Source organism: Labrenzia sp. THAF187b (assembly GCF_009363375.1).
Taxonomy (GTDB): Bacteria; Pseudomonadota; Alphaproteobacteria; order Rhizobiales; family Stappiaceae; genus Roseibium; species Roseibium algicola.
Genome location: NZ_CP045344.1, coordinates 1,419,895 through 1,535,237 on the forward strand (window position 1 = coordinate 1,419,895; position 115,343 = coordinate 1,535,237).

102 protein-coding genes and 2 pseudogenes (1 of these 104 running past the window's edge) are annotated in these 115,343 nt (G+C 60.6%); 66 read left to right on the top strand and 38 right to left on the bottom strand.

Annotation, left to right across the window (positions count from 1 at the left end):
• Positions 1-182: 182 nt before the first annotated feature.
• The gene (locus FIV03_RS06560; protein ID WP_152509061.1) at positions 183-722 is read left to right on the top strand and encodes a L,D-transpeptidase family protein; all 540 of its coding nucleotides are present in this window, start codon (positions 183-185) and stop codon (positions 720-722) included.
• Between the two features lie 16 nt (positions 723-738).
• Here the strand turns inward: FIV03_RS06560 and FIV03_RS06565 are convergent, their stop codons facing one another.
• Entirely contained in the window at positions 739-1,224 is a 486-nt protein-coding gene (locus FIV03_RS06565; RefSeq protein ID WP_152509062.1) for a hypothetical protein, read from the bottom strand.
• Between the two features lie 221 nt (positions 1,225-1,445).
• Between FIV03_RS06565 and FIV03_RS06570 the strand changes: the two genes are divergently transcribed.
• The 5 genes from FIV03_RS06570 (at position 1,446) to FIV03_RS06590 (ending at position 8,070) form a co-directional block, all read left to right on the top strand.
• Entirely contained in the window at positions 1,446-2,336 is an 891-nt protein-coding gene (locus tag FIV03_RS06570; protein WP_152511844.1) for a neutral zinc metallopeptidase, read from the top strand.
• A gap of 276 nt (positions 2,337-2,612) precedes the next feature.
• Complete coding sequence (gene dapF / locus FIV03_RS06575) at positions 2,613-3,524, top strand: diaminopimelate epimerase (protein ID WP_152509063.1); 912 nt, start codon at positions 2,613-2,615, stop codon at positions 3,522-3,524.
• Positions 3,521-4,789 carry a tRNA (N(6)-L-threonylcarbamoyladenosine(37)-C(2))-methylthiotransferase MtaB gene (gene mtaB / locus FIV03_RS06580; protein WP_152509064.1) on the top strand — a complete coding sequence of 423 codons (1,269 nt, stop codon included), beginning with the start codon at positions 3,521-3,523 and terminating at the stop codon, positions 4,787-4,789. The genes dapF and mtaB overlap by 4 nt, the downstream gene beginning before the upstream one ends.
• Positions 4,790-5,054: 265 nt before the next feature.
• Positions 5,055-6,515: a signal recognition particle-docking protein FtsY gene (gene ftsY / locus FIV03_RS06585; protein ID WP_152509065.1), complete on the top strand. Its 1,461-nt coding sequence runs from the start codon at positions 5,055-5,057 to the stop codon at positions 6,513-6,515.
• Positions 6,516-6,684: 169 nt separating this feature from the next.
• The gene (locus FIV03_RS06590) at positions 6,685-8,070 is read left to right on the top strand and encodes a mechanosensitive ion channel family protein (protein ID WP_209009880.1); all 1,386 of its coding nucleotides are present in this window, start codon (positions 6,685-6,687) and stop codon (positions 8,068-8,070) included.
• Positions 8,071-8,088: 18 nt separating this feature from the next.
• Here FIV03_RS06590 and FIV03_RS06595 read toward each other — a convergent pair whose 3' ends face one another.
• The 4 genes from FIV03_RS06595 to gloB form a co-directional block, all read right to left on the bottom strand.
• Positions 8,089-8,904 carry a DUF1206 domain-containing protein gene (locus FIV03_RS06595; RefSeq protein ID WP_152509067.1) on the bottom strand — a complete coding sequence of 272 codons (816 nt, stop codon included), beginning with the start codon at positions 8,902-8,904 and terminating at the stop codon, positions 8,089-8,091.
• A 510-nt stretch (positions 8,905-9,414) separates the two neighbouring features.
• A complete protein-coding gene (locus tag FIV03_RS06600; protein ID WP_152509068.1) occupies positions 9,415-9,858 on the bottom strand; it encodes a cupin domain-containing protein in 444 nt (147 codons plus the stop codon).
• Positions 9,859-9,902: 44 nt separating this feature from the next.
• The gene (locus FIV03_RS06605; protein WP_023002583.1) at positions 9,903-10,118 is read right to left on the bottom strand and encodes a hypothetical protein; all 216 of its coding nucleotides are present in this window, start codon (positions 10,116-10,118) and stop codon (positions 9,903-9,905) included.
• 125 nt (positions 10,119-10,243) lie between these two features.
• Complete coding sequence (gloB, locus tag FIV03_RS06610) at positions 10,244-11,026, bottom strand: hydroxyacylglutathione hydrolase (RefSeq protein ID WP_152509069.1); 783 nt, start codon at positions 11,024-11,026, stop codon at positions 10,244-10,246.
• Between the two features lie 138 nt (positions 11,027-11,164).
• On the opposite strand from gloB, the gene FIV03_RS06615 reads away from it, so the two are divergent.
• Positions 11,165-11,944, top strand: coding sequence for a class I SAM-dependent methyltransferase (locus tag FIV03_RS06615; RefSeq protein WP_152509070.1), 780 nt, complete (start codon positions 11,165-11,167; stop codon positions 11,942-11,944).
• A 198-nt stretch (positions 11,945-12,142) separates the two neighbouring features.
• Here the strand turns inward: FIV03_RS06615 and metW are convergent, their stop codons facing one another.
• Positions 12,143-12,775 (bottom strand): methionine biosynthesis protein MetW, encoded by a 633-nt coding sequence (gene metW, locus FIV03_RS06620; protein WP_152509071.1) that lies wholly within the window; start codon positions 12,773-12,775, stop codon positions 12,143-12,145.
• Between the two features lie 4 nt (positions 12,776-12,779).
• A complete protein-coding gene (locus FIV03_RS06625) occupies positions 12,780-13,982 on the bottom strand; it encodes a homoserine O-acetyltransferase (protein ID WP_055660107.1) in 1,203 nt (400 codons plus the stop codon).
• Between the two features lie 217 nt (positions 13,983-14,199).
• Here FIV03_RS06625 and FIV03_RS06630 point away from each other — a divergent pair, with 217 nt between their 5' ends.
• From FIV03_RS06630 to FIV03_RS06640, 3 genes are read left to right on the top strand one after another with little or no spacing between them, the layout of a single operon-like run.
• The gene (locus FIV03_RS06630; protein ID WP_055660523.1) at positions 14,200-15,072 is read left to right on the top strand and encodes a chorismate mutase; all 873 of its coding nucleotides are present in this window, start codon (positions 14,200-14,202) and stop codon (positions 15,070-15,072) included.
• Positions 15,069-16,205: a histidinol-phosphate transaminase gene (gene hisC / locus FIV03_RS06635; protein WP_152509072.1), complete on the top strand. Its 1,137-nt coding sequence runs from the start codon at positions 15,069-15,071 to the stop codon at positions 16,203-16,205. The genes FIV03_RS06630 and hisC overlap by 4 nt, the downstream gene beginning before the upstream one ends.
• Positions 16,206-16,211: 6 nt before the next feature.
• Positions 16,212-17,156, top strand: a complete 945-nt coding sequence (locus FIV03_RS06640; protein ID WP_173013787.1) for a prephenate/arogenate dehydrogenase family protein — start codon at positions 16,212-16,214, stop codon at positions 17,154-17,156.
• A 107-nt stretch (positions 17,157-17,263) separates the two neighbouring features.
• Here FIV03_RS06640 and FIV03_RS06645 read toward each other — a convergent pair whose 3' ends face one another.
• The gene (locus FIV03_RS06645) at positions 17,264-18,124 is read right to left on the bottom strand and encodes a polyprenyl synthetase family protein (protein WP_228872676.1); all 861 of its coding nucleotides are present in this window, start codon (positions 18,122-18,124) and stop codon (positions 17,264-17,266) included.
• 190 nt (positions 18,125-18,314) lie between these two features.
• On the opposite strand from FIV03_RS06645, the gene FIV03_RS06650 reads away from it, so the two are divergent.
• The 4 genes from FIV03_RS06650 to FIV03_RS06665 all read left to right on the top strand — a co-directional run bounded on the left by FIV03_RS06650 (position 18,315) and on the right by FIV03_RS06665 (position 21,243).
• A complete protein-coding gene (locus tag FIV03_RS06650; RefSeq protein WP_152509074.1) occupies positions 18,315-19,529 on the top strand; it encodes a cyclopropane-fatty-acyl-phospholipid synthase family protein in 1,215 nt (404 codons plus the stop codon).
• Positions 19,522-20,265: a monofunctional biosynthetic peptidoglycan transglycosylase gene (gene mtgA / locus FIV03_RS06655; RefSeq protein ID WP_023002593.1), complete on the top strand. Its 744-nt coding sequence runs from the start codon at positions 19,522-19,524 to the stop codon at positions 20,263-20,265. The genes FIV03_RS06650 and mtgA overlap by 8 nt, the downstream gene beginning before the upstream one ends.
• A 181-nt stretch (positions 20,266-20,446) precedes the next feature.
• Complete coding sequence (gene rpmF / locus FIV03_RS06660) at positions 20,447-20,632, top strand: 50S ribosomal protein L32 (protein WP_006936667.1); 186 nt, start codon at positions 20,447-20,449, stop codon at positions 20,630-20,632.
• 188 nt (positions 20,633-20,820) lie between these two features.
• The gene (locus FIV03_RS06665; protein WP_152509075.1) at positions 20,821-21,243 is read left to right on the top strand and encodes a hypothetical protein; all 423 of its coding nucleotides are present in this window, start codon (positions 20,821-20,823) and stop codon (positions 21,241-21,243) included.
• 138 nt (positions 21,244-21,381) lie between these two features.
• Here FIV03_RS06665 and FIV03_RS06670 read toward each other — a convergent pair whose 3' ends face one another.
• Positions 21,382-22,023 carry a septation protein A gene (locus FIV03_RS06670; RefSeq protein ID WP_023002595.1) on the bottom strand — a complete coding sequence of 214 codons (642 nt, stop codon included), beginning with the start codon at positions 22,021-22,023 and terminating at the stop codon, positions 21,382-21,384.
• A gap of 139 nt (positions 22,024-22,162) precedes the next feature.
• Between FIV03_RS06670 and FIV03_RS06675 the strand changes: the two genes are divergently transcribed.
• Positions 22,163-22,906 carry a DUF3299 domain-containing protein gene (locus tag FIV03_RS06675; RefSeq protein WP_173013788.1) on the top strand — a complete coding sequence of 248 codons (744 nt, stop codon included), beginning with the start codon at positions 22,163-22,165 and terminating at the stop codon, positions 22,904-22,906.
• Between the two features lie 47 nt (positions 22,907-22,953).
• Here the strand turns inward: FIV03_RS06675 and phbB are convergent, their stop codons facing one another.
• Together phbB and FIV03_RS06685 are read right to left on the bottom strand one after the other, a co-directional pair.
• Positions 22,954-23,682, bottom strand: coding sequence for an acetoacetyl-CoA reductase (gene phbB, locus FIV03_RS06680; RefSeq protein ID WP_023002597.1), 729 nt, complete (start codon positions 23,680-23,682; stop codon positions 22,954-22,956).
• Positions 23,683-23,802: 120 nt separating this feature from the next.
• Positions 23,803-24,984: an acetyl-CoA C-acetyltransferase gene (locus FIV03_RS06685; RefSeq protein WP_031270058.1), complete on the bottom strand. Its 1,182-nt coding sequence runs from the start codon at positions 24,982-24,984 to the stop codon at positions 23,803-23,805.
• Positions 24,985-25,279: 295 nt separating this feature from the next.
• Here FIV03_RS06685 and phaR point away from each other — a divergent pair, with 295 nt between their 5' ends.
• Both phaR and FIV03_RS06695 read left to right on the top strand, forming a co-directional pair.
• Positions 25,280-25,870 carry a polyhydroxyalkanoate synthesis repressor PhaR gene (gene phaR, locus FIV03_RS06690; protein ID WP_023002599.1) on the top strand — a complete coding sequence of 197 codons (591 nt, stop codon included), beginning with the start codon at positions 25,280-25,282 and terminating at the stop codon, positions 25,868-25,870.
• A 19-nt stretch (positions 25,871-25,889) separates the two neighbouring features.
• Positions 25,890-26,390 (top strand): GNAT family N-acetyltransferase, encoded by a 501-nt coding sequence (locus FIV03_RS06695; RefSeq protein ID WP_152509077.1) that lies wholly within the window; start codon positions 25,890-25,892, stop codon positions 26,388-26,390.
• Positions 26,391-26,580: 190 nt separating this feature from the next.
• On the opposite strand, the gene FIV03_RS06700 is transcribed toward FIV03_RS06695, so the two are convergent.
• Positions 26,581-27,012, bottom strand: coding sequence for a heme-binding protein (locus FIV03_RS06700; protein ID WP_023002601.1), 432 nt, complete (start codon positions 27,010-27,012; stop codon positions 26,581-26,583).
• A gap of 134 nt (positions 27,013-27,146) precedes the next feature.
• Here FIV03_RS06700 and ggt point away from each other — a divergent pair, with 134 nt between their 5' ends.
• Together ggt and FIV03_RS06710 are read left to right on the top strand one after the other, a co-directional pair.
• A complete protein-coding gene (gene ggt, locus FIV03_RS06705; RefSeq protein ID WP_152509078.1) occupies positions 27,147-28,742 on the top strand; it encodes a gamma-glutamyltransferase in 1,596 nt (531 codons plus the stop codon).
• A gap of 107 nt (positions 28,743-28,849) precedes the next feature.
• A complete protein-coding gene (locus FIV03_RS06710) occupies positions 28,850-30,235 on the top strand; it encodes a multicopper oxidase family protein (RefSeq protein WP_152509079.1) in 1,386 nt (461 codons plus the stop codon).
• Between the two features lie 16 nt (positions 30,236-30,251).
• Here the strand turns inward: FIV03_RS06710 and FIV03_RS06715 are convergent, their stop codons facing one another.
• The 8 genes from FIV03_RS06715 to FIV03_RS06750 all read right to left on the bottom strand — a co-directional run bounded on the left by FIV03_RS06715 (position 30,252) and on the right by FIV03_RS06750 (position 35,989).
• Positions 30,252-30,572 (bottom strand): hypothetical protein, encoded by a 321-nt coding sequence (locus FIV03_RS06715; protein WP_139314091.1) that lies wholly within the window; start codon positions 30,570-30,572, stop codon positions 30,252-30,254.
• Between the two features lie 348 nt (positions 30,573-30,920).
• The gene (locus FIV03_RS06720; RefSeq protein ID WP_152509080.1) at positions 30,921-31,193 is read right to left on the bottom strand and encodes a hypothetical protein; all 273 of its coding nucleotides are present in this window, start codon (positions 31,191-31,193) and stop codon (positions 30,921-30,923) included.
• A 325-nt stretch (positions 31,194-31,518) separates the two neighbouring features.
• A complete protein-coding gene (locus tag FIV03_RS06725; protein WP_152509081.1) occupies positions 31,519-32,175 on the bottom strand; it encodes a 3'-5' exonuclease in 657 nt (218 codons plus the stop codon).
• Positions 32,176-32,194: 19 nt separating this feature from the next.
• Positions 32,195-32,722, bottom strand: coding sequence for an MAPEG family protein (locus tag FIV03_RS06730; RefSeq protein ID WP_209009882.1), 528 nt, complete (start codon positions 32,720-32,722; stop codon positions 32,195-32,197).
• A 144-nt stretch (positions 32,723-32,866) separates the two neighbouring features.
• The gene (locus tag FIV03_RS06735; RefSeq protein ID WP_152509082.1) at positions 32,867-34,297 is read right to left on the bottom strand and encodes an alanine/glycine:cation symporter family protein; all 1,431 of its coding nucleotides are present in this window, start codon (positions 34,295-34,297) and stop codon (positions 32,867-32,869) included.
• A 210-nt stretch (positions 34,298-34,507) separates the two neighbouring features.
• A complete protein-coding gene (gene rplT / locus FIV03_RS06740; RefSeq protein WP_023002609.1) occupies positions 34,508-34,867 on the bottom strand; it encodes a 50S ribosomal protein L20 in 360 nt (119 codons plus the stop codon).
• A gap of 26 nt (positions 34,868-34,893) precedes the next feature.
• On the bottom strand, positions 34,894-35,091 hold the full coding sequence (gene rpmI, locus FIV03_RS06745; RefSeq protein WP_023002610.1) for a 50S ribosomal protein L35: 198 nt from the start codon (positions 35,089-35,091) through the stop codon (positions 34,894-34,896).
• A gap of 283 nt (positions 35,092-35,374) precedes the next feature.
• Positions 35,375-35,989 carry an NAD(P)H-dependent oxidoreductase gene (locus FIV03_RS06750; protein ID WP_152509083.1) on the bottom strand — a complete coding sequence of 205 codons (615 nt, stop codon included), beginning with the start codon at positions 35,987-35,989 and terminating at the stop codon, positions 35,375-35,377.
• 98 nt (positions 35,990-36,087) lie between these two features.
• Here FIV03_RS06750 and FIV03_RS06755 point away from each other — a divergent pair, with 98 nt between their 5' ends.
• Positions 36,088-36,993: a LysR family transcriptional regulator gene (locus FIV03_RS06755; protein ID WP_152509084.1), complete on the top strand. Its 906-nt coding sequence runs from the start codon at positions 36,088-36,090 to the stop codon at positions 36,991-36,993.
• A gap of 518 nt (positions 36,994-37,511) precedes the next feature.
• A complete protein-coding gene (locus FIV03_RS06760; RefSeq protein ID WP_023002614.1) occupies positions 37,512-37,904 on the top strand; it encodes a hypothetical protein in 393 nt (130 codons plus the stop codon).
• 70 nt (positions 37,905-37,974) lie between these two features.
• Here FIV03_RS06760 and acuI read toward each other — a convergent pair whose 3' ends face one another.
• The 3 genes from acuI to FIV03_RS06775 are packed head-to-tail and all read right to left on the bottom strand — an operon-like array spanning position 37,975 to position 40,445.
• Entirely contained in the window at positions 37,975-38,967 is a 993-nt protein-coding gene (acuI, locus tag FIV03_RS06765; RefSeq protein WP_152509085.1) for an acryloyl-CoA reductase, read from the bottom strand.
• A 25-nt stretch (positions 38,968-38,992) separates the two neighbouring features.
• Entirely contained in the window at positions 38,993-39,619 is a 627-nt protein-coding gene (locus tag FIV03_RS06770; protein ID WP_023002616.1) for a DUF1326 domain-containing protein, read from the bottom strand.
• A gap of 10 nt (positions 39,620-39,629) precedes the next feature.
• Positions 39,630-40,445 carry a DUF2182 domain-containing protein gene (locus FIV03_RS06775; protein WP_209009883.1) on the bottom strand — a complete coding sequence of 272 codons (816 nt, stop codon included), beginning with the start codon at positions 40,443-40,445 and terminating at the stop codon, positions 39,630-39,632.
• Between the two features lie 149 nt (positions 40,446-40,594).
• Here FIV03_RS06775 and FIV03_RS06780 point away from each other — a divergent pair, with 149 nt between their 5' ends.
• The gene (locus tag FIV03_RS06780) at positions 40,595-41,326 is read left to right on the top strand and encodes an FCD domain-containing protein (protein WP_152509086.1); all 732 of its coding nucleotides are present in this window, start codon (positions 40,595-40,597) and stop codon (positions 41,324-41,326) included.
• Between the two features lie 312 nt (positions 41,327-41,638).
• The gene (locus tag FIV03_RS31515; protein WP_173013789.1) at positions 41,639-41,806 is read left to right on the top strand and encodes a hypothetical protein; all 168 of its coding nucleotides are present in this window, start codon (positions 41,639-41,641) and stop codon (positions 41,804-41,806) included.
• Positions 41,807-41,994: 188 nt separating this feature from the next.
• Here the strand turns inward: FIV03_RS31515 and FIV03_RS06785 are convergent, their stop codons facing one another.
• Complete coding sequence (locus FIV03_RS06785) at positions 41,995-45,477, bottom strand: autotransporter outer membrane beta-barrel domain-containing protein (RefSeq protein ID WP_173013790.1); 3,483 nt, start codon at positions 45,475-45,477, stop codon at positions 41,995-41,997.
• Between the two features lie 247 nt (positions 45,478-45,724).
• Here FIV03_RS06785 and FIV03_RS06790 point away from each other — a divergent pair, with 247 nt between their 5' ends.
• The 4 genes from FIV03_RS06790 (at position 45,725) to FIV03_RS06805 (ending at position 49,427) form a co-directional block, all read left to right on the top strand.
• Positions 45,725-46,849, top strand: coding sequence for a TIGR03032 family protein (locus FIV03_RS06790; protein WP_209009884.1), 1,125 nt, complete (start codon positions 45,725-45,727; stop codon positions 46,847-46,849).
• 323 nt (positions 46,850-47,172) lie between these two features.
• Positions 47,173-48,546, top strand: a complete 1,374-nt coding sequence (locus FIV03_RS06795; protein WP_152505127.1) for an integrase family protein — start codon at positions 47,173-47,175, stop codon at positions 48,544-48,546.
• A 68-nt stretch (positions 48,547-48,614) separates the two neighbouring features.
• Positions 48,615-48,914 carry a DUF1778 domain-containing protein gene (locus FIV03_RS06800; protein WP_152505128.1) on the top strand — a complete coding sequence of 100 codons (300 nt, stop codon included), beginning with the start codon at positions 48,615-48,617 and terminating at the stop codon, positions 48,912-48,914.
• 6 nt (positions 48,915-48,920) lie between these two features.
• Complete coding sequence (locus tag FIV03_RS06805; RefSeq protein WP_152505129.1) at positions 48,921-49,427, top strand: GNAT family N-acetyltransferase; 507 nt, start codon at positions 48,921-48,923, stop codon at positions 49,425-49,427.
• 351 nt (positions 49,428-49,778) lie between these two features.
• On the opposite strand, the gene FIV03_RS06810 is transcribed toward FIV03_RS06805, so the two are convergent.
• The 8 genes from FIV03_RS06810 to FIV03_RS31520 all read right to left on the bottom strand — a co-directional run bounded on the left by FIV03_RS06810 (position 49,779) and on the right by FIV03_RS31520 (position 66,684).
• Positions 49,779-53,075: a DUF499 domain-containing protein gene (locus FIV03_RS06810; RefSeq protein WP_152505130.1), complete on the bottom strand. Its 3,297-nt coding sequence runs from the start codon at positions 53,073-53,075 to the stop codon at positions 49,779-49,781.
• Between the two features lie 13 nt (positions 53,076-53,088).
• Positions 53,089-56,001: a DUF1156 domain-containing protein gene (locus tag FIV03_RS06815; protein WP_152505131.1), complete on the bottom strand. Its 2,913-nt coding sequence runs from the start codon at positions 55,999-56,001 to the stop codon at positions 53,089-53,091.
• On the bottom strand, positions 55,998-57,269 hold the full coding sequence (locus tag FIV03_RS06820; protein ID WP_152505132.1) for a hypothetical protein: 1,272 nt from the start codon (positions 57,267-57,269) through the stop codon (positions 55,998-56,000). Before FIV03_RS06820 ends, FIV03_RS06815 begins: the two co-directional genes overlap by 4 nt.
• A gap of 4 nt (positions 57,270-57,273) precedes the next feature.
• The gene (locus FIV03_RS06825) at positions 57,274-61,506 is read right to left on the bottom strand and encodes an ATP-binding protein (protein WP_152505133.1); all 4,233 of its coding nucleotides are present in this window, start codon (positions 61,504-61,506) and stop codon (positions 57,274-57,276) included.
• Positions 61,503-61,994 carry a hypothetical protein gene (locus FIV03_RS06830; protein WP_152505134.1) on the bottom strand — a complete coding sequence of 164 codons (492 nt, stop codon included), beginning with the start codon at positions 61,992-61,994 and terminating at the stop codon, positions 61,503-61,505. The genes FIV03_RS06825 and FIV03_RS06830 overlap by 4 nt, the downstream gene beginning before the upstream one ends.
• A 9-nt stretch (positions 61,995-62,003) precedes the next feature.
• Complete coding sequence (locus FIV03_RS06835) at positions 62,004-65,507, bottom strand: helicase-related protein (protein ID WP_152505135.1); 3,504 nt, start codon at positions 65,505-65,507, stop codon at positions 62,004-62,006.
• A 25-nt stretch (positions 65,508-65,532) separates the two neighbouring features.
• The gene (locus tag FIV03_RS06840; protein WP_152505136.1) at positions 65,533-66,396 is read right to left on the bottom strand and encodes a WYL domain-containing protein; all 864 of its coding nucleotides are present in this window, start codon (positions 66,394-66,396) and stop codon (positions 65,533-65,535) included.
• 129 nt (positions 66,397-66,525) lie between these two features.
• Entirely contained in the window at positions 66,526-66,684 is a 159-nt protein-coding gene (locus FIV03_RS31520) for a hypothetical protein (RefSeq protein WP_173013791.1), read from the bottom strand.
• Between the two features lie 25 nt (positions 66,685-66,709).
• Here FIV03_RS31520 and FIV03_RS06845 point away from each other — a divergent pair, with 25 nt between their 5' ends.
• The 13 genes from FIV03_RS06845 to FIV03_RS06900 all read left to right on the top strand — a co-directional run bounded on the left by FIV03_RS06845 (position 66,710) and on the right by FIV03_RS06900 (position 89,018).
• Positions 66,710-69,364 (top strand): PD-(D/E)XK nuclease family protein, encoded by a 2,655-nt coding sequence (locus FIV03_RS06845; RefSeq protein ID WP_152505137.1) that lies wholly within the window; start codon positions 66,710-66,712, stop codon positions 69,362-69,364.
• Positions 69,361-72,756, top strand: a complete 3,396-nt coding sequence (locus FIV03_RS06850; RefSeq protein WP_152505138.1) for a UvrD-helicase domain-containing protein — start codon at positions 69,361-69,363, stop codon at positions 72,754-72,756. The genes FIV03_RS06845 and FIV03_RS06850 overlap by 4 nt, the downstream gene beginning before the upstream one ends.
• A 14-nt stretch (positions 72,757-72,770) precedes the next feature.
• The gene (locus FIV03_RS06855; protein WP_152505139.1) at positions 72,771-76,109 is read left to right on the top strand and encodes a DEAD/DEAH box helicase family protein; all 3,339 of its coding nucleotides are present in this window, start codon (positions 72,771-72,773) and stop codon (positions 76,107-76,109) included.
• Between the two features lie 181 nt (positions 76,110-76,290).
• On the top strand, positions 76,291-76,470 hold the full coding sequence (locus FIV03_RS06860) for a hypothetical protein (protein ID WP_152505140.1): 180 nt from the start codon (positions 76,291-76,293) through the stop codon (positions 76,468-76,470).
• Positions 76,467-76,871: a DUF2958 domain-containing protein gene (locus FIV03_RS06865; RefSeq protein WP_152505141.1), complete on the top strand. Its 405-nt coding sequence runs from the start codon at positions 76,467-76,469 to the stop codon at positions 76,869-76,871. The genes FIV03_RS06860 and FIV03_RS06865 overlap by 4 nt, the downstream gene beginning before the upstream one ends.
• A 118-nt stretch (positions 76,872-76,989) precedes the next feature.
• On the top strand, positions 76,990-77,478 hold the full coding sequence (gene radC / locus FIV03_RS06870; protein WP_269585035.1) for a DNA repair protein RadC: 489 nt from the start codon (positions 76,990-76,992) through the stop codon (positions 77,476-77,478).
• A 178-nt stretch (positions 77,479-77,656) separates the two neighbouring features.
• Positions 77,657-79,816, top strand: a complete 2,160-nt coding sequence (locus FIV03_RS06875; protein ID WP_152505142.1) for a ParB/RepB/Spo0J family partition protein — start codon at positions 77,657-77,659, stop codon at positions 79,814-79,816.
• Positions 79,817-80,268: 452 nt separating this feature from the next.
• A complete protein-coding gene (locus FIV03_RS31525; protein WP_173013792.1) occupies positions 80,269-80,433 on the top strand; it encodes a hypothetical protein in 165 nt (54 codons plus the stop codon).
• A gap of 278 nt (positions 80,434-80,711) precedes the next feature.
• On the top strand, positions 80,712-85,052 hold the full coding sequence (locus tag FIV03_RS06880) for a strawberry notch family protein (RefSeq protein WP_152505143.1): 4,341 nt from the start codon (positions 80,712-80,714) through the stop codon (positions 85,050-85,052).
• Positions 85,052-86,086, top strand: coding sequence for a toprim domain-containing protein (locus FIV03_RS06885; RefSeq protein ID WP_152505144.1), 1,035 nt, complete (start codon positions 85,052-85,054; stop codon positions 86,084-86,086). Before FIV03_RS06880 ends, FIV03_RS06885 begins: the two co-directional genes overlap by 1 nt.
• Positions 86,087-86,409: 323 nt before the next feature.
• Entirely contained in the window at positions 86,410-87,345 is a 936-nt protein-coding gene (locus tag FIV03_RS06890) for a DUF2493 domain-containing protein (RefSeq protein ID WP_152505145.1), read from the top strand.
• 158 nt (positions 87,346-87,503) lie between these two features.
• On the top strand, positions 87,504-87,920 hold the full coding sequence (locus tag FIV03_RS06895) for a hypothetical protein (RefSeq protein WP_152505146.1): 417 nt from the start codon (positions 87,504-87,506) through the stop codon (positions 87,918-87,920).
• Positions 87,921-88,616: 696 nt separating this feature from the next.
• Positions 88,617-89,018, top strand: coding sequence for a single-stranded DNA-binding protein (locus FIV03_RS06900; RefSeq protein WP_152505147.1), 402 nt, complete (start codon positions 88,617-88,619; stop codon positions 89,016-89,018).
• Positions 89,019-89,326: 308 nt separating this feature from the next.
• On the opposite strand, the gene FIV03_RS06905 is transcribed toward FIV03_RS06900, so the two are convergent.
• The gene (locus tag FIV03_RS06905; protein WP_152505148.1) at positions 89,327-90,367 is read right to left on the bottom strand and encodes a hypothetical protein; all 1,041 of its coding nucleotides are present in this window, start codon (positions 90,365-90,367) and stop codon (positions 89,327-89,329) included.
• A gap of 109 nt (positions 90,368-90,476) precedes the next feature.
• Here FIV03_RS06905 and FIV03_RS06910 point away from each other — a divergent pair, with 109 nt between their 5' ends.
• Positions 90,477-90,944 (top strand): hypothetical protein, encoded by a 468-nt coding sequence (locus tag FIV03_RS06910; RefSeq protein WP_152505149.1) that lies wholly within the window; start codon positions 90,477-90,479, stop codon positions 90,942-90,944.
• A 141-nt stretch (positions 90,945-91,085) separates the two neighbouring features.
• On the opposite strand, the pseudogene FIV03_RS31820 reads toward FIV03_RS06910, so the two are convergent.
• Both FIV03_RS31820 and FIV03_RS06920 read right to left on the bottom strand, forming a co-directional pair.
• A pseudogene (locus FIV03_RS31820) lies at positions 91,086-91,286 on the bottom strand (helix-turn-helix transcriptional regulator); the annotation flags it as partial.
• Between the two features lie 30 nt (positions 91,287-91,316).
• A complete protein-coding gene (locus tag FIV03_RS06920; RefSeq protein WP_152505150.1) occupies positions 91,317-91,565 on the bottom strand; it encodes a helix-turn-helix transcriptional regulator in 249 nt (82 codons plus the stop codon).
• A 280-nt stretch (positions 91,566-91,845) separates the two neighbouring features.
• Here FIV03_RS06920 and FIV03_RS06925 point away from each other — a divergent pair, with 280 nt between their 5' ends.
• The 25 genes from FIV03_RS06925 (at position 91,846) to FIV03_RS07040 (ending at position 112,858) form a co-directional block, all read left to right on the top strand.
• A complete protein-coding gene (locus FIV03_RS06925; RefSeq protein ID WP_152505151.1) occupies positions 91,846-92,112 on the top strand; it encodes a DUF2285 domain-containing protein in 267 nt (88 codons plus the stop codon).
• Between the two features lie 122 nt (positions 92,113-92,234).
• Positions 92,235-92,462: a DUF6499 domain-containing protein gene (locus FIV03_RS32030; RefSeq protein ID WP_353621135.1), complete on the top strand. Its 228-nt coding sequence runs from the start codon at positions 92,235-92,237 to the stop codon at positions 92,460-92,462.
• Positions 92,463-92,739: 277 nt separating this feature from the next.
• Positions 92,740-93,003, top strand: a complete 264-nt coding sequence (locus FIV03_RS06930; RefSeq protein ID WP_286202270.1) for a DUF2285 domain-containing protein — start codon at positions 92,740-92,742, stop codon at positions 93,001-93,003.
• A gap of 136 nt (positions 93,004-93,139) precedes the next feature.
• Positions 93,140-93,421 carry a helix-turn-helix domain-containing protein gene (locus FIV03_RS06935; RefSeq protein WP_152505153.1) on the top strand — a complete coding sequence of 94 codons (282 nt, stop codon included), beginning with the start codon at positions 93,140-93,142 and terminating at the stop codon, positions 93,419-93,421.
• An 11-nt stretch (positions 93,422-93,432) separates the two neighbouring features.
• A complete protein-coding gene (locus FIV03_RS06940; protein WP_269585037.1) occupies positions 93,433-94,314 on the top strand; it encodes a replication initiator protein A in 882 nt (293 codons plus the stop codon).
• A 211-nt stretch (positions 94,315-94,525) separates the two neighbouring features.
• The gene (parA, locus tag FIV03_RS06945) at positions 94,526-95,179 is read left to right on the top strand and encodes a ParA family partition ATPase (RefSeq protein ID WP_152505155.1); all 654 of its coding nucleotides are present in this window, start codon (positions 94,526-94,528) and stop codon (positions 95,177-95,179) included.
• A complete protein-coding gene (locus FIV03_RS06950) occupies positions 95,176-95,427 on the top strand; it encodes a hypothetical protein (RefSeq protein WP_152505156.1) in 252 nt (83 codons plus the stop codon). Before parA ends, FIV03_RS06950 begins: the two co-directional genes overlap by 4 nt.
• Positions 95,428-95,450: 23 nt before the next feature.
• On the top strand, positions 95,451-95,939 hold the full coding sequence (locus FIV03_RS06955) for a DUF2840 domain-containing protein (protein WP_269586233.1): 489 nt from the start codon (positions 95,451-95,453) through the stop codon (positions 95,937-95,939).
• Complete coding sequence (locus tag FIV03_RS06960) at positions 95,939-96,502, top strand: S26 family signal peptidase (protein ID WP_152505158.1); 564 nt, start codon at positions 95,939-95,941, stop codon at positions 96,500-96,502. Before FIV03_RS06955 ends, FIV03_RS06960 begins: the two co-directional genes overlap by 1 nt.
• Before the next feature lie 10 nt (positions 96,503-96,512).
• Positions 96,513-97,232: a lytic transglycosylase domain-containing protein gene (locus FIV03_RS06965; RefSeq protein WP_152505159.1), complete on the top strand. Its 720-nt coding sequence runs from the start codon at positions 96,513-96,515 to the stop codon at positions 97,230-97,232.
• Between the two features lie 243 nt (positions 97,233-97,475).
• On the top strand, positions 97,476-99,215 hold the full coding sequence (locus FIV03_RS06970) for a VirD2 family relaxase/mobilization nuclease (protein WP_152509088.1): 1,740 nt from the start codon (positions 97,476-97,478) through the stop codon (positions 99,213-99,215).
• A gap of 25 nt (positions 99,216-99,240) precedes the next feature.
• The gene (locus FIV03_RS06975) at positions 99,241-101,226 is read left to right on the top strand and encodes a conjugal transfer protein TraG (RefSeq protein ID WP_152505161.1); all 1,986 of its coding nucleotides are present in this window, start codon (positions 99,241-99,243) and stop codon (positions 101,224-101,226) included.
• 5 nt (positions 101,227-101,231) lie between these two features.
• A complete protein-coding gene (locus FIV03_RS06980; RefSeq protein WP_152505162.1) occupies positions 101,232-101,660 on the top strand; it encodes a CopG family transcriptional regulator in 429 nt (142 codons plus the stop codon).
• Positions 101,661-102,109: 449 nt separating this feature from the next.
• A complete protein-coding gene (locus tag FIV03_RS06985) occupies positions 102,110-102,757 on the top strand; it encodes a VOC family protein (RefSeq protein WP_152505163.1) in 648 nt (215 codons plus the stop codon).
• A 476-nt stretch (positions 102,758-103,233) separates the two neighbouring features.
• Complete coding sequence (gene trbB / locus FIV03_RS06990) at positions 103,234-104,226, top strand: P-type conjugative transfer ATPase TrbB (protein ID WP_152505164.1); 993 nt, start codon at positions 103,234-103,236, stop codon at positions 104,224-104,226.
• The gene (locus FIV03_RS06995; RefSeq protein WP_152505165.1) at positions 104,223-104,555 is read left to right on the top strand and encodes a TrbC/VirB2 family protein; all 333 of its coding nucleotides are present in this window, start codon (positions 104,223-104,225) and stop codon (positions 104,553-104,555) included. Before trbB ends, FIV03_RS06995 begins: the two co-directional genes overlap by 4 nt.
• A complete protein-coding gene (locus FIV03_RS07000; protein WP_152505166.1) occupies positions 104,555-104,836 on the top strand; it encodes a VirB3 family type IV secretion system protein in 282 nt (93 codons plus the stop codon). The genes FIV03_RS06995 and FIV03_RS07000 overlap by 1 nt, the downstream gene beginning before the upstream one ends.
• Positions 104,837-104,851: 15 nt before the next feature.
• The gene (gene trbE / locus FIV03_RS07005) at positions 104,852-107,284 is read left to right on the top strand and encodes a conjugal transfer protein TrbE (protein WP_152505167.1); all 2,433 of its coding nucleotides are present in this window, start codon (positions 104,852-104,854) and stop codon (positions 107,282-107,284) included.
• Entirely contained in the window at positions 107,281-108,036 is a 756-nt protein-coding gene (gene trbJ, locus FIV03_RS07010; RefSeq protein WP_152505168.1) for a P-type conjugative transfer protein TrbJ, read from the top strand. The genes trbE and trbJ overlap by 4 nt, the downstream gene beginning before the upstream one ends.
• Positions 108,037-108,056: 20 nt before the next feature.
• Positions 108,057-108,329, top strand: a complete 273-nt coding sequence (gene trbK-alt, locus FIV03_RS07015) for a putative entry exclusion protein TrbK-alt (protein WP_152505169.1) — start codon at positions 108,057-108,059, stop codon at positions 108,327-108,329.
• Between the two features lie 3 nt (positions 108,330-108,332).
• Positions 108,333-109,697 carry a P-type conjugative transfer protein TrbL gene (gene trbL / locus FIV03_RS07020; protein WP_152505170.1) on the top strand — a complete coding sequence of 455 codons (1,365 nt, stop codon included), beginning with the start codon at positions 108,333-108,335 and terminating at the stop codon, positions 109,695-109,697.
• The gene (gene trbF / locus FIV03_RS07025) at positions 109,694-110,383 is read left to right on the top strand and encodes a conjugal transfer protein TrbF (protein WP_152505171.1); all 690 of its coding nucleotides are present in this window, start codon (positions 109,694-109,696) and stop codon (positions 110,381-110,383) included. The genes trbL and trbF overlap by 4 nt, the downstream gene beginning before the upstream one ends.
• Complete coding sequence (gene trbG, locus FIV03_RS07030) at positions 110,380-111,429, top strand: P-type conjugative transfer protein TrbG (RefSeq protein WP_152505172.1); 1,050 nt, start codon at positions 110,380-110,382, stop codon at positions 111,427-111,429. The genes trbF and trbG overlap by 4 nt, the downstream gene beginning before the upstream one ends.
• Positions 111,426-112,592 carry a TrbI/VirB10 family protein gene (locus FIV03_RS07035; RefSeq protein ID WP_152505173.1) on the top strand — a complete coding sequence of 389 codons (1,167 nt, stop codon included), beginning with the start codon at positions 111,426-111,428 and terminating at the stop codon, positions 112,590-112,592. Before trbG ends, FIV03_RS07035 begins: the two co-directional genes overlap by 4 nt.
• A 2-nt stretch (positions 112,593-112,594) precedes the next feature.
• Positions 112,595-112,858 carry a DUF2274 domain-containing protein gene (locus tag FIV03_RS07040; protein ID WP_152505174.1) on the top strand — a complete coding sequence of 88 codons (264 nt, stop codon included), beginning with the start codon at positions 112,595-112,597 and terminating at the stop codon, positions 112,856-112,858.
• Here the strand turns inward: FIV03_RS07040 and FIV03_RS07045 are convergent.
• The 3 genes and pseudogenes from FIV03_RS07045 to pcaF all read right to left on the bottom strand — a co-directional run.
• The gene (locus FIV03_RS07045; protein WP_286190136.1) at positions 112,809-113,762 is read right to left on the bottom strand and encodes a LysR family transcriptional regulator; all 954 of its coding nucleotides are present in this window, start codon (positions 113,760-113,762) and stop codon (positions 112,809-112,811) included. The genes FIV03_RS07040 and FIV03_RS07045 overlap by 50 nt on opposite strands.
• 104 nt (positions 113,763-113,866) lie before the next feature.
• A pseudogene (locus FIV03_RS31825) lies at positions 113,867-114,271 on the bottom strand (IS3 family transposase); the annotation flags it as partial.
• A gap of 430 nt (positions 114,272-114,701) precedes the next feature.
• Positions 114,702-115,343, bottom strand: the 3' portion of a protein-coding gene (gene pcaF, locus FIV03_RS07050) for a 3-oxoadipyl-CoA thiolase (RefSeq protein ID WP_152505175.1). Its footprint extends 567 nt past the window's final position; 642 of the gene's 1,209 nt are visible here — the last part of the coding sequence; the start codon falls outside the window, past its right edge — the gene reads right to left on this strand; the stop codon is at positions 114,702-114,704.

Consider the following 115,343-nt stretch of genomic DNA (forward strand, 5'->3'; position numbering starts at 1 on the left):
CTCGCCAGAATCCAAAATCTCTTCACGACGACTTGTGCAAAGGACACAAGCGCGTTCCTGCTTCTATGTGCGTGGGAAATTGTTCCCGCACAAGCGGTGTCCCGTCAATTCTTCTTCACGCGGGGTTTAGGGGTGGTTTATCAAGAAGACCGGCGGAGCGGACAGGCGGAACGGACAGGATCATGAAAACCTTGAAAAAATCGGCGGGAATGCTGGAGGTTCGTGCGTCGCCTCTGAACCGGACACGCGGCGTGCTCAGTCTTGGGCGGATCACGGTCCCGTGTGCGCTTGGCCGGTCGGGCATCGTCATGCGCAAGTGCGAAGGCGATGGCGGCACGCCGGTGGGCCGGTTCGAATTGCTGCACGTCTACTATCGCCCGGACCGGGGCTTGCCGCCGGCAACGCTGCTGCCGACCGAGCCGCTGACACCGGCGTCCGGCTGGTGTGACGACCCTGGCCACCGTCTCTACAACAGGCCGGTGCAACTGCCTTTTGCAGCCAGCCACGAGAAGATGTGGCGCGACGACAGGCTCTACGACATCGTCGTCGTGCTGGATTGCAACCTGAACCCGGCCGTGAAGGGACAAGGTAGCGCGATCTTCTTTCACATCGCGCGGCAGGGCTATTCGCCGACGGAAGGCTGCGTTGCCGTTTCGCCGGAACACATGCGCCTGATTCTTCAGAACATCGACCTTGGCGCGGAGATGGTGATCCACGCCTGAGCCGGCCCGAACAGTCTTAAGGATTGGCACTGACCTGTGGCCGGTAGATGATGAAACTGCCACTGACCGTGGTCGAGGTCCTGACACCGGCGTCATCGGTCGTCGTTGCCGTGCGAATTCCGAAACCGTTGCGCTTGACGGTCTGGTCGTCGGTGACGTTGCTTTCCAGAAAGGTTGCCCTGTTGCCGTTGACGCTTTCGAGGATCGCCGTGTGCCGCGGTTCGCCGCGAGACATCGTCTGTTCCTCCCAGTTGCCGTCGGGCTGGGTTACACGAACCGTGACTTCGAAGCGGGTGAACTGGAAGACGTCACCCGGCCGGGCGTCCGACAGGTTGTTGATCACCCGTCCCCAGACATAGGTGGACGCCGGCTTGTTGAAGCCGACGTGCCGGAAAGCGTTGTCGACCAGCGTCCAGCACTGGCCATCGCCTTCCACCCGGCCAAGCCTCTCGGTGGCGAAATTGATCAGGCGTTGCGCCTGTTGAGCGTTTACGTCGGGCATGATCGTTATCCTTCATAACTGCCCCATGGACGCAATTTTAGGTCGGCATGACCGCCAACTCTGTAACCCGCATCACGATTCCGTTGGCAATGAGGGCAACCGAACGCGCCTTGCCGCGTTTTTTGAAAAGTGTCTCACAGGCAGAGACTGCGGCCAACCGCATAGGTTTCCGCGGTCTTGTCTGGTATGACGAAGTTCGGGTTCACGGAGATTACAAGGACATGCGCTGGAAAGGCCGCCGCGGCAGCAGCAACGTTGAAGACAGGCGTTCGATGGGCGGGAGACCACGCATGCGCGTTGGTGGTCGCCGGGTGAGAGGTGGTGGCCTCGGGTTGACGGGCCTCCTGATAATCGTCGGCATTGCCTGGCTGACCGGCATCAACCCGCTGACACTTCTCGGACAGCTGGATGGCGGGGGCGGTTACGATACGCAGTCCTATCAGACGCAGGCCCCTCGCAGTGCGGCCGACCAGGAAACAGCGCAATTTGTCTCCGTCGTTCTGGCCGACACGGAAAACACCTGGAGCCAGATCTTCGAAAACGGTGGTGCGACTTACCCGGAGCCGACGTTGGTGCTGTTTTCAGGGTCGGTGTCATCAGCCTGCGGATACGCCAGTGCGGCCACCGGCCCGTTCTACTGCGGTGCCGACAGCAAGCTTTACATCGACCTGTCCTTCTATCAGGAACTGGCAAACCAGCTGAATGCGCCCGGTGATTTCGCACAGGCCTATGTGCTGGCGCATGAAGTCGGTCACCACATCCAGAACGTGCTTGGCGTGCTGCCGGAATTCCAGAAGGCCCGGCGTACGCTCAGCAAGGCGGAGGGCAACGCCCTGTCCGTACGTGTCGAATTGCAGGCCGATTGTTATGCCGGCATCTGGGCGCATTATGCCGCCCGGCAGAAAGGGTTTGTCGAGGAAGGTGATATCGACGAGGCACTGAACGCGGCCAGCCGGATCGGTGACGATACGTTGCAGCGCCAGGCTCAGGGCTATGTCGTGCCGGAAAGCTTCAACCACGGCACTTCTGCGCAGCGGGCGCGCTGGTTCAAGAAGGGTTTCCAGTCCGGCGACCTCAATGCCTGCGACACGTTCAGCGCGGCGAGCCTGTAGAGGCACCAACACATCGCGTCTTGCCATGGCAGGTCCATGGTATCCAAGCCGCTTGATCGGTTCTTTTCCTTACACTTCCGGCTTTGAAAGCCCACGGCATGGATTGCAGGGGCAAGCCTGCAATGACGACCAAGTGATAACGGGCTGGGGCGTTTACGCATATCTGCGATGACTGCCTGCCCCACTGGTAATTTGCGGTGTTTTCCGCCATATAGGGGCAAATGTCCGCAAGATGGCGGACGCTTTTCCTTGAAGCTTTGAAGAAGTGCGACCGGTATGGCGTCTGAAACCAGACCCTTTTTGAAGATGAACGGCCTTGGCAATGATTTCGTGGTCTGGGATGCGCGTGCAAAACCGCTGCGCCTGACACCGGAAGCCATTGCCGCATTGGGCGACCGCGAGACGGGCATTGGTTTCGACCAGATGATCACCGTTGAACGGTCCTCGCTGGGTGTCGATGCCTTCATGCGCATTCACAACCGCGATGGCAGCGAAGTATCTGCCTGCGGCAACGCCACGCGCTGCATCGGCCGTCTGCTGATGGAAGAAGCCGGCAAGGAGCTTGTTACCATCGAGACCGGCGCCGGGCTGCTGCACGCGTTCGATGCCGACGGCCCGCGCAGCGTGACTGTCGACATGGGTGTGCCGCGGCTTGCCTGGAACGAAATACCGCTCGCGGAAGAGTTTGCCGACACCCGTGCGATCGAACTTCAGATCGGACCTATCGATGATCCGATCCTGCACACACCGGCCGTCGTCAACATGGGCAATCCGCACGCGATCTTCTGGGTCGACGACGTGGAAGCCTATGAGCTTGAGCGGGTCGGTCCCTTGCTGGAACACCATCCGATCTTTCCGGAATACGCCAACATTTCGCTGGCCCATGTGTTTGATACCGACCAGATCCGGGTAAAGGTTTGGGAACGCGGCGTCGGTCTGACGCTGGCCTGTGGGACGGCTGCCTGTGCGGTTGGGGTTGCCGCCGCGCGTGATGGCCGGACCAGCCGCAAGACCACCATCCATCTGCCGGGCGGTCCCATCGGGATCGAATGGCGCGAGAGCGACAACCACGTGCTGATGACCGGTCTGACGGAAGTGGAATTCGAAGGCGAGGTCGATCTCGATACTTTGGCCTGGCGCAAGACCGCCACGGGCGACGCCCCGCTGGCGGCTGGAGCCGCGTCATGAGCATCGATGTCGTGACCTTCGGCTGCCGGCTCAATGCATATGAGTCGGAAGTCATGAAGCGCGAGGCGGAGGCTGCCGGCCTCAAGGACGCCATCCTCATCAACACCTGTGCCGTAACCGGCGAGGCGGTTCGTCAGGCCCGACAGGCCGTGCGCAAGGCCAAGCGCGACAACCCGAACGCCAGGGTAATCGTCACCGGCTGCGCCGCGCAGACGGAAAGCGAGACCTTCTCCTCCATGGAGGAAGTGGATCTGGTGCTCGGCAACTCGGAAAAGCTTGAGCGCAAGTCCTATCAGGACGTTGCCGCCTTCGGCGTTTCCGAAACCGAGAAAGTGCGCGTCAACGACATCATGAGTGTCGAAGAGACCGCAGGCCACCTGATAGACGGACTGACGGGCCGCGCGCGTGCATTCGTGCAGGTTCAGAACGGATGCGATCACCGCTGCACCTTCTGCATCATTCCCTATGGCCGGGGCAATTCCCGCTCCGTTCCGATGGGCGTGGTCATCGACCAGATCAAGCGCCTCGTCGACAACGGCTACAACGAGATCGTGCTGACAGGTGTCGACATCACCTCCTATGGTGCGGATCTTCCGGGAACCCCCAAGCTGGGCACGCTGTCGGCGAAGATCCTGAAGATGGTTCCGGACCTGAAGCGCCTGAGGCTGTCTTCCATCGATTCCATCGAGGCCGATGACGACCTGATGCGGGTGATCGCCGAAGACGAACGGCTGATGCCGCATCTGCATCTTTCGCTTCAGGCGGGTGACGACATGATCCTGAAGCGGATGAAGCGGCGCCACCTGAGGGCCGACACGATCCGCTTCTGCGAAGAGGTTCGCCGCCTGCGGCCGGACATGGTTTTCGGCGCCGACATCATCGCCGGCTTCCCGACGGAAACCGAGGACATGTTCCAGAACTCGCTCCGGATCGTCGACGAATGCGGCCTGACGCATCTGCACGTCTTTCCGTTCTCGCCGCGCAATGGCACGCCGGCAGCGCGCATGCCGCAGCTGCCGCGCAACGTCGTGAAGGAACGCGGCGCGCGCCTCAGGGCCAAGGGCGAGGAAGCCCTGGTCAGGCACCTTCAGGCCGAGGTCGGCAAGACCCGCCCCGTGCTGATCGAGAAGGAAGGCCTTGGCCGGACTGAACAATTCACGCAGGTCGAGCTGGGCAGCGGCAATGCCGGTGAGATTGTCGAAACCAGAATTATCGGACATACCGGCCGCCATCTTCTGGGCGAAGCCCTTTCCAGGGCTGCCTGAGGAAAGGTTCAGGGATCGGGTGGTGACGAGCTGGCCTGTGGTGTGAGTCAGATTGGATTGAAGCCGGGGCGAATTGCAATGTACCCCTCATCCTGAGGAGGCCCAAAGGGCCGTCTCGAAGGATGGGCGGCAATCTCGGCGCAAGTGGCCCATCCTTCGAGACAGCGCTGAGCGCTTCCTCAGGATGAGGTATAGGGTTTGGCTTCGGCGGTGGATGCCGACAGTTTAAGAACGCAGTAGTGGGCAGATTTTTTAAGGCAGGTTCATGAGCGAGAAAAAGCGCGGCTTTCTTGGACGTCTCTTCGGCGGCAAAAGCAAACCGGAAGACGAGGCTGTTCCGGCCGCCGAAGATGCGGCACAGAAAGCAACATCCGCAGAACCGCAGGAAGACGACCCGGCACTCGACGTCGAGATGGACGTTCGGCCTGTCGCGGCGCTGAACGAGCCGTTCCAGCCGATCGCAATGGATGTCAGCCCTGGTATCGTTCCGGAACTTTCGCCAATGAAGCCGGTGGTGGAGCCGGAAGACATTCTGCCAACCGATACGGGACCCGACGTCGAGCCCGAGCAGGCAGAAACACCGGAACCTGAAGCGCCCCGGCCGGAAGAGCCCGAAAGCCAAGAACCTGCAACACCAGAACCTGCAACACAGGTGCCAGAAACACAGGCCCCAGAACCGCAGGCGCCAGAAATACATACGCCTGAAACGGCAAGCGCACCGGAACCGGTTGTCGAGCCGGCCCCCGCAGAAGCGCCTGTTGCTGCGCCAGTGCCCGCCGCACCGGTGGAACCTGTTGCCGAAGAACCGAAACTGTCCTGGTTCCAGCGATTGAAGAACGGCCTGTCCCGGTCTTCCGCATCGCTCACCGAAGGCATCAGCTCGATCTTCACCAAGCGCAAGCTGGACGCCTCCATGCTGGAGGAGCTGGAAGATATCCTGATCCAGGCAGACCTTGGTGTCGACACGGCGATGGCGATTACCGACCGTCTGTCCGACGGACGCTACAACAAGGAAATTTCGCCGGAGGAAGTCCGGGCGATCCTGTCCGAAGAGGTTGAGAAGGTGCTGGTTCCCGTCGCCAAGCCGCTTGATCTCGATACCGGCAAGAAGCCGCATGTGGTGCTGATGGTCGGGGTCAACGGTACGGGCAAGACCACCACCATCGGCAAGCTGTCACAGAAGCTGCGTTCGGAAGGCAAGACCGTCATGCTGGCGGCCGGCGATACCTTCCGTGCGGCTGCGGTGGAACAGCTGAAGATCTGGGGTGAGCGCACCGGGGCTGAAGTGATTGCGCGCGATACTGGCGCGGATGCCGCCGGACTTGCCTATGACGCGATGAAGGAAGCGCAGGCGAAGGGCGTCGATGTGCTTCTGGTCGACACCGCCGGCCGGCTTCAGAACAAGGCCGAGCTGATGGATGAGCTGGAGAAGGTCATCCGCGTGATCAAGAAGCACGACCCGGAAGCTCCGCACACGGTCCTGCTGACGCTCGATGCGACCACAGGCCAGAATGCACTCAACCAGGTCGAGATCTTCGGCAAGGTTGCCGGCGTGACCGGTCTGGTGATGACGAAGCTCGACGGAACCGCCCGGGGCGGGATCCTGGTCGCGATTGCCGCCAAGCACGCATTGCCGGTGCATTTCATTGGTGTTGGGGAAGGTGTGGCCGATCTCGAGCCCTTCTCGGCCAAGGATTTTGCCAGCGCGATTGCAGGCATGGCTTAACGCGGGCGTCCCGCAAGGCGCTGGATCCGTTCGTTCGGGCGTCTTGCGAATTCGCAAAGCAGTGCCGGGGAACCTCACAGCCCGACGTGCGTTTAGTTAGCGTCGAAGTCTGGCGCGCGCGGAAACCCTTCTACTGACGGCAGCCGGGCACAAGCGCGGAAAGGCCGTCATGATTTCCAGATTGTTGCACTCGTTTCTTGTTGCTCTGGTGCTGTTTCTGCCGGGGGCACTGCCTGCATTTTCACAATCGGAAAGCCCTGCCGGAGCAATCACCGCCGTGCCCGGTGCCGGCGACGATCAGGCCATCGAGCAGCGTATCAACGGCATCTATGACCAGCTCGACGGACTTTCCGGAATATCGGTCGTCGTAAGATCGGGTGTGGTCAACCTGACCGGAACCGTGACCGAGGCAAGCCTTGCCACGAAGGCCGAAGAGCTTGCCGGCCGTGTCGACGGCGTCGTCGCGGTCCAGAACAATCTCACCGAGGAAACCGCCCTGGAGGAACGTCTCGTTCCGGTTTACGAGCGCTTGCAGGCGCGCCTGTCCCAAGGGGTGAACTATCTGCCACTTGCCCTGGTTGCCCTGCTCGTCTGGATGCTGGCCAGTGCGGCCGGACTGCTGATCGCGCGGTTTGAATGGCCTTGGAACAGGCTCACGCCCAATGCCTTCATTGCAGATCTTGTCAGGCAGCTGATCAGGATCCTGTTCTTCACGATCGGGATCGTGCTTGCGCTTGATGTGCTGGGCGCCACTGCCGTCATCGGCACCTTGCTTGGAGCAGCCGGCATTGTGGGTCTGGCGGTCGGCTTTGCTGTCCGGGACACGGTCGAAAACTACATTGCCAGTATCATGCTCAGCATCCGGCAGCCGTTCAATCCCAAGGACTTCGTCCGGATTGAAGGCTACGAGGGTTTTGTGATCAGTCTCACGTCGCGTGCAACGATCCTGATGGAAAAGGACGGGAACCATATCCGCATCCCCAACGCCATCGTCTTCAAGAGCACCCTCGTCAACTTTTCCACCAATCCACGGCGCCGCTTCGTCTTCGAATTGGGCGTCGATGCGGAAAGCAACCTCGACAAGGCGCTGGACGTTGGCCTCATGACGCTTCGCCGCCAGGAGTTCATTCTTCAGGATCCCTCCCCCGATGCCTGGATCGAAGCGTTGGGAGATTCCAACGTTGTTCTGAGTTTTGTAGGCTGGATTGACCAGACGCGGACCGATTTCCAGAAGGCCCGGTCCGAGGCGATGCGCCTCGTCAAGCTCGCGCTTGAATCAAACGGCTTCTCCCTGCCGGAGCCCATCTACCGGCTGAGATTCGACGATGCGCCTGTGCTGGAAAACCTGCTGCCGGACAGGGAGGAGGGGGATCGGGACCGCGGGAAGATCGCCCGTAAAGAGGCAGCGTTTCCGCAATCGGCAGAAATGCCGAACGATACGGAAGCCGACCGGGATCTTGAAAAGCAGGTTGAACTGGAACGTAAAGCCGCCCAGTCGGACGACCTTCTCGATGAACATGCGCCGAAGGAATTCGGGGCGAAAGCAGCCAGGTGAGCCTGACAAGACAGGCGCTTAACAAAGCAAATCCTGCGCAGCGCCTCGGGAAAGGCTGACCCTGCGCCATCGGGATTCGACAAAGGAGTAGATGGCAAAAACCATCAGGCCAACCGCCAGCGCGAACAGCATGACCTGCCCATAAGGCAAACCCTGGATGTATTTCAGCGCATCCAGTGTGCTCGGCAGATCGCCGCCGGAGGTTGAGGCGCCCTCGATGCCAAGCCAGATCATTGCCGACAGAAGGGCGAACACGATCCCGCGTGCACCGAGGCCAAGAACCGACACGATGTGAACAACCCGCATCGGGGCTTCATTTTCATCGAAGTGCTTGCTGTATCTGCCTGAGCAGGCCTTCCACCAGTGCGCAACCGCTATTCCCAGAAAGACAAGGGACAAGCCAGCCACGAATAGACGCTGACCAAGAGCTTGGGAGATAGCGTTCATCAGGCCCGGCAGCAGTTTGCCATCATTCGTGCCCGTAATTCCGAGCAGGCCCATGGCGTAGAGTGCGAGCGCGCTATAGGTGGCGGCGCTTGCCAGAAGGGCCAGGCGCACGACGATCCCCTGCAGGTCCCGTCCATGGTTGTCCGCGTCCAGAACGGCCTGAACCAGCCGCCAGACGACAAAACCGAACAGGCCTGTCACCAGGACAGCCACCAGAACAGAGCCGAAGGGTTGGGACAAGAGAGTGACAAGGGCACCTTTCGTGCCCTTGCTGCTGCCTGCGCCGATGGATGCGAGAATGGCAAAGAAGGATATGATGCCATAGACGATGCCGCGCGAAAGATATCCCGCGCGTGCGGCAGCTTGTAACCAGTGCGAGTACTTCATTCCCCTGGTCTTTCCGCCATCCCGGCATTTTCACGATCGGTAAGCGCTGTAAGTCGGCTCCGCCAGAATGTTTGGCGGGCCGACCAGCGGGCGGTGCCAGAGGGCGTGGTCGCTAAACCTGCAATACGTTGAGGGTTACCCCGGCTCAGCCGAGGCCGAGAAACGACAGGATGGCAACAACCACGACGACAAGTCCGACGAGATAGATAATGTTGTGCATGTTCAATTCCTTACCAGAAACGGAAAAGGGCCGGACGCTGGGTGAACGGTAGGGGGCGGCCGTTCGTGGCGGGGGCTTGCGTCCGGCCCAAACTGTTGGAGATCGTCTGCCGGGGGCGCGGCAGAGTTACCGGGGCTAGGTTAGACCAGTCCGATGAAGGACAGGATCGCGCCGACAACGACGACGAGACCGACCAGATAGATGATACCGTTCATGCCTCTCTCCTTTCGTTGGAGAGAGAACTCGTCAAACAGGAAATGGTTCCGAGGAATCGAACAGGGAGCGAAAATTCAGCTTCCCGGTTGCCAGTCTTCCGGTGCCATGACGAAGCCTTCGAACTGAAATCCGGGGGCAACCGTACAGCCGACCAGGGTCCATGCGCCGAGCGAGCGGGCCTGCTGCCAGCCGTCACGGGGAACGATGCCCTGGGGGCGTTCGCCGGCCAGAAGGTCGTTGCCCAGGGTAATCACCTCCCGGGTGGTGCCGTCGGTGCTGATGGAAAGTTCCAGCGGGCTGCCGGCGTACCAGTGCCAGGTCTCGACCGCGTCAACCTTGTGCCAGCGGGAGAGAACGCCTTCGGGAAGCAGGAAATAGATCAGGGTGGATGCAGCCCGGCCACCATCATCGGTGACGCTGTCGCGGAAGGTCTCGGCATAAAAGCCACCTTCCGGGTGCGGTTGCATGTCGAGAAGGTCGACGATCTTTTCGGTGGTCAGGCTGGCAGTAGAAGTCATGAAAAGTCCCGGCTGGATCAACTGGATTTCCGGGACGGGATCGCTCAGGAGGATTTCGACCCGGTGCAGAAAGCCAGATCATCAATGGTTTCGCGCAGGGCCGCAACCACTTCCTCGTAAAGGAGCTGCATGTCCAGCCTGTGTCCGCCGCCCAGATGACCCGGTATCGGTTCGGCCTGGCCGACGATGCGGCTGACCACGTCCCGTGCGCGCTGCTCCGCGGAGCGTGTCAAATGGTCTTCGGAACTCGCAGGTGTCATGGTGTGTGCCCCTTCATGATCACGATAGCGTGCATATGGGGGCAACCAGCCGTTGTTTTAAGCCTTCCGGCCAAGAAAAACCGGAAGGCGGCGCAAGATTTCTGCTGCGGGTCCTATAGGTATGATCAAGCGTTGTCCTTGCGGATGCGGATCTCGGAAAAGACTTCGGCAGCGCTTTTGCCTTCCATGCCGAGAGCAGCGGCGACAGAAGCTTCACCTGCACGCAGGAACGGGTTCGTTGCTTTCTCTTTCGCCATGGTCGTCGGCAATGTCGCGGCGCCTTTCTCGCGCAGCGCGGCAACTTCGTCTGCCCGTGCCTTCAGATCGGTGTTGTCCGGGTCGATGGTCAGGGCGAAGCGCGCGTTGGCCTGCGTGTATTCATGGCCGCAGTAGATGGTGGTGTCATCGGGCAGCTGGCGCATCAGTTTGGCAAGCGACGACCACATCATGTCCCTGTCGCCCTCGAACACACGGCCGCACCCGAGCGAAAACAGAGTGTCGCCGGTGTGGGCCACCTTGATGGAGGCGATGTGCCAGGAGATCTGATCCAGCGTGTGGCCCGGGGTCGAGATTGCCTTGATCTCGTAAGGTCCGCACCGGACGTCGTCGCCGTCTTCCACGGTGCGGTCGAACTCGGCAATCTTCAGGCGCGAACGCTCGGGACCGATGACGGTCGCGCCAGTTTTCCGCTTGAGTGTGCCGAGACCCTGGACATGGTCCCAATGGTGATGGGTGATCAGAATATGCGTCAACGCCCAGCCGGTCTGCTCCAGCGCCTTTTCGTAGGCATCGGCGTCGGGCACGTCGACGGCAATGGTCGTTCCACTGTCAGTGTCGTGAATCAGCACGCCGAAATTGTCGTCGAGACAGGTAAACTGGTGAATTTCGGTGGTGTCGCTCAAGGCCATGAAACGGCTCCCTGCTGAGATCTGTTGGTTGAGATGCAGACTGGCAAAGTCAGGCGCCAAGGGCAAGGCAAGAGATCTTGCGCTCTCCCGCCGTTCCATGTTCAATCGCCGCGACCCTTCTTGACCGAGCAAGGCTGAATGTATCTCGACGTCGTTCATTTGCGCGCTTTTTACGATTTGCCACTCGGCAGGCTGCTTCGCAGCCTGATCGGCGCGCCTATCCGCAAGATGTGGCCGGACCTTACCGGCCAGGCTCTGCTCGGTATCGGTTACGCGGGCCCGTTCATGCGGCCCTACCTCGACACGGTTGACCGGGCGATTGCCGCCATGCCCGCCCCTCAGGGTGCGGTTCACTGGCCGCGCGAGCGGGAAAGCGCCTGTGCGCTGGTGGAAGACCAGGACCTGCCGTTTCCCGATGCCTATTTCGACCGGGTGATGCTGGTACACGCTCTCGACCATTGTTCGGACCCTGCGGCGGTTCTCAGGGAAGCCTGGCGGGTGCTGGTGCCGGGCGGGCGACTGATTGCCGTCGTGCCGAACCGGCGCGGCCTGTGGGCACAGTCGGAACTTTCCCCCTTCGGCTATGGCCGGCCTTATTCGGGCAGTCAGCTCAAGGATCTTCTGAAGAGCTGCCAGTTCAACGTGACCGAGGACAAGGAAGCCCTCTTCATGCCGCCCTCGCGCGCCCGCACCATCCTGCGTGCGGCCCGCACCTGGGAAGGCATCGGCCGCCGCATCTGGCCCGCCTTTGGCGGTGTTCTGATCATGGAAGCGGAAAAGGTCGTGTTCCAGAGCCTGCCCGTCGACGGCAAGAAAAGCCGCTTCCGCGTTCTGCGGCCTGTCTTCATTCCCGAAGGCGTTGCGACAGGACTGAAGCCTGTCAGGTCCGTGCATCGGGCGGAGACGGGCGACTGCTAACAGCCTCTGAGCCGTCATTCCGGACTAGCGCTGCAGAAGGCTGCGCGACGATCCGGAATCCAGCACGCCAGTGTGAGCGCAGCGAACTCGATAGGGTTTTATCGGTGCGCTAATCGCGCGAAATATGTCTGGGTTCCGGATCTGCGTTCGGCTTCGCCTTCCTTGTCCGGAATGACGGCCGAAGGGTATCGAACCAGCTTACCGCTTCAGCAGGAACACGGCCTGTTCGGCAACGATGTTCCACACCCACCAGGGGGCGTTGACCGGGATCTTGTTGCCCCGGCCGCTGAGGGCGATGGCCTTTTCGACATTCGCGTCCAGTTCCCGGCAGAGTTCGACGAAATCCCGCAGGGAACAGAAGTGGATGTTCGGGGTGTCGTACCATTCGTAGGGCAGGTACTTGGTCACCGGCATGCGCCCGCGGAACATGAGCTGGGCCCGGTTGCGCCAGTGGGCGAAGTTCGGGATCGAGATCACGACCTGATTGCCGATGCGCAGGAGCTCGCTGACGACCTTTTTCGGTTCGCGGGTCGCCTGCAGGGTCTGGCTCAGGATGACGACGTCGAAGGCCCCGTCCGGATAGTCGGACAGGTCCTGGTCGGCATCGCCCTGGATCACCGACAGGCCGCGGGCAACGCAGCGGTTGACGCCTTCCTGGGACAGTTCGATGCCGCGTCCGTCCACCTGACGTTCGCGCACCAGAAGGTCGAGCAGCTCACCGTCGGCGGACCCGATGTCGAGCACGCGGGCATTGTGCGGTACCAGCGAGGCGACAACCTTGTGGTCGCCGCGCACGTCTCCGCTCTTGGTCTGTCTTGGAGCCAGGTTCACGGGATCAGGCCTCCTCGCCGGGGGCGGGCAGGCCGCGGGCGTGTGCTGCGCCGGTGACGAAGCCGGAAATCGTCTGGAACATCTCCGGCACGTCCAGCAGGAACGAGTCGTGGCCGCGGTCGCTTTCGATCTCGACAAAGGAGACGTTGGCCGCCGCCGCATTGAGCGCCTTGACCACGCGCCGGCTTTCGGACGTGGGGAACAGCCAGTCGGATGTGAACGACATGACGCAGAAACGCGTTTTCGTTCCCTTGAAGGCGTTCGCCAGAGAGCCGCCGAACTGATGCGCCAGGTCGAAATAGTCCATCGCCCGGGTGACATAGAGATAGGAATTGGCGTCGAACCGGTCGACGAAGGTCATGCCCTGGTGGCGCAGATAGCTCTCGATCTGGAAATCCGCGTCGAAACCAAAGGTGACATTGTCCCGGTCCTGCAGGTTGCGGCCGAATTTCTGGTGCAGGGACTCGTCGGACATGTAGGTGACATGTGCCGCCATGCGGGCAACCGCCAGGCCCTTTGTCGGCCTTTGTCCTTCCTGCAGGTAACTCCCGGCACACCAGTTCGGGTCGGCCATGATTGCCTGCCGGCCGACTTCGTGGAAGGCGATGTTCTGGGACGTGTGCCGCGCTGCCGCGGCAATCGGTACGGCCGAGAACACGCGCTCGGGATAGCTGGCTGCCCACTGCAGCACCTGCATGCCGCCCATGGAGCCGCCGATGACCGCAAACAGCGTGTCGATGCCAAGATGATCGACAAGGCGCGCCTGTGCCCGGACCATGTCGCGAATGGTGATGACAGGCAGTGCAAGGCCGTAGGGCTGCCCTGTCTCCGGGTTGATGGAGGCAGGTCCTGTGGTGCCGAGGCAGCCGCCGAGGACGTTGGAACAGATAACGAAATAATGATTGGTGTCGACCGGCTTGCCGGGGCCGACCATCTGGCTCCACCAGCCGGGCTTGCCCGTCACGGGATTGGTGGAGGCCACATACTGGTCGCCCGTGAGGGCGTGACACACGATGACGGCGTTGGACTTGTCCGCGTTGAGCTCGCCATAGGTTTCATACGCAATCTGCCAGGGGCCAAGCTTTACGCCGGCATCGAGCTCCAGCGGTTCTTCCGCGGGAAAGCGCGCAAGTTTGCTCGAGGGCGAAACCGCTTCGCTTGCCTTCAGATCCTCCGGGGTGGCTGGACGTGATGTGTCTGCGGACATGGCTCTAAAGAATTATCTGTTGTCCCGGGCGGGAATTTTTCAGGCCGGTTGAGCGGGCCACGGTCCGCCACCGGGAAACGGCAGGCACCCGGCAGAACGGCCAGACTGGCGACCTAGCCGTGCCGGAACGCCTGAGTCAATGTTTTCTTTTGCCTTTGGGCAATCACATGCCTATGACTATGCGCCGCTGAACCCAAACGAAGGCCGGAGCCACCTCATGTCTCACTTGCCGGACAGCGGGCTGTCGCTGGACGACCTCAGGACACGGGTCGACGAGATCGATGCACGCATCCACACCGCCCTGATGGAACGCGCCCAGGCCGAAGCCGGTATCCAGGCTGCCGGCCGCGCCGCGGGAGCTGCACCCGCCCTGTTTCAACCCGAACGTGACGCCGACCTGATGCGCCAGATGGTGGAGCGCCACCAGGGCGACCTGCCGCTGGCAACCGTCGAACACATCTGGCGTGATCTCATCTGTGCCTGCACCAGCCTGCAGGCAGACACCGCCGTCCATCTGGACGGCAGCGCCGATCTGATCGAGATGCTCGACCTGGCGCGTTTCTATTTCGGTTTTTCCGTGGAGCTGGTGCCGGGAAGCGATGCGGCCGATGTTGTCGGCGCCGTGACGGCGTCAGCCGGTGACCTGGGCCTTGTGGCGCTTATCGACCGGGCGGAGCTGCCCTGGTGGCGCGGCCTCAGCGAATCCGGCGCACTGGTGCGGGCGCGGCTGCCCTTCGTCATTCTGGACGAGCGTCCCGCCGACCTGCCGGCGCTGGTGCTGGCCAAGGCCGACAGCATGATCGACAACGCCGATATTGCGGTTTATGACGCCCGCTGGTCGGATCTTCTGCCGGGCAACCTGATGGACGAAGGCATTGAAGTGCTCAGTTTCTTCCGGTCCGCCGCCGGTGTCGACGCGCTGCTTGCGATTTCCGGCGAGCTGACGGAAGAGGATGTGCGCGCCGCCTGCCTCGCCGCAGGCGCCGCACCGGAAGTTTTAAGGCGTGTCGGCGGCTATGCCGCGCCGATCGACGGCAATGGCGACCCGGACGACACATTTGCTGCCGAGGACGAGGAGCCTCAGGGATGAACGAGATGACGACAGTGACTGAAGCCGGCAAGGCAACCGCAAACCGTCCGCAGCCGCGGCCGGGCGTTCTGGATATTGCGCCTTATGTTCCCGGCAAGTCCAAGGGCAGCCACGGCAAGACCGTTCACAAGCTTTCGTCCAACGAAACACCGCTCGGCACCAGCGATGCTGCCCGCGCGGCCATTGAAGCCGTGGCGCGGAACCTGGAACTTTATCCGGACGGGTCCTCTGCCGAGCTGCGTGCGGCCATCGGCGAAGTCTACGGACTCAATCCGGACCGCATCATCTGCGGTGCCGGGTCCGACGAGGTTCTCAGCCTGATCGCCTACGGTTATCTTGGCCAGGGCGACGAGGCGATCTATTCCGAACACGGCTTCCTGGTCTACGACATTGCCATCCGCGCCGCCGGGGCAACGCCGGTGATTGCGCCTGAAAAGGACCTGACGACGGATGTCGATGCGATCCTGGCAAGGGTCACCGACAAGACGCGCATGGTCTTCATCGCCAACCCGAACAACCCGACCGGCACCTATCTGCCGTTCGAGGAGGTCAAGCGGCTGCATGAGGGCCTGCCGGCCAACGTCCTGCTGGTTCTGGATGCCGCCTATGCGGAATATGTCCGCCGCAACGACTATGAAAGCGGTCTCGAGCTGGCAGCGACGTCCGACAACGTCATCATGACGCGGACCTTCTCCAAGATTTACGGCCTCGCCAATCTGCGTCTCGGCTGGGGCTTCGGTCCGGCCCAGGTGATCGATGCGCTCAACCGCATCCGGGGTCCGTTCAACGTCAACGGCATGGCGATTGCTGCCGGCATGGCCGCTGTTCGTGACCGCGATTTCGTCACGCGATCGATCGAGCACAATGACACCTGGCTACCCTGGGTGACGGCGGAGCTGGAAAAGCTCGGCCTGAAGGTGACGCCAAGCGTCGGCAACTTCGTGCTGGTTCACTTCCCCGACGAGGACGGCAAGCGCGCGGCGGATGCCGATGCCTATCTGCTGGAGCGCGGCTGTGTGCTGCGCATGGTCGGCAATTACGGGCTGCCGAACTCGATCCGCATGACGATCGGTTCGGAAGACGCCAACCGGGCCATCATTGGCCACCTGAAGGACTTCCTGGAACAGAAATAAGAACACATGACTGTTGCCCCCATTTTCGAGCGCATGGCCCTGATCGGCATCGGCCTGATCGGTTCCTCGCTCGCACAGGTCGCCCGCGAACGCGGCCTGGTCAAGGAAATCGCGATTTCCACCCGCTCTGCGGACACCCTGCAAAGGGCGGAGGAGCTGGGCCTGGGCGACAGTTATGCGCTCGACGCCGCGGTGGCGGTGGAGGGGGCCGACCTGGTGATCCTCTGCGCGCCGGTGGGTGCCAATGAGGCCATTGCCAAGTGGATTGCGCCTGCGCTGAAAAAAGGCGCGATCCTGACCGATGTCGGTTCCACCAAGGGGTCCGTCGTCGATCAGGTCAGCTCGCATGTGCCTGAAGGCGTGCATTTCATTCCGGGTCACCCGATTGCCGGGACCGAACAGTCCGGACCCGATGCCGGGTTCCCGACGCTGTTCGACCAGCGCTGGTGCATCCTGACACCTTCAGAGGACACGGATCCCGAGGCCCTCGAAAAACTCAGTACCTTCTGGCGCGCCTGCGGTTCCGACGTCGACACGATGGATGCCAGACACCACGACCTGGTGCTCGCCATCGTTTCGCATCTGCCGCATCTGATCGCCTACAACATCGTCGGCACCGCGGACGATCTGGAAACGGTCACCAAGTCGGAAGTCATCAAGTATTCGGCGTCCGGTTTCCGCGATTTCACGCGTCTGGCGGCGTCCGATCCGACCATGTGGCGGGACGTCTGCCTGCACAACAAGGACGCGATCCTGGAAATGCTGGCGCGGTTTTCCGAAGATCTTTCGGCCCTTCAGCGGGCAATCCGCTGGGGCGATGGCCAGATGCTGTTCGACCTCTTCACCCGCACCCGGGGCATCCGCCGCTCGATCATCGAGGCCGGACAGGAAACCGACGCCCCCGACTTCGGCCGTCATGCCAAGGACAAGGCCGGCGCACCGGCGGAGTGACCGCTTCCATCAGGAACCGGTCTTGCCCGGGAATTTCCCGGGTGTTGAGCACTCATTGCATTGTAGCCCCTGAGGATCGCTTGACCCTCAAGGGCTTTTTTGTCTCGTCAGTTGGTCCGGTTGACGATGAAACGGGCAAGGGCGCTCAGGATCGCCGCACGGCTGCCGTAGGGCGCGAGAAGCGTTTCGGCTTCCTCCACCAGCCGGCCGAGCTCATTGCGCGTCCTGTCGGTGCCCCAGAGTCCTACAAGTGTCGCCTTGCCGGCCTCCGCGTCCTTGCCGGTGGCCTTGCCCATTGTTTCCGCGCTGGCTTCCACGTCCAGAAGGTCGTCTGCGAGCTGGAAGGCGAGGCCGATCACTTCACCGAAACGGGTCAGCCGGTCGACATCCGCTTCCGCTGCATCCGCCAGAATGGCACCCGCCCGGCAGGCGTAGCGCAGCAGCGCACCGGTCTTCATGGATTGAAGCTGCCGGATCTCCGCTTCGGAGCGCTCGCGGTGTTCGGACTCCAGGTCGAGCATTTGCCCGCCCGCCATGCCGCCGATGCCCGACGCGCGGGCCAGTTCGCGCGATAGCCGCAGGCGCACGGCTGCATCCGCATGCACCGCCTCGCCGGTGATCACGTCAAAGGCGAGTGTCAGCAAGGCATCGCCGGCCAGGATGGCGGTCGCCTCGTCATAGGCCTTGTGCACGGTGGGCTGGCCTCGGCGAAGATCGTCGTCGTCCATGGCTGGCAGGTCGTCATGAACCAGCGAATAACAATGGATCAGTTCCAGCGCGCAGGCAGCCTGCAGAACGCCGTCATCCGCCCGTCCGAACAGATTGGCAGCCTCCATCACCAGAACCGGCCGCAGACGCTTGCCGCCGTTGAGCGCGCCGTGGCGCATGGCGGCGAGCAGCCGTGGGGGGCGCACGGTTTCATCCGGCAACGCCTGGGTGGCCAGAAGCGTTTCCAGCGTGGCCTCCACAAACTTGGCCTGGGATATCAGATGCTGGTTTGGGTCAAGGGTCACGATTGGCTCCGGGACGGATCGGCAACATTTTCAAAGTCCGGGTTTCCCTGAAACCAATTCTCTGTATCGTCAAGGCTCGAATTTCAAAAAAATGCCGGGGCTACCTGCCCGATCTTTTCAAACTGACCCATTTGGAGATTTTTCCATGAAACTGCTGTCGAGCCTTCTTCGATCCTTCATCAAGCGCGGGCGCATGCGTGTGATCGACGTCGCGGGTACCGTGCACGAATTCGGGTCGGGCGAGGACGGTCCGACAGTGACCATCCGGCTGCATGACAAGAAACTCTACCGGTCGCTTTTTCTCAATCCGGAGCTGGCCGCGGGCGAAGCCTATATGGACGGAACCCTGACGATGGAGGAAGGGTCGACCTGCTATGACTTCATGTTCCTGTTTTCCATCAACAGGGCGCCGCTTGGGGCCAATCCCGTGCAAGGCCTGTTGCGGAAGGGCTGGAAGCTCTTGCGGCGGCGCCAGCAGCAGAACAACGTCGAACGGGCAAAGTCGCAGGCGCGGCATCACTATGACCTTTCAACCGACCTCTATCGGCTGTTCATGGATGAGGGCCTCAACTACAGCTGTGCCTATTACACCTCGCCTGACGACACACTGGAACAAGCCCAGGCGGCCAAGCTGGCCCATCTGGTCGCCAAGCTGGATCTGAAGCCAGGGATGGAAGTGCTTGAAATCGGCGGCGGCTGGGGCTCACTCGCCATCCGCATGGCGCAGGCCGGTGCAAAGGTTACCTCGCTCAACGTCTCGCCAGAGCAAGTGAAGATCGCCGAGGAACGCGTGCGCGCTGCGGGTCTTGAGGACCAGGTGACATTCGTTCTGAAGGATTACCGGGAATTCGAAGGGCAATTCGACCGGATCATCTCGGTCGGCATGATGGAACATGTCGGCATCGGTCATCTCGACGAGTATTTCGGCCAGATCCGCAGATGCCTGACCGAAAAAGGCTATGCCGTCGTGCATTCCATCGGTCGCATGACGCCTCCGGGCACCACCGGTCCTTTTATTCGCAAGTATATTTTCCCCGGGGGTTACGTTCCGGCGCTGTCGGAAGTCTTTGCGTCTACCGAACGGCTTGGGTTATGGGTCTGCGATGCGGAAATCCTGCGGCTGCACTACTACTACACCATTCGCGACTGGCGCATTCGCTTTGAAGACAAGAGGGCGATTGCCGCTGATCTTTATGACGAAACTTTCTGCCGTATGTGGGAGTTTTATCTGTGTGCGGTCGAGCTGGGCTTCCTGCACGGATCCAACATGGTCTTCCAGCTCCTCCTGTCGAAGGAGAGGGATGCCGTGCCGATTGTCCGCGACTTCATTGTCGATAACGAACGGGAACTGAATGGTTAGGGTCAAACCTGCAACGGGTGGAAAGTCAGGCTCCGGGGGTGCGCCGGGGCGCCGCCGTGGCATGATCGGCCTTGTCCGCAAGCGCTTGTTGCAGCTGTTGCTGGTCCTTGTCCTGCTTCCGCCTGTTCTTACCGTTATCTATTCCGTCGTGCCGCCCATAAGCACGCTGATGATCGGGCGGTATGTCCAGTTTCTGTGGGTTGACCGGCAGTGGGTGCCGCTTGAGCAGATTTCGCCAAACCTCGTCCGGTCGGTCATTACTTCGGAAGACAGCGGCTTTTGCGAAAACGACGGCGTCGAGTGGGACGCGCTTCAGGATCAGGTCGAAGCACTGAGCGAAGGCGAGAAGCCTCGCGGCGCAAGCACCATCACGATGCAGACCGCCAAGAACCTGTTCCTGTGGGGCGAGCGGTCCTACATCCGCAAGGGGCTGGAACTGCCGCTGGCCCTGATGCTGGATGCGATACTGACCAAGAAGCGGATCCTGGAAATCTACCTCAATATTGCCGAGTGGGGCGAGGGTATCTTCGGTGCCGAAGCGGCCGCGCAGGCCTGGTTCGGCAAGAGCGCCAAGGACCTGACACGGACCGAAGCTGCCAGATTGGCGACAGCCTTGCCAAATCCACGTGGCCGGAACCCCGCCAAACCAGGTTCCGGACACCGGAAACTGGCCGGCACGAACCTGGCCCGTGTGAAGGGCGCGGGGCCGATTTTCGGCTGTGTTCTGGGGAAATAGACGAGGGTGGATAGCGCTTCGCCACCGCCTGTTCTATCCAGACCAAGAATTTTTTCTCTATGGGGTGGCAAAACGTTGGCGTTGCCTGTATAACGCCGCGCATTCCAACACGCTGCGTGACGCCACGCCCCGGGCTAACCCGGTCCGGGCCGCGCGGTTATGGACCACGGAGAAAAACAAAATGGCCGTTCCAAAGAGAAAAACCTCGCGCTCCAAGCGCGGTTTTCGCCGTTCCGCGGACGCCCTCAAGCAGCCGACTTACGTCGAGGACAAGGATTCGGGCGAACTGCGCCGTCCGCATCACGTTGACCTGAAGACCGGCATGTACCGGGGCCGTCAGATCCTTTCCGCAAAAGACGACGCATAACACCCGTATTCTTCGTGAATGCAGGTAGCGTCCGGACCGGATCGCCGCATGGCAAATCAAGATTGAGGCTGGCCTTGTTTCGACGGGCCGGCCTTTTTCTTTTCAGCGCCTTGAATTGGCTATCAAGATCGTGTCAGCTCGCTCCGATTTCCGCCCGCTTCGGGTGTCCTTGAATTCGGGAGCCGTTCATGCGCCTTTTTTCAGCCGTTCCTTTCACGCTTTTCTCGCTGCTGATCTATAACGCCCTTGCTTTCACGGTGGGCGCGGGAGAGCCCGGCTTCTGGGCGCAGCCGATGATCACCATCCAGATGGTTTCCGGCGCAACCTTCGAGCTTCTGACGAGCGATCTGCTCATCACCGTCGGGCTGTTGTTCCTGTTCATCGAAATTCTGAAGGCGACCCGCATCGGCACGACGGCCCTGCTGGACCACATGTTCTCGGTGCTGGTGTTCGTCGCCTACCTGGTGGAGTTCCTGGTGCTGCAGCCCGCGGCGACGTCGCTGTTCTTCATCCTCATGGCGATCTCGCTGATCGACGTGATCGCCGGGTTCTCGATTTCCATCACCGGCGCACGGCGGGACGTTTCCTTCGGCCACGGGGACGTGCACTAAGACTGCTTGCCGGCCGACCGCCGCTATTTCGGACAAGTGTGACGCCGCCGAGTGCAGAACCGGCACGCGGAATTCCTTTGCGTTTTAGCGCTTCGCTGCACTTGTCCTAACTAACGGAGCAGGACAGGACCGAAGGGGTCAGGCGTCCTTGCCGTCTTCGACGATCGCGTGTTTCTGGATCAGCGGCAGCTGGGTCAGGGTGAAGACAAGGGTGATCGGCATGATGCCGAAGACCTTGAAGCTGACCCAGAAATCGGTCGAGAAGCTGCGCCAGACGATCTCGTTGATCGCGGCAAGCACGAAGAAGAAGACGCCCCAGCGGAATGTCAGCTTGCGCCAGCCTTCGTCCGTCAGCCGGAAGGCGCTGTCGAAGACGTAGCCGAGCAGCGCCTTGCCGAACAGCAATCCGCCCAGCAGAACCGTGCCGAACAGGCAGTTGACGATGGTCGGCTTCAGCTTGATGAACAGTTCGTCGTGCAGCCACAGCGTCAGGGCGCCGAAAACCAGAACCACCGCGCCGGACACCAGCGGCATGATCGGCAGGCGCTTCGTCAGCCACAGCGACACGACCAGCGAGATGCTGATGGCCACCATGAAGGCGGCGGTTGCCAGGAAGATAGGCTTGCCGACCTGTTGCAGCACCGGAAAGGCCGCCGCGATCTGTTCGCCGCGGGCATTGAACAGGAAGAACACGCCGAGCGGTCCCAATTCCAGCGCCAGCTTCAGGAGCGGGGAAAGTTCCTTGCGGGTGGGGTCGTTCGGGGCGTGTTCGAATTCCATGTTTTTCCGTTATCCTGTTCAGGAAGTCTGCTTCCGGACATAGGTGATGGAGGGTGCCAGGGTCAAGGACCCCGGTCCGATTCGGAAAATAGAGCCGGAAATTTTCAGGGCCAGTAGAGAGACGCCGGGAAGCGTGAAGATGAAACGTTGGATGTTGTGCCTCGCGGTCACCTTGCTGTTTACGGTCTCTGCCTTGGCGGCGATGCCTGTTCGCTGGGACCAGCTCAAGGATCCTGAGGCTGCGGCCTATGAGGACCCCTTTGCCGCGCTCAGCGGCACAGAGCTGCGGTCGCTGGGTATGGTGCTGCGGCTTCGCCAGCAGTTGGACGAGCTGGCTGCGACGGACGCGGACCGTTCAACGCTGAAACGTCGTCTTCAGCAGGAAGAAGCCCGGCTTGCAGCGGCCGGCGTGCCGACGGACAAATTGCTGTCGCAACGCTTCGAGGTTGCGAAGAAACGGGCTGCTGCGTCGCTTGCCGGCAACAAGGCTCTGGCCGGGAGGGACATCGAGATTACCGGGTATGTGATCCCCGTGCAGGAACCCGGCAGCGATGAGGTAATCGCCGGCTATCTGGTTCCCGAGCAGGGCATGTGCAGCCACATGCCGGCGCCTGACCCCAACCAGATGATCCGTTACCGGCTGTCGACAGGCTGGCGGGCGGAGTATGTCTATGAACCGGTCCGGCTCACCGGGCGCCTGTCCTTGAAAACAACCCGCCAGGAAATCACGCTTCTGGACGGTCAGGTCGACATGATTGCAGCCTTCGAGATGAAAGTCACAGGCGCTCAAAGCCTGGGTGAGGAGACCACCCCGGACCCGATGAGCCGGATCTGGAAATTCTTCAAAGGCCCGGTGCCTGAGAACTCCTGGAAGCACCCATAAAAAAGGCGCCGCAACGGGCGCCTTTTCCTGTGATTGAGCCTTTGGGCTCAGCCGTTGGCGATGTACTGGCCGCCGTTGATGGTCATCACCGCGCCGGTCATGAAGGCGGCGGCGTCGGACGCCAGGTAGACCACCGTCTGGGCGATTTCTTCCGGATGGCCGAGGCGGCCGACCGGGATGCCGGAGATGATCGACTGCAGCACTTTTTCCGGCATGGCGGCAACCATGTCGGTGTTGATGTAACCCGGGCAGACGCAGTTGACGGTGATGCCCTTGAAGGCGTTTTCCTGCGCCAGTGCCTTGGTGAAGCCAATCACGCCGGCCTTGGCCGCGGAATAGTTCGCCTGGCCCATCTGGCCCTTCTGGCCATTGATGGAAGAGATGTTGATGATGCGGCCCGAAGACCGTTCCCGCATGCCGTTGATCACCGGCTTGGTCATGGTGAACATGGAATCGAGGTTCGTCGACAGCACTTCGCGCCACTGTTCGAAGCTCATCTTGTGGAACATGCCGTCGCGGGTGATGCCCGCATTGTTGACCAGCACTTCAACCGGACCCAGTTCGCTTTCCACCTGGGCAATGCCTGCCGCGCAGGCGTCAGGATCGGAAACGTCCCACTTGAAAACGTGGATACCGGTCTCGGCCTTGAAGGCTTCGGCCTTTTCGGTGTTGCCGGCATATGTGGCCGCCACGGTGTAGCCTGCGTCTTTCAGACCTCGCGAAATTGCTTCGCCGATACCGCGCGTACCACCCGTGACCAATGCGACCTTGCTCATTCCCCTTCCTCCTGACTTCCAGTTCCGGGCCCTTTGGGCTCTCTGACATCAATTCAGTCTTGTTTGCTGTTCCCGATCATGGCCGGAGGCCCGGCCATGATCCTTCTTTGCCTTTGCGGCTTAGCGCTCCAGGCACATGGCGACACCCATGCCGCCGCCGATGCACAGTGTTGCAAGGCCTTTCTTGGCGTCGCGGCGGTTCATTTCGTGCAGCAGGGTGGTCAGGATGCGAGCCCCGGACGCACCGATCGGGTGGCCGATGGCAATCGCACCGCCGTTGACGTTGACGATGTCCGGGTTCCAGCCCATGTCCTTGTTGACCGCGCAAGCCTGAGCGGCGAAGGCTTCGTTGGCTTCCACGAGATCGAGGTCGGCAGCGGACCAGCCGGCTTTTTCAAGTGCCTTGCGCGATGCCGGGATCGGGCCGGAGCCCATGATTGCCGGATCGACACCCGCAGTGGCCCAGGAGGCGATGCGGGCGAGCGGCTTCAGGCCGCGCTTTTCGGCTTCGGCGGCGCTCATCACCAGAATGGCGGCTGCACCGTCGTTGATGCCGGAGGCGTTGGCGGCGGTCACGGAACCGTCCTTGGTGAAGGCCGGGCGCAGCTTGGCGACGCTTTCCAGCGTGGCGCCGTGACGGATATATTCGTCATCGGCAACGACGCGCTCTCCCTTGCGTTCCTGCAAGGTTACCGCGGTGATCTCGTCCTTGAACTTGCCGGCCTTCTGGGCAGCTTCCGCCTTGTTCTGGGAAGCAACTGCGAACTCGTCCTGCTGGTCGCGGTTGATCTGCCACTTTTCGGCGACGTTCTCGGCGGTCTGGCCCATGTGGTAGCCGTTGAAGGCATCCCAAAGGCCGTCCTTGATCATGGTGTCGATCATCTTGTAGTCGCCCATCTTGTAGCCGGCGCGCATGTGGGCGCAGTGCGGCGACAGCGACATGTTTTCCTGGCCGCCTGCCATCATGATGGTGGCGTCGCCGGAGATGATCTGCTGCGCTGCAATGGCAACGGTGCGAAGACCGGAACCGCAGACCTGGTTGAGCGTCCAGGCCGTCGCACTATCGGCAATGCCTGCCTTGATGGCAGCCTGACGCGCCGGGTTCTGGCCCTGACCGGCCGTCAGAACCTGACCAAACACGACTTCGTCGATGTCGCCGCCTTCGACGCCGGCCTGTTCCATGGCCGCCTTCATGACAATGGCACCGAGGTCATGCGCCGGGGTGTTGGCAAAGGCGCCATTGAACGACCCCACGGGCGTGCGGGTCGCACTGACAATGACGATATCGGTGAAAGCGCTCATCATACTCTCCAGACTTGAGGCCAATTGACCGTAGTGGACTGGTGCCGCAGGGGCACCTGTCGATGCTTATTATGCATGGACTAGAAACTGCGCTGAGATTTGTGTCAACCGTAACACTCCGTATCGAAGGCCTGTTTTCGCATTTGCGGTATAATCCTTTCGTCAGCGCACATAAAAAGGCTGGCACGATCCGATACGATTGGCTTAGTCTCTTACACGGAGGAGATGACAGGCCTGCGAAAGCCTTGTCGTCAAATGGGAAACTAGCCACAAGGCTGATAGGCGGAATTCACGGATGGCCAAGACCAACGAGCCGACAATCATCAAGAAATACGCCAACCGGCGCCTGTACAATACGGGCACCAGCACCTACGTCACGCTTGAGGACCTGGCGGTGATGGTGAAGGGGGAGGAGGACTTTGTCGTCTATGACGCGAAGTCCGGTGAGGATATTACCCGGTCGGTCCTGACCCAGATTATTTTCGAACAGGAAGGCAAGGGGCAGAATCTTCTGCCGGTCACGTTCCTGCGCCAGTTGATCCGTTTTTACGGCGACAGCATGCAGGGCCTCGTGCCGAGCTTCCTGGAATATTCCATGACCTCGCTCACCAAGGAGCAGGAAAAGCTGCGTTCGCAAATGAGCGAAGCTTTCGGCGCAACGGCGTTCGAGGCCATCGAGGACCAGGTCAAGCGCAACACCGAGATGTTCGAGCGGGCCATGAAGATGTTCATGCCCTTTCCGGCCGCAGGGGGAGATCCGGCTGCGACTGCCAACCCGGCGAGCCAGGCCAAGCCGGCAAAGTCCGGCGGGAACGATCTCGATGACATGAAGCGCCAGCTGGAAGACATGCAGAAAAAGATCAACCAGCTCAGCGAAAAGTCCTGAGGCGTTTACGCGACCTGCAATGAGCCGTGATCTGGACCGCATGAACGTCGCCATCATTGCGCTTGGCGATGATCCCGTGTTGCTGAAAATCCTCGAGACGTGGTTCGTCGAGGAATGGGCCGACTGGTATGGCCCGGGGGAACCCGGCGATGCGCGGGAAGATCTGGAAAGGTGCCTTCTGCCAAATGCTCGCCTGCCGCGCTGTCTGGTCGCGCTGGACCGAGATGGCAGGCCGTTGGGAACGGTCTCCCTGCGCGACACCTCGCCGGGGTCGGACCTTTATCCCGGCGCCTGGCTGACCGCATTGCTTGTCCATCGCGATTTCCGGAAAGCAGGTGTCGGCATCAAGCTGATCGCTGCCGCAGAACGGGAAGCCGCCAGGATCGGATTTCCGGAAATTCTGACCGCAACGGCAACGGCCGGGTCGCTCGTCCTCAGGCGGAATTGGCAGCAGGTCAAAACACTGCAATCGGCTTCGGGGCCGTTGGATATCTATCGCAAGGCCCTGGGGTCGGTCTGAACGGGCGTCAGCCCGGACCGCCGTCAAAATAAAGCCTCATCCCGAAGAGCGAGCTCACTCGAGTCTCGAAGGATGGGCCGCTTGCTCTTGTGTTTGCAGCCCATCCTTCGAGACGTGCCTATCGGCCCTCCTCAGGATGAGGTGAAGGGTAGGTGAGGCTTCTTGAAAGAAGGCAGATCCGGTCCTTCCCTCAGCCGCAGTCGGCAACCAGGCTTGCAGCGGCAATGCCGGCGACTGCGCAGGCTTCGTCGTTGTCGGACGTGTCGCCGGTAATGCCGACAGCGCCAAGGGTTTCGCCTTCGTCGTTCTTCACCAGAACGCCGCCGGGCACCGGTACGATGGCACCGCCGGAAACGCCGTTCAGAGCGTTGACGAAATGCGGACGGGACTCTGCATTGGCGTTCAGCCATCTGGTGCCGGTGCCGACTGCGAGTGCACCGATCGCTTTGCCCGTGGCGATCTGCGGACGCATGATCGAGGATCCGTCCTGCCGCTTGAGCAGGATGGCATGACCACCCGCATCGAGGACAGCAACGGTAAGCGGTTTCAGATTCAGCTCGGCTGCTTTTTCAAAAGCGGCGGAAATGATGGTCTCTGCCGTTGATAATGTCAGTTTGCGCATTTTCCCACTTCTCCTTAAGGTGCTGACCGCGATACCGATTTGCTAACAGAACATGGCATTGGCGAATAGGCGGCATTCCCGAGAAGCTATTGCTGCGATTCGGAAAGAAAGACACTTCGGCCAGGAGGAATTCAGTGAAGCGTGATTTTCAGGCCCCGGGCCGGTCCCCGGTTTTTGCACGCGAAGCAGCGGCTGCGACCTCTCATCCGCTGGCAACGAGCGCGGCTCTGGAAGTGCTTCAGGCAGGTGGTAATGCGGTTGACGCGGCGATCGCGGCAGTTGCCGTTCAATGTGTTGTCGAACCGCATATGACCGGTATCGGCGGCGACTGTTTTGCCATTGTCATGGAGCCGGATGGACGTCTGACGGGTTTCAATGGTTCAGGCGCAGCCCCGCGGGCCGCGACACCGCAAAAGCTTGCAGAGCTCGGCGTCAAGGACATCACCGACACATCGCCGCATGCCGTGACCGTACCCGGTGCCATTCGGGCCTGGGAAACGCTGCTGAAGGCGCATGGCACCAAGAGTTTCAAATCCCTGTTCAAGCGGGCAATTCAATATGCCCGCGACGGATTTCCGGTTGCCCCGCGTGTCGCGCGCGACTGGGCCGGGGATGTCGACAAGCTGCGCGCCGACGAGGTTTCGGCCGCGCGCTACCTGATCAAGGGCGAAGCACCCAAAACCGGCACGGTTCTGAAATATCCGCGTCTGGCAGACACTCTCTCGGCAATTGCCGAGGGCGGGGCGGATGCCTTCTATTCCGGCCCGGTTGCCGACGACATCGTGAGCGCGCTGCAGTCGCGCGGCGGGCTGATGACCCAGGACGATCTGGCCGCTTGCCATACGACAGCGGTTTCACCGGTGTTGAGGGACTACAAGGGCCACACGGTGGCCGAATTGCCGCCAAACGGGCAGGGGATCGTTGCCCTGATCATGCTCGGTATTCTGGAACAATTCGACCTCGAAAGCCTTGATCCGCTCGGTCCGGAACGTTTCCACCTGGAAATGGAAGCCGCGCGTCTGGCCTATGGCGTTCGGGAGCAGTTCATCACCGACCCGGGCTATATGGATGTCTGCCACACACGGTTGATCGGCGCGGATTATATCGACCAGCTTGCCCGGCAGGTGTCGCTGACCAAGCGGATGGACTCGGTTCCGGCAAGTGCGCTGGCTCCGCAGACGGATACGGTCTACCTGACGATTGTCGACAGGGACGGACTTGCGGTTTCCTTCATCAATTCCCTGTTCAGCGGGTTCGGCAGTGGCATTGTCGCTCCGGAAACCGGTGTGCTGCTGCATTGCCGCGGCAGTTCGTTCCGGGCCGAACCGGGACATACCAATTCCATCGACGGCGGCAAGCGGCCGATGCATACGATCATCCCGGCGATGGTGCTGAAAGAAGGCGCGCCATTCCTGTCGTTCGGCGTGATGGGTGGCCACTACCAGGCCTGTGGCCATGCACATGTGCTGACCAACATCATCGACTATGGCATGGATGTTCAGGCCGCCATCGACTTCCCGCGCATGTTCTTCGACATCGCCAGCCACGAACTGCAGGCGGAACGACTGGTGCCACCGTCCACGCTGGACGGCCTTCGCGCGCTGGGCCATTCCGTCGTTCCGGCGTCCGGCCCGATCGGCGGGTCCCAGGCCATCATGATCGACAAGGCCCGGCACTTGCTGACCGCAGGCTCCGATCCGCGCAAGGATGGGCATGCCGGAGGCTACTGATCCGGCTTCGGCAGGCCTCCTGACCGCGTCAATTTGAACCTTGTGATCGCCGCCTCACGGGTGTTTGGTGCGGTTGGACGCGCCGATAATCATATGAGGTTTTCAATATGCCCGGATTTTCGAGGCGGGAGATCCTGCTTGGCGGCGCCGGGGCGCTGACGGCGTTTGCAGCCGGTGGACTTGGTGCCAGGCAGGCACTGGCCGCCGAGCACAGCCTGACCCTTTCAAGGCTCAATCATTCCGTGCTGCCGGAAACGGTCACGGCTGACATGATGAGCTTCAGCCCCAGTGGCCCGCCACCGGTGCTTCGGTTCCGCAAGGGACAGACCACCACGATCGACGTGAAGAACGCGCTTGATGAAGCGTCGGTGGTGCATTGGCACGGGCTCAGGATCGCCAACAACATGGATGGCGTACCCTATCTGACCCAATATCCGATCGAGGCGGGAAACGCGTTCCGCTACGAGTTCACGCCGCCTGACGCCGGCACCTTCTGGTACCACCCGCATTGCAACACGCTGGAACAGATTGCCCGGGGAATGACCGGGGTGATCGTGGTGGAAGATGAGGAAGATGCCGGCTTCGACAGCGACCTGCCACTGAACATTCGTGATTTCCGGCTTGGAGGCGACGGCCAGTTCATTGCCTTCTACAAGCCTCGCAATGCCGCGCGAGGCGGCACTCTCGGAACCGTTTCGACAGTCAACTGGCAACCACAGCCCGTTTATGAACTAGCCGCAGGCTCTCTCGTGCGTCTGCGTCTGGCTGTCACCGATCTCACAAGGGTCGGCAGATATACAGTTTCCGGTGCCGAGGCGCTGGTGATCGCGATCGACAGCAACCCGTTGCCGCAGCCGGTGGCGATGGACGAAATCGTGCTTGCGCCCGGCCAGCGGGCTGATGTTGCCCTGCGTGTTCCGGACAGTGAAGACGAGGTCGCCACGCTTGTTCTGAAAAAGCCGAATGGCGACAAGGTGCTGGCGACGTTCCAGCCCAAGGGCACGACAGCCGGCAGGGACCTGCGCGAACTGAGGCCGCTCAAGCCGAACCCGGTGCCACAGGCAGACCTTGCCAATGCCGAGGTTCTGGATTTCGTGTTCGGCTGGTCTCCGGCCGGGGATGCGCCGCAGGCCAGCATCTGTGGTTCGCTCGGCTATACCTTCTGGTCGATCAACCGGGTGGCCTGGGGCGGGGATGTGCCTGGGCCGTTCGATCCGCTGGCGACCATGCGGCACGGCAAGTCCTACATCCTGCGCTTCCGAAACGAGTCACCAAACGATCATCCGATCCATCTGCACGGCATGTCGTTCCAGTTGCTGCGGTCGAACAAGCGCAAGCTGCCGCCGCTGGTGACGGATACCGCGCTGCTTCTGGAAGAAGAAACCATGGAAGTGGCCCTGGTTGCCGACAATCCGGGCGACTGGGCATTCCATTGCCATGTGATCGAACACCAGAAAACCGGCCTCGCCGGTTTCCTGCGTGTGGAAGCCTGAGCGTTTTTTTGACAGGTCAGGCAGACAGGGAGATCGTGTAGGAGCGTTCGTCGCCGTCTTCGGCGGCGGATGCATATTGCGCGACATGCTGCCGACGCTCCAGCCAGGTCTGCTCGTCAAACGAGTCTCCGGCCAAAAGCTGGGTGGCATATTCGGCATGGGCGCCGTAATAGGCGTCGCGCTGAGAAGCCTGTGCGGCGAGATGCGCAGGGACGGCATCCAGAGCGCCAAACTGACCGTTTGACGTCGAACCGAAGCCGGTTCTTTCAGTCGGCGCGGTTACCGGCTTCTGCCGGATGCGCATGGGATGGATGGCCGATACGGGTCTTACTTGCATTTCAGTCTCCGGGGTGGGCCAGTCCGTGGCCAGTCTTTCGGAGGTCCGGGGAGTCCGGATCTGTTTTTCAATATAGGGTCTCTGACAACAGAAAAATGTGACGCGCGTCACACTTTGACGGGTGAGGGGTTTGCCCGCTGCTGTCTAAGGGTAACGGTTGTCAGCAGAATTTGTTCCCGATGCCGTCATTTGGCGCGGTGCTTCAGCCTCCAGCCTGTGCTGTCCGCCTGATATGCCCCTCCAGGATCCTCACCTGAAACATGCTGGTGCAAACCAAAAAAATACCCGGAGCAATGCCCCGGGTTGAAGGTCTCCAGTGGTACTTCTGGAACTTTGAAACAGGTTGGCCTAGCGCTCGGTCTTGAGCAGTCGGCCGGCAGGGCGCTGGCGTGGCAGGGCAGCAGTTGCCCGATAGGAGTTCACGCCGGTGAGAGGTTCTGTTTGCCTGCGGAACCTTGTCTGGGGCTCTCCATCTCGAGTCGCGATCAGATGGGCGAGGAAAATAGAGTTCGGGCGGTAGCGCGCGCTGAAAGCAATCTGCTCGCGCTCAAGCTCCGGTTCCACGGGAACGGGAAGATGCGTGGCAAAGGTCGCCTGCCGCTCGGATTCCGTCTCTCCCACGGAGGGACGCTTCCGCCTCACATTGGCACGACCTGCAGAAGAAACCGGGTTAACTCGCACGATTTAACGCCTCATTGTTTCAGAATGGCACGCCCAAGGCTGCCTCACCTGAAACGTCGCAATCACCGTGCCACGTTAACCTCTTGTTAACTTTTTGTCCGCAGAAAACCGCCGATCCGCATTAATAATCGTTAATGCAGTGGCGCAAAATCGGACACTTTTCAGTGGGAAGCGGGGATAGCGGTGGTAACCGGAACCGGCCCGTTGCAGGCAGGGGCAAGTCCTGACGGCAAAGGGAATCAGGTTTGGCGTGCGAGTGGAGGACTCAGGCTGAACGGTGTTCCGACAGTTCTGGCAGCCGGACCGCGAGTGGCAGAGCGAAGTCTTCGGCGGTCAGTTTTTCGCTCCTCAGAAGATGCTGCAGGCTCACGGCAACCGACATGGCATCGTCGAGAGCGTCGTGTTGCCGCCCGTCCGGTGTCTTCAGGTCAAAATATTCCGCCAGGCGTCCACTCGTCATTTTGCCCATATCCTCAAAGGGAATGCCCGCATTCAAGATTAGGCCGATGGCGTTGCCGAAGCGGTGGGCGGGGATAGGTGGTGTCAGGCCTTCGATATAGGAACTGATCGCCAGAAGGGTGAGTTCGTCCTTGCCCCAGGACCAGAAATTCGCCCCCTCTGCGAAGGCTGCGAGCCTTTCCAATGCGTCGGCGTGGGCAATGCCTTCGCGGTCGATGTCCGCCTGGGTTATGCCGGTCAGTTCGGTGAAGAAAGGATCTGCCGTCGGGTGCCTACCAAACCTGTCCCTCGGTTTGATCAGGACATTGAAGGTTTTGAGAATGTCAAAACTGCCCCCGAGCGAGAGTTTCACCGCGCCAATCTGGGCGACATTCGGATCCGGATCCAGTGGCCCGCACCATTGCCGGCTCATGGCGCCGGGCGCGGTCAGATATTCGCAGTCGTAAATGATCACGTGATGCATGAAAAAGAGATCCGTCCGATCAAAAGAAGGAAAAAGCGAGGGCGGCCAGAAACAGAAGAACGGTTGAATAGAACGTCAGGGCAAAGCCGAAGGCCCTGGCGGCAGCGCCTTTTTCATAACCGTTCCAGAACAGAGCGCGTCCGCACCAGAACAGCAGAGCAGCAGCAGGCAAAGCGCCAAGATACCCGGCCGGGGCAAGTGCTGCGAATGCGATGTAGGCAAGGGCGGCCAGCGTGGTCTGTTCCAGCGTGTTCTGGAGCACGGCCTGCAACACCTTGGCCTTTTCGGTGCCAGAGGTCAGTCCGCTGCCGTCGATATCCTCCGGTGTGAAAAAGCGATGCCGCGCCAGGAGGCCTATCGACAAAAGCAGCCAGAAAGCGCCGGCCAGCAGACACTGGGCGGCGAGCGTAAGGCGGGCTTGCGGCGAGCCGTCCGGCAGCCAGTCCTGCGGATACTGAACGGCGCCGAAGCCGAGCCCGGTGGCCGCGACGATTACCGCCGCGATCATGCCCTTCATGACACCATGTTGTTTCGCTGTCAGGGGCAACCTGCTGCCTCGGGTTTGCTGACTGAACCGATACTGGAACAGGACCACACCGGGCTTCAAAAGAAAAGTGCTGGCAGGCCCCGGCGCAGGCAGACTGGCGCGACCAGGAGGCCGCGCCAGTGCAAGTGATCGTCTTTGAGCCCGTCAGTCCGGCGCCTTGCCGGTCCAGGCGCTGCGGTCGATGTCGAGATCCGAGAAGTTGTCAGGGTTCAGCACCGGTCGGGCCACACCTTCCCGAAGCTGACTCTTGAAGTCGTCCAGGATCCGCTTGGCTGTCGGGAACAGCATCATCAGAGCCAGTAGGTTGACGACCGCCAGGACGCCCATCAGCGGATCGGAGAAGAAGAACACCGAGGTTGCATTCGGTGCCGTCGCCCCCAGGAACACGACGCCCATCACGGCGACCCTGAGAACGTGCAGGGCCATGGTGCTGGATGTCATCGAACTGAGGGCGTTTTCGCCGAGGTAGTAGTTGTAGATGATGGAGCTGAACGCGAAGAGCAGCACCGCGCCGGTCAGGAAATAGCTCGTCCAGCCACCGAGGTGGGAGGCAAGGGACTGCTGGGTCAGGACCACGCCGTCAACGCCTTCTGCACCCGGCACATAGACATCGCCGAGAAGGATGACCAGCGCCGTACAGGTGCAGATGATCATCGTGTCGATGAAGACCGAGAAGGACTGGGTGATGCCCTGGCTGATCGGGTGGCGGACTTCCGCCGTGGCGGCAACGTTGGGAGCCGAGCCGAGGCCGGCTTCGTTGGAGAACAGCCCGCGGCGCAGGCCTTGCGCAAGGGCTGCGCCCATGCCGCCGCCAACCACCTCTTCCAGCCCGAAGGCGTTGAGAACGATGGTGTAGATGACGCCGGGAACTTCGGTGATGTTGAGAAGGATGATCACGAGCGCCATGCCGATATAGCCGACGGCCATGATCGGCACGATGACGTCCGCTGCCTTGGCAATACGGTGGATGCCGCCAAAGACGATGAGGCCGGTCACCACAGTCAGGCCAATGCCCGTCCACAGCCGGCCGATGCCGAGGCTTTCTTCGGCGGCGCCCGCCACGGTGTTGCCCTGGAAGGCGTTGAAGCCGAAGGCAAACGAGGCCATGAGGCAGAGTGCATAAAGCACTGCAAGCCAGCGGTAATCGGCGCCAAGGCCATGGATGATGGTGCGGGCGGGTCCGCCGCGATACGTGCCGTCACCGGTGGAGCGCTTGTAGAGCTGGGCGAGCGAACACTCGATCAGGCTGGTTGCCATGCCGACAAGGGCAACGGCCCACATCCAGAAGACCGCACCGGGGCCACCGAGCGTGATCGCCACGGCGACGCCGGCGATGTTGCCGCCGCCAACCCGGCCGCCGACAGACAGAAGCAGCGCTTCGCGGGCAGAGATCGCGTTGGGATCACCCGACTGGTTCTTGGAAGACAATACGCGGAACATACGCAGGAAGAAGCGTAGCTGAACGAAACCGGTAACGACCGTGAAGAAGATGCCAATGACGACGAGAAACGGGATGAGTGCCCACCCCCAGGTCAGGTCGCCGATTAGGGCGAAGAACGCCTCGACAAGCTGCATGGATCCAACCCTCCTTGTTTTCCGCAAGGCTGACGAAGGGTCAGCCTCATCGGAACCGGAAGGGTAGGCTTCAATTTCCGGGGTTTGCAATAAAAAAGAGAGTTGCTTGAAAATGCAGCTTTGAATTGCCGAGTTGATAGGCAGCCACCAGGCAACAAAAAACGCGGCTCGAATGAACCGCGTTTTTCAAATCGGATCGGGAAGCCTGCCTTAAGCGGCCAGAGCGCCCTGAGCCTGATCAACCAGGGCCTTGAAGGCATCCGGCTGGTTGATGGCGAGGTCGGACAGAACCTTGCGGTCGACTTCGATGCCGGCCTTGTTCAGACCGTCGATGAAGCGGCCATAGGTCATGCCGTGCTGGCGGGTTGCCGCATTAATGCGCTGGATCCAGAGCGAACGGAAGTTGCGCTTCTTGGCCTTGCGGTCGCGATAAGCGTACTGGCCGGCTTTCTCGACGGCCTGCTTGGCAACGCGGATGGTATTCTTGCGGCGGCCGTAATAGCCTTTTGCTGCCTTGATTACTTTTTTGTGGCGAGCGTGGGCGGTAACGCCCCGTTTGACGCGTGACATTTAGGTGATCTCCTTCGGGGCTGGCTTTATGCGTAGGGCAGGAACTGCTTCACGATCTTTGCATCCTGGTCGCTCAGCGTGGTGGTGCCACGGGCGTTGCGGATGAACTTGTTCGTGCGCTTGATCATGCCATGACGCTTGCCGGCCTGCGCGGTCTTCACCTTGCCGGTCGCGGTCACTTTGAAGCGCTTTTTGGCGCCGGACTTCGTTTTCAGCTTGGGCATTTTGCATCCTTTCCTTGGTGCATCCGTTCAGAACGGATACTCTTTTGTTGGTGCATTCAGAGCCGACACGGCATGCCCTCGGTTGTCGAAAACGGTCTGCGCAAGAACACAGAAAACCAGTCCACGACGAGCCGGACGACTCTGGACCGGGCGCTTATATGGGAGCTTTCCTTGGAATGCAACCGGTTTGCGCGCCTTTTTTGGCGGTTTCGGCCAGATCTGCGGCACGGTCTCCGTGGCAAAAGCAGTCGCCGCGGAGACCGGTGTTCGCCAGCAAGGCCGATCAGGCAGCCAGATCGCATTCCTGCCGGGCGGCCTGAAGGCTGGCAGAGGCCTTTTCAGGATCGGCGACGGTGCCTTGCACGGCAATGAAGCGGATATCCTCAACGCCCAGGAACGACAACAGGAACTTGAGGTAAGGCTGCACGAAGTTGGCCGCGGCAAAGGGCTGGCCGTCAAGATAGCCTTCGGCCCCATAGGCGGAAATCACCACCGCACGCCGGGTTTTTGCAAGTCCCTGAAAGCTGTTGCCGTCAAACGAAAATGTGTGCCCGACACGAACGATCTGGTCGATCCAGGCCTTGAGAGCCGCGGGAACTGCGAAATTGTAGATCGGCGCGGCAATCAACAGGGTGTCGGCTTCCTGAAGTTCGGCGATCAGCTCGTCGGAAAGGGCTGTCGCTTCCTTCAGGTCTGCGGTCATGGAGGCGGGCTCGGTATAGAAACCTTCGATGGTCTTCTGTCCGATGATCGGGATGGAACCATCGGCAACATTTCGCGTGATCACGCGGCAGTCGGGGTGTTTGCGGCGGTAGCTTGCCTCGAAATGATCGGCAATGGCGGTGGAGTGCGAGCCGGTCTGGCGAGAACTGGAATTGATGCGCAGAAGCAGTGTCATGCGGGTATCTCCTGGTTGGACGATGCCCGAAGGTTATTTCTGCGCGAGTGGAGGAAAAATACTGTGGCTCACAGGATATTCGTGCTTATTCTGCATGAATGGATCTGCAAGCCCTCAAGACAATCCTGCTCGTTCGCGACCTTGGCAGCCTGGCAGCTGCCGCGCGCGCGCTGGATCTCGATGCCTCGAATGTGTCCCGGACGGTTTCTTCAATCGAGCGGGAGCTTGGTCAGCGGCTTTTCCAGCGCAGCACGCGCAAGCTGTCGCTGACGGAGGCAGGCGAGGCCTATCTCCAGCGGGTTGCGCCGCTTGTGGAGGAGATCGAGGCGGCGAACGAGGACATTGCCGCCAGAAGCCAGCAGCCAAGGGGAACCTTGCGCATGACGGCGTCGGTTGCCTTCGTGCTGGAAGGAATCGTCCCGCTTCTGCCGGTGTTTCACGACCGGTACCCGGATATCTCGGTCGAGCTTTTTCCCTCCGACAGCAATCTCGACCTTCTGGCCGAAGGACTGGACCTTGCTATCCGCCTGGCTGCGGCGCCGAAAGGCGATCTCATTTCCACAAAGCTGCTGCAAACCCATTACCGGGTGGTGGCCTCGCAGGACTATCTTGAAAGGGAAGGGCATCCGGAAGTGCCGTGTGACCTGACTGCCCGAAAATGCCTGTGTTTTGCATTGCCGGATTTTCGCAATGCCTGGCGCTTCAGGCTTGGGGATGACGCGCCCTTCGATGTGGAAGTTTCCGGCAGAACGACAATTTCAAGTGCGCTTGCGCTACGCGAAGCGGCCAGGCTTGGCCTTGGTCCGGCATTGCTGGCCGACTGGCTGATTGCGAACGACCTGAAGGACGGCAGGCTGGTCGATCTCTTTCCCGACCACACGTGTGCTCCGGCGAACTTCGAAACCGCTGCATGGATACTTTATCCGAGCAGGGCCTATCTGCCACTCAAGGTGCGGGTGATGATCGATTTTCTGAAGACAGAGTTCGGACGTTCCGGGAATTGATTATACATCAGAGGATCTGATTTTTTGAGATAAATTATCCAATTTGACGAAATGAAGAAGGTTTTTTACATCCAGAAATGTTTACGAATTCAAATATTCATGATTTTGATCGTATTTCTGAATTCATAAACTGATTTATGCGATTGAGGTAATTCATATATGGCAATTTCACTAAGAAAAACGCCAAACTCAATCTTTACGTGTTATTTAGTGTGAAACTTTGTCCAATAATACATTTCTTTCTTGAGAATCAGGTCGTGAATATGTTGTTTTAAGGCTACGGAACAATAATTCGGACAACCTTGGATATGAATCCCAACATATGCCACGATCGAAAGATTGTTTTTGTACACAATCCCAAAGTAGCTGGTACGAGCCTGAGAGACTGGCTTGGCTTTGAAGAAGTCTGGAATCACGGATTCCCGACGACAAATACACCTGTAGAATGCTGGAATGACTACAGGGTTATTGTTGCTGTACGAGATCCGATCGACCGGGCCTTGTCCGGATACAGGTTCATGACCCGGGAAAAATATGTCGGAAGCTTCCGCAGCCGGTATCCTGACCTGCCAACCTGGGACCCGCTGACCTTCTTCCGGAAAATGTTCAACGAACAGATCTTCGTGGTGCCGCCGCAGTTCAAGTACACAATGCACATGCATTCCAACAAGGCGCCGGACTATCTGATCCGTTTCGAGAACATGGATCTTTCCCAGCTCGCGCAGGATCTCGATATCCAGAAGCCGTTGCCACGGGAAAACGCGAACCCGCAAACTGAAGTGGTCGATATTGCGGAAGATCTCTATGTGGCCCTGATCGACCACTACAAGGTCGATTACCTGCTTTTTGGCTACAGGCCGGTGCCTTATCGCGACTTCATGCGCTTACAGGAAAAAGCTGCGGCTGCCTGAAGATCTGCATTCATTTCCGTGACGAAATTCGCCCGGGCAGACGCATTGTCCACCCGGGCAAGGGATTGTCTCAGGCATTCACGTCGACGACGACACGGCCCTTGACCTGGCCTTTCAGGATGTCGGCACCAAGCGCCGGCAGGTCTTCAAGGGTTGCCGGATGGATCATCGCCTCCAGCTTGTCCATCGGCAGGTCTTTCGCCAGCCGTTCCCAGGCTTTCAGGCGGCCGTCATACGGCTTCATGACGCTGTCGATGCCCAGCAGGTTGACGCCGCGCAGGAGGAACGGGATGACGGTTGCCGGCAGATTGGCGCCGCCTGCGAGGCCGACGGCTGCAACGGATGCGCCGTATTTCATCTGGCCGAGAACACGTGCGAGCATCGGACCGCCGACAGCATCGATGCAGCCCGCCCAGGTTTCGCTTTCCAGGGGGCGCTTGACCGTTTCGGCAACGTCATCGCGCGGCACCACGCGGGCGGCGCCAAGAGACTTCAGGTAATCCCAGGTGCTCTCGCGTCCGGTGACGGCGGCAACCTCGTAGCCGAGATTGGCCAGAATGGCGGTTGCGACGGAGCCGACGCCGCCAGCGGCACCGGTGACCAGAACCGGCCCGTTTTCAGGCTTCAGCCCGTGCTCCTCAAGCGCCATGACCGCAAGCATGGCCGTGAAGCCGGCTGTGCCGATGGCCATGGCGTTGCGCGTGGTCAAGCCTTCCGGCAATGGGACGAGCCACTCGCCCTTTACCCGTGCCTTCTGGGCGTAGCCGCCCCACCAAGCTTCGCCGACGCGCCAGCCGGTCAGCACCACCTTGTCGCCCGGCTTGTACCAGTCGTCGGAGCTTTCCTCGACGGTTCCGGCAAAGTCGATGCCGGGCACATGCGGGTAGTTTCGAACCAGTCCTCCTCCCGGGCCAAGGCACAGGCCGTCCTTGTAGTTGAGCGTGGAATATTCGACAGCAACCGTGACATCGCCTTCCGGCAGGCGGCTCACGTCGATGTTCTCAATCGAGGCGTGGGTTTTGCCGTCTTCGTCCTTGTCGACAATCAGTGCCTTGAAGGTCATGAGCTGTTCCCTTTTCTCTTCGGTTTCAGGCGGCGGCTTCCGCCGCCGGGCCGGACCAGTCGATCTGGCAGATTTCAGCACTTCTGCCGTCAAAATCCCAGACCCTGCCGTAAGCGCGCACGCGGCCTTGCGTGGCAGTGGCGACCGTGATGTCCGAACCCATCCAGTATTCGGTGTTCTTGACGACGATATCCTCGTCCGGATTGGCGCCGCGCACAGGCTCTACCTCGCCCTTGATCGCCTTGCCGACGATCAGGCGGCGTTTCTTGCCTTCGTTGGTGTAGGAGACGGGGGCACGCTCTGCGCCCAGAAACTCGCTGACCAGAACCCGGAACAGGCCGGTGGTGCCCTTGGCCTGGCCGGAGAAGATCTTGATCAATCCGTCATAGGCCGCTTCGCTGGCGCGCTCGTCGATATAGGCAGCGGCCTTCCAGTTGCCGCGAGCCATCAGGCCCGGAATTTCCAGAACCAGGCCGACATTGAGCCCGGACAGGTCCTCGCCCTCATAATGGCCTTCGTCAATGCGCACCCCGGCCCAGGCCTGGCAGTAACCCTCTGTGGGCGGGTGCTTGCCGAGCGACACCACGCAGGGGCAGAAGACGGTGCAATTGCAGTTGAGGATCAGTTCTCCTCTAATGGCCCAGCCGGACATGATTTTCTCCCTATATGGTTATTGGCAATAACGGCAGAACCAGAACGACCAGTCCGGCCAGAATGAGGAAAACGCCGACCGGCGCGGTAAGTTTCGCGCCGATGTCGGGAAGTTTTTCCAGAGTCATCAGCACCATGGCGCCTCCCATGAAGGCGAGATTCATGGTGCCGGCGACAAACGCGAGCAGCATCAATGCCCAGCAGCAGCCAAGGCAGACGGCGCCAAGCCTGAGGCCGAGCGAAAGCCCGCCCCGGGCACCCGGCTGCCAATGGCTGAAGAAAAAGGTCAGCGGGTTCCGGCAGGAGCTGAGGCAGGCCTGCTTGAGGCGGCTGAACTGATAAGCCCCCGCCAGCAGCAACAGGGCTGCGTTCAACGGGTTGGAAACGGATTTGCCGAATGGATCGAGCAGGTTCTGTCCCGCCAGCCAGACCTGAAGAGAACCGGCCAGAAGCGAAAACCCGAGCCAGACAGCCAGATACCCACCCACAAGCGCGGCCAGCGGCAAGATGCCTGCGGCGGCTGTCTGTGTCAGCTGTGCATAGGTGCGAAAAGCTGGAAAGGCTGTTGGTGCCATCATCGCCAGGGCCATCAGGGCCCACATGAGGGCGGCGACCCAGAAGCCGGCATTGGCGGCCGTTGCCGAGCACAGGGACAGGAATGCCTCCAGCGGCTGCCCGATGGGTAGCCCCGTAAGCTGCCAGTCCGTGGTGTCCCTCAGGCCACCTGCCTGCATGGCGAACAGGACGGCCCAGGCCACCAGAATGGTGGCATAAAAGGTCAGCCAGAACGCTCTGTGGCCAGGCATGAGCCGCGCAACGGTGTCCACCCGATCCTCCCGATAAATTTTCACCTAGGCTGCGGGGGCGGTGTCTAAAAGTCAAACATTTAATTGTCAGACATTTAAACAATTTGTTTGACCGTGCCGGGTCGTCTCTTTAGGTTTGCCGGGGTTCAGGCGAAAATTCGGAGGTTCTTTTGGCGATTGAATTCAACACGATTCAAAAAGAGGGCCTTTCGGTCCAGATCGCCAATGCCATCCGCAATGCCATTCTGGAAGGCCGGCTTGCCGGCGAGGAACGCCTGCCGAGCGAAGCCGATCTGGCGGAGCGCTTCGGCGTGTCGCGGTCGACTGTTCGCGAGGCCTTGAAACGGCTTGCCGCCCAGAATCTTATCCGCAGCGAGCGGGGTTCTTCCGGTGGGGCTTTCGTCAATCGCATGACCTGGGCTGAAGCTCAGGACAACCTGATGACCACCACGCGGCTCCTGATCGGTATGAACGACATTCCGCTGGAAGACGCCATCGAGGCCCGCTTTGCGCTGGAAGCTGCCGCGCTGCCGCTGGCGGCGGAAAAACGCACCGACGACCAGTTGTCCGAACTTGCCCGTGAAATTTCCCTGCAGAGAAACCGTGACACAAGCGACGAGGACTTTTGCGCGTCGGACGTTGCCTTTCATTCGGCCGTGGCACGGGCAACGGACAACCCGATCCTGGTTTTCCAGTTGTCGGCTGCTTTCGAGGCAATGCAGCCACTCATGAACATGCTGGTCTACCGCCTGCGCGACCGCGAACGGATCGCCGATCTTCATCAGGCCCTGGCCGATGCGCTGGCCGCGCGCGACAGCGCCGGCGCCGCGCAGCATCTGGACGCCCTGTCGGCCTATACGCGCGAACTGGCGGCGCAAAGGCGCAAGCCGCGTAGCGCATAACGACCCTTTTCAGGGATGTCTGTCCTTATCCATGCGAAGCTGGTAGGCGATTTCAGTCGCGCCTAAGCCCAAAAGCCAAGTCATGTCAGAGACTTGCATAATAAGTAACTCTACGGCATTGTTCAATCTCATCCTAAAGTCTAATATAGACGAAAGTCGAAGTTCGAATCGTGGCGAATTTGCCTCCCACGTCTGCCGAGACGGTCACCGGATGCGCCATCTGTTTGAAAAGGTCGGCTTTTGTACGCCCGGTCACACTTGGCCGGGCGTACAGATCTGAACAGAGCTTGCGCCTGCGTGGCAGGAGCGCTCTTGACCATAGGGAGCAGTGCCATGAAATTCTGGAGCATCGCCGTCGTCGCCATGATCCTCGCCGGTGTCGCCGCCACCAAGGCCGCCAACCCCAGCCATGCCCTGACCGACGGCTCCGTCGCCACCGGCATCCCGGTCACGACGCTGCACACGCCAGTCACGCCGTAAGGCCACCGACAAACGTCCGGCGCAGGCGCCCTTTGCCTGCGCATTCAAACCTGTTTCAAGCCACTCGGCTTGGCTGCATCCCCTGTGCGCAGCCCTTTATCCGGCCTGGAGTGACCTTTGCTCGGCCGTGTCACATCCGCCAGCCTGCATCCCGCCATTGGCATGAAGAAGTCAGGCCGCACCGGCTATCAGAATGGAACGATTGCCCTTAGGTATCCGCCGTTGCTCCGGCTCACGCTTCCGAAACTGCCGGTGTACGCGAGCTTGAAGGAAGTGCCGGAGGCCTTCTGCAGTTCGAGTGCGGCGGAAAGATTCATGACCGTAGTATCGAGTTTGGTCGTGGTTACGAAACTCGGAACACCCGAAGGGGCTTCAGTGAAGCGTGAATGGATGCGGTAGTCGTTGTTGGAAAAGAAGCTGACACCCGTCTTCAGCGAGCCATTTATCCTGTAACCGGGGCTTTCGTGTAACGTGCCCATGACACCAACAGCAGGTGTTGCAGTCAGAATCCAGTCGTTGCTGCCAGATATGGTGAGGTTGGCGGATCCGGCTCCCGTTTCCCGAACGTCGCCGAAGCCTACCCGGGTCGCAGCGACGTCGACCATCGGCACGACGCGGAACGTACCGGTATCGAACGCATAGGACAGCCGGGAGACGATCCCGGCAAATGAGATGATCTGATCACTGCTGGCGGTACCAAAGCCGAGACCGACCTGGCGGTCGGTGTCGTATTGCGCCAGGCCGCCATAGCCACCCAGACTTGCCTCCAGCGCGCCCCAGGTCTTTTCGAACTTTGCGCCGATTGTGTAGCGCATGCCGTCGGATGTGCCTGAATTGTTGGTGGAAAGCTCGCTGGTTTCTACCGTGCCGGCGACACCGACCCGCATGCCGTCGCCGAGTGGCACTTCAAGGCCGCCGGAAAAGCCGTAACTGGTCTCTCCGCCGCCGATCGTTGACGTGGTTTGGCGAATATCGACCCTCTGGCCCTGGACCCGGCCCCAAAGGCAATAGTCGTCGGCGGCTGCAACCGCGACGCCATCGAGCCGGGAAGGGCAGGACAAAAGGGATTCACGGAAATTGTGAAGGCTGCCAATCGCCGCCCCGACCTGTACCAGGTAATGTTCGCCGTGCAGCCGATCCAAGGCTTTCTGGTAGGCCTCGATGCTTTCGATCTTCATCAGCTCCAACTGCAGGTCGTGCATGGCACCGCCGCCGTCAGAGTAGATTGCGTTCATGTTGGCGCCAACATTGCGCTCGTTTTGCGTCCTGAGCTGCGATGTGCCGTCGGGAGCAACGGGTGAGAAGTCGATATACTGGTTGCCGATGGCCACGTCCGTCGCATTGGGAAAGACAAGCGTGTAGTCCACCACAACGGTGTCCCTGGCGGTCAACCCGTTGTTGGTGACACCGCCTGCCGCGGACAGGATTGTCAGGGTCTTGGTCGGGTCGACCAGGTTCAGCGGATTAACCTTCACATTGCCTGAGAGCGTCGCCGTTCCGGAAATGTTGAGCCGGTCGACCGTCGAGGCTTCCGAGTTCATGTCTACGGAAAAGGTCCCGCTGCTGGTCTGGACGAAAATGCCGGTCAGTACCGTTGTCTGGATCGCTCCGGTGCCGCCGGGTGAGAGGTCGCCCTCGTTGGTCAGCGTGTTGCCGGCGCCAAGATTGACGGTTGAAGCACTCTTGAAGAGGCCACCTGACCTGTTGCCGAAGGAATTGGTGCCTCCGCCCAGGTCGACGTCGCCGGTGACCGTTCCATAGTTGACAACAGTGTCGTCGCTGGCAGGCGTATTCAGCGTCGTGTTGATTGCTTTGTCGCCGCCGCTGAGAGCTCCGGTCCCGGTGATGGTGATCGTGTTGGGGCCGGCCACGTCCAGGCCGACGCCATTCCGGCCGCCATAGACCGAACCGGTAATGGTGATGTCGGCGCTTGTACTTGCGCCGCGTGCATAGATACCGTCCTTGCTTGTTCCCAAGACGTCATGTGCGGTGACGGTGGTGGTTCCCGTGCCGTCGTTCTGGGCCCGGATGCCGTAGGTGGCTCCGGAAACTCGGCCGGTCGAGGTTACGGTCAGGTCCGTGCCGGTAAAACTGGTGAGGGCATAGATACCCTCGAAGGCCCCGCCGGTGGCGTTCACTGCGCTGATCGTTGCGGAACCGGTTCCCATGTTCCTCGCGGCAATACCGCTCCCGGTACCGCTCACGGTACCCGAGCTGGTGATGGCGAGGCTCGTACCATGGGCCTCCACATTGATGCCGTTGGCCGTGTTTTTTGGGTGATCACCGTCGAAACCTTCAACATCATAGGTCGTGATCCTGAGCGCGCCGGTGCCGAAGTTTCTGGCAAAGAGCCCTGATAAGGCACCTGAAACCGTACCTGTTGCAGTGATCGTCAGGTCCCCAGCGGAATTGAAGTTCCTGGCCAGAATGCCGGCATTCTTCGCCCCAGCAGCAGTGGTGACCGTGAGAGTTGTATTTCCGGTACCGTCGTTGCGGGCGTAGATGCCCTTTTCCTCGCCAGTAACGGGACCATTTGCGGTGATCGTAATATCCGTCCCGCTGGCCGAATTTCGAACGTATATGCCGTCCTTTGTCCCGCCCGTCACCGTTGCGGTGGTCACTGTCACCTCGCCACTGCCTTCGTTCTTGGTGAATACTCCGTATCGCCCGCCCGACACTCCACCGGTGGCGGTGATCCACATGTTGGTGCCAGTGCTCTCAATCAGGCCATAGATGCCATCGTTTTCGCTGCCCCGGACATCTGCGGCGGTAATGGAGAGGCTTCCGCTCCCTCGGTTCGTCGCAGTAATTCCGTTGCTTTCAGCAGTGACGGTTCCCGTGGCGGAGATGGACAAGTCCGTGCCAAACGCGTTGTCTGCGAAGATGCCATCGACTTCGCTGTCGCCGCTTGCCACAACATCGACAGTTTCGATTGTCAGGGATCCGGAACCGTAATTGCGGGCAACGACTCCTGCCCTTGCATCGTGCTCTGAGCCGGCGCCCGTGACGGTGACTGTACCCGTCGCGCGCACGCTGAGGTCCGTGCCTTCGTTCCATGCGTAAATGCCGCTTCCCGATCCGCCTGAAACGTCGACAGTCGTGACGGACAGTCGGCCAGTGCCGTCATTTCTGGCCTGTATGCCGTTCTTTTCGCCAGAGACCGTACCGGTCGTCGTGATCGTCAGATCGCGGCCGGCCGTTGTGCTGTTGCGCGCATAGATGCCGTCTTTTGTCGCGCTGGTGACGCTGGCTGCAGTGACGGTGATCGACCCGCTCGACCCTGACTCATTGAGCGCATTGATGCCGTGGCCTTTCACGGCATTGACGTCCCCGGTGACATTGATGGTCACCGCCCCTTCGATTGTGCCGTCGTCACCTGTTGACCTGACATCGATGGCGTTTTCTTCGCCCTGGATGAGGCCGCCAGTCGTATTGATGAAGCTGAGGGCGCCGTTCCCGGTCACGGTGATGGCGTTACCGGTGCCGCCGGTTGTGTCGATGGAGGCGCCTGAAGCCATGGTCACGTCGGCATGGTCGGCGTTGATGGTTTGCGTGGTCCTCAGCGTACCCGAGCACAGATAGGTGCCACCGCCAAGCGCGCTGCAGGCGGCGTAGGCCTGGCGCCCCGCATAGCCGAAGACGACGGGGACGGCGAGTGCCGAGGTCAGCATAAGCCGCCTTTGTACTGCGGACTTGGGGAAGGAGCACATGAAACTGGTCTTTCCGGTGACTGCCGGCCTTTGCCGGCCGTCATATCGCGAGTAATCGAAACAGGACAAAACGAATTACTGCTATTCTTGCTCCCGGATTGGTTAATGTTTTGATTCGACATCTTCAAAAACTGTGCTGCAAAAAGAGCAAGATAGATGGTTAATGCGATGCCGGCGGCGAGCTCGGCAGGTTGGAAACGGGAAGCTGATGCCGACTGAGGGCAGGAACCTGCCAGTCGGCAATAGCGAGACCCGGGCTGATGAACCTGCTGGCGTCACCTATTCCATGTCGGGCGGCCTCGTTGGCCTTCTCGCCTCTCTCAAGATCTCGGTTGCCTTTTCGTCCTACCAATCCGGCAAGTTCTATCTGCTTGGCCGCAATCCGGAAGGCGGGCTGATGGTCAATGAGCAGTTTTTCCGGCAAGCCATGGGAATTCATGTCAGTGGCGGAACCATATACCTGGCCACGTTGTCGGAAATCGTGCGGCTGGAAAACGTGCTTGAACCGAACCAGCGGATCAACGACACATTCGATGCCTGTTTCGTGCCGCGCACTGCCCACGTCACCGGTGCCCTTGATGCACATGATCTGGGTATTGACCGTGACGGACGGATCCTTTTCGTAAATACGAGGTTCAACTGTCTGTCGACAATATCCGAGCGACACAGTTTCAGGCCGGTCTGGACGCCGCCCTTCGTAAGCCGGATCGTCGACGAAGACCGCTGCCATCTGAACGGTATGGCGATGAGGGACGGGAGACCGGCCTTTGTCACGGCGGTGAGCCGGTCCGACACGATTGACGGCTGGCGAGACCGGCGCGCCGACGGCGGCGTTTTGGTGGACGTGGAAACCGGCCGGATCGTTTGCCAGGGACTTTCCATGCCGCATTCCCCGCGTTGGTACCGCGACCGGTTGTGGCTCCTGAATTCAGGCACCGGTGAACTCGGGTCGATAATCCCCGCTGACGGCGACAGCCAGGGACGGTTCGAACCGCTCGCCTTCTGCCCCGGTTTCCTGCGCGGGCTTTCCTTCCACGGCCGTTATGCGTTGGTGGGGCTCTCCAAACCACGTTACCAACGTTTCGAGGGCCTGGCGCTCGATGAGCGGCTGAGGGCTGCCGATTCGGAGCCCTGGTGCGGTGTCCAGGTCATCGACCTTGACACCGGCGCCTGTGTGGAATGGTTCCGTATCGACGGTGCCGTCGCCGAGCTCTATGACATCGGCGTCCTCCCCGGTGTCACTTGTCCCATGTCGATTGGCTTCGGAAGCGAGGAATTGATGAACCTTGTTACCGTCGATGTCGAAGACAAGGACACGACAATCAGCCCTTAGCTCGACTTACGCATCAGAGCGCGATCGGTTGACGGATGCAGCATGAACGCATCATGGCGCGGCAACCTCAAAAACTTATTCAATAAAACAGGAATTCTGGTGACCCCGGCGCGATTCGAACGCGCGACCCTCAGATTAGGAATTTAAAGCGAGCCGTACGCCGCCTTATCCGTTAGCTCTATTAACCTCAGAAGTCATCAATTTCCTCTTGATATTCAATTAATTATCGTATAGCGTGCGGTTGTTGCCAATTGCAACCGTTAAACACTTCGTTGCGCCAAAACCGTTTCAAAAACCGTTTCAAAAATCTCAGGTATCATGACATGGCCGATATGCGTATCCTATTGAACGATAAAGCAATTGAACGTCTTATGCCGCCCGATAAGGGACGCTACATTGTCCGGGATACCGAGCTAAAAGGGTTCTTCCTTATGGTCGGAGCCCGAAAAAAGACCTTCATGGTACAGGCGGATCTCCGAAAACTAGGCAAGCGCGCCTCCACGGTTCGTCTCGCCATTGGCGACACGAGGGAGCTCTCCACGCGTGCGGCGAGGTCTGTTGCGAAGGAGTATCTGTCCCAGCTCAGCCGGGGTATTCATCCCAGGAACGGTGAGAAAGCTGCCAAGGCTTCAAACGCTTCTGAGATAACGAACGGCGAAAATAACGAGGCATCCGGCATCACGCTCAAGCAAGCCTGGGCTCGCTACAAGATTGCCATGCAGCGTAAGAACCGGAGCGAGCGCACGATCGAGAGTTATAGGGATCACGTCGAGCGGATCTTTAAGGATTGGCAGGAGATGCCCCTGAAGCAGTTTGGCGATGATCCTGGCCGGGTTGCCGCCAAACATGACGAGATTGGTGAGAAGCACGGTCCCTACATAGCCAATGGCAGCATGCGCACTTTCAGGGCGATCTACAATCACGCTCGAAAGACCAATCGGGAACTGCCTGCAGACAACCCGGTCGACAGCGTGGACTGGAACCATGAGAAACGCCGCGATAGCGGCATGGGTCTCATTGACCTGAAGGAATGGTTTATCGAGGCTGCCCAGCTTGAAAATCCCGTCCGACGCGAGTTTCACCTGTTTACACTGCTGTCCGCGTGCCGGCCGGCCGCGTTAAGAGAAGCGAAACCAGCCCATCTGGATTTTCGCCGCAGGGTGCTTCACATCCCCCGTCCGAAAGGAGGTGCGGATCGTGCCTTTGATATCCCGCTGTCGAGGGAGATGGTCTGTTGCCTCCTGCGATGCATTCGATTTGGTCGGCAGATGCACCCGTATGAGGCCAATGACTGGCTGTTTCCCGCAGACAGTGCCACTGGTCATCTGGTTGAGCACAAGGAAGATCGCGCGACATTGTCGAAATGGGGCAATGAACTGCGCCAGACCTATCGCACCGTGGCGACGCCGGCGGGTGTCTCGGAACTGGACGCAAGGATGTTGATGAATCATTCGGTTCCTGGCGTGAACTCCGGGTACATTACACGGCATAAGCTGCTTGAGGATCATCTACGAGCGCAGCAGCAGTCAATCAGCGATACGATGTTTTCAGTGTTTCGCAACACGTTAAATGAGAACCGTGAAATTCAAGATTGGCTTGGGATCGGTGCGGCACGTCGTCAGCTCCTTCGTGCAAAAGAATATTCTAGACACTCTGAACAGAATGAAATCGTGCGAATGCGCGTTTGGGCCGCTTAGCCAAATAAGTCTAACTGTATTGCATTTTGCGATACAATTCTCTATATATGCAACAAAGGAGACCTGCCATGGCTACCGTTGCCGACCGCAAGGAGCATCCGATATCGATGCGTCTGCCTGAATCGGATGTCGCAATGATCGACCGGGCCGCCAGCCTGCGCGGCCGCTCGCGCACAGACTTCGTGCGCGAGGCTGCCGTGCGCGCTGCCGAAGAGGTGGTTATGGAGTCAGGTCTCATTCGAATGAGCGCGGAGGGTTTCGCCGCTTTCATGGATGTCGTTTCCGCCGATACGGCGCCTATTCCTGAGATGGTGGATCTGGTCCGGCGAGCCGCGCCTTGGGAGACCAGCGGCACTTCGAAGCCGTAATCCACTGTGCTCTCCGCACCGGAGCCGTTGAATGCGGCGCATGTTCTTACCGATTTCTCCTGTGGCAAGCCCGCTCTCGATCATTGGCTGAAGACCCGGGCGCTCTCCAACCAGCAGAAGGGTTTTACGGCTGTCATGGTTGTGCATGATGATGGCCGAGTGGTGGGGTACTATGGGCTCGCGCCGACATCGATCGTGCCCACCGTCATGCCGAGATCGATCCGCACCGGTCAACCGCCTGATCCCGTTCCCTGCCTTCTCCTCGGACAACTCGCAACCGATTTGGCCTGGGCAGGGCAGGGGATCGGCACCGGCCTCGTCAAGCATGCATTGGAGCGCAGCGTTCAGGCGGCTGCTCTCATCGGTGGGCGGGCATTGGTGGTGAACGCTGTCGATAACGAGGCGGCGCAGTTCTGGCAGCGCCGCGGTTTTGTACCTTCCCGCGGCGATCCGTTTGTTCTCTTCCGCTCCACTGCCGCCATTGCGGCGTCACTCGAGGCTGCAAGAGCTTAGTCACCAAGGGGAGTGAAGGTGCACACGGGGCGTGCCAATAGGTACTAAGGCGAGCGAATGGCTCTTAGTGACCGTCGCAGAGAATCGCGATACCCCGAAATAGGCGTACACAGAACGCCCGCACAAGCCGGACGAAAACTTACGACCAAATCTCTAGCGAGATCATCACTGAGATGGAAGCTGGCCGCGTGCGTGAATCGGCGTCACGGATTGACCCCGGTGGTACGTACAATTTCAATAACTTACGACGCCGATCGGCAACGGGGCCTCTTGCCGATTCACAACATTCGCTTAAGGCGGCTATATGATAGGACGAGCGCCGCAGGATAGGCGGGCAGAACTACCTCACTATCATTCGATCGACTTCTCGACAAAGCCGAGCGTATTGGCATTTTCGACCAGCGTCCGCACCTTTGCGCGATCGAGTCCGCCGGGCACTTCTGCTTCGATCTCGAGCCTTAGCCTCACTTCGTTACCTGGTAGCGTCGTGAGCTGTTCGACGATCGCCTCGACAATTTGGTGGATATCCCTTGCCGGCCGTTCCGGCGAGATCATTACGGTGCCGGTAAACCGCGTTGGCTTCCGCTCTGAATGAGGCGAACCGGGAGCCCCGTCCGTTGCTTGCTCTTCGAATTTTTGCGACTTCTCACCAGGCGCCTCCGAACCGCCGGTCAGGCCAGGCTCTGCGGGGGCCGGCCTGTGTGCCTCAGCAACGTCAGACTTCACGATGATGCTATCGCTGTCGATGACCACAACCGCATTGTCGGTTCGTTCGATTGCAAGCCCCAGATAGGCACCTGCATTCTCATCCCATCGCTCGGCGTAGGCGAAGGGTCCGGGCAGCATGCCGCTGACGGCTGCCTGTACGGCCTTAATCAAGACGTCCCGGTTCTTCAGTCGCGGTAGATAGATGTGGCGGTTAAGATACTCCAGCAAATCCTTCAATGACAGGTGTGGTTTGCCGTTCCAGATGTATTTCTGGAGATCGCGATCGAGGCGCGATGGTCCCAGTTCGGTGAGCAGCCCTTCCTCGGCCACGAGCTTTTTGCTCACCCGCGCCAATAGCCCGTCCTGTGCCGGAATCTTGCCCGACATCCACTCGACATCGGCCTGGGCACTCTCCTGCGTCGGATAATGCAGATAGCACCACGCCTCCTTGAGACGCGTCTTTATCGTCTCGGTTGCTTCGGCCAGCTTGGCCTTAGCGAGCGCACTGTCACTCTGGGTGAGGTTGAGCCGATCAGTGTCGCGGACGATCTCGCCCCACGCTAGGGAGGTGCGCACGGCGTCTTTCAGGTTGTCGAGCTGGCGGGCGTCCGCAGCGATAAACACCAGGGTGTTGCGATACACGCGCGGTGCGCTGCCACGCTGCATCAGGATGTCCTTCGCTTCGATCAACGCTTCCGAGGTGTCGCGTCCGTTGTGCGAATGCGCGACCCCCAATACCACGGCCCGCACGCCGCCGGCTTCATCGGGCACCTCGGCCGAGGAGGCTGGCGCGACCTGCCGGGCGTCGAAATGCCCACGATCCGCGAGGCCATTCACATATTTGCCGAGTTCCGCGTCGATCGTCACGTCAACCAACGCCGCTTCGATCTGCGCTGCCTTATCCGCGGCAATTCGGTTGAGGCTGGCCGACATGGAGTACCAGTAGCGGCCAAGATCGGCGTGCATGAACTTGGCCTGGTTGGTCAGCCGCCGAAGTGCGTCTCCAAAAATTGCCGGGCGCTCTCCCGGCTGCACGACTCCAAGATTGATCTGCTTGTCGTCCAAACCGGTATTCTGCTGCTGGTGCGTCGGCGCGGTTCCCATGAAGATCGTTCGGGCGACCCGCCTGGTCGCCGAGTAGCGGTTCAGGTTCGGCGCCGATTGATCGATCTTATAGGGCGTGGACGTTGTGCCATCGACATCACCGGCGATGATCGACTGCCAGCTTACGTCGAGATAGTGCAGCAACTCCGGCTCAATGCGCGGCGAGCTAACCGCGACGCTTCCTGGCATGATCATCACCGACGGGTCGCCGCTCATCCAAAGCTCGTGGACGGCCTGCGCCATCAGACGGAGTACGCCTCGCGTACGTTGGAATTTTTCGAGTGAACCCCAACTCGTGTAGAGTTGATCGAACAACTCGGGATGGATCGGATAAGCCTTCTCCAGCTTGCGGCGGTAGTCTTCGTCCGCGCAGCCCTGCGGGAAATCGTTGGCGTTCTCTCGATAGAGCTTGGCGAACTGCTTCAGCGTGTTGTCACGGTGATGGAATTTGTCGCCGGGGATGTCCTTGAACAGCCGCCGCCGGACGATTTCATAGCTCTCTTCCTGGCTCGCCGGCCGCCACGAGGATTCCACACGGCTGAAGGTCTGCTTGAGGCGCGCTAGCGCTTCCTGGCCCCCTTCGCCACCCACCTCGATCTGCGAGGCGGGTAAGGAGGCGACGAGCAGTGTGCCGGGGCTAGCCTTCACCGCCTCCGTCAGCGACTGAACGAAGGACAAATTCGCATCGAACGACCCCGACGGCAGCCCCTCGACCTTGTAGATCTGCCGGAGGTAGGCGACCCATTCATCGATCAGGATTAGGCTCGGCGCATATTTCTTGAAGAGCGCCTCCAAGAGGTTCGAGCCCGGTGCGATGCCGCTGGCGTCGTTTCCCGCCACCATGGCATAGGCGTCAGCGCCGCCAAGCTGCCAGGCGAGTTCACCCCAGGTCGTTCGGATTTTCCGATCACCCTCGGCGTGGAGCACGTCCTGCGGTCCTCGCGATGTGCCGACGAGCACAGCGCGATTGACGCCCTTCGGCACGCTAAGGCCCTGCTTTTCGAGCAACTGGTCCAGGCCGGAGAGATCCTGGACCGGAGTCGGGCCGCCCATGTGATAGAGGGCCAGCATCGAGTGTGTCTTGCCGCCGCCGAAGTTAGTTTGCAGTTCAACGACGGGATCGCCGCCGCTGCCGGACAGCCGCTTCGCTGCCCCGATCAGCAGCGCGCTCAAACCTTCCGTCAGATAGGTGCGGCTGAAGAACTGGCGCGGGTCGCGATATTCCGGCGGAGCGCTGCCCGAATGCACCTTGGCGAGATCGGCTGCGAATTCGGCCTGCTGGAACTCGCCGGTGGCAACATCCTGGTGCGGCTCGACCACCTCGCGCCACGGCAATAGGCCGGCCACGGTCTCGACCGAGATTTCGAGACGCTGGGTTTTCCGTCGCTCCTCGTTGCGCCGAAGCTCGGTGAACTTCGTGCGCAGAATAGTGTCGCGCATCTTGCCGAGCTGCTCGGCCGTCTCGCCGGCGCTGATCGCCTCCATCAACCGACGCATGGAATCGAGCGCGCGCTCGGCGTCGTCGTAGGTGAAGGTCGCGTTGTGCGATAGCTTGTTCCGAACGTCGCCCAGCTCATTGACCAGCGAGCGTTCGGCACGGCCGAGCACCGCTTTGAACGCCTCGCTCCAGAAGCGATCCATGACGTTGAACAGCGCGGCCTGGTCCCAACCGACCGCGCCGCTGCTGTTAGGACGCAAGTTCGGCAGCTTTTCCAGCACCTGGACTTGCCAGTGCCCCTTTAGCGAGGTTTCGAGCCGCTTTTCGACGAAAGGAATCAGCGCCACCGGCAGCAGTTCCATTCCTTCAAATACATATTGGCGCGTGCTTTTTGCCACGTTCCGTTCCCCCTCAAATATCCAACCGGATCTGACGATCGCCGCGTGCGTCGTGGATGGACGCCGCGGCCTTTGTCAGCTCAGTCCAATCGGCGATCAGGGCGTTGTAGGCCGTGGCCTCCTTCGCATCCTTCCGCTTGTTTGCGCTGATGTCGTAGAGGCAGTAGGCGAGATCCTTCACCGCCACGGCCTGGGTGCTGATCTTCTTCAAAAGGACGGCGGTATCGTGGGAGATACCGTCCTTCTCGTGCAGGCGGATCAAATGCTGGAGACACTCCCACACCGTCAGGTGTCTGTCCTCTTCCGGATCCCAATCCTTGTCGAGTTCGTCACGGGCGAGGATGCGGACCTTGCCGGCGGCGCTATCTATGATCCCGGCGTGCTTGACGCTTTCGACCGCGATACCGCGCGCACGGGCAAGGTTGTCAGCCACACCATAGTCCCCCTTGCCTTTCCCGTGCTGCTCGAACCAGGTGATGGCGAACCGGGTGTCCGCGTCGAACTCACCCTGGATGCCCCCTAGGTACTCGTCGAGTTCTTTGTTGATGAGCTGAAGCGCGGTTTTCACGCTCATCGGATTGTCGTCTGACTCCAGCACAGTCTTGTAGCGCGAGAACACGCCCATGCCGGGGCCGATGGCTGATTGTGGCATATCCGCCGGCGCGATGTTGGCGGCCTGAAGCTCGGAGATCGATGGCGGCAGCTCGCGCTTCAATGCACGGATGAACTCAGCGCGTGTAATGCTTTCTGCCGTGGTTTCCTTCTTTCGACAAACGAGGACGACGGAGTTGGCAAGAGCATTGGTCCCCGAGGCGATCATGCGGTTCGCCATTTCGGTACGCATCGGCCAAGTACCAACGACAGCGTAGCCGGCTTCGACTACTGCTTGCAGAAAGGTGGCCCAACCTGTCGAGCTGATGCCCTCTTGATCAATCTCGCTCTGCTTGAATGCGTAATAAATCGTCGCCGGAAACGCATCCGATGATTGGGCCGCCATATTCGCGATTGCACGGCTCATCCCATCAAGGAAAAAGCGTTCGGCAGACTCGCGCCCCCCATGCCGATACGGCGTTGCTACCAGCTCCTCGGCCTTGGGCGTGGCGAGAACGGAAAAGACCTCTGGATATACCTTCTGGATATTTGGCTTCATCCAGCAGTAGAAAAAGTCCGACAAATCCGCATAGCCAATATTGTCATAATAGGGCGGATCGCACGAAATAACGGTCCCCGCTGGGTATTCGGCGGTCTGCGCGTCCTGATTACACTCGATACCCGGTGAAAATGGTAGAAACCGGTCCAAAACCTTGGAAACCGTTGTCGCGCTCACGAGAAAATCGCCAGCAGCACTTGCAAATGGATTGGCCTCGAAAAAATCCCACGACATGGGAATAGCCTGCCGACTGAACATATTCTTTAGCTGCGTCTTGTCCGCTGCCCACCGGCAGATCGTGTTGCAGCTGTCGGCAAGTCTGCTACCCGCCAATCCAAGATAGACGCTTACTGCCTCAGCATAGGCTTGGGCTCCGCTACCGCCATCGCGCAAAGGTACGCCATCGTTCTGGAGTCCGACGGCCAAACCATCGACCTCAATTTGTTCCCGTGCTTCCTGTACCAGATCGCTGAAAGTGTTCAGAGCCACCAACTGGCGATCAGTGAACAAGTCGCCGAAAGTCGCTAGGCCGTAGTCCACCGTCCAGAAATTGCGAGGATCGTTCGGGAGTTTGGTTACCGGTTCCCATACAGGCTTTGCCGACAGGGCGATTGTTTCGTGCATCTCCGTAGGCGCGACATAGGCTCTGCTGCGATTACCTTCCGCAACAATGGCGATCAGCGTTTGGCCCATTTTGCCGGCACGCCCATTACTCTTCACATAGTCAGGAGTGATTGCAGCATCTGACATAAGGCAGCGGAAATTCGCGCCGCGACCTGCCTTGGTCCCCTCCTTGGCCGCCGCGATCTCGGCTTTGGTTCCGCCATGCCTGACCCGATAGGAAATGGACTTCGCCTGCTTATCGACGATGGGCTCGACCCACGCCTCCTTGCCGGTCTTAGTGCTGAGCAGGAAGCTCGATGCGATTGGTACCGCAACATTCGAGAACGCTGGATCGGGACTTGGCACCGTGCGCGCCCAGATCCAACCAATCACTGTCGCCCTGGCCCCCCCATATCCCTTCGTCAGTTCAATCTGCGGATAGAGATGCCCGATGCGTTCCCATGCCTTCTTGCGCATCCACTCGCCGTAATATTTGACGTCCTCCGCTAGACCCTCGGCGTTACGATAGAACTGCCGGTCCTTCGCGCCCCGATGGACCGGCTCCTTGTCCTTGAACTTCGGCGGGATCTCGATCATCGCCTTGCCGATCATCACCGCGACCGGGTTCAGATCAGACCCATAGGCGGGCAGACCGAGACGCTGCGCCTCCAGCGGGATTGACCCGCCGCCCGAAAACGGGTCATAGACTGGCGGCAACTCGCCGCCGCAGCTCTTGCGGATTTCGACACGGGCCCGTTTCAGCACCTTCTCGTTAGTCGAGTTCTCCCACTTCACCAGGTCCTCGATGATGGCGAAGAGCCGCTTGCGCTCAATCTCGACCGCTACGTCCTCCAGCGTCGGCTCTGGTGAAACCGCCGCCGTCCCCTGCGCCGAAGCCTTGCTCTTCTCCCAAGCAGCAAGGCGCTCCGGTAGTTCCGCTTCCGCCTGAGCACGGAGTGAGGAGTTGGCGAGCAGTTCTTCGGCGTGAGACGAAGGGTCATCAACCAGCTGGGCAAAAAGAACAGCTCGACACGCAGCTAACGGCCGCCGCGCCCACCACAGATGCAGCGTTGACGGATGGCCATGCCTGATCGACTTCTCGCGCGCAGAGGCCGCATTGATCGCTTCGAGCGGAATGGCGACTTCGATGAGTTTCTTTTTGTAAGCTGTCACAGTTCCACCTCGATCCAATCGAAATCAGGAAACGGCTCGCCCGGATGCCGAAGCCTTAGCTCGCCCATCAAGGAACCGTCCGAAAAAACACTGCCGTAAAATGTCCCGCCATCCAGATCGGCGGGCGTGTCTCGCCGCTCCGATGGTTCCAGCGCCATCAACTCTGAAGCACCAGCCGGCTGTACCGCCGAACTCAGAGCGCGCAGGACTTTCAGATCAAGGCCGACAAGTTCGATGTCGATGCCATCCCGGAACCAGGGGAAAGGCCAAAACGGCCAGTCTCGGAATTCACGCCAGAATTTGCGGCTAGACAGGTCGGGATACCTCGGCGCCACAGACGCGATGCTGACAGCATATTGGCGTCCACCCACGGATAGAAGAGGAAACTCGTATCGCCGCGGCTCCTCTTCGTCTTCCCGAAGCCGAGTAGCCGCGTCGTCCAATCCCATCAGCGATAGCCACGAGGAATAATTAGCCCGGCGAACCGCGTCGCGGGGGAATTCGACAGGATTTTCAGAGATCTCCGGTTCAGGGTCGACGAAAGCGATAAGCGATGTCTCGCCGGAAGTATCTCCGGTTTCACGTAGGAAGGTGCCGATCGCAAAGCTCTTGATTGGCTGGGGGGTGATATATTTGTCCCAACCGTCGAGCTGGGTCAGTCCCTCCCTCAGGGCGCCTTTGATTGGCGGTTTCCGTCCAGGAGTCGAGAACCCACCCTTGCACTCGGCGAGCACCCATTCCTGTCGTGCGTTTTCGGCGATGAAGTCTGGTGCCTTCGTCTTGTCTGCTGGCCATTGCCTATTTTGCGTGGTGGCGCGTTTCCTCCATTCGGTTTCAAAGCGACCGACATAGGCGTAGCCGGTGTCCTCCAGGAACAGTAGAGCCATACCTTGTGCAATCCGACCGGCTAAGCCAGTGCCGGCGAAGTCAGCATAGAAATTTGACATGCCCTCGTTCAGGCACCATTCGCTCGCGTCCCAATCGAACAGGTGACCGTTTTCGAGAAGAAACCCGGTAGCCCCTACCCACCGAATTGGCGCGGACGGCCACCGCAAGCAATCAGCCTTCTTGACCGCGTGGGCGAGACGCCAAGCACTGAAATTCACGGTGCCCGATGCTTTCGGTAGCGGTCGTGTACGACCGTGGGGCTTCTCCACCTTGGCCTTCGCCAATTCATGGACGGGGAGGTTGCTGTGCCCGTTAAACGCCTGAAGGACCCGTTTGGAAACGCCACCCCAACGAGCCATGTGGTCGAGCGGCAACGCCATAGCGCTAGTCGTTGAGGTCATAAACGAGCCTGTATGTTGCGGGATGAATGGTGATCTCGCCGTTGTCGCGCAGCGCGCGTAGGTGAGTCCCCGTCATCTCGACGGGCTCGCCCTCCGGGTTGACGAGAATGAATGAGTACACGTCGGGCTTCAGATCGAGCAGGCCCCAGATGTCAGCTTCGATCTGAAGCGCGTCGCGCTCCAGACAGTGTTCCTTCGGATAGTAGTGGCACAACACCTCGCCGCTTGCCGAGCGGCGCTCCCACGGAAATCTCGCACCATTGGCGCGGCCGATCCAGCTTCCATCCGAATTGAAAAAGCGGTCGTTGCCGTCGGCCTTGTAACCGTGGGCGAGCGCGAAACGCGCCATGACGCTGGGACGTGGAGGCTTGGGGGCAACACGGGGCTTGGTGGCGATTTCAGCGTCAATCAAGTCATGATCCAGCTCTTTGGGCTGCGGCTCGGGTTCGGGCGGTGCGGTGGATTCATCGTCCTCCGACAGATGGACATCGTCCTTCGCGATCGACGCAGCATCCTCATCAGCGCCCGCGGAAGGCTCCCCTACTACACCGTCCTCAATCGGTGCGGCTTCGGGCGGGAGCTCGACAGCCGACGCAACGGTTTCTTGCTCAGGGCCAAGCGTGAAGTTCTCCTCGAGGTAGTCCTTTATGTCCTCAGGCGATCGATCGAACGCATAGGCTAGGGCTGCGCGAATATCGGTAGTCAGGTTCCTTCCGATCTCCTCGGGCACGCGCTTGGCGAGCTTCGCCTTCGGTAGAGGGCCAACGAACAGTTGACGGTCCAGCCAAAGGACGTCGGTAAGCCGCGCGGTGCCAGCGGGCATACCATCGAGGTAGGGAATGACCTCCAGTTTGGGCGCCTGGACCCAGCTTGTCTCCGCAATCGCTTCCGCTAGTGCTCTCACACGCTCGGTGTCGGCGGAATCGGCAAACTCGATCCGCCCGAGCTGAACTCCGAACGCTGTCAACCAGGCGCGCCGGTCTTCAAGACCCGTAAGCGACGAAGGCTGGTTGAAGCGCTCTTCGACGAGGTCCGATAGCGCAGCCATTGACGCAAACGGGACAGCCTGAACCGTGTCGGCCGAGAGCTGACGGAGATCCGCAGTCCTGCGTTTTACCCAATTGTGAAGGTGCCCGTAAGTGAACAGGCTTTGCATGCTGAGCATATACGCGAGCGTGTCCACCGGAACCCATTCGCCCAGCAGGTTCACCCAATGGCCGCACTCTTCCCAGATTCGCGTCGGGTAGCGTCCCAGCAGGGTGCGAACGCGACGCGCATCGTCGGGCGACAGCACCTTTTCTGATTCCAGAGTGCCCAGCCATTGTAGCGCCAGGTCCGCTGACGGACGATCAGCGACACCGATGCGCCGCCATAAGCTGAGATCGACCACCGAGACCCGGACTGTCGCAGCGCCAGGAACATCCTCTTCATCCCCGGCTAGGAACACTCCTCCCGACGTGACCCACGTGCCGTCGTGGGCAAGTATGAGTTTCTCGGTCCTGAAGGCATCCCTGATGCTCTGCGCGTCCGTGGTCGAGCTTCCGTCAAACATCTGATCGAGACGGCGATACCATTTCTCGACTTCGTGGCTAGGAGCCCTGTCCGACTTTGCCAATGCGCGCAGCCGGTCGAGCAAGCGCTCCGGGCCGCTCGGTGTATTCCGGACGCCGAGCAAGTCCAGCAGCGGGCGGGTCGTTTCCCGGTCGAGCAGCCCCTGCACAAAAGGCTCGACATCGATCAGTGCTTCCGTCTCCGGGGTGCGCCGCAGAAGATCGCCGGGTTTATGCAGGAAACCGCGCACATCGCGAAGGCACGGCAGCTCCCGAAGCCGCGATGCCCACGTCGGAAGTAGCCCGCGGCGCAATACGGTTCGTCGATGGCCGTTGGAAGCTTCCTCAACGATTGTCGCAGATGCCTTCTGTGACCAGAAATCGCTCTTCTCCGCAATCAGTCTCTCCGCGACGGCAGCCCATATGCCGTCGTCCGTCTTTGCTGCGCGCTGCCAATGCGTCCAAAGCTCAGCTGGAAAGTCCCAATCGTTAATATAGAACCACGGGTCCTTGTACCGATACTCAACCCGTCCCGAGAATGCTCGCTTCTTGAGCTCGACATTCAGCGAAGACTCGCGTCCCGAGAACGTCCGCGTCTCTGCAAGGGGTGGGAATGTCCGCAGCCCCGATCTGCCCGACGAGATCCATTGGAGCCACTCGTCGCGGGTACAGGACTTGAAGCTCGCAACATAATCGGGATGTAGAAGCCGAGTTTTCTGGATTGCCTCTGGCAACAGCTGTTCCAGCGTGCCGTGCTCATCGAACAGCACGGCCTTTTCGATAGCGCGAAGCTTCAGGTCAGCACAGGCATACCGAAAGGATCCGCCGATGGTGACCCCCAGCTTAGCTGCGATTTGGGCAAGCTGGACGCACTCGACCAGCTTTGGCTGATCAGAACTGAAGTAATCGACGGCGACGCGTTCGATCACGGCATTGACGTCGCTGGTCCCGTCAAGGCCGATCTCCTCTAGCACCGCGAAGGCTGCCTCGACAGCGTCGCCTCGCCCAGTGTCCTTGGCACTCCTGCCGCGACGCTGTTCAGCGAGGAAGCGCGTCCAGTTCTGGTTGAGTACTATCAGATGGTCGGCCAGGAACTCCCAGTCCTCGTCCGACTGTAGCAACTTCTTCTCGCCGAGTCGTACGACCTCCGAGGCTGAGTAGAGCACTTCCTTGCCTTGGACCGGAACGACGCGTAGTTGATCGGCGTTGCGGCATTGCCAGCCAGTCACCTCGGGCGCGATATACGACCACAAATTCAGCAGGTGTCGCCACGTGGACGGTCGGGGGAGATGCTTGTTACGCAGTTGCTCAAGCAGATCGGCTTTCGAAAATTCCTCGACTAGGTTCCAATGAACCAGCTTGGTTCGGTCTCTCGACGACACATGCTGGCAGAGCGCCGGTCGCGACTGTTTATCGAGCAAGGCCATCGCCTGGTCGGCGGGCCAGATATCAAATATCGGCTGTGGGACAGCGATCGCCCCGTTGGCTGCGGCGACATGGCCTTCTTCGGTGAGCAGGACCGGCCGATCTCCGATCGCTTCATCAAACGCCAGCTCGACAATGGCAGCACAAGTCCCTTCTAGCGTGCTCGCCTCTCGGTCGACGTCTGGGAGAAACCCGTAGGCATCCGCCCTCTCTCGCGGACTGGCTTTGGCTTGTTCGAGCCAATCTGCCATCGCATTGGCGGCGAGCTCGCCGGTGCGCTTCAGCAGCCAGCGATTGGTCGGCGACGTCTCTGGATCTTTGATCTTAAGTCGCGCAGGATCCTGGATGAAGGGAGCGTTGCAGGCGAAGGGAAGCGGGGTCTCAACACCGGTCGGCAGGACAACATAGAGTCGTCCTTTCGCTCCCAGGACGATCTCCACCCGGCAGGGTGGAAAGTCGCCGCCGTCCTCGGCGCCAATCATACGCTCCTTACGGATCTCGTCGAGCGCATCGACCGGAAACTCCTCTTCGGCCGAGCGCACCAGCAGGAAGGGATCATCCGCTTTATCGTCAAGGGCCATCCATTCGCTGTTGGCGATGGGACCCGGGCCGAGGCTTTGCCAATGCACTGCCTCATCGCCGATTTGAAGGCGGCGAATTGTCTTGAAGAAGAGCAGCGACACCGGGCTTTTCAGCCATTCGTCGAGGTTCTTTTCGACCTCACGGCGCAGCAAGGGGTTGGAGATCGCCACCTCGACACGCGTCGTTCCCGACGTGGTGCTCGCGCCGTCGATCCAGCGCGGTTCGGTGAACCGGGTGCGTTCGAAGGCGATAGCGAGAGTCGGCGTGAAAAGCTCGACCCGATCACCCAGGCTGAATGTGCTCTTGAAGCCGATTCCCCGAAAACCGATCGTATGGAGGGCGCGCTTGTTCGAGTAGCCGAAGCGGCAGATCGACGCGAAATGAGCTTCGATGAAATCCTCGCCATCATGCTCGAACACGAAGCGATCATTCTCGATCGATACCCGCGCTTCCTTGGCGCCAGCATCGTCGGCGTTCTGAAGCAGCTCCGAGAGAATGTGTCGCGGGCTTTGCACCTGTTTGAAGAGCTGGTGCCAAGGACCTGCGAGCTCCGGGTCCGCTTCGAGCTGGTCCCAACGTCTCGACGCGCTTTCCCGTATCCGATGGAAATAGCCGGGGGGAGCGGCGGCGCTGGCCGCTATTTGACGCCCCGCGCTCATAGCGGCCACTCAAGTGTAGAGGGAGTGGCTACCAGTTCTGGTCCGCGCGGTGGGGAGCTTTTGCGCCAGCCACCCTTGACCGTTTGGATCGCGGAAATCGCCAAGCGTTGCGCGGCAGCCAGCTCGCACAGTTCGGACACGTGCCAAAATACCGCCCAGTGCCCTTGATTATCCGACGAATATTGCCCCGTAGTCGGGGGGCGATGCAACATGCCATTCGAATGCTTGCCGTTTCCGCTTTCCTCACAACCGACATACCATCCCACCCAGGACACGATAAAACTGTCCTTCGCCGGTACGTCCTCATGCGACGGATATATGAGGACAGGAACACGCTGATCGGCGCGCAGTTCGTCGACTTTGCGGAACAGCTCCCACTTGCGCGAGCCAAATGCAACGAAGCCGGTATTGCCGGAGATTTCGGCTCCCGATTGAAGGTGCTCCAGCGGAACAGGGGCGAGGATGGAGAAGTCCTGGATATCAATCACGACAACCCCCTAAGCTGGCTCTTGCGCCCGCTCCAGCAGGCGACGAAGGTCGAATTGAATTGCTGTTTCAAGGAACGAGGGCTCCCGCTCGACGAGCGGGCCACGCACGTAGCGCGGTTCATGGGCGAAGCCGTCGGCGACCGCTACGATCGCCAGAATGAATTTCTCCGGCTCGTGCAAGGACGTGATGACTTCCTGGCGCGTGATCATCACGGAATTTGCACCATCGATGCGACCTTTGACTTCTATGAACCGAAGATGCCCCGATTTCGGATCATGTGAAGCAATGTCGTAGCCAACCTTCTGGCCGGAGACATCGACAGGAGCGTGTCCCAGAGCGCGTTCCGCCGCCATCACCGCTTGCATCGCGGCAATCTCGATTTTCTTGCGGGCGGCGGGATCTTCCGCGAAATGGTCTGGAACTCGGGGGGCATCCCGCGCAGCCAGAAGGCCATGCGGAATGACCACCATGCCACCGCGCACACGTGGCGGTTGGGATGAAATAAACCGCTCCTGCTCAAGCTGGTCCATTCGGCGCTTCTGCCGCTCCGCGAGGTCCTCGGCACGACGCTGCGCGTTCTGCCAGTTTAGCCGGGTTCGCTTACCGGCCTTTTCTTCTTCTTTCAGTTCGAAGGCACGCGAGTCCCAGTAATTGATCTCTTTTTTCAGTCGGGCCCGGACTTCCTGCTCGACCTTCTCGACTTCAGGCAACCGGCGGGCCTTGACCTCTGAGACATGTTCCTGGGCCAGTTCCACCGTGGCAAACCTGATCGCAGACTTCTCCAGTTCGCTGGTCAGCCATTGCTCGTCGAGCAGGTCACGCACAGCGTCGATCTCTTCTGTCTTTGCCGGTCGCAGGTTGAGATGAGGCGCGATTCCGGCGTTGACAGTCGTGCCGGCTCGGTCGATTGCGGCGAACTGGAGGCGCTGCGAGATTACATGCGGCTTCCCTGCGCTTGTGGTTCGGCCGTCCTGTACTGTGTGCTCCAGAAGGAAGATTGCCGAAATCGCGTCGCCCGGATCGGTCTCATCGACCATGATTGCACCTTGGCGCATGATCTGCTCATATTGCTCGCGGATCAGGCTGATTACGGCCTCCAGAAGCGGGTGACCGGGGCAGATAAAGGAAGCGACTGGCTGCTGGTTGATGTGGGCCTTGTCGAAACAAATCCGCTCATATTGTTTCTGAACAGGCGCTCCGGTGCCAATCTGCCGATCGCGCTCGCGGATGCGTACCGGAACGTGCGTGATCTCCCAGCGCCCATCTTCGCGACGCTTGAGACGGCCACCGAGATGCTGGAATGCCTCAATGAAGAAACTCTGGATGTGATGAGGCTGGAGCCGCTGTGCTTCGGCACGCTCCATTTCGAGTCGCAGCTCATCGACCTTGGCCGCGGGCATAGTGTCGTTGGTCAGCGCCCGCCGCCGAAGTAACTCCAGCAGATGGGATTGATCGACTGCTCCATCTACCTGGCGGAAGAGATATGCTTTCACATCCTCCTGCTCGCTGTACTGCACTGCCTGGAGGAGCAGCTCCTTGAGCGACGTACCTTCAAAAAGCTCACCCAGCACATCGTAGACGCGACCGCCCAATGCCTCCCGTGCCGTCTCCAGCTTTTCTAGGAGCCGCGCATAGACTTCACCTTCGCGCGTGTCAGCCGCCACGAGATTCCACAAGTGACATACCTCGGACTGCCCGATTCTATGGATGCGACCGAACCTCTGCTCGATCTTGTTGGGATTCCATGGAAGGTCGTAGTTGACCATCAGATGCCCGCGCTGAAGGTTCACACCCTCGCCGGCTGCGTCGTTTGCGATAAGGACAAGCAAGTCCTTGTCCTGCATGAATCGCTCGATAACTTTTCGACGTTCCTCGCGCGATACCCCGCCATGAATCACGTCGACTGCCTCGGGATTGCCAAGGCGCGCACGTACCTTGTCGAGAAGATAGTGAAGCGTGTCTTTGGGCTCTGTGAAGATGATCAACTTACGGCGATTCCCCGCCGCGTCAGTCATGAGATCATCGTCGAGAATACGATTGAGTTCGGTCCACTTCGTGTCCACGCCGGAACGCAGGACGCCCATGGCTTTGGACTCGAGGTCTTTCAGCGTCTCGACTTCCAACGCAAGCTGTTCGATCGTCTCAGCCGTCGTCGCGCCAGTTGAAATCAGATCCTCAAGTTCGTCGATCTCCTCCTGGCCGTATTCCTCGATGTTGCCCAGCATATCAGCGTTGAGCGCCGGCTCAGCGACTCCGGCACGGCGCCCTTTGGCCGCCAGCCGCGCTTCGCCCAACTCTGTCTCCAAACGCTCGCGACGGCGTTTCAGCGACTGGTAGATTGCTGCCGGAGATGAAGCGAGGCGCCGTTGCAGGATCTGTAATGCGAAACCAACATTGTTGCGCTTCTTGTTATCCCCTTCGGCGAACCGCTGCACACGGTTCATTTCGGTACGCACATATTCGGTGACGGCAGTATAAAGGGCGGCCTCGCCTTCGGAGAGCTCGTACTTGACTGTGCGGGCACGGCGCGGCGGGAAAAGCGGCCGGCCGTCGAACTTGAGCAATTCCTCCTTCGTCAGCCTCCGCATCATGTCTTCGGTGTCAGCGTAATGTACGCCGTCCCGGAATCGGCCTTCGAAACGATCGCCGTCGAGCAGTGCCATGAAGAGTTGGAAGTCCTCCTCCTTACCATTGTGTGGGGTCGCCGACATGAGCAGGAGATGGCGACAGACTTGCCCAAGCTTCTGCCCGACTTGATAGCGGCGTGTATATTTCACCTCGCCGCCAAAATACGTCGCTGACATACGATGTGCTTCGTCACAGACGATCAGGTCCCATTCGCGGGCGCTCATGAGCTTCTCCTGAAGCTCCTCGTTGCGCGCCAACACATCGAGCCTGACAATTAACCGGTCTCGATCGCTGAACGGGTTGCCCGACCGCGAGGTTTCGATCATGTCACGTGTGAGGATGTCGAATTCCAGATCAAATTTTTGCCCGAGTTCGTCTTGCCACTGCTCAACAAGACTGCCAGGCGCGACGATCAGGCATCGTTCGAGATCACTTCGTGCGATCAACTCCTTGAGGAGCAGGCCGGCCATGATCGTCTTACCGGCACCAGGGTCGTCTGCGAGGAGGAAACGCAACGGCTGGCGCGGCAGCATCTCGCCGTATACTGCTGAGATCTGGTGCGGCAACGGATCGACCAGGCTCGTGTGAATGGCGAGGTAGGGGTCGAAATAGTGTGCCAGCTTGATGCGGTTGGCCTCGGTCACGAGACGCAAAAGCGCGCCATCGGCATCGAACGACCAGGCTCGACCGCTCTGCTCCACCTCAAGGCGATGCTCATCGTCGCGATAGAGGACCGACTCCGCCACCGTTCCGTTATGGTCGCGGTAGACGACGTTAATCGCCTGGTCGCCAATCCAGTCGACCGAAACGACATGCGCCGGCCTCGCCGAGGCAATACCGCAGATCGACGCGCCGTTCTTTACATCCTCGAGTTTTGCACCCATCAGTCGACGCTTCCCCCCGAAATCTTCATAGCTGAAGCTCCGCCTTTTCCAGCGCCGCCTCAGTCTCCTTGCGGTTTAATGCAACGATATGCTGCGTACGAGGGCTTTGCTTTGCCGCATCCACAAGCAAGCCAAGTCGCTTGAGAACATAGAACAGCATTGCATAGCGAACCGAAAGAACGCCGCTCCCGTGGTCGAACCCGTAGTCTTTGGCGACAACCTTTTTCTGGCTCTCCGTGAGATCGGGATGCGGACCGATGACCACGTCGAAAAAGTTGTTCCAGAGCCAGTCCTGCTCGCCAGTTGCCCCGGGGTCGCCTTTGCCGCCGACTTCAAGCGTCCGTGGCAACAGGAAGTCCTTGAACTTGTGCTCAAGGTGACAATAGGCGCGAACATGCCAACGGAACCCGTCATAGCCAAACGCATGCGGCGTGATCCTTCTCCAAATCGGATCCGGGCGAACTTTGTTCATAGACTGATAGAAGACATCCACCGAGACGCCTTCGCGCACGGCATCGAGAATCTTGCGCAGAACCTCGATGTCGACATCCCGCTTGGGCGTTAGCGCAACATCGGTCTTGGGGAGTTCCGCAATCCAGGAATCACTTGATGGGACGGAGCCTTCGGCAACTGAACGAAGCTGGGCGAGATAGACATAAGGGTCGGGATCCAGGAAGCGCAGGACAAACTTCTTGGCAGCAACATAGCGCTTGCCGCGCTTGTCATACTCCATGTTTCCGGGCGCCCTCTCCTGATAAAGCGCCAGATCTTTCGAAGCCTGCGGAACCGACACGCCAAAAAACTCAACGATGTCGGCGCGGTTGATCGAGCCCTCCCAGAACAGGCGAAACTCAATAAATTCAAGCCTTTGCTCAACACCCCAGCGCACTCACGGCTCCCTGACTGCGAGAAACTATACGATTGGCCACCTTGGTCAGACTATAAACTATATGGACAAGACGGAAAGTCCGTGTAATTATTATTCCCATTATAGCCGTTCGTCAACGGCAGAACATCGCTAATTGCCGAAGGAGAGGGTGATGCCGAAGCGCAGTGCAAACCGTGAGGTAACCAGCAAGAAGGCGGCGAGCGCAGCCGCGAAGGTCTTACGGAACCCGAATAGCAGCAAGGCAGCCAAGAGCGCGGCTGCGTCGGCGCTGACCCAGCGTCCGAACAAGAAGTAACCCGGAAAGGGGGCAGCGATGACGGCCGCGAAGCGATCCACCCTTGTCGTGTATGGTCGCCTGGCAATGCGGGAGGCCCGCCTCGCGGCGGCTCGTGGCGGTCAACATGGCCTCCAGATCATGTCATTCGAACAAGCCGCGGTGCGGCTCGCGGGCGGCTTCACCCGCGCGATCGACGAAGAAAGCCTGCGCGCGGCGATCCAGACGGTCCTCCCTGAAACACCGATGGGCGAACTGGAAGATATCAAGATGCTGCCGGGCATGATCGGCGCGGCCGCCGACACACTGCACAAGGCGTGGCGGGCAGGTATCGATCTTGCCTCCCGGTCAGCTGATCATCCAAGGCTTGAAGCCATCGCTCGCCTGGAGGCCGCTGTTCTCACCGAACTTCCGGGCGGAATGATGTGTTCGGTCGATATTGTCGCCACAGCCATCAGCCGGATCACCCATGCGCCCGCCATATTCGGCTCGATGGAAATCGTCGGACTGACCGAACTGTCTCCCTGCTGGCGGCCTCTGCTGAAGGCGCTCGCCGAGCACATCCCCATGCAATGGACGTCAGGTCCTCGCCCTGTCCCAGCCTGGCTCAAGGAAAGCGGAGTTGCTGTCTCTCGAGGCGATGCTGAGGCGCCGACCATTCGATCCGTCAGTGCCGCGACCGCTTACCATGAGGCAGTCGAGACACTGCGTTGGGTTCGGTCACTGCTCGCGTCGGGCGTATCGCCCGCCGACATTGCCATCGCCACCGCGTCGCCGGCCGACTACGACGATCATTTTCTCGCGCTGCGAGCCGATGCCAATATTGATCTGCATTTCGTTCATGGCGTCCCTGCCGTCACGACACGTGACGGACAAGCGGCAGCGGCACTCGCCGACATCGTCGTGCGCGGACTTTCGCAGTCGCGCTTGCGCCGTCTCGCCGCCCTGTGCCGCGATTCTGCACCTCTGGCTTCCCTTCCCGATGGCTGGATGCGCGTCCTTCCAAGCGATGCACCCTTGTCAACGCCGTCCGCCTGGAACCAACTGCTGGCGCGCCTCGCGCCAGACGACTGGCCTGACGGCATGGATCACGCCCCGGTGTTGCGTGCTGCGGTCGATCTGCTGGCAAAGGGACCGGACGCGGTACAGGAGATCGGCGAAGCCTTCCTCAAGGGCCGGGCATTGTCCATCTGGCGCAAAGCCCTTCTGGCAGGGCCCGCCGGCGCGATCGACAGCACGCTGGAATCATTGAAACAGGATGACGGGCTCGAGGCCTCCGTCTCCGTGGCCTGGATGCCGGCCAGCGCCCTCGCCGCGTCGCCGCGACGCTTCGCTCGGCTGATCGGTCTCAATTCCTCCCGCTGGCCACGCGGGATCGCCGAAGATCGGCTGATCCCGGACCACATCATTCCAACGGGCGAGCTCGACCCGCTTCCCGTCAATCTGGCAGATCGCCGTGACTTTGATACGATCCTCGCCACTACGGGCAGCGACGTCGTCCTCACCCGCGCCCGACGCGACAGCGACGGCCGGCTGCTGGGTCGCAGCCCTCTCCTCGCCACCTATGACGAGGAAGCCTATCTGCGGCGCAACGCCGTTCCCGCCCATGCCTTCAGTGAAACCGACCGGCTGATGGCGCGGCCACAGGAATTCGCCGCCGATCCCCAGGCATTGAGTGCGCGTTCCTGCTGGCGCGATTGGCGCATGGCCGATGTGACAGCTCATGATGGAATGGTCAGGTCTGATCATCCTTTGGTTCTCGCGATCCTCGCGCGGACCCAGTCGGCGAGCTCGCTCAAGACACTGCTGCGCAGCCCCATCAACTTCCTCTGGCGCTATGCTCTCGGTTGGAAATCCCCGCAAGGCAGTGCCGAGCCGCTCGTGCTTGACGCCCTGCAAACCGGCGACCTCATCCATCTGGTGCTCGACGGCGCCCTGCGAAACCTCGAGGCGACAGGCGGTATCGCGTCCGCCGACGTGGCTGCCGTTCGGGCTGCGGTGGACGAAGCTGCTGGTGCGGTGGCGGCCGAATGGGAAAGCGAACGGCCCGTTCCGCCCGCTGTTATCTGGGGCCGCACGCTTGGGGACGCGCGCGCTCTTGCCGGACAGGCGCTTGCCTATGGCAATGATCATTTGCCGGGCAGCCGATCCTTTGGCGAAGTCCCGTTCGGCGGGTCCGAGCCCAAGTCGGAGGCGGCATTGCCCTGGGACGCCAGTGTGCCGGTGATCATCCCCGACACCGGATTTCAGATTGCCGGCTATATCGATCGGCTCGACATCGCTGATGACGGCAGTTGGGCGCTCGTACGCGACTACAAGACCGGTAAGTCGCCCAAAGGCAACATCCGCATGAACGGCGGCCGCGAGCTTCAGCGTTGCCTCTATGCCTTCGCCGTCAAGGCGCTCCTGGGCGACCACATCGCGATCAGTGCCTCGCTGCTCTATCCGCGTGAACCGCTTGACCTCCGGCTTGACGAGCCGGACATCGTCCTGGCGGAGATCAAGGCATATCTGCAGGCGGCGAGAACCGCATTGGCCAGCGGCGCTGCACTGCCCGGGCCGGATACCGGAGGCGACTATGACGATCTCGCTTTTGCCCTGCCGGCAAACGCAGGCGCCACCTACTGCAAACGCAAGCAAGCCGCTGCAATCGAGCGGTTGAGCGAAGTCGCGCCGATCTGGGAGGCGGAATGATGAGCAGCGTGGAAGTCCTCAAGGATGATGGTGCCCGGCGTGACGCTATCAGCCGCCACGACCGGTCCATCCTGGTGGAGGCCGGCGCGGGGTCGGGCAAGACCGCCGTCATGGCCGGCAGGATCGCTGTCATGCTGGCGCAGGGTGTCGCGCCAAGTTCCATCGCCGCGGTTACGTTTACAGAACTGGCGGCCAGCGAGCTCCTCTTGCGCGTCCGCGATTTCGTCGAAGATCTCGCCGCCGGCCATGTCGCACCGGAGCTCCGCGCCGGCCTGCCGGAGGGACTGTCTGCGGCGCAGCGCGACAATCTGATTTCGGCCAGCACGGCGATCGACGAAATCACCTGCTCGACCATCCACGGCTTCTGTCAGCGATTGATCAAGCCCTACCCGGCGGAAGCTGATATCGATCCGGGCGCAGCGGTCATCGATCGCAACCAGGCCGATCTCAACTTCCTCGAAATCGTCGATGGCTGGCTGCGCGAGCGATTGTCTGGCGATCAGGGCGGTGTCCTGGCCGAGATGGTGCTGCATAGCCCGGGAGAGACCGTCGCTCTGATGCATAAGATCGCCGAAGCCCTCCGGCGTTCGAGGAATCTGGTCGCACCGGACGCGATGCTCTTTGCAAGCCACCTGCAAGCCTTCCAGCAGGCGGCCGACGAACTATCGGCCTTTGTGCAAGGTGCCGGCGTCGATGAGCCGGAAACGGAGGTCTTCGCCGCGCGCTTTTCTGAAATGGTGGCTGCCCTTCCATCCGTTGCAGATGGTTCCACGCCCGCCGCACTCGTCGGGCTGCTGGTTGCACGTCCGCATCCCGACCTTACGACCGGGGCAGGCAGTTTTTACGCCTACCGCAAGAAGGGCAAATGGGCGGCGGCGGCCAAGCAGGCCGGGCTTTCCAAGGCAGACGGTGACAGGCTGAACGATACGGCCAGCGGTTTGTACGAGGCGTGCTGTGGCGCGTGGACCGCACTGCTCCAGGCGGTTTCCGGCCAGGTCCTGACGACATTGATAGATGAAGCACGCACAATCCTGGCACGCTATCGCGAGCACAAGCGCGCCAGCGCCCAGCTTGATTTCGACGATCTTATCTACGCCGCGCGCGATCTGTTGCGTGACCATGAAATTGTGCGACAGGCGCTCGGTCAGCGGTATTCAAAGGTCTTGGTCGACGAGTTTCAGGACACCGACCCGCTCCAGGCCGAAATCTTTTGGCGTCTATGCGGTGATCCCGGCGATGACCCGAAGGACTGGACGAACTTCCGGATTAGGCCGGGCGCACTCTTCTTGGTCGGTGACCCCAAGCAGGCAATCTACCGCTTCCGCAGCGCGGATGTCGGTGCTTATGTCCAGGCCCGCACGGCCTTCTCGAATCAGGACGTGGACGGACTCGTTTCGATCTCGACCAATTTCCGTTCCTGTGCCTCGATCCTCACTTTCGTCAACGAACGGTTCGAGGCTGTTCTATCGGCTGATGGCCAGCCCGGCTTCACAGCGCTCGATCCCTTCCACAGCGATCCGGATGATGGCGTCTGCGTCGCGGCGATCGATATCGCGGTTGCTGACGAGAACGGCAAGGCCAGCGCCGAGCAGCGACGCGACGCCGAAGCCGAATCGGTGGCTGAACTTTGCGCGCGGTTGATCGGCAGTCATCCGGTCCGGGATCGCAAAGCCGGTGCACAACGCCCCTGCCAGCCAGGCGACATCGCCCTGCTCGCCCCGACCGGCGCGGAACTCTGGCGTTATGAAGAAGCCCTTGAACGCCGTGGCATCCCGGTCGCAACCCAGGCCGGTAAAGGTCTGTTTCGTCGGCAGGAAGTTCAGGACCTCATCGCGATCACGCGGGTTCTCGCCGATCGTCGTGATACGCTGGCGCTCGGCGCACTGCTGCGCGGCCCGATTGTCGGGCTCAGCGAAGAGGAACTCCTGGACATCGTCTGGGCGCTTCCGCGTTCGGAACAAGAACCCGACCGGATCCCGTGGCTCGACCTCGGTGTCGACCCGGCGACAATAATGCATCCGCTGGCGCGCGATGTGATCGAGCGGCTGCAGGCGCTCCAGAAACGCGCCAACAGCACGACACCGCACGATCTTCTTTCGCAGGCCGTTGATGTCCTTCGGGTACGCCCTGTTCTTCTGGAACGGCATCGCGGTCAGGCAGAACGAGCGCTTGCCAATGTCGATCTCTATCTCAGCCTCGCCGTCAGCTATGCAGTACGCGGCCTGCGGGCCTTTTCCGAGACAATAACGGCGGCATGGATGGATGAGGCCCGTGCCGTGGAAGGCCGGCCTGATGCGCAGGAAGAAGCCGTCGCCCTCTACACGATGCATGCCGCGAAAGGTCTCGAATGGCCGGTCGTCATCCCCATTAACACCATGACAGGTGTGATGGCGCCTGATAGCGCCGTGACCGATCGCCAGACTGATACCTTCTACTGCCCGGTTCTGGGTGTCCCTCCGTCCGGTTACGACGCGGCGCGGCAGGCTGAGAAGGATGAACTGGACCGCGAGCGGGTTCGGCTCTGGTATGTCGCGGCAACCCGCGCCCGGGAGCTCTTGGTCTTGCCGCGGCTCGACGCCACGCCTTCAGCGTCGGCCTGGATCGGCCTGGTGGACCTGTCCCTGACAGAACTCCCTCCCCTTGACGTGTCGCATCTGCCGATCGATCCGATCGTGGTGACAGGCGATGCCGCAAACGACCAGACACGGGAGAGCTTTGACACTGAGGCTGATTTGATTGCTGAAAGGCAGATGCACCTGACCTGGCTTGCGCCGAGCCGCGACGAGACGGCGACCGGTTCGGTGCTTCAGGAAGAAGAGCCGGATATATGGATCGGCTCCGCTGATACTTCGGCACCAGACGCAGAAGCGGCCGCCTCCCTCCAGGGCGGGCGCGCGCGTGGACTTATCCTTCACAAGCTCATGGAAGAAATTCTGACAGGGGAATGCGACGAGGCCGGCGCGGCTCTCATCGCGCGTGCCGCTGACCTCATCCGTGCGCTCGGCGAGGAGCCCGCCTCCGAGCCGGCGAACGGGCTTTCGCCTGAGGAACTGGTCGGTTGCGTTACGCGAACGCTGGCCTTGTCGGAGGTGGCGGCCTTGCGTCCCTCATTGCTCGCTGAATTTCCGGTCTATGCCCTTCAGCAAGAGGATGCCGAGCTGGTTGCGACTGCCGGCATCGCGGACGCGCTTACAATTGATCCGGAAGGTCGGCCAACCGTCGTGATCGACTGGAAGAGCGACGTGAATCCCGCCCAGGAGACACTCGATCACTATCGGGCCCAAGTGCTTGCCTATCTCGACATGACCGGTGCTGAACGGGGCCTGATCGTTCTGATGACGAGCGGAACGGTGATCACCGTCCCGCCTTCGCCCCAGACGATTGCGGCTTAGTCTGGGACGCGACCATGGCCTCCCGCAAACGCCCCGAACCCGCCCAGGACGATCTCTTCAATCCCGAGGTCGAACTGCTGCTGCCGGCTCGGCTTGCGATCGAGGGCAAGGTCCTGGGAAGTCCGATACGCCAGTTGGCGGTTCCGCCGCTGCGCGTGCGCTGCCGGCTGCGACCCTTTTCGATCCGCCGTGCGACGGGTCATGAAACCACGCTGCCGACCGGCGAGGCACTGAAGATTCTCAATGCGAAGACTGCCACCTCGCTGGAGGCGGATCTCATTCTTCTGGTCCCCGGTGCAAGTGAACCTGCGCAGATCGCCAAAGCACTCGATGCCGGCAAAGGCCGGTGGATGACTGCGTTGCCCATCCGCATCGACACGTTGAAGCGCCAAGCGCGGGTCGAACGGCTGGCAGCGGTTTCGGCATCCTGGTCAGGCGCCTTTCATCTCCGGGAGGGACGAGCAGCCGAAAGTGAGCAGCCAGCCCAGCCCGGTCTGCGACGTCCTCAAATCGGCGCGTTGCACGCGGCTTTGGCCCATGCGACGCGATCGAGCGATCCGGCCACCATCGTCATGCCGACGGGCACCGGCAAGACGGAAACCATGCTCGCGCTCAACGCCCACCAGCGCTTCGAGAGACTACTGGTCGTGGTGCCGACGGACGCCCTGCGAGAGCAGATCGCGGGCAAATTCGAGACCTTCGGCGTGCTGAGGCAACAGCAATGCCTGGAAGACAAGGCAGTATTTCCCGTGGTGATGCGCCTTTCGCACATTCCGACGACGGTAGCCGAGGTGGATGAGATCTTCGACAGCGCCAATGTCATCGTCACGACGATGCAGATCGCCGGCCGGGCCGAAGCAGCGGTCCAGGAGCGGATGGCAGCACGTGCCTCTGCGCTGTTTATCGACGAGGCTCATCACATCGGTGCCCCGACCTGGGCCCGCTTTCGGGGTCTCTTCGCCGATCGCGAGCCGCCGCTTCCGATCGTCCAGTTCACCGCCACACCGTTCCGTGAGGACGGCCGGCGCGTCGACGGCGAGTTCATCTACACCTATCCGCTCAAGAAGGCGCAGGCCGAAGGCTATTTCAAACCGATCCGCTTCGAGGCTGTTTTCGGGCTCGATCAGGCGGACGCCGATCTCGCGGTCGCGGAGAAGCTCGGTGAAGTCCTCCAGGGTGATCTGGCCGCCGGCCTCAACCATCTCGCCATGGCGCGCTGTCAGACCATCGACCGTGCCAGAACCCTCCACCAGCTTTACAGCGAGATGTACCCGGAACTTCGTCCGGTCATCGTTCATAGCCAGCAGTCGATCCGTGAACGTCGTGCAAACCTTGCCGCTCTGCGGCGCTTCGAGAGCCGGATCATCGTTTGCGTGGACATGCTTGGCGAAGGTTTCGATCTGCCGGAACTGAAGATCGCCGCCCTGCACGATCCGCACAAGAGCATAGCCGTCACCATCCAGTTTGTCGGCCGCTTCACCCGCCAGGATCCGCGCCTCGGCGACGCCACCGTCATCGCCAACACCGGCATTGACGACATTGATCGTTCACTGGCCAAGCTCTATGCGGAGGATGCCGACTGGAACGCACTGGTTGAGGCACTCAGCACCGCGAAGATCGACCGGCAGGTCCGCCGTTCCGAGATGTTCAAGGGCTTTGTAGGCGACTTGAGCGACATTCCGCTGCAGACGCTTGAACCGAAGATGAACGCCGTCGTCTATCGCACCAATTGCAATGGTTGGGAGCCTTTGCGGGCCGAGGACTTGTATAGTCCCGGCGTCTATCTCGGCATGAAGGTTAACCCACACCAGCGTGTCGCCATCTTCGTCACCCGCTCCGAAGAGCAGGCCGGCTGGACCACGGCCCAGCACGCGACCAATGTCACCTGGGACCTGCACATGATGCATTGGGATCCCGATAGTCAGCTCCTCTATATCAGCAGCTCAATCAAGGGACCGTATGACCGATTGGCCAAGGCGGTCTGCGGTGAGGCCACACGCCGGGTCGAGGGCGAGGAGGTGTTCCGCAGCCTGCACGGGTTCAATCGCCTGATCCTGCGCAATCTTGGCCTGACGCACCATCAGGGACGCGGTGTCCGCTACTCCATGTATATGGGTGTCGATGTCGCCGACGGACTCGACACGGCGAAGTCCCAGTCGCGCATCAAGAACAACGTGTTCGCAACCGGGTTCCTCGACGGCGTTCCCGCCTCTCGTGGCTGTTCAGCCAAAGGCAAGTTCTGGTCGATTTCGCGGGTTCGTGATCTGACTGACTGGGTCGAATGGTGCGCGGATATCGGCAAGGCCGTCAACGATCCAGGGATCACCACCGATGGCGTCTTCAAGAGCGCGATGCGACCTCGCCAGATCAGCGAACGCCCAAATGTGCCGCCGGTCGCGATCCACTGGCCTGAATCGCTGCTGACGCAAATCGAGGACCGGATAGAAATCAGTTTCGGCGCCGAGCCCGTAGCCTTCGCCGAATGCGACATCGAGCTGCTGGATCATGAACGCACGGGTCCGTTGCGCTTCGCTGTGCGCAGCGACACCCATATCGCCGAATTCGAAATCGTGTTTGCCGAAGGTGTCGCCCGCTATCCGCAGCGCTCTGGTCCGAAAACAACCATAAAGGTCAGCGGCAAGGTGAAACCGCTGTCGGAATCCTTCGGCGAGGATTCCCCGCAGATCGACTTTGGAGATGGCTCACTGCTGATCTACAGCCACCTCTATGCCCTGCCTGAAGGCGTCGTGGTCGAACCCTATCCCAACGACCGGATCGAGGCCTGGGATTGGTCGAAAACCAATATCCGCGCCGAGGCGCAGGGACCTGAGAAGCGTGCCGACTCGGTGCAGCGACGCGTCATCGAGACATTGCTCGCAGAGCGTGACGCATATGACCTCATTTTCGACGATGACGGCGCCGGCGAGATCGCGGATGTGGTCACTCTTCGAATAACTGAAGGTCTGGTGCAGGTGACGCTTCACCATTGCAAATATTCCAGTTCCGACACGCCTGGTGCACGGGTGAAAGATCTCTATGAAGTGTGCGGGCAGGCCCAAAAATCCGCCCGCTGGCGTGATCGTCCCAATCGAATGTTCATTCATATGCTGAAGCGGGAGAAGTTGCGCCTCGAGAAGGGCCAGACTTCCCGCTTCGAACATGGAACGGCCGCCTTCCTCAAGAAGCTGAAAGCGAGCTGGCAGGACTATCGCTACGAATTCGATGTGCGCATTGTTCAGCCTGGACTGTCGCGAGCGGCCGTCACAGAGGAAGGGCTGCATCTACTAGCCAGCGTGGAAACCTATCTCCTTGAGACGCGTGCCATGCGGCTGAAGGTAATCGCAAGTAGCTGACCGCTCGAAGAAGATGGAGGGGAAAGCCTTCCCCTGCGACCGAGCCTGTAGTCTTGGCCGACCCCTTCGAGCGGGGGAATCCCCCGCAACGCCCCCTTTGAGAGTGAGAGTGCGGACGGGTTTGCCGTGACGGGATGAGGACCGGAGGAGAAACCTCCAGCGCCCGTCGCGGAGACCCGCGATGTCCAAACAGAACCGTAAATCCGGCGCCCGGAGCAACCGGACCAACCTTTACTCCGAAATCACCGACAAAATCATCGCCGAGCCGGAGGCCAGCCGGGCAGCCGACTGGATCGAGTCCTTCCTTTCGGATGAGACTGGTTCCGCCGACGCCGGCACTGGCGACAAGAGGGCGGCATGATCCTCCTGACTCCCGATCTCCGTGAACGCCTGCTTGCCAACGGCCGTGAGCGCGACGCCGACCACGTGCCGGTCGTCAAATTCTTCAATCCTTTCGGCCAAGGCGTCTGGCTAGCAACCGAGCTCGATCCTGACGGCGACATTCTGTTCGGCCTTGCTGATCTCGGCTATCCGGAACTTGGGCATTTCTCGCTGGGGGACCTGGAATCCATCCGGCTGCCCTTCGGCATGGGGATCGAGCGCGACATCCTGTTTCAGACCGACGTGCCGGTCTCGGTCTGGGCGGAAGCGGCCCGTCAAGCCGGCAGCATCCGCGCGGCCGAGCGCATGCTTTATGCCCGGCATCGAAGCGATGATGTGCGCAACAGGAATTCCGTGGATGCGGAAAACCGGAACGCCTGAATTCTGGCTGCAGTGCTTTACGGGTCTGCGCCGCTCTCAGAGGAAGAGGGCGGCGCGGTTCCTCGTGACGGGTTGTGAGCATTGGCAAGGGGCCTGCTGCCCGTCGGGAGACCAGACCATGACCCGGCATCAGAAGACATTTGCCATGGAAACGCAGCACGCACCAATCTCGGCTGAGGAGCGGGTGGTTATTTACGAAGCGCGCCAGATTCTGCTGCGCCACCTCAACCAGAACCCGGTCCTGTCGTCCTGGCAGGCGGTGCTCGACTATTGCGCCCTTACCATCCGCGGCGAGGTCGAGCGGTTTCATGTGCTTTATCTGGACAAGAAGAACAGGCTCATTTCGGATGAGTGTCTGGCGACCGGAACCGTCGATCACGTGCCGGTCTATCCAAGGGAGGTCCTGAAGCGCGGTCTCGAACTCAACGCCACCGCGCTGATCCTGGTCCACAATCATCCGTCCGGCGATCCCGAGCCCTCGCGCGCCGACATCACGATGACGAAGGAAATCAGAAAGGGCTGCCAGGTTCTGGGCTTGACGCTGCATGACCATATCATCGTCGGCATCGGCCGGGAGGTCAGTCTGCGCGCCCGCGGCGAGATCTGATGGATTGCAGAATGCGCTGACGGAACCCGGCTGCATTCGACCTTCGGTCCCGAAGCGGTGGCTTCCGATCGCAGGGGGCAGGCCACGCTCCATCGAGAGGGAGAGGAGGGCTGGGGCTTTCGCGACGGGTTGAGTGCAGAGAGAGAGGCTCTCGGCGCCCGTCGCGGAGAATATCCCAATGGCACCTGCCAATCAGAAACTCACCCTGTCGCCCTCGCGTGACATCCCCTTCAACAAGCTCGTCCTCAGCCAGTCGAACGTCCGGCGTATCAAGGCCGGCATCTCGGTCGAGGAACTGGCCGAGGACATCGCCCGCCGCGGCACACTCCTCCAGAGCCTCAATGTCCGCCCCGTGCTCGATGAGGGCGGCAACGAGACCGGCATGTTCGAGGTGCCGGCCGGCGGACGCCGCTATCAGGCCCTGGCAATCCTCGTAAAACAGAAGCGTCTCGCCAAGACCGCACCCGTGCCCTGCGTTGTCCGCGATCCGGCGACCAGCATCCTCGCCGAGGATGACAGTCTCGCCGAAAACACCCAGCGCGTCGCGCTGCATCCCCTCGACCAGTTCCGTGCCTTCTTGGCATTGCGGAACAAGGGCATGAGCGAGGAGGAGATCGCGGCGGCCTTCTTCACCACGGTCCAGGTCGTCAGGCAGCGGTTGCGCCTTGCCACTGTGTCTCCCGTGCTGCTCGAAGTCTATGCCGCAGACGGCATGACGCTGGAGATGTTGATGGCCTTCACCGTCAATCCGGACCATGCCCGTCAGGAACAGGTTTTGGAAAGCATTCGCAACTCCTGGCAGAAGGAGCCGTGGCAGATCCGGCGCATGCTCACCGAAACCACGGTGCCGGCATCCGATAAGCGCGCCCGTTTCATCGGCCTTGAAGCTTATGAGGCGGCGGGCGGCGCAATCCTGCGCGATCTCTTCTCCCACGACAATGACGGCTGGCTGCAGGACGTCTCCCTGCTCGATAGCCTGGTTGACCAGAAGCTAAAAGGTATGGCGGACGAGATTGCCGACCAGGGCTGGAAATGGATCGACGCTTCGGTCGAACTCCCCTACGGCCACGCCAACGGTCTGCGCAAACTGACCGGTGCGATGCAGGACCTTACCGAAGAGGAACGGGCGGTCCGAGAAGCACTCCGCAAGGAGCATGACGACCTCGAGGCGGAATACACGGAGGCCAGCGATCTGCCCGACGAGGTCGATCTGCGTCTGGCGGAGATCGAGGCCGCGCTTGAGGCCTTCGAAAACCGTCCCGTCAGCTTCGATCCGGAAGAGATTGCCCGCGCCGGTGTCTTCCTCAGCATCGGCCGGGATGGCGAATTCGTCGTCGATCATGGCTATGTCCGTCCCGAGGATGAGCTTGACGCCGCCGTCGAGGGCAGTGGCTCTGGAAACGGAGGTGACGCCAGCATCGATCACGATGATGCTGGTGTCGGTTCTTCGGCGCGGCGCGCTGTCATCACCATCGGCAGCCAGCCGATGGATGCAGATGACGACGAAGGCGACGTCATCAAGCCGCTTCCGGAACGCCTTGTTACAGAGCTGACGGCCGAACGGACGTTGGCGCTGCGCGACAGGCTGGCGAACAATCCGTCCGTCGCGTTCCTGGCTGTGTTGCACAAGTTCTGCCGGGACGTCTTCTCTCGCTACATGACCTATAGCCCGGCCATGGAAGTCTCGGTGCGCAACACCGGCTTCTCCCTGCAAGCGCCCGGCCTGAAGGAAATTCCGGCGGCACAGGCCATCGAGGAACGCCACAAGGCCTGGGAGGCGCGTATGCCGGACGACGAGGCCGCCCTCTGGGATTGGCTCGCCTCGCTCGAAGGCACCGAGCAGGCGGAGCTCTTCGCTCATTGCGCGGCGTTCGGCGTCAACGCTCTCTACGAGAAGGCCGATCGCTACGGCGGCGGCACCGTCACCGTGCACGGCATCCAGCAGCGTCTCGCCGAGGCCGATCGTCTCGCCCGCGCTGTCGGTCTCGACATGGTGGAAGCAGGCTGGCGGCCAACGGCCGAAAACTACCTCGGCCGCGTCACCAAGCCTCGCATCCTCGAAGCCGTACGCGAAGGGGCGGGCGAGCGCGCCGCCGAGTTGATCAACCATCTCAAGAAGGGCGATATGGCCAAGGAGGCCGAACGGCTGCTGGCTGACACAAGCTGGCTGCCGGAGCCGCTGCGCATGACGGACGCTGGCGATGCCTCGCCGGTCGAGGCGGAAAACGAGGAGGGCGGAGCAGATGAGACTCTTCCGGCGTTCCTCACCGATGATGACGGCGACGATGAGAACGCGGAAGCTAACGAGGATGACGCCGCCCTTGTAGCTGCCGAGTAACGCGATCCCGCCCCGGAGCTGCAAGGCTCCGGGCTTTTTTCATGGTGGCCTTGGTCGGGCAGCAATTACAGGGCTGTTCAAAGGACCCAACACCATCAAGTCAATTGTGCTCCGATGGAGATCCGCCGGTTGCCTGACCTATGGCTTCGCTTCTGCCCATCGTTGCATTCCCTCTCGATCGGCTGGCAGAGGACAGAGGTGGTCGTGCAAACGCATTTCCGGGTTTCCGGCTTCTGACGGACACGGAAACCATCCCCCGCTTCCATTCGCTGACCTTGGTCTGAACGAGGCTTTGTCATTCAACCCGCATGGGGTCGGCTTACGCGCGCGTGCCGCCTCGCGGATTCGGGACGAGCCCGAACGCGCGCGGTGATTGCCGTTCTCGATCAGACACTACGGGCGCCTGTCGCGCGGGGGATGGTCCCCTGCCTCCAACGACAGGAGCCGGAACAATGACCCTTCAAGACGCCACCGCCTTCGCTTCCAGCCTCGCCGCCACACTGATGGTTTCCATCGTCGTTTTCCGGGCTGGCGACGGATCCTTCGGTGCTGTAACCGCCGACGAAATCGACGGCGACGAGGTGGCTGTGATGTTTGAGATCGATCCTTTCTCGTGAGGCGATCGCCTCACGGTCGGCCGAGGTCGTTGAGCCCCGGTTCCCGAAATCACTTGCCGCATTTGACCGTGGCGGGCTCAAGGGCGCTCGAGGAGCCAAGCTCGCTTCCTGCTTCCCACCGACCTTTGACCTTCTTCCAGCTTGATCGCGCCCGCCTTCCTGCGTGGCGCGATTTCTTTTGCCCTGAGAGGGAGAGGGCTGCCGGGACGTGGTGAGCCCGGGCGGTCGAGAGAGCGCTGGCCGGGCTTTCCCGTTGCTGCTCTCGAGGATCTCCTCTCATGAACATGACCGCACCCGTGACCGCCCCGGCCACGCCGATCGCTCCTGCGCCCGCCATCCTGGCCGTCGCCCATGATCTTCTTGAGCATCTTGAACAAGGCCGGCGCGTGGACGCTGCCATGTTGCGCGCCGCAATGGAAATTGCGTTCGGCGCGTCTGATACATCCGGCGCCTGGAACTGGAAGGACGCCTATGACGCTTGCGAGGTGGCAACAGTTCTGTTCCTGCGCAAATACGGCAAGGCGGTTTTCCGTAAAGCCGCCATTCCAGCTGCACGGCTTTCCGTGCTGGAGAAGATCGTGGCGCTGCTACCAACGCAGACGCGCCGGTCCGAAGAGAGCCAGACGCTCCAGCAGTTCAGCACGCCTGTTCCCCTTGGCCTTGCCGCGCTGACGGCGGCTCATGTTGCCGAAAACGATCGTGTGCTGGAACCCTCGGCCGGTACCGGCCTGATGGCGGTTCTGGCCGAGATCGCCCGTGGATCGCTGATCCTAAACGAGCTTGCGGAAACTCGCGCCGACCTGCTCGCTTCTCTCTTTCCGGCAAAAGACGTTACCCGGTTCGACGCCGCGCAGATCGACGATCACCTCGATCCGGGGCTGGTGCCTTCCGTCGTCATCATGAACCCGCCCTTCACGGCGCTCGCGAATGTTTCTGGGCGCATTGCCGATGCCGGTTTCCGGCACATCGCCTCGGCGCTGAACCGCCTCGCCCCGGGCGGGCGGCTGGTGACGATCACCGGGGCAAATGTCGGTCCGGAACTACCGGGCTGGCGCGAAGCCTTTGTCCGCCTGCAGGAGCGCGGCACCGTCGTGTTCTCCGCAGCGATCACCGGATCGGCTTACGCGAAACACGGAACGACCTTCCCGACGCGGCTCACCGTGATCGACAAGGTACCCGCAGTGGAACCGACCCTGTTCCCGTCCTCGCCTGGTATGGCACCGGACGTCGCCACGCTTCTCGGTTGGATCGAAAACGCGGTTCCACCTCGGCTGCCGGTTTCGCTTCCCGAGGGTCCGCGATCACCGGTCCCCTCTGCTGGCCGAGCGGCGCGAGGCGGTCCGGCGTGCCCGGCAAAATCTCGTCCGGCCAGGCCCGCCGTTGCCGATCCCGAGGCCGTTGAGCTATCCTACGAAACCGTCGATTGGACACCGCCTGAGGGCGCCGGGTTTACCGACGCAATCTATGAGGCTTACGGATTGCAGTCGATCCGTATTCCCGGATGTCAGGATCATCCCACAAAACTGGTGCAGTCGGCGGCGATGGCGTCGGTCGCCCCGCCCAAGCCAGGCTACCGACCGTTTCTGCCGGCGAACGTCGTCACCGAGGGAGTGCTGTCGGACGCGCAGCTCGAGACGGTGATCTACGCGGGCGAGGCTCATTCTGGTCATCTTGCCGGCAGTTGGACAGTCGACGAGACCTTCGATCTCGTCCAGGCAGCGCCCGAAGGGGTTGCCGGCGCTTTCCGCTTCCGCCGGGGCTTCATGCTCGGCGACGGCACCGGTGCGGGCAAGGGCCGCCAGTCGGCCGCGATCATCCTTGAAAATTGGCTGCGCGGCCGCCGCAAAGCGGTCTGGATCTCCAAATCCGGCAAGCTGATCGAGGACGCGCAGCGCGACTGGTCTGCCCTCGGTATGGAGCGGCTGCTGGTCACGCCTCTGTCGCGCTTTCCTCAAGGCAAGCCGATCACGCTCATCGAAGGCATCCTTTTTACCACCTACGCCACGCTGCGCTCCGACGACCGTGGCGACAAGGTTTCCAGGGTGAAGCAGATCGTCGAATGGTTGAAGTCCGGTCCCGGCGCCGAGGCCGAGAAGGATTTCAATGGAGTGATCATTTTCGACGAAAGCCATGCCATGCAGAACGCCGGTGGCGGCAAGGGCGAGCGCGGGGATGTTGCGCCGTCGCAGCAGGGTCGCGCGGGACTGCGCCTTCAGCACGCGCTGCCCGATGCCCGCGTCGTCTATGTCTCGGCGACCGGTGCCACCAGTGTGCACAATCTTGCCTATGCGCAGCGGCTCGGTCTCTGGGGAAGCGACGATTTTCCGTTTGTGACAAGGGCCGAGTTTGTCGAGGCGATCGAGGAGGGCGGCGTCGCGGCGATGGAGGTGCTGGCCCGCGACCTCAGGTCACTCGGGCTCTACACCGCCCGTTCGCTCTCCTATGACGGCGTCGAATACGAACTTGTCGAACATCAGCTGACGGCCGAGCAGCGCCGCATCTACGACGCGTATGCCGGGGCCTTCACTGTCATTCACAACCATCTCGACGCGGCGATGGAGGCTGCAAACATCACCGGAAGTGAGGGTACGCTCAACCGGCAGGCCAAATCCGCTGCGCGATCCGCTTTCGAGAGCGCCAAGCAACGCTTCTTCGGTCATCTGCTGACATCGATGAAGACACCGACGCTGATCCGGTCGATCGAGCGCGATCTGGAGGCGGGGCATGCTGCTGTCATTCAGATCGTCTCGACGGGCGAGGCGCTGATGGAGCGCCGGCTCGCCGAGATCCCCACAGAGGAGTGGAATGACGTCCGGGTGGACATCACCCCACGCGAATATGTTCTCGACTATCTCGCCCATTCCTTCCCGGTGCAGCTCTATGAGCCCTTCACCGACAGCGAGGGCAATCTTTCCTCGCGCCCGGTAACCCGGGACGGTCAACCGGTGGAATGCCGCGAGGCGGTCGCCCGGCGGGACGAGTTGATCGAGCGGCTCGCTGCGCTGCCGCCGGTTCCCGGTGCGCTCGATCAGATCGTCCAACGCTTCGGCACAGACACGGTTGCCGAGGTGACGGGCCGTTCGCGGCGCATCGTGAGAAAGGGTGATCGTCTCTCTGTCGAGAGCCGCGCGGCCTCTGCCAATCTCTCCGAGACGTCCGCCTTCATGGATGACCTCAAACGCATCCTCATCTTCTCCGATGCCGGCGGCACCGGGCGCAGCTATCATGCGGATCTCTCGGCAAAGAACCAACGCTTGCGGGTCCACTACCTGCTCGAGCCCGGCTGGAAGGCGGATGCCGCGATCCAGGGCCTCGGGCGGACGAATCGCACCAATCAGGCGCAGCCGCCGCTCTTCCGGCCCATCTCCACGGATGTGAAGGCGGAAAAGCGGTTCCTGTCGACCATCGCCCGCCGCCTCGACACGCTCGGCGCTATCACTCGCGGCCAGCGCCAGACCGGCGGGCAGGGGCTCTTTCGCCCCGAGGACAATCTGGAAAGTTTTTATGCCCGCGATGCGCTGCGCCAGCTCTATCTTATGATCGTGCGCGGCAAGGTCGAGGGCTGCCCGCTCGAACGGTTCGAGACCGCCACCGGCCTGAAGCTGACAGATGCGAACGGCATCAGGGACGATCTGCCGCCGATTACCACCTTCCTCAACCGGCTTCTGGCGCTGACGATCGAGCTTCAAGCCATCCTCTTTGCCGCCTTCGAGCGACTGCTGGACGCCAGGATCGAGGGGGCGATCGCCAGCGGCACTTATGATCTCGGGTTGGAGACACTGACGGCCGAGAGCTTTGTGGTCACCGATCGCCGGACGATCCACACCCATCCGGCGACCGGTGCGGGGACCCGGCTGCTCACCATCTCCGAGAAGCGTCGCAACAGGCCCATGCCGCTTGAGGATGCAATTGCCCGTGCTGAAACGGAGCCCGGTGCCAGGCTGCTGGTCAACGGCAAGTCGGGGCGGGCGGCCGTTCAGGTGCAGGCGCCGTCGATGATGATCGACGATGGCGAGATTGAGCGCCGTGTCCGGCTGATCCGGCCGATGGAGCACAGCCACCTCTCGCTCAAGGTGCTGGCCGACAGCCATTGGCAAGTGGCGGATCGAGATGCGTTCGCTTCGGCCTGGGACCACGAACGGTCCGAGATTCCGGAATTCACCGAGAGCACGTTGCAAATGGTCTGCGGTCTGCTCCTGCCGGTCTGGAAGCGTCTGCCGAACGAGTCAACACGGGTCTATCGGCTGCAGACCGACGAGGGTGAGCGCATCATCGGCCGCCGCGTCTCGCCCGCCTGGGCGGCCAATGCAACCGCGACGGGATCGGTGACGCTGTCTCCCGATGAAGCCTATGCTGCACTGATCGATGGCCAGACGATCCTGGATCTGGCCGAAGGTCTGCTGCTCCGGCGGGGCCGCGTCATGGGGGCAAACCGGATCGAGCTCACCGGGTTCTCGGAAGGTATGCGCGATCGGCTCAAGGCCTTCGGGCTCTTTTCGGAGATCATCTCCTGGAAGCTGCGCTTCTTCGTGCCCGCCGATGAACGTGGGGCGGAGGTGCTCGGCAGAGTGATGGAAGCCTGGCCGATCGAGCGCGTCCTGGACCGTGGGGCGGCCTGATGTCCCGTGTTGAGGCTTCCGATCTGGCGGTGCGTCTTGCGAGAGCGGCCGAAGCGGTGTGCCGCCACTACCTGCCAGCCGGCCAAAAATCCGGCCGCTACTGGCTGGTGGGGGATGTACACGGTTCGCCGGGCCGGTCGATGTTTGTCCGGCTCAAGGGACCGGATCGTGGCAAGGGCGCTACTGGAAAATGGACAGATGCCGCGACGGGCGAACATGGCGATCTGCTCGATGTCATCCGCGAAAGCTGTGGGTTCTCCGACTTTCGCGATGTCGCCGAGGAAGCGCGGCGGTTTCTGAGCCTGCCTCGTCCTGAGCCCGAGAAACGGTCCAGACAACTGTCGTCGGTTCCATCCGGTTCTGCCGCGGCCGCAAGGCGGCTCTTTGCCATGTCGCAGCCGATCGCCGGAACACTCGTGGAAACGTATCTCCGTAATCGCGGCATTACGGCTTTGCACGCAACCGCAAGCCTGCGCTTCCATCCAACATGCTACTACCGGCTGGAAGGCGGCGGCTCGACCAGACAGCTTCCGGCGATGGTTGCCACCGTCACCGATCTCGGCGGGCGTCAGACCGGCGCGCATCGCACCTGGCTCGCGGCGGACGGCTCTTGCAAGGCGGACATCGAGACACCGAGGCGGGCGATGGGAGACTTGCTCGGTCACGGGGTGCGGTTTGGAGTGGCGCAAGATGTTCTCGCCGCCGGCGAGGGGATCGAGACTGTGCTGTCGGCTCGCTCCGCCGGTGTCGAACTGCCGGTGCTGGCGGCGCTCTCGGCGGCCCATCTCGCCGCCATCCTGTTCCCCAAGAGTCTCCGGCGGCTCTATGTCCTGCGTGACCGCGATCCGGCAGGTGAGGGCGCGCGGAAGGTTCTTTTGGCCAGAGCCGCCGAGGCCGGGATCGAGGCACTGGCGCTGACGCCGCGGCTAGGCGACTTCAATGACGATTTGAGGCGCGACGGCATTGACACCCTCCGGGAACGGTTGCGGCTTCAGCTCCATCCCGAGGACGTGGCACGCTTTCTGGCGGCGTGAGGGAGCGGCAGATGAGGACTGTGGCACACCGGTTGCCGTCCTCCTGTCATATCCGGTCCTCCCGGTCTTCCTCGTCGGACACGTCGCCGCCCACGGCCTTCTTGAGAGGGCAGGCGGCCCACAAACGGGACGGCCGGGCAATGGCCACGCCCGGCTATTTTCCGCCGCGCCTCCAGGGAGGCGCTTTGCATCGCGAGGCAAAATAGCCGGACTTGGCCATCGGGACCCTCGCTTCTCTCGGGCTGCCCGGCCGTCCCGTCCGTGGGCTGGTCGCTGCCACGAAGGCCGCGATGGGCGCGGCTCACCCGACGAGGAACCCCGAAATGACCTTTTCAAACGATACGGCAGCCAATGAGCCGGTCCACAGCTCCTCTCAGACCGGTCACGCCCTCACCGAACTCCAGCTTTACGGCTGGCGTCCGTTCGAAGACGAACCCGATCCGAGGCCGCTTCCTGAGGACAGTATGGTCTCCAGCGCGGTCACCGACATCTTCGACGCCCTGATCGCGACACTCGGCGATACACGTCTTGAACCCGAACTCGACGAATTGCTCTGGGGCACGGTCAATCTCTTCCACCGCGCCACGACGCGCACCGAACGGGCACTCGATGACAACGAGCAGGCGCAGCGCCGGCTGCAGCGGGAACAGGACGGCTCGGAGGTGAAGTCCGTCGAGCTGGAGCGCCTGACGGCCGAGGGGCAGAGCCTGATCGAGCGCAGGAACGCGTTGGAGCTCTTCCGGGACCTCGCCGTCGAAGGCTTCGAGCGCCATCAGGGCAAGCCCTGGCAGCCCCGCAATGGTTCGCGTGTCAGTCATCGCAACCTCACCTCGGCGATGATCGACAGCCGGGATTTCCTGGCCGCGAAACGCCGGGCCGAAGCCGAGATGCTCCTGCCGCAGGGGCCGAAGGTCGCCATCACCGGCGGTGTTGACTTCAACGACCACCGCCTGATCTGGGCAAGGCTCGATCAGGTCCACGCCAAGCACCCTGACATGGTGCTGCTGCATGGCGGATCGCCGAAAGGCGCTGAGCTCATTGCCTCCTGTTGGGCGGACCATCGCAAGGTGCCGCAGGTGGCCTTCCGCCCCGACTGGGCCAAACATGCTAAGGCAGCACCCTTCAAGCGCAACGACGCAATGCTGGACGCGCTTCCGATCGGAGTCCTGGTCTTCCCCGGCACGGGCATCCAGGAAAACCTCGCCGACAAGGCCCGCAAGCTCGGTATCCCGGTCCTGAAATACGAGGGTGGCGCGTAAGCGCCTCCTTTTCTTGCATGACAGACTTGACCCAGGAAGTCGTCTCGGGGTCAAATATCCAGACTTGCAGAACCGGCGAAGCTATATAGTCGCAGGCGGAGCGTATCCATCGGCAGCCTGTCGTGATCCCTTAATAATCACCGACGCCGGAGGCTGTCATGACGCTCATTCTGCTCGCCATCTCCCTTTCCGTTACGCTCTGCGTGCTCGCCTTCAACTTTGCGATCTATGCGCTGCCGGTCATGGCCGGGATCTCGGCGTTCCAATTTGTCCACGCCGCTGGCGCTGGTTTCGGCCCGTCGGCGCTCGCGGCGCTTGGTGGCGCGGCATTCTCTGTCGGTCTGGTGATCGCGATCCTGGGGTTTGCGAGGAACCCGTTTCTGCGTCTCGTGGCGCTGGGGGTGTTCGCGGCACCGGCGGCGGTTGCCGGTTATGCGCTTGCTCATGGGCTCGCGAAAAACGCTCTCGAGTCCGAGATTGCGCTCAACCTTCTCTGCGGCACTTGCGGGTTGATCGTGGCGGTCGCTGCAATGACCAATCTCAGCGCGCTCGGCGAGGATGTGTTGTCACGGTGAACGGGCACAGGGAGAGGCCTGGTCAGGCATCTGCTGCTTCGCACGGCAGAGACGTCGGACACCTAGCCGGAACCTTTGGACCTGCCGTTCCAATACGGCTTCAACCGGTCTGTGTCCCACCACCTTGTTCTGGCGGGTCCTGGTCGACTGTGGAATTCGATGAGGCGATAGTCGCTGCGGCGACCCGCGGGTGTCGCGCACAGGAACGGGTTGGTGGGTACTGCCTCAGCGCCGGACCGAACCTTCACGCATACCCCCGACCCGTTTTCCGACCGTTTCCGCAACATGAGCAGAGCCTGGTACCCAAGTCCGAAACCGTCCTCGCCATAGCTCCTGACCGCGGATGTCATGGCGCGGGTGGCAGATAATGAAGTCGTCCGTCAGTGCAATTGGCACTGGGGTGGCCGAGGCTGCCGATGATTTTCTGCCCGCCAGAATGATGTTTCCGCACCGCGTCTCCGAAGACGCTTTCCCGAAAAACCTGTCCCTCCTCTTCTGTGATCCCCTAAGCCCGTTCGGTCTCGGCCGGCAACCCCCGCGGCCGGACCCGTGTTGGCGCCTGCCGCGCCTGCCCGCACCACGTCCCGCCTTGGGGGTCGGGCGGATGCCGAAGCATCCGTGCAGGCCGCTCCCGACGGTCTTGGCCGGGCATCATCGGAGGGACGGTCCCTCCGGTTGAAGCAACGGAGACTAAACATGCAGAACATCGTCATCCTCGCCGGCAACATCGGTCAGGCCCCGGAAACCCGCACCACCCAGAGCGGCACCTCCATCACCCATTTCACCCTTGCCACCTCGCGCCCGCGCTACTCCGAAGGCAAGGTGATCCGCGACGCAGAAGGGCATCGCGTCCAGGACACCGAATGGCACCGCATCACCTGCTTCAACGGCCTCGGCAAGACGGTTCAGGAGTATTGCGAGAAGGGCATGAAGGTCCTGGTTCGGGGCCGCATCCACTACACCAAGTGGACCGATCAGGCGGGTGTCGACCGCTACGGCTGCGAGATCATCGCCGAGACGGTCGATTTCCTGAGCCGCGCCAAGCAGACCGAGACCGAGGACGGCACACCTGATGACCAGGACGAGATCCCGTTTTGAGGCGGGTATCTTCGGCCCGGCGGAGCAATCCGCCGGGCATCTCTTGAACTCCGGAGTTCAGTCAGAAAACGACCGCTAATTCCCTCTTCTTTGTGCATCCACAGTGGCGCGTCGTCGTCCAACTCAATGTGCAAATAAGTGAAAGAGTCACCTTTCGCAGTTCCCACAAAGAACGACAAGAAAGGGGCCGACTGTTGATTGGCGCCTTCTGACATTCGGAATAGCAATAGCGGTCATGATGAAAGACTTGCTGAGCGACGCTTGGGCGCTCGACGAGAGAGCGTATTTATGAATATACCAGCTCTTCATCAGAGCTTAGAACAAACGATGTCTGCAGCTGCCTTCAGGTCGTTAATTATCTGAGTCCCAGATATGCGTAGAGAAGTTATGTCGAGAGCTGCAAGCTGCTCGTCGATTTTCTTATCTTTCTCGCGTTGCCTTCTTCGAGAATGATGCGTCCCGTCACAAAATACAGCGAGACGCTGATCGGGAAAAAAGATATCTATTTCGGTAACCAACTGAAGATCATGTCGAAGCTCGATATCCGCATACGCGTCGTAGAGAGACGGGTATGTTCGCCCATCAGGAAATACAAGCCGCTGCAATTCTGGTCGAAGCCCGCGGTAGAGGAGTTCCTGATACAGGAATAGTTCAATTGGAGTTTGAGCGCCCCAAATTCTTCGCGTTTCAACCTTTTTGAATGGTTGATAAATTGTCTTTAATCTATTTCGAAGAAACCGAATCCGCGAGCGCTCATCAGGCAGAAATCCGTCGAACTCAGATACTTCACTTCGATCAAAGTCTGTATGGAGGTAGTACATTCCGACTACCAGTCCAAGTTCGTCAACGTATCCCTTGCCGCCTTTCAGACCGAGGATGGTGGAAATCTCTGAAAAGGCTTCCCATTGTCCAACGAACGGATCAAAACCTGCATAGGCCCAATCTGTCTCTTGAAAAGCAGCCCCACCCCGATGCGCTTTGATCGAATGAATGTTGACAGTGGTGACTGTTCCACGCTTTGACATCGGAAGATTTGAGATCGCGTAAGGCACCCCGGTTGAAGTGCCATCATCATCCGAGAACAGCGCTAAACTCAGTACGAGTAGAATTGGCTGAAATGTAGCATTGAGAGTAGAGAAATATTCGACCTCAGCGTCCGACGGCTCATCATGCAATATGCCATTAGTTAAATCAGCCATTTTACCTGTGATTGGCTGAATACCCCCAAGTGGCATTAGCGATACATTTATCGGTTCTGGTACCCATTCCCAAGAGACAGCGAAAGGAGATTTTGGGAGCAAAAAGTATTCAGGACGATCTTGCAATGCCTTAGGTCTATCATTTATCATCGGATTTTACCTTCTAATTCCCAATACTTTTGCTTCATTAATTTTCCGCGAGCTAAATATGATGGTGTGACAAGGCGATTATTAAAAAAAATACTCAAAAGGTGAACCAATGGGCGATGGATATAACTTTGCACAATTGAAAAAAGCGATCTTAGCTATGAGCCGTGCGACCGATTGGGAAGTCGCCAAAAAAGAATGGAAGTTGGTAGGCATTTCGGAGGCAAGTGAACCCGAAACATGTCTATGCGGCCATTTTCCTATCGTTGAGCTTTGCACAATTTCAAATAACACCACTGAAAGAACTGTGGATGTTGGAAACGTTTGTGTGAAAAGGTTCCTCGGTTTTCGTTCTGATCTTATCTTTGCTTCTTTGAAGCGCATACGAAAAGATATTACAAAGAGCGTTGGAAGTGATGCGACGGCATTCTTTTATCAAAGCGGTATTATTAATGATTGGGAATATGGCTTTCAGCAAAATACGATGCGGAAACGAAACCTAAGCCCTGCGCAGTTAGCCACTAGACGGAAAATCAACGAGAAGATTATCGCATCGATTGGTCGACGTGGTATTAGCTGACATGCTCCCAGTAAAACCTCCGATTTGATACAAACTTGTTCTGGTAATGTCTGGTCCTAAGAAGCGCGTCCGACGACGCGACCGACTGAAATGGGGACGCTTTGCTGCCCTGTCTGAGGTTGGTTGGTCCCCGTCAACTGCCCGCATCAATTCCAGGTGGCATACGCCCATCGCCAGAGCTAGTTCGTAAATCGTAATGGCCGTCGGATTAGGTTTTCCGCGTTCGATGCCGCTTAAAAATTGCTGAAAAAGTCCCGAACGCGCTTCAAGCCGCTCCTATGTCCGGCTTTATTTCCAACGCAGGCAGGCAAGGTTCCGGCCGACGAGCTGGTGCATACCAATGCGCCGATCAATCACAGTTTGCGTACTTCTCTAGATATCAAAGTCGGGTTTCGATTCTTCCAGGTCGGCAGAGGGTCGTTTCAGCAATTGCGCGGCTTCTACACCGAGCACTTGCGCCAATCTGTCAACGACATCAATGCTGGCGTTATACACGTTGCGTTCCAAGGCGCTGATGTAGGTCCGATCAATTCCTGCTTCATGCGCAAGTTCCTCCTGTGACAGGCCTCTAGCCTGCCGCAATGCTCTCAGGTTTTGCGCGAACACCTCTCGGATTTCCATAAAATCGAGAGCAACGCCTTGAAGAGTATTTCACCACGGAGTATTCTCTACAAACGAGCTGTGCCGGGACTGATCCTCGGGTTGCACTCGTACGCCTGCGCAGAAAACTCTGTGTAATCGGTGGTTATCGCGGGCCGAATTTGTTGTTTTTCACCCGTTCCAATGCGCTGCATGCATCACGCGATGCGTTGGGCGAACCTTACAACCGATCTCAATAATTGTTAAAAAGACTTGGGCACCACTGCTTTCACGGCGGCACGAATTTAAGAGGGGACGCGCGATGACTGAGCCGGGATTTCTCGATCAGGCGCCGGACAAAAATCAACTCACCGACTACGATCGAAAGCACTTCAAGCTTTATATGCGTCTTCTGGACGCCAAGGCGGACGGCGCGGATTGGACAGAAGCCGTCCAGGTCTTGTTCGGTCTCGATCCGGATAGGGACCCCGAGCGGGCACGGCGTATGCACGACAGCCATCTGGCGCGCGCGCAATGGATGACAGAACACGGCTACCGGCTCATGCTGGCGGAAGGCGAGAGGAAATGACCGTGTTTGGCGATGCGTTCCGCGCATCATGTTCTCCCAACCCAAGGGGTTCCCATACTCACTACAACTTATGATGGTTCCGGCCTCCAATTGCATTTTTCCTGCATTTCAGGAGGTTGCCGATGGTGCCGGATGTCTCGCAGTGGCGATCAGACGCTGCGTACGATTACTTTGACGATTCGAGTGTCCCCGATCTTTGCTGGGAAGGCCTAAGACGAAGTCCCAACTATCAGCGAGAGTACGCAGACCTGAAAGCCGAAGGGAGGTCTCCTGACGAGATGGACGCATTGCTCCGCGCTCGCTGGGGGATTTCGTTTCGCAACAAGTCCGGAATTGACGGCTCTGGATGAACCCATTCACTGGGAGCCGGCTGCCGATAAGTCGAAGGTCATCCTGAGAAAAGCGGAATCCGGCTTTGGATCGGACGAACCCAGCCTTCTCACAATTCAAACCCTCCGCAGCGGGATCACCCGCCAGGGCCCTGATGGGATGCATGCCATCCTCGGAAAAGGGCTGAAATCCGTCCATCTTCTGCTTCAGGACGCTCGCTTTACCGAATATCCGCTCTGTATTATATCCCGATTGGACGATGGTGCTCGCGCCCGTCACAGGGCAATTGGGAGGTTGTTGGATTTCCTCGAAGGCAAAGAGATTGGCGCGGACAGCCGGCTCACCCCACAGAAACGCCTTCGGTTCAAATCCATGCTGCGGGCGGTCGATGGCCGCACAAACGGTGCGTCCTACAGGGAGATTGCCGAAAGTCTCTTCGGGGCCAGGCGGGTGGCGTCAGAGCCATGGAAAACCTCTCCCCTTCGCGACACGACCATAAGGCTTGTGCGGGACGGCCTCGCTATGGTTGCCGGCGGCTATCTGGACCTGCTCCGCCGCTAGAAAGCCCGAAAGTTCGAAGGGGTGCGATTTTCGTCTCCTCATCTTCGCACTCCCTCTTCGCCGCGCCACTCCGCCATCGTGACCTCCATCGGCCGCTGCTGACCAGCGGTGCTCACTACTTCCTGGAGGTTCGACCATGCCCGATCCGCTCGCCGGAATGCCGCCGCGCTATCTGCGCACCCCCGAAGCTGCCCGTTTTCTCGGCCTTTCCGGGCGCACGCTCGAAAAGCATCGCACCTATGGAACGGGACCTGCATACCGCAAGCTTGGTGGCCGCGTCGTCTATTCGCTCGAGGACCTGCAGGCCTGGGCCAACCGGGGTGCTGTTACCTCCACGTCTGATCCGAGCGGGCAGGTGCTTCCGGCAAAGCGTCATAATGCGCAGCAGGCAAGCGGTTCGGGCCGCGCTGTGCGATGAGGAGTGCTTTGGTGAACCACAAGGCGCATTCGCCTCACGATCAGCTCGACTTTTTTCGGGCACTGCCCGGAGATCTTGCTCCGCGCGACGCGCAGGATCTGATGGCCTACCCCTTCTTTTCGCTCGCCAAGTCCAGGCGCTTGAAACCGATAGATTTCAAGGCGGGGCCGATCGTCATCTGCGTCGAGGCCGTCGCCGAGCATGGCATGGCGACAATTTGGGATGCGGATATCCTGATCTGGGCCGCCTCACAGATCGTCGAGGCACGAGACGCCGGTCTTCGGACCTCACGTCTGATGTCGGCCACTCCTTACGAGATCCTGACCTTCATCGGCCGGGGTGTCAGCCGGAGGGATTACGACCGGCTCAAGTCCGCTCTCGACCGGCTGCAATCCACCACCGTTGCGACTTCCATCCGTCAGCCGACCGAACGGCGCATGCATCGATTTTCGTGGATCAACGAGTGGAAGGAGAGGGCCGACCATCGCGGGCGCCCTCTTGGCCTCGAACTGATCCTGCCAGACTGGTTCTACTCCACGGTCCTCGAAGATGCGCTCGTGCTGACCATCGACCGCGCCTATTTCAGCCTGACCGGCGGTCTTGAGCGCTGGCTTTACCGGCTCGTGCGCAAACATGGCGGCCGCCAGGAGCATGGCTGGAGTTTCTCGCTCAAGCACCTCCACGCCAAGTCAGGCAGCCTCTCGCCGCTCAAGCATTTCACCTACGACCTGCGCGACATTGTCCACCGCCAGCCCTTGCCTGGCTATCGCCTGGAACTGGACAGATCGCCCGATGCGCCACCGCGCCTGTCTTTCGCTCCGACCGGTGAGGCGTCTGTCTCCCGCGCGCCCCATCAACGCCGCGCCAACACTCGCTCTGGGGGAAAGCTGTGAATTCACTCGTGCTATCAGGGACCCGAACTATCGTGCCATCGGGGACCCGAACCTCGTGCTATCGGGGACCGAAAACGCTTAATTTCGATGCCAGGCCAACAGCTTACGCGTCCCGTAACTTTCCTAACCAGAATTCCTTCGGAATTCTTCTAACGCCTGCGCGATTTTCAAGCCCTGCGGATAAGTTCCTGTACCGCCGTGGAGTCGCGTCATGATCGTCGCGCTGCTCAACCAGAAGGGCGGTGTCGGCAAGACGACGTTGGCGCTTAATCTCGCGGGAGAATGGGCGCGGTGCGGCAAGCGTGTGACGCTCATTGACGCCGATCCGCAAGGTTCGGCTTTGGACTGGTCGGAAGCCCGCAGCCGGGAAGGCCTGCCGAGATTGTTCGGAGTGGTCGGGCTTGCCCGCGACACCCTTCACCGGGAAGCACCGGATCTCGCCAAGAACGCCGACCATATCGTCATCGACGGACCGCCCCGCGTTGCCGGGTTGATGCGCTCGGCGCTGCTGGCTGCCGATCTGGTTCTGATCCCCGTGCAGCCATCGCCGCTCGACGGTTGGGCGTCGGCGGAGATGCTTGCCCTCGTCAACGAAGCGCGCATCTACCGGCCACAGCTGATGGCGCGCTTCGTTCTCAATCGTTGCGCTGCCCGTACTCTGATCGCCCGGGATACGGCTGAAGCTCTTTCGGACAACGATCCTCCAGTTCTTTTCCAAACCGTCGGTCAGCGTGTTGCCTTTGCGAGCGCTGCGCAGTCCGGACGCCTCGTCAGCGAACTGGACAAGGAGACGCCGGGTGCCAGGGAAATCGCAGCCTTGGTCTCAGAGATTGACAGGCTCGGGATTGAAAGGTCCGGCTCATGAGCAAACAGTCCACCCGCAAAGGCTTTGCATCACGGCCAGCCGATCCGGAGCGTTGGGTAAAGGCTGCTGAACGGAAAACAGACGCCGCCGATGCGAGCGTATTTACCGCGCGCCTCACCATCGACGTGACACCCGATCAGCGCGCGCGGATCAAGATCGTGGCCTTCCAGCGCGGGGTCACAGTTGCCGACATGCTGCGCGAGTTGCTCTCGCGTGAATTTCCAATCACCGACGGAGATATGCCATGAGCGAGAAACCGCGCTGTAGTTGGATGGGCCATCCGCTCCCCGACGAGGTCACCGCGGAGATGACCTTGGTCGAACTCACCTGGAAAAAAGGCAAGATCGAGCACTGGATCCGTTTCGGCTGCCAGTCCTATGAGCACATTCTCAACGGCAGCTCCCGCATCGTCGGTTTCTCGCCCGGGTCGATATTCTGTTTTGTCCGGTGGGCGGCGAACGGCTACGGCACGGTGGTCTCCCGCATCGATATCCTGAGTGCAGTCGGACGCGGCGCCCCTTACCAGACATTGCCCTTCGTGCGCCCCGGTGGGGAATTGCTTTTGAAGATCCATGGCTGGCCGAAGGTCGAGCGGGTGCTGCAGGCGATCGATGCGATCGAGGCGCTCGCCATCGATCCCGCGGATGCCTCACCGGACTATTGGCGTCATCTTCACAACCGCCTGACCGTCGGCGAGGAAGCCCATCCCTATACGCGGCCCGAGCATCATGCCTGGCTCAAACGGCGGCGGGTACAGTGATGCGCAGACGCTGGCTCATCTTCGCGGCGACTGCCCTGTCCGCGGCACTCCCCCTGGCACCGGTGGTCTTCGATTGGCAACCACGCCTGATCTGGAATGCGTCGGCCAGTGTGCCGGTCGGGCTCTATTTTGCGCAACCCGTAGGTCAGTTGAAGGTCGGCGACCTGGTTGCCGTTACGCCGCCCACGGCACTCACCGACTTCCTCGCTGAGCGGGAATACCTTCCGCGCGGTATCCCTTTGATCAAGTACGTGCTCGTGCTGCCCGGAACCGGTGTCTGTCGCAACGGGGCGACGATCTTCGTCGGGGGCAAGCCGTATGGGCAGGCGCGGGAACGTGACCGGTTGGGCCGTTCTCTGCCGCGCTGGCAGGGCTGCCGCGGGCTGGGTGAGGGCGAAATCTTTCTCATGAACCCGGACGCGCCGGACAGTTTTGACGGCCGATATTTCGGGCCGCTTCCGGTCACCGTGATTTCCGCAAAGCTCACGCCGGTCTGGACTGAGGAGTCTGCTCGCCTCACGCAATTCCAGAACCGTCGCAGTACTTCTCGATCGAGCGGGTAGGAGTAATGCCATGCGTCACGCTGCCTTCCTTCTCCTTACCGGCCTGTTCTTCGATTGCATTTCGGCAGATGTGGTGTCGGCGGGAACCGCAACGTCCGGGCAACCGATACCAGGCGATCCATATACCGCTCACTTCGCAGAAGCTTCGCAGCGTTTTGGCGTTCCGGCGCATTGGATCCGAGCGGTCCTGGACATGGAAAGCGACGGCAATCCGAATGCCGTCTCCGCCGCCGGCGCCATGGGACTGATGCAGCTGATGCACGGAACCTGGGAGGAGATGCGCGGTCGATACGGTCTTGGCGCCGATCCGTATGAACCGCGCGACAACATCCTCGCGGGCACGGCGTATCTCCACGAGATGTTCGATAGGTACGGCGATATCACTGGCATGCTGGCTGCTTACAATGCCGGCCCAACGCGCTACGACGCCTATCTGAAAGCCTGTCGAGCGTTGCCATCCGAAACGCGGACCTATGTCGCGCTGCTCGCCCCGACACTCGGCGACCAACCCCTCCCGGACGCTGACGGAGCATCCGTGTGTTCCCAGGATTGGCGTGACGCACCGCTCTTTGCGGGTCTCAAGATCGCCAACACATCTGCAAATCGGCAGCAACTCGATGGCAGGTCCAGTGCTGCGCCGAATGCAGCTGAAACAGGCCGCAGGTACCCGCGCTCCGGGACGGCTGGAACGCTGTTTGTCTCCAGATCTTCCAGAGAGGGTCTTCGATGAGCGCAGTCGACGGAGCCCGCACTCTGGAGTGCTCCCGCGCAGGACAGAGCGGATTAGGGCCGGCGGCGTGTGACGCGGCCGGTGGATGGCGAGATAAAAGGGCGCAAGGTGCGCTTGGGCCGGTCGGTTGTTTTTGCTGGTCTTTTTGCTTCGTGGCGCAATGTGCCGTGAAAATCCGCAATGTGTGCCAACTGCTTATCTCCCTGACTTTGCTTGGATCTTTACACATTGCGGAGATGTCACATGTCCGATGAGCACGATTTCCGCATCCGGCCCGGGCGCGTCCGATCATCGCGCGCGCAGCGGGCCCGCCCGTTCATTGCCCAGGCACTGGCGGCTGCCCAGAAGGCTGGTGGACATGTGTCGCGCTCGGGCCGGATCAGCACCGGCAGGCACTCGCATTTCGGACGTGGCCGGAGGGCAAGTGTTCTGGCCAATCGCTTGCTGACCGGAAGATCCCGTGTCGTCGTCATCAAAACCCGGGTGGTTCGCCATTCGGCACGATCCGCACCGCTTGCCGCACACCTCAAATATCTCGGCCGGGAAGGGGTGACGCGGGACGGGGAAAAGGCTCGGGTGTTCGGTCCCGGCGACGATGCTGTCGATCCGAAGGAGTTTGCCGAGCGTTGCCAGGATGACCGGCATCATTTCCGTTTCATTGTCTCGCCGGAAGACGCCTCAGACCTCGCCGATCTGAAATCCTTCAGCCGGGACTTGATGCGACAGATGGAAAAGGACCTCGGCATAGACCTCGACTGGGTCGGCGTCGATCACTGGAATACGGACAATCCCCATGTCCATATCATCCTGCGCGGAAAGCTTGATGACGGCCAGGACCTGGTGATTTCCCGCGACTATATCAAGGAAGGCATGCGCGCCCGCGCCCAGGATCTGGCGACACTGGAGCTTGGACCGCGCACCGACCTCGAAATCCGAAACCATCTGCAGTGCCAGGTCGAGGCCGAGCGCTGGACCCAGCTTGACCGTCAGCTTCTTCGAGACGGCCGCAGGACCGGTATCATTGATATGGCGCCCGACCCGGACCGGGCGCCGGATGAATACCACGCCCTGAAGGGCGGACGTTTGCGCAAGCTGGAAACGCTTGGCCTGGCCGATCAGGTTGGTCCCGGTCAATGGGTGATTGGCGAGGGCGCAGAGGCGACGTTGCGTGAACTCGGCGAACGTGGAGACGTCATCAAGCGGATGCACCGGGCCCTGACTGGTCGGGGTATCGAGCGTGGATCAGCAGGCTACGTTCTCGCCGCCGAAAATCTGGACACGCCCGTCATCGGCCGCCTGGTCGAGCGCGGTCTCGACGATGAACTGAAAGGGTCCGCTTATGCCGTCGTCGACGGTGTCGACGGGCGGACCCACCACATCAGACTTCTCGACATTGACGCTGCCGGCGACAGCGCGCCGGGGTCTATCGCTGAACTCCGACAATTCACCGATGCGCGCGGGCAGCGGCGCGTTGCACTTGCGGTCCGCTCCGATCTCGACATCGAGCGGCAGGTCACCGCCTCGGGAGCCACTTGGCTCGATCGTCAGAACATTGCCCGCGAACCTGTTGCGCTCTCGGAGGGTGGTTTCGGTGCCGAGGTCAGAGACGCTCTCGAGCGCCGGGCAGAGAATCTGATCGAGGAGGGCCTTGCTGAGCGCAAGGGACAGCGTGTCACCTATGCGCAAAATCTTATCGAGACGCTACGTCGCCGCGAGCTTGATGCCCTTGGGACGAAACTCGCAAGTAATGCCGGACTGCCGATTACTCGTGTGAGCACCGGCGAGTATGTCGCCGGCACTTATCGTCAACGCTTTGACCTCGCCTCGGGACGTTTCGCAATGATCGATGACGGTCTTGGTTTCCAGCTCGTGCCGTGGACGCCTTCGCTCGAAAAACAACGCGGCCTTCATGTCTCGGGTGTTGCCCGCTCGGATGGTGGTGTGGACTGGGGCTTCGGGCGCAAGCGAGGGCTTGGGCTCTAAAAACCAATCAATCAGGACGGCCACAATGTCTGCGACAAAAATCCTCTGGGGCCAACTTTTGGCGGTCTCTCTCATTGTGGTGTTCACCACCTGGGGCGCAACGCAATACGTTGCCTGGAAACTGGGCTTTCAGGGGCAGCTCGGAACTCCCTGGTTCGAAGTGGCCGGTTGGCCAATCTACTATCCTCCGGCCTTCTTCTGGTGGTGGTACTTCTATGATGCGTATGCGCCGAACGTCTTTCTGCACGGCGCCGTCATCGCTGCTTCCGGCGGATTTCTGTCTATTGCCGTTGCCATAGGCATGTCGGTCTGGCGGGCGCGCGAAGCAAAACGCGTTGAGACCTACGGGTCTGCTCGTTGGGCCGAAAGGCAAGAGGTGCGAGCGGCAAACCTTTTCAACCCTGACGGCGTCATTCTAGGCTGCTACGAAGAGAACTATCTCCGTCATGATGGTCCGGAACATGTGCTCTGCTTCGCCCCTACCCGATCCGGCAAGGGCGTCGGACTGGTTGTGCCTTCGCTGCTGACATGGCCGGGCTCGGCCATCGTCCACGATATCAAGGGAGAAAACTGGCAGCTCACCGCCGGTTTCCGCGCGAAGCACGGTCGGGTGCTGCTGTTCGACCCCACCAACTCGAAATCGGCCGCCTACAATCCGTTGCTCGAAGTCCGCCGCGGCGAATGGGAAGTGCGGGACGTTCAGAACATCGCGGACATCCTGGTGGATCCGGAAGGGTCGCTCGAAAAGCGGAACCACTGGGAGAAGACGTCCCATGCGCTTCTCGTCGGCGCGATCCTGCATGTCCTCTATGCCGAGAAGGACAAGACACTGGCGGGTGTCGCGGCTTTCCTGTCCGACCCTAAACGTCCGATCGAGTCGACCTTGTCCGCGATGATGAAGACCGCCCATCTGGGGGAAGCCGGACCGCATCCGGTGATTGCCAGTGCGGCGCGCGAGTTGCTGAATAAATCTGAGAACGAGCGCTCCGGGGTATTGTCAACAGCCATGTCGTTCCTTGGACTTTATCGGGATCCCGTTGTGGCTGAGGTGACACGCTGTTGCGACTGGCGGATCAAGGACTTGGTGAATGGCAATCTGCCCACAACGCTCTACCTTGTGGTGCCGCCATCGGACATCAATCGCACCAAGCCGCTGATCCGTCTGATCCTCAATCAGATCGGCCGCCGTCTGACGGAAGACCTGCGGGCAAACTCCGACCGTCACCGTCTGCTTTTGATGCTCGATGAGTTTCCGGCTCTGGGCCGACTGGATTTCTTCGAGTCGGCCCTTGCCTTCATGGCCGGCTATGGCCTCAAGAGCTTCCTGATCGCGCAATCTCTGAATCAGATCGAGAAGGCTTACGGACCCAACAATTCGATCCTCGACAATTGCCACGTTCGCGTCAGCTTCGCCACGAATGACGAGCGGACGGCCAAACGCGTTTCGGATGCTTTGGGCACTGCTACAGAGATGAAGGCGATGAAGAACTATGCCGGTCACAGGCTGAGCCCCTGGCTCGGTCATCTCATGGTCTCCCGGTCCGAGACCGCACGCCAGTTGTTGACCCCAGGCGAAATCATGCAGCTTCCGCCAACTGATGAGATTGTCATGGTTGCGGGCACGCTGCCGATCCGGGCGAAAAAGGCGCGCTATTACGAAGACAAGCGGCTCATCGAACGTATCCTGCCGCCGCCTGAACCGGCTTCGCCTGTCCAACGACAGACCGATGATTGGAGCGACCTGCCGGTTTCTGCCAGCTCCGAAGCCAGCCAACAAACGTCGGAAAAGATGGGAGAGGACGAGGATCCAACCGGATCCGAACGCCGACACCAACCGGAACTTAACAGAGCTGAGGCTGTCGAACAGAAGGAGCCGGTCAAAAATGAATTCGAGGTCGATCTGACTGACGACTATGAGGATGACACCGCCCGGACCAGCCGGATGATCCGGGTCATGCAAGGTGTGGCACGGCAAGTCTCGCTTGATCCCGGCGATGGCATGGAGCTTTGACGGCAATGGCAGCTCGCAAGAAGAAGGCCCAGATTTCTGCCTATCTCGACCAGGACGTCATGAAGATGCTGTCCGATTACGCTGCGCGCCGGGACCTCTCGCAGTCATTGGTCGTCGAGGCTGCCATTGCGTCCTTTTTGTCGCCGGACGCAGATGAGCGACGCGAGGCGGCTATCACCAAACGCCTCGACCAGATCGACCGGCGGTTGACCAGGTTGGAGCGCGATCTCGGGATTTCTGTCGAGACACTCGCCATATTCGTTCGCTTCTGGCTTGCGACAACACCTGCGCTACCGAAACCGACCGCACAGGCCGCGCGCGCCAAGGCTGGAGAACGGTACGATACCTTCGTCACTGCGCTTGGGAGACGATTGGCCAAGGGGCCTAAGCTCAGGCAAGAGATTGCAGAGGATGCTCCAGGCGAGTCAGATTAGGGCTGTCCAACAAGGGTAGCCGCGCCCGGGTTTGAAAGGGTGTTGCGTTTCGATCTCGACGCGTCCTCGCAGCATGCTCTTGTACCATTTGACAACGGGGAAATATGCTTAAGATGACAGGCAGAAAAGCGTCCCCGTTTCTGTCGTTCGCCTATTCTTAGCTTAGCCCTGAAAGCAGCCGTTCGTTGCGGGGTGATCGAATGGCGGGTTCGCGAAAGAGGTCCGTCCAATCGTCGCAAAAGTATCTATTTTGCGGCGTCGCAAATATCAGGCGCGCAATCGCTACAAAACTCGGGACTTTCGCGACAGAAGATCGCCGAGAGCTACTAGAGTGTGGTTCTTGACAATCTCACGTGAATTTTGCGATAGTGATATTGCGCGCTACGTAGGGTGCACCGGCTCCGGGCCGACTGGGCAATGCCCGCCTGCGAACTTCAAAGGTAGCGCCTATGCCAAACCTCGAAAACTTTAAGAAGCAAGCCAAGCAGTATTTGCGCTGGCATCGCGAGCGATACTATCCGGTGGCGGCCCAAATCAGGGCTGCTTTGCCACGATTTCAGCACCTCAACGATACTCAGATACTTGAATCCAGCTTCAAGCTAATGGACGCGCAAGAACTTGTCGCACGTCAATTGGGATTCGAGGGATGGCAGGCGCTCAAGTCCGGAGCCCATGCCATGACCACTCAAAGCAAACAGACTGCACCTCGCCCCGTTCTGAGTTCCACCTCCGCGCAACTGTTCGTCTCCGACATCAATGCGTCGTGTGACTTTTTCGCGGACAAACTCGGCTTTGCAATCGACTTCGTTTATGGGGACCCACCGTTCTACGGACAGGTTAAACGTAACAAAGCGCAGCTCGCGCTTCGGCTGGTCTGCGAACCTGTGTTTGTTGATGATATACGAGAACGCGAACATCTGCTCTCCGCCTCAATTACGGTCGATACCGCAAGCGAGATCAAGCAACTCTTTCTGGATTTCCAAGCCTCCGGAGTGGATTTTCACCAGACGCTTAAGAAAGAACCTTGGGGTGCTCGAAATTTCATTGTTCTGGACCCAGACGGAAATCTCATACTGTTTGCTGGTCCGGCCGACTGAATATCCTCGAATCTCCGCCCACCACCCTGGATTGTCGCAGAACTCCTGGTTTTTGCAGTAGAACCGGACCGATTGAAAAGCCTTCGGTATTTTTGTCGCAAAAGTCGGGCGCAAAAGTCGATATTTTGTGCCCGACTTTTGCGACAGGTTTCTGATGCAAATTCTGGAAAGCTGACTTTCATTGGTCACGTCACAAATGACAGCAATGGGCCGATTGCTACTATGCGCCTCCCAAGCGCGAATGTCCGCTTCGTTTATTGGCGAGGCCAAACCTACCTGTCGCCTCCCGGCCCCGAGACGGTCGTTTACAAGAACTCTAAAAGGACTTGTCAGCGATAGCCCCGCCGCCATTTTCCTGTCTTTGCACGCCACACTACTCCTCCGTTAAACAGCTATTGAACCTCTCCAAAATCAGGTTCTTTTAATCATCCCCGTCTGGGGGCATTCCTGCCATCCCCGGCATCAACGGGGATCCCATGGCACCATCACATCAAAATCCGGAAGGCCAGGCACGCGGCGCACGTATGCTCCGCACGGCGCTCGGGTCCGCGATCACCCGTCTTCTGGAAGATCCTGCCGTAATCGAGGTGATGCTGAACCCGGACGGGCGTGTCTGGATTGACCGCCTCTCCGAAGGTCTCACCGGAACCGAAGAGTGGTTGTCACCGGCCGACGGCGAACGCATCGTGCGCCTGGTCGCGCACCATGTCGGCGTTGAGGTGCACCACGCTGCGCCGCGTGTTTCGGCCGAACTCCCCGAGACGGGAGAACGGTTCGAGGGCCTTCTTCCTCCTGTCGTTGCCGCACCCACCTTCGCCATCCGCAAGCCCGCCGTCGCTGTTTTTACCCTTGAGGACTACGTTGCCGCCAGGATCATGACGCCGGCACAGGCCGAGACACTCCGCTCGGGCGTCGCGACACGCGCAAACATTCTCGTCGCCGGCGGAACCAGCACCGGCAAGACCACGCTGACCAACGCGCTTCTGGCCGAAGTCGCCAAAACTTCCGACCGTGTGATCCTCATCGAGGACACCTGCGAGCTTCAGTGTGCGGCCCCTAATCTCGTTGCCATGCGCACCAAGGACGGCATCGCCTCGCTGTCCGATCTCGTCAGATCGTCCCTCCGCCTCCGCCCTGATCGCATCCCGATCGGCGAGGTGCGCGGACCTGAGGCCCTGGACCTCCTGAAGGCCTGGGGAACCGGACATCCCGGCGGCATCGGCACGATCCACGCCGGTTCCGCCATCGGGGCCCTGCTCCGGCTCGAGCAACTCATCCAGGAAGCCGTCGTCACCGTTCCACGTGCCCTGATCGCGGAGACGATCGACCTCATTGCCGTCCTAGCAGGCCGCGGTTCGCAGCGGCGTCTCGTGGAGCTCGCCCGCGTCGAGGGCTTTGGTCCCGACGGCGACTACCGCGTTTCCCCGGCCGTTCCCACAACTTCCTCCCATTCAGGAGATCATCCATGATCCGGACCATCCTTCGTACACGTCGTCCTATCGCGACTGCCGTCGCTGTGCTTCATATCAGCCTGCTCGCGGTTCCTGCCGCCCACGCTGCCGGATCCTCCATGCCCTGGGAAGCGCCACTGCAGTCGATCCTGGAATCCATAGAGGGCCCGGTCGCCAAGATCGTCGCGGTGATCGTCATCATCGTGACGGGCCTGTCGCTGGCCTTCGGCGATACGTCCGGCGGCTTCCGCCGCCTGATCCAGATCGTCTTCGGCCTGTCGATTGCCTTCGCCGCCAGTTCCTTCTTCCTGTCGTTCTTCTCCTTCGGTGGCGGGGCGCTTGTCTGATGGCGGAGACCTTCGAACATCGTGATCAGGTGCCGGGTTTCACGGTGGCGGTGCACCGGTCCTTGAGCGAGCCGATCCTGCTCGGAGGCGCGCCTCGGGCAATCGCGATCCTGAACGGCACTTTGGCAGGGGCCGTCGGTCTCGGTCTGCGCCTCTGGCTCGTTGGGCTTGCCATCTGGCTGATTGGGCATCTGGCCGCGGTCTGGGCCGCAAAGCACGATCCGCTCTTCGCCGAGGTCGGTCGCCGGCATCTGCGCTTTCCCGCACATCTGAGCGTGTGAGCGGAGGCCCTGCCGATGATGAACCTCGCCGAATACCGCACGCGTAACTGCCGCCTTGCCGACTATCTGCCCTGGACAGCGCTGGTCGAGAAGGGCGTGGTGCTTAACAAGGACGGCAGCTTCCAGCGAACAACCCGTTTCCGTGGACCGGATCTCGACAGCGCCGTTCCTGCCGAACTCGTCGCGGTTACCGGCCGTCTCAACAATGCCTTCCGCCGTCTCGGGTCCGGATGGGCCATCTTTGTCGAGGCACAGCGTCATGCTGCCAATCACTACCCTGACAGCAGCTTTCCGGATGTGGCCTCCGCACTGGTCGACGCGGAGCGCAAGGCAAGTTTTGAAGAAGCCGGTGCGCATTTCGAGTCGAGCTATTTTCTGACCTTCACCTATCTGCCGCCAGCCGAAGAGGCCGCTCGCACGGAACGTTGGTTGTTCGAAGGCAGGGAGACGAATGACATCAACCCGCAGGAGGTGCTTACCGGTTTCATCGACCGTACCGACCGGATCCTTCAGCTGATCGACGCTTTCATGCCCGAATGCGTCTGGCTCGATGACGCCGGGACGCTGACCTATTTGCATTCGGCGGTCTCGACCAACCGGCACACTGTTCGCGTGCCGGAGACACCGGTCTATCTGGATGCACTGCTTGCGGATCAGCCGCTTGCCGGCGGCCTGGAGCCAAGGCTCGGAGACAAGCATCTGCGGGTCCTGACGATTTCCGGGTTTCCGACGGCGACCACGCCCGGTCTGCTTGACGACCTCAACCGGCTGGCCTTTCCCTATCGCTGGTCAACCCGCGCGATTTTGTTGGACAAGACGGACGCAACAAAACTCCTGACCCGGATCCGGCGCCAGTGGTTTGCCAAGCGCAAATCCATCGCCGCGATCCTGAAGGAGGTGATGACCAACGAGCAGTCGGCACTCGTCGACACCGACGCCGCGAACAAGGCGGCTGATGCCGACCTGGCACTGCAGGAACTCGGCGCGGACCATGCCGGCATCGCTTATGTCACGGCGACCGTCACGGTCTGGGATACGGACAGCAAAATCGCCGACGAGAAGCTGCGGCTCGTGGATAAGGTCATGCAGGGCCGAGATTTCACGTGTCTGCCGGAGACTATCAACGCAGTCGACGCTTGGCTGGGCAGCCTGCCGGGGCACGTCTATGCCAATGTCCGCCAGCCACCGATCTCAACTCTCAATCTCGCCCACATGATCCCCTCAAGTGCGGTGTGGGCGGGGCCGGAGCGGGACGAGCATCTTTCGTCTCCTCCCTTGCTCTACGGCAAGACGGAAGGCTCGACCCCGTTCCGGTTTTCCCTTCATGTCGGCGATGTCGGCCATACGCTGGTCGTCGGCCCGACAGGGGCGGGCAAGTCCGTCCTCTTGGCGCTGATGGCACTGCAGTTCCGGCGTTATAGGAACTCCCGGGTATTCGCCTTCGATTTCGGGGGATCGATCCGTGCAGCGAGCCTCGCCATGGGCGGTGACTGGCATGATCTCGGCGGCGGCCTCACCGAAGGCCGAGACGTATCGCTGCAGCCTCTTGCCCGGATCGATGCCGCCGCCGAGCGCTCCTGGTCCGCCGACTGGATCGCTGCCATCCTCATGCGCGAAGGCGTCACCGTCAACCCGGACGTCAAGGAGCATATCTGGACGGCGCTGACGTCGCTTGCCTCCGCGCCGGTAGGCGAGCGAACGCTCACCGGACTTTCCGTACTGCTCCAGTCCAACGATCTCAAACAGGCCATGCGTCCCTATTGCATCGGCGGGGCCCATGGCCGGCTGCTCGATGCGGAAGGCGAGAACCTGGGCTCAAGCAGCGTTCAGGCCTTCGAGACCGAGGGGCTGATCGGGACCGGTGCGGCACCCGCCGTGCTCGCCTATCTGTTCCACCGGATCGAGGATCGGCTAGACGGATCGCCCACCCTGATCATCATCGATGAAGGCTGGCTGGCGCTCGACGACCAGGGTTTTGCGGGTCAGCTCCGGGAATGGCTGAAGACCCTTCGCAAGAAGAACGCCTCCGTCGTCTTTGCCACGCAGTCTCTGTCCGACATCGACGGCTCTGCTATTGCGCCAGCCATTATCGAGAGCTGCCCGACACGGCTCCTGCTGCCGAACGAACGCGCAATCGAGCCGCAGATTGCCGGAACCTATCGCCGTTTCGGTCTCAACGACCGCCAGATTGAGATCCTCGCGCGGGCGACACCCAAGCGCGACTATTACTGTCAGTCCCGGCGCGGCAACCGGCTCTTTGAACTGGGCTTGTCCGAAGTCGCGCTGGCCCTTTGCGCGACCGCCTCGAAGACCGATCAGACAGTCATTGCCGGCATTCTCGCGGCTAACAGCCGTGAAGGTTTCCTCGATGCCTGGCTGCGGCACCGCGGTCTTCCGTGGGCGGCCGATCTGATCCCCGACCTCACCAACCTGGAGACCTCCTCATGACGTTCCGCCGATCCCGTGCCGTTGTCGCTGCTGCCGCAATTCTGAGTGCGCCATTTCTCAGCTCTGTCACGTTCGCCCCGCCGGCTTTTGCCTGGCGTGTCGTGTTCGATCCGTCGAACTATGCCCAGAATGTGCTGACGGCGGCACGGACGCTGGAGCAGATCAACAACCAGATCGTCCAGCTTCAGAACGAAGCGCAGATGCTGATCAACCAGGCTCGCAATCTGGCCAGCCTTCCTTATTCGGCTTTGCAGCAGCTCCAGCAATCCGTGCAGAGGACGCAGCAGCTTCTTGAGGAGGCTCAGAACATCGCTTTCGACGTCCAGCAGATCGATCAGCTGTTCCAGCAGCAATACGGCAATATCGATCTGAGCGCGAGCGAACAGCAGCTGGTCGCCGGTGCGCGTAGCCGCTGGCAGAACACGGTCGGCGGCCTTCAGGACGCCCTGCGCGTGCAGGCCGGCGTCGTCGGCAATATCGAGACCAACCGCGCGCAGATGTCCGCGCTGATCGGACAGAGCCAGGGGGCGACCGGAGCACTTCAGACAGCCCAGGCCGGCAACCAGCTCCTCGCGCTCCAGGCGCAGCAGCTTTCCGACCTCACCGCAGTCGTCGCTGCCAATGGCCGGGCGATCGCCTTGAGTGAAGCGGAACGAACGGCCGCGGCCGAACAAGGCCGCATCCAACGCCAGCGCTTCCTGTCGCCGGGCTCCGGCTACCAGCCCGGCAACGCGCGCATGTTCAATAACTGATCTTTCGGGAGGAATTTTCCATGGACGGCAGGATGCTGGCCCGGTTGGCAGCAATCGTTTTTGTTGCAATCGCCATCACCGCGAGCCTGATCGAGATGTCCCGCAAGGACGATCCGGCGCCCAAGCTGACTGCGCCGGCTACACAGCCTTCCGACGATACTGTGCGTGCCGATCTGCGCCGCTGTCAGCAGATGGGCAGAGCTGCGGTCGATGACCAAGACTGTCTGGCAACCTGGCAGCAGAGCCGGGACCGGTTTCTCGGTCGGGGTCCTCGAACCGGCGAGGGACGTTGATCCATGGGCGGCACGGGTGTCATCGACAACTTCCTCGGGGTCTTCACCAGCTACATCGACAGCGGCTTCGGTCTGCTCGGTGGTGAGGTCGCCTTTATCGCGACAACGCTCATCGTCATCGATGTGACGCTGGCCGCGCTCTTCTGGTCCTGGGGCGCCGAGGACGACATCATTGCCCGTCTTGTGAAGAAGACGCTGTTTGTCGGCATCTTCGCTTATCTGATCGGCAACTGGAACAATCTCGCACGGATCGTCTTCGAGAGCTTTGCCGGGCTCGGCCTGATGGCCTCCGGCACCGGATTTTCCGCCGCCGATCTGGTGCGCCCGGGCAAGGTGGCGCAGGTGGGTCTCGATGCCGGAAGGCCGCTGCTGGAGTCGATTTCCGACCTGATGGGCTGGGTCGCCTTTTTCGAGAACTTCATTCAGATCGCCTGCCTGCTCTTCGCCTGGGCGCTCGTCATCCTGGCCTTCTTCATCCTTTCCATCCAGCTCTTCGTCACCCTGATCGAGTTCAAGCTGACGACCCTGGCAGGTTTTGTGCTCATTCCCTTTGGGCTGTTCGGCAAGACAGCCTTTCTGGCCGAACGCGTGCTCGGCAATGTCATCTCTTCCGGCATCAAGGTGCTGGTGCTGGCCGTCATCATCGGCATTGGCTCGACGCTGTTCGCGCAATTCACTGCCGGTTTCGGCAGTATCACGCCGACCATCGACGAGGCGATGGCCGTGGTGCTTGCGGCTTTGTCCCTGCTCGGCCTCGGGATCTTCGGTCCAGGCATCGCGAACGGTCTCGTCTCCGGCGGACCGCAGCTGGGTGCAGGATCCGCTGTCGGCACCGGCCTTGCGGTTGGCGGTGCTGCTGTCGCCGGAGTAGGGGCTGCTGGATTGGCAGCTCGTGGAGGCGCGCTCGCCTTGTCCAGGACCGCGGCGGCCGCACGCGGCGGTGCTGCCATCGCGGGTGGAGCGTCAACAGCCTACGGACTCGGATCGGCCGGGCAATCAGGCACAAGTGGTGTCGCCTCCGGCATCAGTGCTGTGGCAAGTGCTGGAGCGCGAGCCGCAGCATCGCCGCTCAAAAGACTGCAGTCAAAGGCAGCGGAAAGTTTTCAGGCGAGCCATCAATCCGGAGCCCGGACGGCCTTCGAGGCAACGGGCGGCACGGTTGGCAACACAGATAGTTCAGACGCCTCGTCTGCGTCTCCAGCACCCGCAGTACCTGCCGCCGCCGATGGCCCGCCGGCCTGGGCAAAACGCATGAAGCGTTCCCAGCAACTTTCCCACGGTGTTTCCGCAGCCGCTCATGCCGTCCGTTCGGGCGATAGTCACGGGGGCGGTGCTTCCATCAATCTTCAGACAGGCGACCGCTCATGAGCCTCTTCAAACGATCTACCGTTCACTACGGCAAATCCCCAGAGCCCGTAACGCCCTACCAGAAGGCCGCCCAGGTCTGGGACGAGCGCATCGGCTCGGCTCGCGTTCAGGCAAAGAACTGGCGGCTGATGGCCTTCGGCTCTCTCATCCTCTCCGGTGGTTTTGCCGCGGCACTCATCTGGCAGACCGTCGACGGCTCCGTCGTGCCCTGGGTGGTGCAGGTGGACAAGCTTGGTGAGGCGCAAGTTGTAGCGGCCGCCACCGCCGATTATGAACCGTCCGATCCACAGATCGCGTTTCATCTGGCGCGGTTCATCGAGAAGGTCCGCAGCATTCCGGCCGATGCCATCATCGTCCGGCAGAACTGGCTCCGGGCCTATGAGTTCACCACCGACCGCGGGGCGCTCGCGCTCAACGACTATGCGCGGTCAAACGATCCCTTCGCCCGGGTCGGCAGGCAGCAGATCGCGGTCGAGGTTTCCAGTGTCATCCGGGCCTCGCCGGGAAGCTTCCGCGTCGCCTGGACAGAGCGGCACTATGAGAACGGACAGTTATCCGCGACAGAGCGCTGGACCGCGATCCTGACCATCGTCATCCAGCCGCCCCGCGATGCAGCACGGCTGCGGGCCAATCCGCTCGGCATCTATGTCAACGCCATCAACTGGTCGCGGGAGATGGGGCAATGAAGACGGCTTTGCGTAAACCCGCGCTTCCGGCATTCCGGTTCTCCGCAAGTGCGGCAGTCCTTCTTTGTGCAACCGCGTTGGCGAGCTGTGCCACCTACAAGCCTCCGCAGATCAGCTACGATGCCAGCGTGCCGCCCCTGCCGGCGGTACCAAAAACTGCGAGCGACGATCGGCCCAAGCCTCTTCATGTGCCTCCGGCCTGGACCCCGGCAAAAGGAGGCGACGCGGCAACAACGTCAGCCGGCAGGATCGAGAATGCCAATGCGGCTGCGCGCATCGAGCCGCGCCGCGAAGGCTACTACAATGCCATCCAGATCTATCCCTGGTCGGAAGGGGCGCTCTATCAGGTCTATACGACTCCCGGAAAGATCACTGACATTGCGCTGGAACCGGGCGAAGCCCTGACTGGCGCCGGCCCGGTCGCGGCCGGCGATACGGCCCGCTGGATCATCGGCGATACCACCAGCGGCTCCGGCGAAGAGCCGCAGGTCCACATCCTCGTCAAACCGGCGCGCCCGGACATAGAGACCAATCTAGTCGTCACCACCGACCGGCGGGTTTACAGGATCGAGCTGCGCTCAGGCGAGGGTTTCTATATGCCCGCGGTCGCCTGGAACTATCCGCAGTCTTCGTTTTCACAGCGTCCCGTCGTCCCGACAACGCCTCGCATTCCGGCGCTCGCGGCACGGAACTATCGATATGCGCTCACCGGCGACACTCCGCCCTGGCGCCCGGTCTCCATCTATGACGATGGCAGGCGGGTCTATGTCGAATTTCCGGGTGGAATCGTCCAGGGGGAGATGCCGCCGGTCTTCGTTCTCGGGCCCGACGGAAACCCGGAAATCGTCAACAGCCGCGTTTACAGGAATATCCTGATCGTCGACCGGATATTTGGGGCTGCGGAACTCCGGTTTGGCAGCGGCAAGCACCAGCAGACGGTCAGGATTGTTCGGACCGATGGAAAACGCCATGACCTGACAAAGGGACATGGTGCTGGTGAGCCTTCAGAGCAACCAACGATCGGCGATGGAGGTGAGGGGGCATGAGCAGTCCGCAGCAGAATAGGGAAGACGACGATCCTCACCCGAACGCTGACGTCAGGGCGGCAATGCGTTTGCGAGTGGATCCGCCGCGGGTGACGCGTCTCTCGCGCAAGGTGCTGGCAGGGGTCGGGTTCGTTGCCTTGCTCGGCATCGGAGGGGCTTTGATCTACGCGCTCCAGGCACCGGACAGGAGGGGCGGCAGCGAGGAACTGTTTTCGACGGAAAACCGCAACACCGCTGACGGATTGAGTACCCTGCCGAGCGACTATGCCGGCCCGGTTCTAGGACCGCCCTTGCCGGGAGATCTAGGCCGGCCGATCCTCAAGGCGCAGGAACGCGGTCAGCCGGTCGTGCCTCCAGCGATCCAAACGCCCACGCTCGATGAACAGGAACAGCGCCGTCTTGCCGAGGTAGAGGCTGCCCGCACCAGCCGGGTCTTCTTCCAGACGGGACAGGCGGCATCGGGCGGAGCAAGGCTGGGTACAGTGCCGTCGATCGGCGGCAGTGTTTCAGGTGGAGTTTCGGCACAAGACAGCAATCTTGCGTTTTTGAATGCGTCCGTGGACCGACGGACCACGGCATCCGATCGCGTTACGGCACCGGCATCGCCCTATGTGCTGCAGGCCGGGTCCGTCATTCCCGCTGCACTCATCACCGGGATCCGCTCCGACCTGCCCGGGCAGATCACCGCCCAAGTCACGCAGCATGTCTATGACAGTCCAACCGGAAGACTGCTCCTGGTCCCTCAAGGCACGCGCATCGTCGGCGAATATTCCAACGATGTCGGGTTCGGTCAGCGCCGTGTGCTGCTCGTCTGGAACCGGCTGATCCTCCCGAACGGCCGCTCCATCGTGCTCGAACGCCAGCCGGGAGCGGACCCAAGTGGCTATGCCGGTCTGGAAGACGGTGTGGATTACCACTGGTGGGATCTCGCCAAGGCGGCCGGGCTGTCGACGCTGCTTAGCGTCGGTGCGGAACTCGCAGCAAGTGACGACGACCGCCTGGTTCAGGCGGTCCGTGAAGGTGCCCAGGACACGATCGATGATGCCGGGCAGCAGATCGTTCAGCGCCAGTTGCAGGTCGCGCCCACGCTGACGATCCGGCCGGGGTTCCCGGTGAGGGTGATCGTCACCCGTGATTTGGTGCTCGAACCTTACGGAGGATGACCATGGTGAGACTGAAGCTGGGGCCGTTACCGGACGACAAGCCGGTCAAGGTGAGTGTGGAACTGCCGGCGAAGCTGCATCGGGATCTGGTGGACTATGCCGAGATTCTCGGTCGGCAGAGCGGGCAGACCGTCGAGGATCCTTCTAGGCTGATCGTTCCGATGCTGGAACGGTTTATTGCGACGGATCGTGGGTTTGCGAAGGCGCGTCGGATTCTTAGTCACGGCCGGCAGGTGAGGGATAGCGTTCTTCCAGGAGAGCAATGAAGTTGCTCAAAGCCGGATTGTTGTTGTCGCTACGCCAACGCGCGGAAAAGCTGATGCGGTTTGCGCCAGTCCCGTCACGGACTTCGAGAAACGAAACGCCGGGAAAACTGGACCCCAGGCTTGCTTCGAGAATGAGGCTTATGCCGAAACCGGCTGAGACCAGACCTTTGATATTTTCCTGGCTGACATTGTGGGCAACCAACTTTGGTTGTCCGCCGAGCAGCGCAAGCTTGGAAACAAGGACATCTCGCAATTCAGGACCTGGATCATGATCGCTAATAAGGAAAGTTTCGTCTTTCAGGTCGGTCCAATGGAGGACTTTGTTTTGAGCTAGCGGATGCGTGCTGGGCATGAGGACCATAATACGTTCTGTCCAAAGAGACTTTGCGCCAACTTCTCCAGGAGAAGGATCGCCAGTGACTATGGCTATATCCAGGAAACCGCCAGCAAGATCAGACAAAAGACGCGAGCGCGAAGCTTCAATCGTGAGGATCTCCATATTGGGGAACCTTGTTGCAAATTCTGTGAGCCTTGCGCGTAATTTGCCCATCGAGAGGGACGTATAAAATCCAAGACGAAACTGTCCCGTATTGCCTCGGCTTAGCTCCTGGGCGTTTAGTGTCATTTGGTCCAATGACTGGATGAGATAGCGGGAAGTCTTCACGATCTCGGCACCCGCCTCTGTTAAGCGCGCACCGCCACTCGTTCGTTCGAAAAGGATCAGACCCAGACGAGCTTCCATCTGAGAAATGGTCCGACTGAGTGTCGATTGCTTCACTCTGAGCGCGAGTGCGGCTTTTCTGAAACTTCCATGACTTTCGACCGCCACAGCGTGGCGCAGGTGTCTTATTTCTATCGGCCCTGCGAGGCGTCTTTTGTGTTTCAAAGAATCAACCGACTTCAATTTCTTGCCCAGTTTTCCATGTCGCTCCTGTTAATTGTGAATGCTCTGGAACATCGTTAGCTCAATCGGGGATTTGGAAGATTAGAGTCGGCGACTGCGTGAAATCGAGAACACACCCTGCTCAGGGTTCTCGCAACATCCTCTCCCCGATCACTTGGCCGTGGATCAAGCCCCGGCACATAGCGAGAGAACGTATCGAACACGGTCAAAACGCGGATTTTCGATCAGTTGCGTGCTGGTCATGCATGAAGTCCATAGCCCAACGTCATTCGGCCCGACGGCCGATTGGCGATCTTCCTGAAGCGTTGCTTTCATCCGGCGCTCCAGAAACTTGTTCCTCATTGGAGGCCCAACTCGTTGTAGATCTGACGGGTTTTCTTCTGACTGATCATCCAGCACTCTCGGCACAGCAATACATCCAAGCATTGCTATCCGAACCGGATATGCCTCTGACAAATCTCTCTGATCCGCTGTTCCAAAGCGGCCTGACCGGGCCGACGGGATCTGTAACGTTTGTTCGTTGGGTCAAGCCGGTTCACCGCGTAAGTTCGGCAAACGGAAACCTACCACCCGAACGCAACTCATCGACTACGTTCTCTTCCGAGTAGGTCTATGATGCTCAAAAAGCCATGTTGATGTCCCTTTCATGTGACCTCCTCTCAGGCTCAATTGTTTTGGCGGACCGGCACATGATGCCGATGCAATTCGAGAGCTGAGTATAGTCTTGGGTGCTTTTCCAAAACATACCTCATGTGCCCCATCGCCGACGTAAATAAACTTTCTCCATATGCCTCCAGAAATGATAGATGTAGTGGAAAAGGTCAAAAATATACCTGCACCTTTCAATATGATATCAGATCGACCTTGGATCAATTTTAATAAATCCATCATCTAGTCTTGGTTCGTGTTTTGAAAGACGTGCAGCTCAGGTTCACGAAACTAGTTGCAAGCTCCCAGTGCAATTGCAATTCCTTGGCCAACTCCGATGCACATGGTCGAGAGGGCATAACGGCCGTTTTTCTCCGACAGTTCCAGAGCCGCCGTGCCGGTGATCCGGGCGCCGGACATGCCGAGCGGGTGGCCGAGGGCGATGGCGCCGCCATTGGGGTTCACCCGCGGATCGTCGTCGGCGATGCCGAGATCGCGCAAGGTGGCAAGCCCTTGGGAAGCGAAAGCCTCGTTCAGTTCGATCACGTCGAAGTCCGCCTGCGCCAGGCCGAGCCGCGCCATGAGCTTTTTGGAGGCGATCGCCGGACCGAAGCCCATGATCCGGGGCGCCACGCCGGCGGTCGCGCCGCCGAGCACCTGGACAATCGGCTTGAGGCCGTATTTTGCTGCCGCTTCGCCGGAGGCCACGATCAGGGCCGCCGCGCCGTCATTGACGCCGGAGGCATTGCCGGCCGTAACCGAGCCGCCGTCCCGGAAGGGTGCGCGCAGCTTGGCGAAACCTTCGAGCGTCGTTTCCGGGCGCGGGTGCTCGTCGATATCGATGATGACGGGGTCGCCCTTGCGCCTCGGGATCGAGACGGGCGTGATTTCGCGGGCGAGCCTGCCATTGTCCATCGCGGCCTTGGCTTTCTG

Coding starts and splice junctions, on each gene's coding strand:
- FIV03_RS06895 (WP_152505146.1), top strand. CDS start 87,504: ATGACGCTCATTCTGCTCGCCATCTCCCTTTCCGTTACGCTCTGCGTG.
- FIV03_RS06795 (WP_152505127.1), top strand. CDS start 47,173: ATGGCCGATATGCGTATCCTATTGAACGATAAAGCAATTGAACGTCTT.
- phaR (WP_023002599.1), top strand. CDS start 25,280: ATGGCCAAGACCAACGAGCCGACAATCATCAAGAAATACGCCAACCGG.
- FIV03_RS06595 (WP_152509067.1), bottom strand. CDS start 8,904: ATGAAGTACTCGCACTGGTTACAAGCTGCCGCACGCGCGGGATATCTT.
- FIV03_RS06855 (WP_152505139.1), top strand. CDS start 72,771: ATGGCCTCCCGCAAACGCCCCGAACCCGCCCAGGACGATCTCTTCAAT.
- FIV03_RS06760 (WP_023002614.1), top strand. CDS start 37,512: ATGACCCGGGAAAAATATGTCGGAAGCTTCCGCAGCCGGTATCCTGAC.
- FIV03_RS06770 (WP_023002616.1), bottom strand. CDS start 39,619: ATGTCCGGCTGGGCCATTAGAGGAGAACTGATCCTCAACTGCAATTGC.
- dapF (WP_152509063.1), top strand. CDS start 2,613: ATGGCGTCTGAAACCAGACCCTTTTTGAAGATGAACGGCCTTGGCAAT.
- FIV03_RS06630 (WP_055660523.1), top strand. CDS start 14,200: ATGTCTCACTTGCCGGACAGCGGGCTGTCGCTGGACGACCTCAGGACA.
- mtgA (WP_023002593.1), top strand. CDS start 19,522: ATGGTTAGGGTCAAACCTGCAACGGGTGGAAAGTCAGGCTCCGGGGGT.
- FIV03_RS06850 (WP_152505138.1), top strand. CDS start 69,361: ATGATGAGCAGCGTGGAAGTCCTCAAGGATGATGGTGCCCGGCGTGAC.
- rpmF (WP_006936667.1), top strand. CDS start 20,447: ATGGCCGTTCCAAAGAGAAAAACCTCGCGCTCCAAGCGCGGTTTTCGC.
- FIV03_RS06975 (WP_152505161.1), top strand. CDS start 99,241: ATGTCTGCGACAAAAATCCTCTGGGGCCAACTTTTGGCGGTCTCTCTC.
- acuI (WP_152509085.1), bottom strand. CDS start 38,967: ATGACCTTCAAGGCACTGATTGTCGACAAGGACGAAGACGGCAAAACC.
- FIV03_RS06560 (WP_152509061.1), top strand. CDS start 183: ATGAAAACCTTGAAAAAATCGGCGGGAATGCTGGAGGTTCGTGCGTCG.
- FIV03_RS06665 (WP_152509075.1), top strand. CDS start 20,821: ATGCGCCTTTTTTCAGCCGTTCCTTTCACGCTTTTCTCGCTGCTGATC.
- FIV03_RS06700 (WP_023002601.1), bottom strand. CDS start 27,012: ATGCGCAAACTGACATTATCAACGGCAGAGACCATCATTTCCGCCGCT.
- FIV03_RS06860 (WP_152505140.1), top strand. CDS start 76,291: ATGTCCAAACAGAACCGTAAATCCGGCGCCCGGAGCAACCGGACCAAC.
- FIV03_RS06900 (WP_152505147.1), top strand. CDS start 88,617: ATGCAGAACATCGTCATCCTCGCCGGCAACATCGGTCAGGCCCCGGAA.
- hisC (WP_152509072.1), top strand. CDS start 15,069: ATGAACGAGATGACGACAGTGACTGAAGCCGGCAAGGCAACCGCAAAC.
- trbE (WP_152505167.1), top strand. CDS start 104,852: ATGATGAACCTCGCCGAATACCGCACGCGTAACTGCCGCCTTGCCGAC.
- mtaB (WP_152509064.1), top strand. CDS start 3,521: ATGAGCATCGATGTCGTGACCTTCGGCTGCCGGCTCAATGCATATGAG.
- gloB (WP_152509069.1), bottom strand. CDS start 11,026: ATGGCCTTGAGCGACACCACCGAAATTCACCAGTTTACCTGTCTCGAC.
- FIV03_RS06820 (WP_152505132.1), bottom strand. CDS start 57,269: ATGGCGTTGCCGCTCGACCACATGGCTCGTTGGGGTGGCGTTTCCAAA.
- phbB (WP_023002597.1), bottom strand. CDS start 23,682: ATGAGCAAGGTCGCATTGGTCACGGGTGGTACGCGCGGTATCGGCGAA.
- FIV03_RS06565 (WP_152509062.1), bottom strand. CDS start 1,224: ATGCCCGACGTAAACGCTCAACAGGCGCAACGCCTGATCAATTTCGCC.
- FIV03_RS06615 (WP_152509070.1), top strand. CDS start 11,165: ATGTATCTCGACGTCGTTCATTTGCGCGCTTTTTACGATTTGCCACTC.
- FIV03_RS06785 (WP_173013790.1), bottom strand. CDS start 45,477: ATGCTGACCTCGGCACTCGCCGTCCCCGTCGTCTTCGGCTATGCGGGG.
- FIV03_RS32030 (WP_353621135.1), top strand. CDS start 92,235: ATGGTGCCGGATGTCTCGCAGTGGCGATCAGACGCTGCGTACGATTAC.
- trbF (WP_152505171.1), top strand. CDS start 109,694: ATGAGCCTCTTCAAACGATCTACCGTTCACTACGGCAAATCCCCAGAG.
- FIV03_RS31525 (WP_173013792.1), top strand. CDS start 80,269: ATGACCCTTCAAGACGCCACCGCCTTCGCTTCCAGCCTCGCCGCCACA.
- FIV03_RS06590 (WP_209009880.1), top strand. CDS start 6,685: ATGATTTCCAGATTGTTGCACTCGTTTCTTGTTGCTCTGGTGCTGTTT.
- FIV03_RS06985 (WP_152505163.1), top strand. CDS start 102,110: ATGCCAAACCTCGAAAACTTTAAGAAGCAAGCCAAGCAGTATTTGCGC.
- FIV03_RS07035 (WP_152505173.1), top strand. CDS start 111,426: ATGAGCAGTCCGCAGCAGAATAGGGAAGACGACGATCCTCACCCGAAC.
- FIV03_RS06965 (WP_152505159.1), top strand. CDS start 96,513: ATGCGTCACGCTGCCTTCCTTCTCCTTACCGGCCTGTTCTTCGATTGC.
- FIV03_RS06625 (WP_055660107.1), bottom strand. CDS start 13,982: ATGTCCGCAGACACATCACGTCCAGCCACCCCGGAGGATCTGAAGGCA.
- ftsY (WP_152509065.1), top strand. CDS start 5,055: ATGAGCGAGAAAAAGCGCGGCTTTCTTGGACGTCTCTTCGGCGGCAAA.
- FIV03_RS06875 (WP_152505142.1), top strand. CDS start 77,657: ATGGCACCTGCCAATCAGAAACTCACCCTGTCGCCCTCGCGTGACATC.
- FIV03_RS06955 (WP_269586233.1), top strand. CDS start 95,451: ATGGGCCATCCGCTCCCCGACGAGGTCACCGCGGAGATGACCTTGGTC.
- trbK-alt (WP_152505169.1), top strand. CDS start 108,057: ATGGACGGCAGGATGCTGGCCCGGTTGGCAGCAATCGTTTTTGTTGCA.
- FIV03_RS06890 (WP_152505145.1), top strand. CDS start 86,410: ATGACCTTTTCAAACGATACGGCAGCCAATGAGCCGGTCCACAGCTCC.
- FIV03_RS06715 (WP_139314091.1), bottom strand. CDS start 30,572: ATGCAAGTAAGACCCGTATCGGCCATCCATCCCATGCGCATCCGGCAG.
- trbJ (WP_152505168.1), top strand. CDS start 107,281: ATGACGTTCCGCCGATCCCGTGCCGTTGTCGCTGCTGCCGCAATTCTG.
- FIV03_RS06675 (WP_173013788.1), top strand. CDS start 22,163: ATGAAACGTTGGATGTTGTGCCTCGCGGTCACCTTGCTGTTTACGGTC.
- FIV03_RS06790 (WP_209009884.1), top strand. CDS start 45,725: ATGCCGACTGAGGGCAGGAACCTGCCAGTCGGCAATAGCGAGACCCGG.
- FIV03_RS06755 (WP_152509084.1), top strand. CDS start 36,088: ATGGATCTGCAAGCCCTCAAGACAATCCTGCTCGTTCGCGACCTTGGC.
- FIV03_RS06835 (WP_152505135.1), bottom strand. CDS start 65,507: ATGGGTGCAAAACTCGAGGATGTAAAGAACGGCGCGTCGATCTGCGGT.
- radC (WP_269585035.1), top strand. CDS start 76,990: ATGACCCGGCATCAGAAGACATTTGCCATGGAAACGCAGCACGCACCA.
- FIV03_RS06725 (WP_152509081.1), bottom strand. CDS start 32,175: ATGCATCACGTGATCATTTACGACTGCGAATATCTGACCGCGCCCGGC.
- FIV03_RS06935 (WP_152505153.1), top strand. CDS start 93,140: ATGCCCGATCCGCTCGCCGGAATGCCGCCGCGCTATCTGCGCACCCCC.
- FIV03_RS07000 (WP_152505166.1), top strand. CDS start 104,555: ATGGCGGAGACCTTCGAACATCGTGATCAGGTGCCGGGTTTCACGGTG.
- FIV03_RS06865 (WP_152505141.1), top strand. CDS start 76,467: ATGATCCTCCTGACTCCCGATCTCCGTGAACGCCTGCTTGCCAACGGC.
- trbB (WP_152505164.1), top strand. CDS start 103,234: ATGGCACCATCACATCAAAATCCGGAAGGCCAGGCACGCGGCGCACGT.
- FIV03_RS07040 (WP_152505174.1), top strand. CDS start 112,595: ATGGTGAGACTGAAGCTGGGGCCGTTACCGGACGACAAGCCGGTCAAG.
- FIV03_RS06750 (WP_152509083.1), bottom strand. CDS start 35,989: ATGACACTGCTTCTGCGCATCAATTCCAGTTCTCGCCAGACCGGCTCG.
- FIV03_RS06880 (WP_152505143.1), top strand. CDS start 80,712: ATGAACATGACCGCACCCGTGACCGCCCCGGCCACGCCGATCGCTCCT.
- FIV03_RS06995 (WP_152505165.1), top strand. CDS start 104,223: ATGATCCGGACCATCCTTCGTACACGTCGTCCTATCGCGACTGCCGTC.
- FIV03_RS06710 (WP_152509079.1), top strand. CDS start 28,850: ATGCCCGGATTTTCGAGGCGGGAGATCCTGCTTGGCGGCGCCGGGGCG.
- FIV03_RS06950 (WP_152505156.1), top strand. CDS start 95,176: ATGAGCAAACAGTCCACCCGCAAAGGCTTTGCATCACGGCCAGCCGAT.
- FIV03_RS06650 (WP_152509074.1), top strand. CDS start 18,315: ATGAAACTGCTGTCGAGCCTTCTTCGATCCTTCATCAAGCGCGGGCGC.
- FIV03_RS06910 (WP_152505149.1), top strand. CDS start 90,477: ATGGGCGATGGATATAACTTTGCACAATTGAAAAAAGCGATCTTAGCT.
- rpmI (WP_023002610.1), bottom strand. CDS start 35,091: ATGCCCAAGCTGAAAACGAAGTCCGGCGCCAAAAAGCGCTTCAAAGTG.
- FIV03_RS06920 (WP_152505150.1), bottom strand. CDS start 91,565: ATGGAAATCCGAGAGGTGTTCGCGCAAAACCTGAGAGCATTGCGGCAG.
- trbL (WP_152505170.1), top strand. CDS start 108,333: ATGGGCGGCACGGGTGTCATCGACAACTTCCTCGGGGTCTTCACCAGC.
- FIV03_RS06905 (WP_152505148.1), bottom strand. CDS start 90,367: ATGATAAATGATAGACCTAAGGCATTGCAAGATCGTCCTGAATACTTT.
- FIV03_RS06640 (WP_173013787.1), top strand. CDS start 16,212: ATGACTGTTGCCCCCATTTTCGAGCGCATGGCCCTGATCGGCATCGGC.
- FIV03_RS06885 (WP_152505144.1), top strand. CDS start 85,052: ATGTCCCGTGTTGAGGCTTCCGATCTGGCGGTGCGTCTTGCGAGAGCG.
- FIV03_RS06980 (WP_152505162.1), top strand. CDS start 101,232: ATGGCAGCTCGCAAGAAGAAGGCCCAGATTTCTGCCTATCTCGACCAG.
- rplT (WP_023002609.1), bottom strand. CDS start 34,867: ATGTCACGCGTCAAACGGGGCGTTACCGCCCACGCTCGCCACAAAAAA.
- FIV03_RS06825 (WP_152505133.1), bottom strand. CDS start 61,506: ATGAGCGCGGGGCGTCAAATAGCGGCCAGCGCCGCCGCTCCCCCCGGC.
- FIV03_RS06570 (WP_152511844.1), top strand. CDS start 1,446: ATGCGCTGGAAAGGCCGCCGCGGCAGCAGCAACGTTGAAGACAGGCGT.
- FIV03_RS06800 (WP_152505128.1), top strand. CDS start 48,615: ATGGCTACCGTTGCCGACCGCAAGGAGCATCCGATATCGATGCGTCTG.
- trbG (WP_152505172.1), top strand. CDS start 110,380: ATGAAGACGGCTTTGCGTAAACCCGCGCTTCCGGCATTCCGGTTCTCC.
- parA (WP_152505155.1), top strand. CDS start 94,526: ATGATCGTCGCGCTGCTCAACCAGAAGGGCGGTGTCGGCAAGACGACG.
- FIV03_RS06925 (WP_152505151.1), top strand. CDS start 91,846: ATGACTGAGCCGGGATTTCTCGATCAGGCGCCGGACAAAAATCAACTC.
- FIV03_RS06685 (WP_031270058.1), bottom strand. CDS start 24,984: ATGAGCGCTTTCACCGATATCGTCATTGTCAGTGCGACCCGCACGCCC.
- FIV03_RS06960 (WP_152505158.1), top strand. CDS start 95,939: ATGCGCAGACGCTGGCTCATCTTCGCGGCGACTGCCCTGTCCGCGGCA.
- FIV03_RS06600 (WP_152509068.1), bottom strand. CDS start 9,858: ATGACTTCTACTGCCAGCCTGACCACCGAAAAGATCGTCGACCTTCTC.
- FIV03_RS06670 (WP_023002595.1), bottom strand. CDS start 22,023: ATGGAATTCGAACACGCCCCGAACGACCCCACCCGCAAGGAACTTTCC.
- FIV03_RS06845 (WP_152505137.1), top strand. CDS start 66,710: ATGACGGCCGCGAAGCGATCCACCCTTGTCGTGTATGGTCGCCTGGCA.
- FIV03_RS06605 (WP_023002583.1), bottom strand. CDS start 10,118: ATGACACCTGCGAGTTCCGAAGACCATTTGACACGCTCCGCGGAGCAG.
- FIV03_RS06970 (WP_152509088.1), top strand. CDS start 97,476: ATGTCCGATGAGCACGATTTCCGCATCCGGCCCGGGCGCGTCCGATCA.
- FIV03_RS06695 (WP_152509077.1), top strand. CDS start 25,890: ATGAGCCGTGATCTGGACCGCATGAACGTCGCCATCATTGCGCTTGGC.
- FIV03_RS06735 (WP_152509082.1), bottom strand. CDS start 34,297: ATGCAGCTTGTCGAGGCGTTCTTCGCCCTAATCGGCGACCTGACCTGG.